This window comes from Streptomyces sp. NPDC001530 (genome assembly GCF_042894545.1).
Classification (GTDB): Bacteria; Actinomycetota; Actinomycetes; order Streptomycetales; family Streptomycetaceae; genus Streptomyces.
Genome location: NZ_JBIAVS010000001.1, coordinates 1 through 112,394, shown reverse-complemented (window position 1 = coordinate 112,394; position 112,394 = coordinate 1). Strand labels below are relative to the sequence as shown.

At 70.9% G+C, this 112,394-nt stretch carries 97 protein-coding genes, 8 pseudogenes and 1 riboswitch (1 of these 106 running past the window's edge); of the genes and pseudogenes, 48 read left to right on the top strand and 57 right to left on the bottom strand.

The features are described from left to right. A pseudogene (locus ACFY0T_RS00525) lies at positions 1-240 on the bottom strand (cytochrome P450) (its annotated part extends 801 nt beyond the left edge of the window); the annotation flags it as partial. Positions 241-549: 309 nt separating this feature from the next. Between ACFY0T_RS00525 and ACFY0T_RS00520 the strand changes: the two are divergent. Genes ACFY0T_RS00520 through ACFY0T_RS00500 form a run of 5 tightly spaced genes read left to right on the top strand, consistent with a single transcriptional unit; the run spans position 550 to position 4,870 of the window. Then, entirely contained in the window at positions 550-2,256 is a 1,707-nt protein-coding gene (locus ACFY0T_RS00520) for a sensor histidine kinase (protein ID WP_388863347.1), read from the top strand. A 5-nt stretch (positions 2,257-2,261) separates the two neighbouring features. Next, the gene (locus ACFY0T_RS00515) at positions 2,262-2,672 is read left to right on the top strand and encodes a roadblock/LC7 domain-containing protein (RefSeq protein ID WP_388863345.1); all 411 of its coding nucleotides are present in this window, start codon (positions 2,262-2,264) and stop codon (positions 2,670-2,672) included. After that, the gene (locus ACFY0T_RS00510) at positions 2,669-3,040 is read left to right on the top strand and encodes a DUF742 domain-containing protein (protein ID WP_388863343.1); all 372 of its coding nucleotides are present in this window, start codon (positions 2,669-2,671) and stop codon (positions 3,038-3,040) included. Before ACFY0T_RS00515 ends, ACFY0T_RS00510 begins: the two co-directional genes overlap by 4 nt. Then, entirely contained in the window at positions 3,021-3,626 is a 606-nt protein-coding gene (locus ACFY0T_RS00505; RefSeq protein ID WP_388863341.1) for an ATP/GTP-binding protein, read from the top strand. Before ACFY0T_RS00510 ends, ACFY0T_RS00505 begins: the two co-directional genes overlap by 20 nt. Then, positions 3,623-4,870: a cytochrome P450 gene (locus ACFY0T_RS00500; RefSeq protein ID WP_388863339.1), complete on the top strand. Its 1,248-nt coding sequence runs from the start codon at positions 3,623-3,625 to the stop codon at positions 4,868-4,870. The genes ACFY0T_RS00505 and ACFY0T_RS00500 overlap by 4 nt, the downstream gene beginning before the upstream one ends. Positions 4,871-4,933: 63 nt before the next feature. Here ACFY0T_RS00500 and ACFY0T_RS00495 read toward each other — a convergent pair whose 3' ends face one another. After that, entirely contained in the window at positions 4,934-6,664 is a 1,731-nt protein-coding gene (locus ACFY0T_RS00495; protein ID WP_388863337.1) for a hypothetical protein, read from the bottom strand. Positions 6,665-6,689: 25 nt separating this feature from the next. On the opposite strand from ACFY0T_RS00495, the gene ACFY0T_RS00490 reads away from it, so the two are divergent. Further along, positions 6,690-7,118: a hypothetical protein gene (locus ACFY0T_RS00490; RefSeq protein ID WP_388863335.1), complete on the top strand. Its 429-nt coding sequence runs from the start codon at positions 6,690-6,692 to the stop codon at positions 7,116-7,118. 35 nt (positions 7,119-7,153) lie between these two features. Here the strand turns inward: ACFY0T_RS00490 and ACFY0T_RS00485 are convergent, their stop codons facing one another. Together ACFY0T_RS00485 and ACFY0T_RS00480 are read right to left on the bottom strand one after the other, a co-directional pair. After that, a complete protein-coding gene (locus ACFY0T_RS00485) occupies positions 7,154-8,791 on the bottom strand; it encodes an amidohydrolase (RefSeq protein ID WP_388863333.1) in 1,638 nt (545 codons plus the stop codon). Between the two features lie 11 nt (positions 8,792-8,802). After that, entirely contained in the window at positions 8,803-10,296 is a 1,494-nt protein-coding gene (locus tag ACFY0T_RS00480; protein WP_388863331.1) for an APC family permease, read from the bottom strand. Positions 10,297-10,428: 132 nt separating this feature from the next. Between ACFY0T_RS00480 and ACFY0T_RS00475 the strand changes: the two genes are divergently transcribed. From ACFY0T_RS00475 to ACFY0T_RS00465, 3 genes are all read left to right on the top strand, one after another. Beyond that, positions 10,429-11,208: a TetR/AcrR family transcriptional regulator gene (locus ACFY0T_RS00475; RefSeq protein ID WP_388863329.1), complete on the top strand. Its 780-nt coding sequence runs from the start codon at positions 10,429-10,431 to the stop codon at positions 11,206-11,208. Positions 11,209-11,296: 88 nt separating this feature from the next. Beyond that, the gene (locus ACFY0T_RS00470; RefSeq protein WP_388863327.1) at positions 11,297-11,758 is read left to right on the top strand and encodes a pyridoxamine 5'-phosphate oxidase family protein; all 462 of its coding nucleotides are present in this window, start codon (positions 11,297-11,299) and stop codon (positions 11,756-11,758) included. An 82-nt stretch (positions 11,759-11,840) separates the two neighbouring features. Beyond that, the gene (locus tag ACFY0T_RS00465) at positions 11,841-12,233 is read left to right on the top strand and encodes a VOC family protein (RefSeq protein WP_388863325.1); all 393 of its coding nucleotides are present in this window, start codon (positions 11,841-11,843) and stop codon (positions 12,231-12,233) included. Between the two features lie 103 nt (positions 12,234-12,336). On the opposite strand, the gene ACFY0T_RS00460 is transcribed toward ACFY0T_RS00465, so the two are convergent. Continuing rightward, the gene (locus ACFY0T_RS00460; RefSeq protein WP_388863323.1) at positions 12,337-12,642 is read right to left on the bottom strand and encodes a DUF4235 domain-containing protein; all 306 of its coding nucleotides are present in this window, start codon (positions 12,640-12,642) and stop codon (positions 12,337-12,339) included. A 188-nt stretch (positions 12,643-12,830) separates the two neighbouring features. After that, positions 12,831-13,517 (bottom strand): annotated as a pseudogene (locus ACFY0T_RS00455) (RNA-guided endonuclease TnpB family protein); the annotation flags it as partial. A 317-nt stretch (positions 13,518-13,834) separates the two neighbouring features. Here ACFY0T_RS00455 and ACFY0T_RS00450 point away from each other — a divergent pair. Beyond that, entirely contained in the window at positions 13,835-14,773 is a 939-nt protein-coding gene (locus ACFY0T_RS00450; RefSeq protein WP_388864182.1) for a cation diffusion facilitator family transporter, read from the top strand. A gap of 139 nt (positions 14,774-14,912) precedes the next feature. Here ACFY0T_RS00450 and ACFY0T_RS00445 read toward each other — a convergent pair whose 3' ends face one another. After that, positions 14,913-15,545, bottom strand: a complete 633-nt coding sequence (locus tag ACFY0T_RS00445) for a response regulator (protein ID WP_388863321.1) — start codon at positions 15,543-15,545, stop codon at positions 14,913-14,915. Then, positions 15,533-17,491 (bottom strand): histidine kinase, encoded by a 1,959-nt coding sequence (locus ACFY0T_RS00440; RefSeq protein ID WP_388863319.1) that lies wholly within the window; start codon positions 17,489-17,491, stop codon positions 15,533-15,535. The genes ACFY0T_RS00445 and ACFY0T_RS00440 overlap by 13 nt, the downstream gene beginning before the upstream one ends. Positions 17,492-17,632: 141 nt before the next feature. On the opposite strand from ACFY0T_RS00440, the gene ACFY0T_RS00435 reads away from it, so the two are divergent. Continuing rightward, positions 17,633-18,313, top strand: coding sequence for a DUF4386 family protein (locus ACFY0T_RS00435; protein ID WP_388863317.1), 681 nt, complete (start codon positions 17,633-17,635; stop codon positions 18,311-18,313). 65 nt (positions 18,314-18,378) lie between these two features. Here the strand turns inward: ACFY0T_RS00435 and ACFY0T_RS00430 are convergent, their stop codons facing one another. Continuing rightward, the gene (locus tag ACFY0T_RS00430; protein ID WP_388863315.1) at positions 18,379-18,822 is read right to left on the bottom strand and encodes a nitroreductase family deazaflavin-dependent oxidoreductase; all 444 of its coding nucleotides are present in this window, start codon (positions 18,820-18,822) and stop codon (positions 18,379-18,381) included. 175 nt (positions 18,823-18,997) lie between these two features. Between ACFY0T_RS00430 and ACFY0T_RS00425 the strand changes: the two genes are divergently transcribed. Continuing rightward, positions 18,998-19,438, top strand: coding sequence for a nuclear transport factor 2 family protein (locus tag ACFY0T_RS00425; RefSeq protein ID WP_388863313.1), 441 nt, complete (start codon positions 18,998-19,000; stop codon positions 19,436-19,438). Positions 19,439-19,461: 23 nt separating this feature from the next. Here ACFY0T_RS00425 and ACFY0T_RS00420 read toward each other — a convergent pair whose 3' ends face one another. Further along, positions 19,462-19,923: a carboxymuconolactone decarboxylase family protein gene (locus ACFY0T_RS00420; protein ID WP_388863311.1), complete on the bottom strand. Its 462-nt coding sequence runs from the start codon at positions 19,921-19,923 to the stop codon at positions 19,462-19,464. A gap of 198 nt (positions 19,924-20,121) precedes the next feature. Then, entirely contained in the window at positions 20,122-20,751 is a 630-nt protein-coding gene (locus ACFY0T_RS00415) for a LysE family transporter (RefSeq protein WP_388863309.1), read from the bottom strand. 358 nt (positions 20,752-21,109) lie between these two features. Here ACFY0T_RS00415 and ACFY0T_RS00410 point away from each other — a divergent pair, with 358 nt between their 5' ends. Both ACFY0T_RS00410 and ACFY0T_RS00405 read left to right on the top strand, forming a co-directional pair. Next, positions 21,110-22,312, top strand: coding sequence for a cytochrome P450 (locus ACFY0T_RS00410; RefSeq protein ID WP_388863307.1), 1,203 nt, complete (start codon positions 21,110-21,112; stop codon positions 22,310-22,312). An 18-nt stretch (positions 22,313-22,330) separates the two neighbouring features. Then, complete coding sequence (locus ACFY0T_RS00405) at positions 22,331-22,525, top strand: ferredoxin (RefSeq protein WP_388864180.1); 195 nt, start codon at positions 22,331-22,333, stop codon at positions 22,523-22,525. 221 nt (positions 22,526-22,746) lie between these two features. Here the strand turns inward: ACFY0T_RS00405 and ACFY0T_RS00400 are convergent, their stop codons facing one another. Continuing rightward, entirely contained in the window at positions 22,747-23,364 is a 618-nt protein-coding gene (locus tag ACFY0T_RS00400; RefSeq protein ID WP_388863305.1) for a TetR/AcrR family transcriptional regulator, read from the bottom strand. An 83-nt stretch (positions 23,365-23,447) separates the two neighbouring features. Here ACFY0T_RS00400 and ACFY0T_RS00395 point away from each other — a divergent pair. Together ACFY0T_RS00395 and ACFY0T_RS00390 are read left to right on the top strand one after the other, a co-directional pair. Further along, positions 23,448-23,765: pseudogene (locus ACFY0T_RS00395) on the top strand (DUF1348 family protein); the annotation flags it as partial. Between the two features lie 63 nt (positions 23,766-23,828). Further along, positions 23,829-24,368: a flavoprotein gene (locus ACFY0T_RS00390; protein WP_388863303.1), complete on the top strand. Its 540-nt coding sequence runs from the start codon at positions 23,829-23,831 to the stop codon at positions 24,366-24,368. Here ACFY0T_RS00390 and ACFY0T_RS00385 read toward each other — a convergent pair. The 3 genes and pseudogenes from ACFY0T_RS00385 to ACFY0T_RS00375 all read right to left on the bottom strand — a co-directional run bounded on the left by ACFY0T_RS00385 (position 24,346) and on the right by ACFY0T_RS00375 (position 27,476). Beyond that, entirely contained in the window at positions 24,346-26,016 is a 1,671-nt protein-coding gene (locus tag ACFY0T_RS00385) for a phospholipid carrier-dependent glycosyltransferase (RefSeq protein WP_388863301.1), read from the bottom strand. The genes ACFY0T_RS00390 and ACFY0T_RS00385 overlap by 23 nt on opposite strands. Before the next feature lie 174 nt (positions 26,017-26,190). Further along, positions 26,191-26,339: pseudogene (locus tag ACFY0T_RS00380) on the bottom strand (ABC transporter substrate-binding protein); the annotation flags it as partial. A 198-nt stretch (positions 26,340-26,537) separates the two neighbouring features. Further along, complete coding sequence (locus ACFY0T_RS00375; RefSeq protein ID WP_388863299.1) at positions 26,538-27,476, bottom strand: endo alpha-1,4 polygalactosaminidase; 939 nt, start codon at positions 27,474-27,476, stop codon at positions 26,538-26,540. A 342-nt stretch (positions 27,477-27,818) separates the two neighbouring features. Between ACFY0T_RS00375 and ACFY0T_RS00370 the strand changes: the two genes are divergently transcribed. After that, positions 27,819-28,730, top strand: a complete 912-nt coding sequence (locus ACFY0T_RS00370) for an alpha/beta fold hydrolase (RefSeq protein ID WP_388863298.1) — start codon at positions 27,819-27,821, stop codon at positions 28,728-28,730. Positions 28,731-28,764: 34 nt separating this feature from the next. On the opposite strand, the gene ACFY0T_RS00365 is transcribed toward ACFY0T_RS00370, so the two are convergent. Continuing rightward, positions 28,765-29,568 (bottom strand): phytanoyl-CoA dioxygenase family protein, encoded by an 804-nt coding sequence (locus ACFY0T_RS00365; protein WP_388863296.1) that lies wholly within the window; start codon positions 29,566-29,568, stop codon positions 28,765-28,767. 64 nt (positions 29,569-29,632) lie between these two features. Between ACFY0T_RS00365 and ACFY0T_RS00360 the strand changes: the two genes are divergently transcribed. After that, entirely contained in the window at positions 29,633-30,577 is a 945-nt protein-coding gene (locus tag ACFY0T_RS00360; RefSeq protein WP_388863294.1) for a helix-turn-helix domain-containing protein, read from the top strand. On the opposite strand, the pseudogene ACFY0T_RS00355 reads toward ACFY0T_RS00360, so the two are convergent. From ACFY0T_RS00355 to ACFY0T_RS00345, 3 genes and pseudogenes are all read right to left on the bottom strand, one after another. Further along, positions 30,537-30,945, bottom strand: a pseudogene (locus ACFY0T_RS00355) (universal stress protein). The gene ACFY0T_RS00360 and the pseudogene ACFY0T_RS00355 overlap by 41 nt on opposite strands. 40 nt (positions 30,946-30,985) lie before the next feature. Beyond that, positions 30,986-31,376 (bottom strand): annotated as a pseudogene (locus ACFY0T_RS00350) (arsenic transporter); the annotation flags it as partial. Positions 31,377-31,412: 36 nt separating this feature from the next. Then, entirely contained in the window at positions 31,413-33,788 is a 2,376-nt protein-coding gene (locus ACFY0T_RS00345; protein ID WP_388863292.1) for a SpoIIE family protein phosphatase, read from the bottom strand. A gap of 369 nt (positions 33,789-34,157) precedes the next feature. Here ACFY0T_RS00345 and ACFY0T_RS00340 point away from each other — a divergent pair, with 369 nt between their 5' ends. After that, positions 34,158-37,253, top strand: coding sequence for a glycoside hydrolase family 2 TIM barrel-domain containing protein (locus ACFY0T_RS00340; RefSeq protein WP_388863290.1), 3,096 nt, complete (start codon positions 34,158-34,160; stop codon positions 37,251-37,253). Here the strand turns inward: ACFY0T_RS00340 and ACFY0T_RS00335 are convergent. Further along, positions 37,164-38,765: a cytochrome bc complex cytochrome b subunit gene (locus tag ACFY0T_RS00335; protein WP_388863288.1), complete on the bottom strand. Its 1,602-nt coding sequence runs from the start codon at positions 38,763-38,765 to the stop codon at positions 37,164-37,166. The two genes, ACFY0T_RS00340 and ACFY0T_RS00335, sit on opposite strands and share 90 nt — an antisense overlap. Beyond that, entirely contained in the window at positions 38,762-39,739 is a 978-nt protein-coding gene (sigJ, locus tag ACFY0T_RS00330) for an RNA polymerase sigma factor SigJ (protein ID WP_388863286.1), read from the bottom strand. The genes ACFY0T_RS00335 and sigJ overlap by 4 nt, the downstream gene beginning before the upstream one ends. Positions 39,740-39,911: 172 nt before the next feature. Here sigJ and ACFY0T_RS00325 point away from each other — a divergent pair, with 172 nt between their 5' ends. The 4 genes from ACFY0T_RS00325 (at position 39,912) to ACFY0T_RS00310 (ending at position 43,423) form a co-directional block, all read left to right on the top strand. After that, on the top strand, positions 39,912-41,528 hold the full coding sequence (locus ACFY0T_RS00325) for an MFS transporter (protein WP_388863284.1): 1,617 nt from the start codon (positions 39,912-39,914) through the stop codon (positions 41,526-41,528). After that, the gene (locus ACFY0T_RS00320) at positions 41,525-42,133 is read left to right on the top strand and encodes a hemerythrin domain-containing protein (protein ID WP_388863282.1); all 609 of its coding nucleotides are present in this window, start codon (positions 41,525-41,527) and stop codon (positions 42,131-42,133) included. The genes ACFY0T_RS00325 and ACFY0T_RS00320 overlap by 4 nt, the downstream gene beginning before the upstream one ends. Positions 42,134-42,365: 232 nt before the next feature. Next, on the top strand, positions 42,366-42,782 hold the full coding sequence (locus ACFY0T_RS00315) for an SRPBCC domain-containing protein (protein WP_388863280.1): 417 nt from the start codon (positions 42,366-42,368) through the stop codon (positions 42,780-42,782). 68 nt (positions 42,783-42,850) lie between these two features. After that, positions 42,851-43,423, top strand: a complete 573-nt coding sequence (locus ACFY0T_RS00310) for a TIGR03086 family metal-binding protein (protein WP_388863278.1) — start codon at positions 42,851-42,853, stop codon at positions 43,421-43,423. Between the two features lie 193 nt (positions 43,424-43,616). Here the strand turns inward: ACFY0T_RS00310 and ACFY0T_RS00305 are convergent, their stop codons facing one another. Beyond that, the gene (locus tag ACFY0T_RS00305) at positions 43,617-44,096 is read right to left on the bottom strand and encodes a MarR family winged helix-turn-helix transcriptional regulator (protein WP_388863276.1); all 480 of its coding nucleotides are present in this window, start codon (positions 44,094-44,096) and stop codon (positions 43,617-43,619) included. A 138-nt stretch (positions 44,097-44,234) separates the two neighbouring features. Between ACFY0T_RS00305 and ACFY0T_RS00300 the strand changes: the two genes are divergently transcribed. The 4 genes from ACFY0T_RS00300 (at position 44,235) to ACFY0T_RS00285 (ending at position 48,767) form a co-directional block, all read left to right on the top strand. Continuing rightward, entirely contained in the window at positions 44,235-45,266 is a 1,032-nt protein-coding gene (locus tag ACFY0T_RS00300) for a zinc-binding dehydrogenase (protein ID WP_388863275.1), read from the top strand. A gap of 90 nt (positions 45,267-45,356) precedes the next feature. After that, on the top strand, positions 45,357-45,602 hold the full coding sequence (locus ACFY0T_RS00295; RefSeq protein WP_388863273.1) for a hypothetical protein: 246 nt from the start codon (positions 45,357-45,359) through the stop codon (positions 45,600-45,602). 3 nt (positions 45,603-45,605) lie between these two features. Next, positions 45,606-45,983, top strand: a complete 378-nt coding sequence (locus ACFY0T_RS00290; protein ID WP_388863271.1) for a toxin Doc — start codon at positions 45,606-45,608, stop codon at positions 45,981-45,983. 903 nt (positions 45,984-46,886) lie between these two features. Next, the gene (locus ACFY0T_RS00285; protein ID WP_388863269.1) at positions 46,887-48,767 is read left to right on the top strand and encodes a ricin-type beta-trefoil lectin domain protein; all 1,881 of its coding nucleotides are present in this window, start codon (positions 46,887-46,889) and stop codon (positions 48,765-48,767) included. 2 nt (positions 48,768-48,769) lie between these two features. Here ACFY0T_RS00285 and ACFY0T_RS00280 read toward each other — a convergent pair whose 3' ends face one another. Beyond that, positions 48,770-49,747, bottom strand: coding sequence for a 2-hydroxyacid dehydrogenase (locus ACFY0T_RS00280; RefSeq protein WP_388863267.1), 978 nt, complete (start codon positions 49,745-49,747; stop codon positions 48,770-48,772). After that, entirely contained in the window at positions 49,744-50,913 is a 1,170-nt protein-coding gene (locus ACFY0T_RS00275; protein ID WP_388863265.1) for a lactate 2-monooxygenase, read from the bottom strand. Before ACFY0T_RS00275 ends, ACFY0T_RS00280 begins: the two co-directional genes overlap by 4 nt. Positions 50,914-51,026: 113 nt before the next feature. On the opposite strand from ACFY0T_RS00275, the gene ACFY0T_RS00270 reads away from it, so the two are divergent. Continuing rightward, entirely contained in the window at positions 51,027-52,205 is a 1,179-nt protein-coding gene (locus ACFY0T_RS00270) for a PucR family transcriptional regulator (protein ID WP_388863263.1), read from the top strand. 2 nt (positions 52,206-52,207) lie between these two features. On the opposite strand, the gene ACFY0T_RS00265 is transcribed toward ACFY0T_RS00270, so the two are convergent. The 3 genes from ACFY0T_RS00265 to ACFY0T_RS00255 all read right to left on the bottom strand — a co-directional run bounded on the left by ACFY0T_RS00265 (position 52,208) and on the right by ACFY0T_RS00255 (position 54,703). Then, complete coding sequence (locus ACFY0T_RS00265; RefSeq protein WP_388863261.1) at positions 52,208-52,639, bottom strand: PPOX class F420-dependent oxidoreductase; 432 nt, start codon at positions 52,637-52,639, stop codon at positions 52,208-52,210. 142 nt (positions 52,640-52,781) lie between these two features. Beyond that, positions 52,782-53,513 carry a 2OG-Fe(II) oxygenase gene (locus ACFY0T_RS00260; protein ID WP_388864178.1) on the bottom strand — a complete coding sequence of 244 codons (732 nt, stop codon included), beginning with the start codon at positions 53,511-53,513 and terminating at the stop codon, positions 52,782-52,784. Between the two features lie 284 nt (positions 53,514-53,797). Continuing rightward, positions 53,798-54,703 (bottom strand): LysR family transcriptional regulator, encoded by a 906-nt coding sequence (locus ACFY0T_RS00255; RefSeq protein WP_388863259.1) that lies wholly within the window; start codon positions 54,701-54,703, stop codon positions 53,798-53,800. A 197-nt stretch (positions 54,704-54,900) separates the two neighbouring features. On the opposite strand from ACFY0T_RS00255, the gene ACFY0T_RS00250 reads away from it, so the two are divergent. Further along, a complete protein-coding gene (locus ACFY0T_RS00250; protein ID WP_388863257.1) occupies positions 54,901-55,959 on the top strand; it encodes a diaminopropionate ammonia-lyase in 1,059 nt (352 codons plus the stop codon). After that, positions 55,953-56,573, top strand: a complete 621-nt coding sequence (locus tag ACFY0T_RS00245; protein WP_388863255.1) for a LysE family translocator — start codon at positions 55,953-55,955, stop codon at positions 56,571-56,573. The genes ACFY0T_RS00250 and ACFY0T_RS00245 overlap by 7 nt, the downstream gene beginning before the upstream one ends. 36 nt (positions 56,574-56,609) lie before the next feature. On the opposite strand, the gene ACFY0T_RS00240 is transcribed toward ACFY0T_RS00245, so the two are convergent. From ACFY0T_RS00240 to ACFY0T_RS00220, 5 genes are all read right to left on the bottom strand, one after another. Continuing rightward, positions 56,610-57,290, bottom strand: coding sequence for a cyclase family protein (locus ACFY0T_RS00240; RefSeq protein ID WP_388863254.1), 681 nt, complete (start codon positions 57,288-57,290; stop codon positions 56,610-56,612). Positions 57,291-57,325: 35 nt separating this feature from the next. Then, positions 57,326-58,909, bottom strand: a complete 1,584-nt coding sequence (locus tag ACFY0T_RS00235) for a purine-cytosine permease family protein (RefSeq protein ID WP_388863252.1) — start codon at positions 58,907-58,909, stop codon at positions 57,326-57,328. A gap of 225 nt (positions 58,910-59,134) precedes the next feature. Continuing rightward, entirely contained in the window at positions 59,135-59,581 is a 447-nt protein-coding gene (locus tag ACFY0T_RS00230; RefSeq protein ID WP_388863250.1) for a TIGR03668 family PPOX class F420-dependent oxidoreductase, read from the bottom strand. Positions 59,582-59,614: 33 nt separating this feature from the next. Further along, a complete protein-coding gene (locus ACFY0T_RS00225) occupies positions 59,615-60,442 on the bottom strand; it encodes an LLM class F420-dependent oxidoreductase (RefSeq protein ID WP_388863248.1) in 828 nt (275 codons plus the stop codon). A 50-nt stretch (positions 60,443-60,492) separates the two neighbouring features. Further along, positions 60,493-61,044, bottom strand: coding sequence for a hypothetical protein (locus tag ACFY0T_RS00220; RefSeq protein WP_388863246.1), 552 nt, complete (start codon positions 61,042-61,044; stop codon positions 60,493-60,495). Between the two features lie 309 nt (positions 61,045-61,353). On the opposite strand from ACFY0T_RS00220, the gene ACFY0T_RS00215 reads away from it, so the two are divergent. After that, complete coding sequence (locus tag ACFY0T_RS00215; protein WP_388863244.1) at positions 61,354-61,788, top strand: protease inhibitor; 435 nt, start codon at positions 61,354-61,356, stop codon at positions 61,786-61,788. 282 nt (positions 61,789-62,070) lie between these two features. Here ACFY0T_RS00215 and ACFY0T_RS00210 read toward each other — a convergent pair whose 3' ends face one another. Together ACFY0T_RS00210 and ACFY0T_RS00205 are read right to left on the bottom strand one after the other, a co-directional pair. Continuing rightward, positions 62,071-63,081, bottom strand: a complete 1,011-nt coding sequence (locus ACFY0T_RS00210) for a Ppx/GppA family phosphatase (RefSeq protein ID WP_388863242.1) — start codon at positions 63,079-63,081, stop codon at positions 62,071-62,073. Positions 63,082-63,298: 217 nt separating this feature from the next. Next, the gene (locus ACFY0T_RS00205) at positions 63,299-63,796 is read right to left on the bottom strand and encodes a methyltransferase family protein (protein WP_388863240.1); all 498 of its coding nucleotides are present in this window, start codon (positions 63,794-63,796) and stop codon (positions 63,299-63,301) included. 428 nt (positions 63,797-64,224) lie between these two features. On the opposite strand from ACFY0T_RS00205, the gene ACFY0T_RS00200 reads away from it, so the two are divergent. Further along, on the top strand, positions 64,225-65,787 hold the full coding sequence (locus tag ACFY0T_RS00200) for a bifunctional phosphatase PAP2/diacylglycerol kinase family protein (RefSeq protein WP_388863238.1): 1,563 nt from the start codon (positions 64,225-64,227) through the stop codon (positions 65,785-65,787). 120 nt (positions 65,788-65,907) lie between these two features. Here the strand turns inward: ACFY0T_RS00200 and ACFY0T_RS00195 are convergent, their stop codons facing one another. Then, positions 65,908-67,410 carry an MFS transporter gene (locus ACFY0T_RS00195; protein ID WP_388863236.1) on the bottom strand — a complete coding sequence of 501 codons (1,503 nt, stop codon included), beginning with the start codon at positions 67,408-67,410 and terminating at the stop codon, positions 65,908-65,910. A gap of 173 nt (positions 67,411-67,583) precedes the next feature. Here ACFY0T_RS00195 and ACFY0T_RS00190 point away from each other — a divergent pair, with 173 nt between their 5' ends. Both ACFY0T_RS00190 and ACFY0T_RS00185 read left to right on the top strand, forming a co-directional pair. After that, the gene (locus ACFY0T_RS00190) at positions 67,584-67,937 is read left to right on the top strand and encodes an ArsR/SmtB family transcription factor (RefSeq protein ID WP_388863234.1); all 354 of its coding nucleotides are present in this window, start codon (positions 67,584-67,586) and stop codon (positions 67,935-67,937) included. Positions 67,938-67,943: 6 nt separating this feature from the next. Continuing rightward, positions 67,944-68,480 (top strand): SRPBCC family protein, encoded by a 537-nt coding sequence (locus tag ACFY0T_RS00185; RefSeq protein ID WP_388863232.1) that lies wholly within the window; start codon positions 67,944-67,946, stop codon positions 68,478-68,480. Positions 68,481-68,484: 4 nt separating this feature from the next. Here the strand turns inward: ACFY0T_RS00185 and ACFY0T_RS00180 are convergent, their stop codons facing one another. The 5 genes from ACFY0T_RS00180 to ACFY0T_RS00160 all read right to left on the bottom strand — a co-directional run bounded on the left by ACFY0T_RS00180 (position 68,485) and on the right by ACFY0T_RS00160 (position 75,607). Beyond that, positions 68,485-71,313 (bottom strand): NHLP bacteriocin export ABC transporter permease/ATPase subunit, encoded by a 2,829-nt coding sequence (locus ACFY0T_RS00180; protein WP_388863231.1) that lies wholly within the window; start codon positions 71,311-71,313, stop codon positions 68,485-68,487. 1 nt (position 71,314) lies between these two features. Beyond that, positions 71,315-73,537 carry an NHLP family bacteriocin export ABC transporter peptidase/permease/ATPase subunit gene (locus ACFY0T_RS00175; protein ID WP_388863229.1) on the bottom strand — a complete coding sequence of 741 codons (2,223 nt, stop codon included), beginning with the start codon at positions 73,535-73,537 and terminating at the stop codon, positions 71,315-71,317. Further along, positions 73,534-74,343, bottom strand: a complete 810-nt coding sequence (locus ACFY0T_RS00170) for an HlyD family efflux transporter periplasmic adaptor subunit (protein ID WP_388863227.1) — start codon at positions 74,341-74,343, stop codon at positions 73,534-73,536. The genes ACFY0T_RS00175 and ACFY0T_RS00170 overlap by 4 nt, the downstream gene beginning before the upstream one ends. A gap of 152 nt (positions 74,344-74,495) precedes the next feature. Further along, positions 74,496-74,711, bottom strand: coding sequence for a type A2 lantipeptide (locus tag ACFY0T_RS00165; protein WP_388863225.1), 216 nt, complete (start codon positions 74,709-74,711; stop codon positions 74,496-74,498). 482 nt (positions 74,712-75,193) lie between these two features. After that, the gene (locus ACFY0T_RS00160; RefSeq protein WP_388863223.1) at positions 75,194-75,607 is read right to left on the bottom strand and encodes a PaaI family thioesterase; all 414 of its coding nucleotides are present in this window, start codon (positions 75,605-75,607) and stop codon (positions 75,194-75,196) included. 195 nt (positions 75,608-75,802) lie between these two features. On the opposite strand from ACFY0T_RS00160, the gene ACFY0T_RS00155 reads away from it, so the two are divergent. After that, on the top strand, positions 75,803-77,137 hold the full coding sequence (locus tag ACFY0T_RS00155) for a S1 family peptidase (RefSeq protein WP_388863221.1): 1,335 nt from the start codon (positions 75,803-75,805) through the stop codon (positions 77,135-77,137). Positions 77,138-77,248: 111 nt separating this feature from the next. Here ACFY0T_RS00155 and ACFY0T_RS00150 read toward each other — a convergent pair whose 3' ends face one another. Then, positions 77,249-79,408, bottom strand: coding sequence for a SpoIIE family protein phosphatase (locus ACFY0T_RS00150; RefSeq protein ID WP_388863219.1), 2,160 nt, complete (start codon positions 79,406-79,408; stop codon positions 77,249-77,251). Between the two features lie 561 nt (positions 79,409-79,969). Here ACFY0T_RS00150 and ACFY0T_RS00145 point away from each other — a divergent pair. The 3 genes from ACFY0T_RS00145 (at position 79,970) to ACFY0T_RS00135 (ending at position 84,032) form a co-directional block, all read left to right on the top strand. Beyond that, positions 79,970-82,402 carry a SpoIIE family protein phosphatase gene (locus ACFY0T_RS00145; RefSeq protein WP_388863217.1) on the top strand — a complete coding sequence of 811 codons (2,433 nt, stop codon included), beginning with the start codon at positions 79,970-79,972 and terminating at the stop codon, positions 82,400-82,402. 173 nt (positions 82,403-82,575) lie between these two features. Next, on the top strand, positions 82,576-83,082 hold the full coding sequence (locus ACFY0T_RS00140) for a metallophosphoesterase family protein (RefSeq protein WP_388863215.1): 507 nt from the start codon (positions 82,576-82,578) through the stop codon (positions 83,080-83,082). A 32-nt stretch (positions 83,083-83,114) separates the two neighbouring features. Beyond that, on the top strand, positions 83,115-84,032 hold the full coding sequence (locus tag ACFY0T_RS00135; RefSeq protein ID WP_388863213.1) for an aminoglycoside phosphotransferase family protein: 918 nt from the start codon (positions 83,115-83,117) through the stop codon (positions 84,030-84,032). A 5-nt stretch (positions 84,033-84,037) separates the two neighbouring features. Here the strand turns inward: ACFY0T_RS00135 and ACFY0T_RS00130 are convergent, their stop codons facing one another. The 7 genes from ACFY0T_RS00130 to ACFY0T_RS00100 all read right to left on the bottom strand — a co-directional run bounded on the left by ACFY0T_RS00130 (position 84,038) and on the right by ACFY0T_RS00100 (position 91,674). Further along, positions 84,038-84,700 carry an SRPBCC family protein gene (locus ACFY0T_RS00130; protein ID WP_388863211.1) on the bottom strand — a complete coding sequence of 221 codons (663 nt, stop codon included), beginning with the start codon at positions 84,698-84,700 and terminating at the stop codon, positions 84,038-84,040. 70 nt (positions 84,701-84,770) lie between these two features. After that, positions 84,771-85,889 carry an XdhC family protein gene (locus tag ACFY0T_RS00125; protein ID WP_388863209.1) on the bottom strand — a complete coding sequence of 373 codons (1,119 nt, stop codon included), beginning with the start codon at positions 85,887-85,889 and terminating at the stop codon, positions 84,771-84,773. Positions 85,890-85,923: 34 nt separating this feature from the next. Beyond that, a complete protein-coding gene (locus ACFY0T_RS00120; RefSeq protein WP_388863207.1) occupies positions 85,924-87,063 on the bottom strand; it encodes a VWA domain-containing protein in 1,140 nt (379 codons plus the stop codon). Positions 87,064-87,067: 4 nt separating this feature from the next. Further along, positions 87,068-87,958, bottom strand: a complete 891-nt coding sequence (locus ACFY0T_RS00115; RefSeq protein ID WP_388863205.1) for an AAA family ATPase — start codon at positions 87,956-87,958, stop codon at positions 87,068-87,070. 16 nt (positions 87,959-87,974) lie between these two features. Then, positions 87,975-88,829 carry an FAD binding domain-containing protein gene (locus ACFY0T_RS00110; RefSeq protein ID WP_388863203.1) on the bottom strand — a complete coding sequence of 285 codons (855 nt, stop codon included), beginning with the start codon at positions 88,827-88,829 and terminating at the stop codon, positions 87,975-87,977. Beyond that, a complete protein-coding gene (locus ACFY0T_RS00105; RefSeq protein ID WP_388863201.1) occupies positions 88,826-91,207 on the bottom strand; it encodes a xanthine dehydrogenase family protein molybdopterin-binding subunit in 2,382 nt (793 codons plus the stop codon). The genes ACFY0T_RS00110 and ACFY0T_RS00105 overlap by 4 nt, the downstream gene beginning before the upstream one ends. After that, the gene (locus ACFY0T_RS00100; RefSeq protein ID WP_388863199.1) at positions 91,204-91,674 is read right to left on the bottom strand and encodes a (2Fe-2S)-binding protein; all 471 of its coding nucleotides are present in this window, start codon (positions 91,672-91,674) and stop codon (positions 91,204-91,206) included. Before ACFY0T_RS00100 ends, ACFY0T_RS00105 begins: the two co-directional genes overlap by 4 nt. Before the next feature lie 247 nt (positions 91,675-91,921). Here ACFY0T_RS00100 and ACFY0T_RS00095 point away from each other — a divergent pair, with 247 nt between their 5' ends. Further along, positions 91,922-93,907 carry a GTP-binding protein gene (locus ACFY0T_RS00095; RefSeq protein WP_388863197.1) on the top strand — a complete coding sequence of 662 codons (1,986 nt, stop codon included), beginning with the start codon at positions 91,922-91,924 and terminating at the stop codon, positions 93,905-93,907. A gap of 105 nt (positions 93,908-94,012) precedes the next feature. Next, a complete protein-coding gene (locus ACFY0T_RS00090) occupies positions 94,013-95,881 on the top strand; it encodes a cellulase family glycosylhydrolase (RefSeq protein WP_388863195.1) in 1,869 nt (622 codons plus the stop codon). Here the strand turns inward: ACFY0T_RS00090 and ACFY0T_RS00085 are convergent. Then, positions 95,874-97,133 carry a YncE family protein gene (locus ACFY0T_RS00085; protein WP_388864176.1) on the bottom strand — a complete coding sequence of 420 codons (1,260 nt, stop codon included), beginning with the start codon at positions 97,131-97,133 and terminating at the stop codon, positions 95,874-95,876. The genes ACFY0T_RS00090 and ACFY0T_RS00085 overlap by 8 nt on opposite strands. Positions 97,134-97,336: 203 nt before the next feature. On the opposite strand from ACFY0T_RS00085, the gene ACFY0T_RS00080 reads away from it, so the two are divergent. After that, positions 97,337-97,990 carry a TetR/AcrR family transcriptional regulator gene (locus tag ACFY0T_RS00080; protein WP_388863193.1) on the top strand — a complete coding sequence of 218 codons (654 nt, stop codon included), beginning with the start codon at positions 97,337-97,339 and terminating at the stop codon, positions 97,988-97,990. A 180-nt stretch (positions 97,991-98,170) separates the two neighbouring features. On the opposite strand, the gene ACFY0T_RS00075 is transcribed toward ACFY0T_RS00080, so the two are convergent. Further along, the gene (locus ACFY0T_RS00075) at positions 98,171-99,403 is read right to left on the bottom strand and encodes a glycosyltransferase (protein ID WP_388864174.1); all 1,233 of its coding nucleotides are present in this window, start codon (positions 99,401-99,403) and stop codon (positions 98,171-98,173) included. Positions 99,404-99,447: 44 nt separating this feature from the next. On the opposite strand from ACFY0T_RS00075, the gene ACFY0T_RS00070 reads away from it, so the two are divergent. From ACFY0T_RS00070 to ACFY0T_RS00060, 3 genes and pseudogenes are all read left to right on the top strand, one after another. Beyond that, positions 99,448-99,636, top strand: a complete 189-nt coding sequence (locus tag ACFY0T_RS00070; protein WP_388863191.1) for a hypothetical protein — start codon at positions 99,448-99,450, stop codon at positions 99,634-99,636. Between the two features lie 209 nt (positions 99,637-99,845). Further along, positions 99,846-101,479: pseudogene (locus ACFY0T_RS00065) on the top strand (IS200/IS605 family accessory protein TnpB-related protein). Between the two features lie 232 nt (positions 101,480-101,711). Then, positions 101,712-102,710 carry a polyprenyl synthetase family protein gene (locus tag ACFY0T_RS00060; protein WP_388863189.1) on the top strand — a complete coding sequence of 333 codons (999 nt, stop codon included), beginning with the start codon at positions 101,712-101,714 and terminating at the stop codon, positions 102,708-102,710. A gap of 10 nt (positions 102,711-102,720) precedes the next feature. Here ACFY0T_RS00060 and ACFY0T_RS00055 read toward each other — a convergent pair whose 3' ends face one another. Both ACFY0T_RS00055 and ctaD read right to left on the bottom strand, forming a co-directional pair. Next, positions 102,721-103,074, bottom strand: a complete 354-nt coding sequence (locus ACFY0T_RS00055) for a hypothetical protein (RefSeq protein WP_388863187.1) — start codon at positions 103,072-103,074, stop codon at positions 102,721-102,723. A 38-nt stretch (positions 103,075-103,112) separates the two neighbouring features. Continuing rightward, positions 103,113-104,756 (bottom strand): annotated as a pseudogene (gene ctaD / locus ACFY0T_RS00050) (cytochrome c oxidase subunit I); the annotation flags it as partial. 105 nt (positions 104,757-104,861) lie between these two features. On the opposite strand from ctaD, the gene ACFY0T_RS00045 reads away from it, so the two are divergent. Beyond that, positions 104,862-105,425, top strand: coding sequence for an RNA polymerase sigma factor (locus ACFY0T_RS00045; protein WP_388863185.1), 564 nt, complete (start codon positions 104,862-104,864; stop codon positions 105,423-105,425). Further along, positions 105,418-106,392 (top strand): CU044_5270 family protein, encoded by a 975-nt coding sequence (locus tag ACFY0T_RS00040; RefSeq protein WP_388863183.1) that lies wholly within the window; start codon positions 105,418-105,420, stop codon positions 106,390-106,392. Before ACFY0T_RS00045 ends, ACFY0T_RS00040 begins: the two co-directional genes overlap by 8 nt. Before the next feature lie 19 nt (positions 106,393-106,411). Here the strand turns inward: ACFY0T_RS00040 and ACFY0T_RS00035 are convergent, their stop codons facing one another. Together ACFY0T_RS00035 and ACFY0T_RS00030 are read right to left on the bottom strand one after the other, a co-directional pair. Beyond that, a complete protein-coding gene (locus tag ACFY0T_RS00035; RefSeq protein ID WP_388863181.1) occupies positions 106,412-107,260 on the bottom strand; it encodes a bifunctional 5,10-methylenetetrahydrofolate dehydrogenase/5,10-methenyltetrahydrofolate cyclohydrolase in 849 nt (282 codons plus the stop codon). A 23-nt stretch (positions 107,261-107,283) separates the two neighbouring features. Beyond that, positions 107,284-107,369, bottom strand: a riboswitch (ZMP/ZTP riboswitch). Between the two features lie 18 nt (positions 107,370-107,387). After that, positions 107,388-108,257 carry a hypothetical protein gene (locus tag ACFY0T_RS00030; RefSeq protein WP_388863179.1) on the bottom strand — a complete coding sequence of 290 codons (870 nt, stop codon included), beginning with the start codon at positions 108,255-108,257 and terminating at the stop codon, positions 107,388-107,390. A gap of 58 nt (positions 108,258-108,315) precedes the next feature. Between ACFY0T_RS00030 and ACFY0T_RS00025 the strand changes: the two genes are divergently transcribed. Further along, positions 108,316-108,888, top strand: coding sequence for a MarR family winged helix-turn-helix transcriptional regulator (locus ACFY0T_RS00025; RefSeq protein ID WP_388863177.1), 573 nt, complete (start codon positions 108,316-108,318; stop codon positions 108,886-108,888). Positions 108,889-108,912: 24 nt separating this feature from the next. On the opposite strand, the gene ACFY0T_RS00020 is transcribed toward ACFY0T_RS00025, so the two are convergent. Then, the gene (locus ACFY0T_RS00020; protein ID WP_388863175.1) at positions 108,913-109,278 is read right to left on the bottom strand and encodes a nuclear transport factor 2 family protein; all 366 of its coding nucleotides are present in this window, start codon (positions 109,276-109,278) and stop codon (positions 108,913-108,915) included. 171 nt (positions 109,279-109,449) lie between these two features. Here ACFY0T_RS00020 and ACFY0T_RS00015 point away from each other — a divergent pair, with 171 nt between their 5' ends. Beyond that, the gene (locus ACFY0T_RS00015) at positions 109,450-109,743 is read left to right on the top strand and encodes a hypothetical protein (RefSeq protein ID WP_388863173.1); all 294 of its coding nucleotides are present in this window, start codon (positions 109,450-109,452) and stop codon (positions 109,741-109,743) included. A 69-nt stretch (positions 109,744-109,812) separates the two neighbouring features. Here the strand turns inward: ACFY0T_RS00015 and ACFY0T_RS00010 are convergent, their stop codons facing one another. Continuing rightward, positions 109,813-111,177, bottom strand: coding sequence for an MFS transporter (locus tag ACFY0T_RS00010; RefSeq protein ID WP_388863171.1), 1,365 nt, complete (start codon positions 111,175-111,177; stop codon positions 109,813-109,815). 107 nt (positions 111,178-111,284) lie between these two features. Further along, positions 111,285-112,199 (bottom strand): helix-turn-helix domain-containing protein, encoded by a 915-nt coding sequence (locus ACFY0T_RS00005; protein WP_388863169.1) that lies wholly within the window; start codon positions 112,197-112,199, stop codon positions 111,285-111,287. Positions 112,200-112,394 lie beyond the last annotated feature (195 nt).

Below are 112,394 nucleotides of genomic sequence, written 5' to 3'. Positions count from 1 at the left end.
GATCTTTCCGCCCTTCGCGAAGGCGTCGACCTCGGTCACCAGCACCTTGCGGGTGACGTCCGGGTCGGTGACGACGTAGGCGGAGGTGGGCCCGAGCAGGATCCGTACGACGCTGCCCTGCCTGCGCAGGGAGTCCATGAAGTCCAGCGGCCGACGCGTGAGTTGGTGTGCGTGTCCGATCAAGGGCAGGCGGCCGGGCGCGGTGGGTGCCGCGGTGGGGGAACCCGACAGGGAACTCATCCGTACGTCTCCTCAAGATCATTCCGAGTGGGACTGGGCATGACATGCATGCCCTCGGCGATCACGGCGTACCCCCGATGCGTCGTGACGGTGAATGGATTTGTCGACTTGATCACTCTTGTCGGAGCGTGACCGAACATTCACCGATGCGGGGAGGGGAGTTGATCCTTTCGATCTCAAACCCGATAAGCTCCCCTGCGGCGCTGCGAGTTGACGCGAACACATTCGGTCGCCTCGCGCTGCGTTCCCCGACGCGTACGGCGCCTGCACACTCCCCCTGTTCGATCGTGTTGCTTTCGAAGGATGCAGATGGAACTTGCCACTCCACCCCCGGCGGCGCGGGCACCGGTCGCCTGGTACAGCTGGTGGCTGATGCCGCTCGCCTTAGGTGCTGGAACCGTTGCCGCCGCGGTCGCGGGACCCGACCAGGTCCAGATACCCGCGACGTTCGCCGGTGCCGCGGCCACCGCGGCCAGCGCCGTCTGCGTACGGCTCCTCGTCCGCACCCAGTCCCAACTGCGCCGTACCACCGGCGACTTCCGCGCCACGCAGGCCGAGCACTCGCAGCAGTGGCAGCAACACGTTGCGGGCCTGGAACGGAAGTTCACGGCCGAGCGCTCCGGCCTGGAGGCCCAACTGGCCGAGCAGGCGCAGATCTTCGAGACCCGCCTCGCCGAGGAGGCCAAGGCCTACGAGGCGCGGCTCGGCTCGGAGGCCCAGGGCTACGAAGCGCGGATCGCCGCGGAGGCCGGGGTCTGGCAGGAGCAACTCGCCCTGCAGCAGGCCGTCGTCGCGCGGCTTGCCGACGCCTACCTCCCCGACGCGCTGGGGCGACTGCGGGCCGGTGACGCCATCGACGACATCCTGCCGGAGATCGCCGTGGAGCCGGCCGCCGGCCCGGAGCTGCGGGCCGAGCTGCGCAAGGTCCTCAGGACCGCGCTGATCGGCGTGGAGGAGGAATTCGACCGCTCCACGTCGGCCGAGCAGGCCGTGATCAGCATCGGCAGCCGTATCCACGTACTGACCAGCAAGCTGCGCGGGCGCCTGCACGAGATGCAGGGCGAACACGGGCGGCTGCCCGCGGTGGCCCAGGGCCTCATGGAACTGGACCAGGAGATCGGCCCCGCCGACTGTCTCGCCGCCAGCATCGGCGTGCTCGGCGGCTCGGACCGGCCCGGACGCCAGTGGCAGGAACCGCAGCGACTGCTCAGCGTGGTCCGCGGCGGCATCGGCCGCATCAAGGACTTCGACCGCGTCCAGGTCCGCCACCTGCCCGAACTCGGCGTCGACGGCGGTCTGGTGGACCACCTCACGCTGATCTTCGCGCACCTTCTCGACAACGCGGCACGCTACTCGCCGCCCACCGAGCCCGTGGTCGTCTCCGGCAAGGAGGTCCCGAACGGCGTCGGCATCGAGATCCAGGACGCGGGCAAGGGCCTGAGCGAGGAGAAGAAGCGCGAGGCGGAGCAGTCCCTCGCGGGCACCGCGGCGGGCCCCGGCCTCGGCGGCATCTCCGAGGACGCGAACCTGGGCCTGCGCGTGGTGGGCGCCCTGGCGCGCCGCTACGGCATCCGGGTCACCTTCGCGGACTCTCCCTGGCTCGGCACCTCGGTGGTCGTCGTGGTCCCCCACAAGTACTTCAGCCCGCTGCCCGCCGCCGTCACCGAGCCCGCCCCGGCCGCCGCCGCGGTCGCGCCGAGCCCCGAGCCGGTCGAGGCCGCGCCCGCACCGTCCGCCGAGGCCGTGGACACCACGCCCGGTGGCCTGCCCCGGCGCAGGAGCCGACGGAGCGATGCATCGACGCCGTCGGCGCGGCCCAGGCCCGCCGAGCGGACGGAGGAGACCGTGGCCGCGGTACCGCCGGACGCGTCCTTCGCCGGCCTCGCCGCCTTCGCCACGGCCGGACGCGAGAGCGACCCGCCGCGCGAGACGACCGCGGACCGTGACCCTGCAGGCAGCGGCGACACGGCCGCCGGACGCGAGTTCAACGAGCACCGCACTGAAGAGAGCGACTAGTCCACATGACGCAACAGGGAACCGACGTGAGCTGGGCGCTCCGCGACCTGACGGAGAGCATCCAGGAGATCCGCTTCGCCCTCGTGGCATCGAGCGACGGCAAGGCCATCACCTCCTACGGCGCCGAGGACCCCGACGACGTCGACCGCTTCGCGGCCGTGGTCGCGGGCCTGCAGGCGCTGGCCCAGCCGGTGGCCGAGCAGTTCCCGCAGTACGCCGGGCAGCTGCGGCTCGCGATGATCGAGGTCGACGGCGGCCACCTGTTCGTGGTGCGGGCCGGCGTGGAGACGTACCTCGGAGTGCTGGCCAAGGAAGGCCTCGACCAGGGTCTTCTCGGACATCAGATGAGGGATCTGGCCCGCAGGATGGGGGAGCTCCTCGGCACCACTCCGCGCCTGGAGGAGCACTCTGGATGAGTGCTCCCCGCCGGCCCACGGACCCGTCCGGTCTCGAGCGCTACTACGTCCTCACCGGTGGCCGCAGCGGACCGGGCGGTTCGGCGTCGAGCCTCGATGTGGCGACCCTCATCGTCTCCCGCGCCGCCGCCGTACCCGGCATGCAGCACGAGCACGAGGAGATCATCCGGCGCTGCCGCGATCCGCTGTCGGTGGCCGAACTCGGCGCCCACCTCGGATTGCCCTTCAACATTCTCGCGGTGCTCCTGGCCGATCTGCTGGACGCAGGCCGCGTCGAAGCCCGTGATCCGATCCCGGCGTCAGGCGCCGGCAGCGGGCCCGACCTCGCGCTCCTTGAGGAGGTACTCAGTGGACTTCAAAGGCTTTGACCATCCCGACCGGCAGATGGCCGAGGGCACCCGCTCGGTGAAGGTGATGATCGCCGGCGGTTTCGGCACCGGGAAAACCACCATGGTGCGCTCGGTCAGCGACATCAAGCCGCTGACCACCGAGGAGACGCTGACCCAGGCCAGCGCGGACGTCGACAACCTGATCGGTGTGGCGGACAAGCAGGAGACCACCGTCAGCCTCGACTTCGGCAAGATCGGCATCAACGACCAACTGGTGCTGTACCTGTTCGGGACGCCGGGCCAGGAGCGGTTCTGGTTCCTGTGGAACGGCCTGTTCAAAGGCGCCCTCGGCGCGGTGGTCCTGGTGGACACCCGGCGGCTGGCCTCCAGCTTCCGGGCGATCGAGGAGATGGAGCGGCAGAACGTCCCCTTCGTCATCGCTCTGAACGTCTTCCCCGACTCCAAGGACCACCCGATCGACGAGATCCGCGACGCCCTGGACATCTCCCCCCACACCCCGGTCGTGGCCTGCGACGCCCGCGACCGGGCCTCCAGCCGTGACGTACTCATCGCGCTGATCCGTCACTTGCAGGAACGCTCCGCCGTCGCACTGGAGCCCCGATGAAAGAGCAGACCTTAAACGGTCCCGACGCCCCCCGCGGCTGCCCCGTCGCCCACGGTTCGGCCGAACTGGCCCGGCTGTACGGGCGCGAGGCGGCCACCGATCCGCTCGGCATCTACGAGCGGCTGCGCAAGGAGCACGGCTCCGTCGCGCCGGTGCTGCTGGAGGGCGACATCCCCGCCTGGCTGGTGCTGGGCTACCGGGAGAGCCGGCGGGTGCTCGACAACCCCCGCCAGTTCGCTCGGGACGCGCGGATCTGGCGGGACTGGCGGGAAGGCCGGATCGAGGAGACCTCACCGCTGATCCCCATGCTCGGCTGGCGCCCGGACTGCGTGTCCCAGGACGGCGAGCCGCACCGCAGGCTGCGCGCCGCCGTCAACGATGTGCTGCAGGCTGCTGCCGGCCGCGGCATCCGGCGCCACGCCACGCACTTCGCCAACAAGCAGATCGACGGGTTCGCGGACAACGGCCGCGCCGATCTGGTGGCGGACTACGCCGACCATCTGCCGATGCTCGTGATGAGCCGCATTCTGGGGCTTGCCGAGGCGGAGGGGCGCCGGCTGGTCGAGTCCTGCGCCCAGGTGCTCAAGGGCGGCGAGGACGCCGTAGTGCACGACGGCAAGATCAGGGAGATCTTCGGTGAACTCGCCGAGCGCAGGCGGTCCGAACCCGGCTCCGACCTCACCACCGGCCTGCTGGAGCATCACGCGGCTCTCGACCACGACGAGGTCGTCCACCACCTGCGCGTGGTGCTGATCGCCGCGTCCGTTACGACCAACCTGCTGGCCCGGGTGCTGCAGCTGGTCCTGACCGACGCGTCCAGGCTCTCCGGCCTGATCAGCGGTCAGCTGAACATCTCCGGGGTGGTGGAGGAGGTCATGTGGAACTCTCCGCCGCTGGCCGTCCTGCCGGGGCGCTTCGCTGCCAGCGACGTCGAACTCGGCGGGCACCGGATCGAGGAGGGCGACCTGCTCGTCCTCGGTCTCGCTCCGGGCAACCTCGACCCGGAGGTCCGGCCCGACCCGGGCGTCTCGGTGCACGGCAACCAGTCGCACCTGGCGTTCGGTGCGGGCCCTCACGAGTGCCCCGGGCAGAGCATCGGGCAGTCCATGATCGAGGTTGCGGTGGACGTCCTGCTGCACCGGCTGCCGGGCCTGCGGCTGGCCGTGCCGGCGGATGAGCTCACCTCGACCGCCTCCACCTGGGAGTCCCGGCTGAACAGGCTGCCGGTCGAGTTCCCGGTGTGAGCACGCCGCTGCCCGGTCGGAAACCCGACCGGGCAGCGGGCTGCCTTACCCGGCTTTGAGACGTCAGCCGTCGAGCCAGTCGCCCTCGACGCCCGTGGGACGGTATCCCGTGGCGTTCCAGAGGAAATGCGGGTGGGCGCAGCCGAACATGTAGGCGAGCAGCGCGCTGTCTTCCCTCCCGGTTTGCGGGTCGTACAGGGTGGAGAACGTTTCGGATCCGACTACGCCGGCGTCTTGTTGGACATGACGAGCGCGCTCCGGGGACGGTGCGGCGCTGGATGCCTCCACGGCGGCGATGTAGGTGCGGCGCAGGATCTCCCATGTGCTGTCGATGTTGCCGTGCCAGGGGCCGTGCAGTGCTTCGAAGGCATGGAGCTCGGCGTCGAAGAGGGGCCACGTCTCGGGGTGTTCGGCTCGGCAGCGTGCGGACAGCTCGGCGGTCCGGGCGCTCAGTGCCGGCGCGGTGGGCCGCGGGGCGAAGGTCAGGGTGGTGCCGTGGGTGAGGATGCCGGTGCATGCGTTGGGCTGCAGGTCGCACAGCGGGCAGTCCTCGGCCGGGGGGAGGCCCTCGGTGATGCCGTCGAACCACAGGGCGTGGCGGCCCGTCAGCCCCAACCAGACGACGGTGCTGGGCATCAGCCAGGTGTTCCACATGGGGGGATGCGCCTCGGGCATGCAGCCGTACTTGACGCTGGCGATGGCGCAGGCAGCGTAGAGGACCTTGGTGTGGGTGGGTATGTCGGCGAGCCAGAAGTTGCTGATCTCGCCGGTGAGGGCGTCGGCTCGTACGTCGGTCATGTCGTCGATGACGCGGCACAGCAGCAGGGAGGCGAGGTGTTCTTCCTGCCAGAGTTCGGTGTCGGGTGAGACGTGCCAGAACAGGCAGTCCAGCATCTGCAGGAGTGAGTAGGTGCTCTGGCTGAGTGGGTTGGTCTGAGGGAGCGAGACGCTCCCCGCGTGGTGCTGCTGGAGCCAGTACTCGTCGACGGATCGCTTATGGGCTGCGAAAAGCCCGCAGACCAGGGCCCTGGCGCTGTTGGTGCTGAAACTCTCGGCCAGACGGCCTTCGATGAGCTGGGTGAGGCGCGCGGTGTCGATGGTGTCGATCACGCGCTTGTATTCGTGGAAGAGGAGGATGTCGTCCTCGAACGAGTGCCGGAGGCCAAGGTCTTGTTCCAGGTCGTTCATCTGCCGGGCCAAGGTCCATCCACCGGTCAGGACACTGTCGAGTTCCTCGCGGTATGGCCAGGTCTTGACGGTGAGGGGACGACCGGCGCTCTGCCGCCAGCCGTAGTCATCCAGCGTGCGTGCGGGGGGCGTGGGCAACCGACGGCACAGAGGGCAGGCGCAGCCGGTTGTCCGCTCCTCCTCGTGCGGCGGGGCGAGGGCCCGGGTCCGCCAGGCCCCTTCCAGCATCGTGCAGGTCAGCCGGCATATCTCGATATCGGTGCTGACCTGGGGGAAGGCTGCTTCGATGACGCGCAGGCCGGCGTCGAGGTGCCTCAGCCTGGCGTATCCCTCCTCGTCGGGCGGGAGGAACGCGGGCTGCGCCAGATGGACGGCTCCCTCCACATGCAGCGTGGTGCCGGCGTGCGGGGATCCGAGTGCGTTCAGCCGCTGCTGAGCGGCGTTCTGGAACCTTCGGTGCTCCTGCGTACTCCCGTGGACGCGCTCCACGAAGAGGCGGGCCAGGGCGTTCCCCGCCTCTGTGGGCTGGACCCGGGCGCTTGGCTGCGCCGGGATCAAGCTGTCGGCGGACGCCTTCGAAGCGGCATCTACGACTCGAGATTTCACGCCGGTCTCCCAACAAGCTGTGGTCATGACAACGGAGCGATCGGCCGTGGTTGCTGGCCGGTCGCGTCTTGAAGCCGAGAAAGTGGAGCGGATCGCCTATCTGACCTTCGAGGACGAACCGCCCCGGGCCCGCTCGGTTCTCGAGCGTTGCGAGCCGCTCGTCCATGCCGGATTCGTGCTCTCCGGCTCAGCTGTGTTGATCAGGAAGCGCTCGGCCTGTCAGGCGAGGGCCAGGGAGATTCTGGGTGTACTCCAGATGTCTGCTGACGGGCATGTCGAAGGGGAGGTCGAACGTGACGTCCTGAGGCATGCGCTTCCTTCCGGGAGACGGCGAGACAGAATCCCCCCGCCCTGCGAACGGGTGGCCGACATGGCCACCCGTGCACTCGAACTCAGCTTCTATGGCCGAAAATTGAACCGTGAAGCGCTACGAGGCTGCCCAGAGCGTAAATGATCTACGCGTGACCTCACCGTGATGTCCGTTACTGCCTACGCCTCTTGGGCTGCGTATACTCGCGCGCCCCCCACATACGTCTGCGCGACCCGCGTGTCGCCGATCGCCTCAGCCGCCCCGTCGAACGGATCGCGGTCGAGCACCACGAGATCGGCCAGCGCGCCGGCCCGCACCTCGCCCGTGTCGTCGAGGTGGTTCACATACGCCGAGCCCGCCGTGTACGCCACCAACGCCTCGGCCAGTCCGATGCGTTCGGCGGGCAGGAACACCGGCGTGTCGCCGGCGTCGGGGGCGACACGGTTGACCGCGACATGGATGCCCTGCAGCGGATCGGGACTGCTCACCGGCCAGTCGCTGCCCGCCGCGAGCCGGGCACCGGAGCGCAGCAGCGCACCGAACGGGTACTGCCACGCGGCCCGTTCTGGCCCCAGGAAGGGGATGGTCAGCTCGTCCATCTGCGGTTCATGGGCCGCCCACAGCGGCTGGATGTTCGCGGTGGCGCCGAGCCGGGCGAAACGTGGCACGTCCGCGGGGTGCACCACCTGCAGATGCGCCAGGTGGGGCCGCGTGTCGCTCGGCCCGTTCGCGGCCCGCGCGGCCTCGATCGCGTCCAGCGCGTCGCGTACGGCACGGTCGCCCAGGGCGTGGAAGTGGCACTGGAAGCCAAGAGCGTCCAACTCGGTTACGTACTTGGGAAGTTGATCGGCGTCGAGGAAGCTGGTGCCCCGGTTGGCGGTGGCGCAGCCGCACCTGTCCAGGTAGGGGTCGAGCAGCGCGGCGGTCCCGGTCTCGGCCACCCCGTCCAGCATCAGCTTCACGCTGCCCGCGCGGAACCGGCCGTGGCTCGACGCGGCCCTCCGCTCCACCAGCTCGGGGATCTGCTCGGGACCGCGCTCACGGTCCCACCACAGCGCGCCGACGACACGCGCGGTGAGTGAGCCGTCCCGGGCAGCCGTCAGATACGCCCCCGACGGGTCCTCCATGCCGAGGAAGTCCCCGACGAGCGCGTCCTGCCAGGCGGTGATGCCGAGCGCGTGGAGCCGGCTCTGGGCATGCAGCAGGGCCGCCAGCCGGTCGGCCGGCGTGGCCGGCGGCGTGAGCCGGCCAACGAGCTGCATCGCCCCCTCCTGCAGCGAGCCGCTCGGCTCACCCGAGGCGTCCCGGTCGATCCGCCCGTCGGCCGGGTCGGGCGTGTCGCGTGTGATGCCGGCGAGCGCGAGGGCCCGGCTGTTGACCCAGGCGCCGTGATGGTCGCGATTGGGCAGGTACACCGGCCGGTCGGGTACGACCGCGTCCAGCAACTCCTTGGTCGGCGTACCGCCCTCGAACGCCTCCATGGACCATCCGCCACCGGTGATCCACTCCCGCTCGGGATGGGCGTCGGCGTAGGCACGGACGGCGGCGAAGGTCTCCTCGGCGGTCTTGGTGCCGGTCAGGTCGCACTGGGTGAGTTCGAGCCCGGCCGGGAGCGGATGGACGTGCGCGTCCTGGAACCCGGGAAGGAGGAGCCGTCCGGCGAGGTCGACGACCTCGGTCCTCGGCCCCTTCAGCTCCAGGACCTCGGCGCCTCCGACGGCGGTGATCCGCTCGCCGGTGACCGCGACGGCGCTCGCGTGGCGGCGGCCGTCGGGGGTGAGGACGGGGCCGCCGGTGAAGAGGAGGTCTGCGTGCATGTGTCGTGTCCTTAGCTGAGCGTGGTCAACAACTGCGGGGCGTCGGCGTCCGTGCCGCGGCCCGTGCGGAAGTACGGTGACCTGCGCACCCACTTGGCCCAGGCGGCGGCCAGGATGCCCGAGGCGATCATCACGGCGGGGGTGAGCAGCAGGAACCAGCCGTTGTTCGCGCTGAGTTCGAGATGGTCGGCGGAGGTCCAGAAGGACCAGCAGAGGTATCCGCCGAGTCCGAGCAGGGCCGTGGCGCTCAGGGCGGGCAGGACCACCGCCCGCACCCCCTGCCGCCAGTCCTCGCGCAGCAGCCCCCGGAAGCGCACGGCCGCCGCGAGCGCGGTGAGCGCGTAGCTGAGGGCCACCACGATCCCGACCGCGTTGACCGTCGCCATGATCATGTCGGCGAGCCGGGGGATCACCAGGGCGAGCGCGGCCACCGCCGCCGCCAGCGCGCCGATCAGCAGCGTCCCGGCCGCCGGAGTGCCGTAGCGGGCGCTGACCTTGGACCACACGGGCCCGAGCGTACGGTCCCGGCTCATCGCGAACATGCCGCGTGCCGTGGGGATCACACCTGCCTGGAGCGAGGCGACGGCCGAGAACATCAGGGCCACCAGCGGCAGCGCGGCCAGCGGCTGCGAGGCGAGCCGGTCGCCGAAGAACGCCAGCCCCTGAGCGCCGTGTCCGGCCAACTCCTCCTCGGACAGCACACGTTGGAAGGCGACCGAGCCGAGCAGGAACAGGCCCAGCATCGTCACGAGCGTGATGATCCCGGCGCGCGACGCGTCCCGCGGGTTACGCACCTCCTCGTTCACGGTGAACGCCGCCTCGAAGCCCCAATAACAGAAGACCGACAGCAGCAGCCCCTGGGCGAGCGCCGAGGCCGACGGGATCGCGAAGGGGTCGAACCAGCTCAGCCGGAAGGGGTGCGGCCCGGCGACGATCCCGTAGCCGCAGAAGCCCAGCAGGACGAGGTACTCGAAGACCAGCAGCCCGCTCTGCAGCCGCGCGGCGGTCTTGACCCCGGTGACCGCGGTGAGCGTCACGGCGATGAGGATCACCATGCCCACGGCCGTGGTCTGGGCGGTGGAGCCGGGGTCCAGCGCGAGACCCGCCACCCGGTGCAGATGCGCCTCACCGGCGAGCTGGAGGACGGCGGATCCGGTGACGGCCGTGGTGTAGGCGAGGAACGCCACCGTGGCGACGATGTTCACCCAGCCGACCAGGAATCCCAGCCAGGGAGTGAGTGAACGCCCCACCCACACATAGCCGTTGCCGGCGTTCGGCTCGACCCGGTTCAGCCGGGTGTAGGCCCCCGCGATCCCGAGGATCGGCAGGAAGGCCAGCAGCATGATCGCGGGCAGGTGCAGCCCCACCACTCCGGCAGTGACGCCGAGCCCGATACCGATGCTGGTGGTGGCCGCCGTGCTGGAGGCGGCGATGGCGACGCCGTCCACGACGCCGAGGGACTTGCGCAGGGACGGGGGATCCACACCGTACGGCTCTTGTGTCATGGCCTGCTCCGATCGCACCCGGGGCCCCGATGCAGGCCCGGTGACCGGAAATGAAACTGCCCGGGTACTTAACAGGTCAACAGTGTTGTCATAAGGTGCCCGACACGGAGCCTGCCGGACAGGAGGAAGCCGATGAACGAGCGAGTGGTCCCGCCGGAGGCGCGACGCCGTCGACGCCCGACCAAGACGGGTGTCGTGCTCTGCGAGGAGCTGATCGTCGAGACGGCCCTGCGGCTGCTCAAGGAGCACGGCGCCGACGCCCTCACCGTCCGCCGCCTCGGCCTCGCCCTCGGCGCCGACCCCAGCGCCCTGTACCGGTACTTCCGCGACACCGACGACCTGCTGCTCGCCATCGCCGACGAACTCATCGGCCGTACGCTGCGCACCTGGCACCCCACCGGGGACTGGCGCGCCGACCTGCGGGACCTCGGCCTGCGAATGCACTCCGGCTCCCTCGCCCATCCGCAGGCCGCGGTGCTCAGCTCCTACCGGGTGACGGGCCGGGTCCACGAGATCCAGGCCGTGGAGACGATCCTCGGCGTGCTTCGCGGCGCGGGCTTCCCCGACCCCGAGGCCGTGCGGATCTACCACGCGTTCGTCGACCAGGCGCTGGCCTTCGCCGCCCTCGACGCGGCGAGCCTCGCCCTCCCGCGCGCCGCCCGCGAGGCGGAAGCGGGCGTGTGGCGGGCGACGTACGCCCGGCTGCCCGCCGACACGCACCCGCACATCGCGGCGACGGCCCGCCACCTGGTGACGGACATGCGGCGCAGCGCGTACCCGGCGGCGCTGGACATGCTGCTGACCGCGGCGGCGGCCCGGCTGGGGGAGATCGAAGAGAGTGCGCAGCACCGGGACGCGGAGAGGCCCACCGTCAGAGCGCCCGGCGCGTCACCGCCCGGCGCGTCACACTGAGGGGCGCTCGTACGTCATCCCCATAGACCTGCTCGTACGTCATCTCCGTGACCCGTCCGTACGACGTCCACCAGGAGGCTGTCCGACGATGAATCAGGCCGCTCGCACCCCGAAGCAGCGCAAGCAGGACACCCTCCACCGGCTGGAGAACGACGAGGACGCCTGGGTGTCCACGGCCGACGGCGACGGGGGAGCGCCGTATCTGATCCCGCTGTCCTTCCTGTGGGACGGCACGACCTTGCTGGTGGCCACCCCGGCCGCCAGCCCCACAGGCCGGAACCTGCGGACGACCGGCCAGGCGCGCCTGGGCATCGGACCGACCCGCGACGTGGTCCTCGTCGAGGGCACCGTCGAGCCGCTGGAGCCCGCCGAGCTGCCGGACGGGATCGCTGACTCCTTCGCCGCGAAGGCTGGCTTCGACCCACGTCAACTCACCACCCACTACCTCTACTTCCGCATCACTCCGCGGCGCGTACAGGCCTGGCGCGAGGCCAATGAGATCTCCGGACGCGACCTCATGCGCGACGGCGAATGGCTCGTGGCCGACTGAAATCGCCGGACGGGGTACCCGGGAGCCCGGGGCAGCCTGCGGCAGGAGGCCGCCCGCGCCCCGGAAGCCGTACGGAGGACACATGACACTGGTCATGGCAGGCGTCGTGGTGCTCGACTGCGCCGAGCCCGAGAAGCTCGCCACCTTCTACAAGGAACTGCTCGACGCCGAGGAGACGGACGCGACCCCGAACCGCGTGGAGATCAGGGGGGCCGACGGCCTGCGGATGGCGTTCCGCCGCGACGCGACGGCGACGGCGCCGAGCTGGCCGCGCCCCGAGAACTCCCTCCAGGTCCACCTGGACTTCCACGTGGCGGACCTGGACGAGGTGGAACGCCGGGTCATCGGCCTGGGCGGGCGCCCGCTCGACACCAAGGACGCGGCGGGCCCGTACGAGGAACGCGGCTACGCCGACCCGGCGGGGCACTCCTTCACGCTGCGCCGGGCACGGCCGACGGCGCCCAAGCAGGGCTGACTGTCTCCAGGCTTCGGTACCGGCTCAGGCTTCGGTACCGGCCCAGGTTTCAGCACCAGCCCAGGCATCGGTACCGACTCAGGCTTCAGCACCGGCCCAGGTCTCAGTTCCGGCCGCCCTTGTCCGAGGACGGCCACACGCCCGTGGAGCGTTCGACGGCCTTCGCACCCGTGCGGTCCGCCGCGCCGCGGGCGACCGCGAAGATCGCTCCCTGGAGGGCGGCGGCCAGCAGCACCTCGCCCCAGCCGCGGTCCTGGTCCAGCGCGTCCGGCGCGTCCTCCTCGTGACGTATCGCCTTCCAGGTCTGCTGGAAGACGAGTCCCGCGACGGCTCCGCTCGCCCAGCTCAGCACGAAGCCCAGAGGCTTGTAGACGAGAGGGAGCTTGAGCTTCTTCCGCTTCTTGGACACCTGCGTCTCCTTTGCTTCTCCGGTGGGGTCGACGGTGTCAGTCAACGACCCGGGACTGAAGGTCCAGGGCTTGCACAACGGGCATCACTGGCGGTGATGCTGCGTTTGCGTCCAGCCCTGTCCCGCTGGCGCGGGGGCGGGGCAGGGGCCGTTGACGGGGCCCCGCGTCGCCGGCCCGCCGCGCCTCCTTGCTTGGTGCGCAACTGTCGTTCACGGACCCGGCTGCGGTTGAGCCCGCGCCCGGCCAGGATCTCGCCGTCGCTCGTGGTGGCGATGTTGACGATGCCCAGGTCGATGCCGAGGAAGTCCACCGGATCCGGGTTCAGGGCCGCCTCGGGCACCTCGCAGGTAGCCGGCAGGAACCACACGCCGTCCCGGCGGACGAGGTCGGATTCGCCCCGGCGGTACAGCGCCAAGGTGGCCAGCTGCTCTGGACTCGCGGTGAACGCCACGTCCTTCACCCGCCCGGCAGTCGTCCAGATCGACACCCGCCGCTCGGGAATCTGCCAGGACAGCATCCGGTCGTCATAGGGCTGTGCACCGTCCGGGCGGAACTCGATCGGTTTCTCCGTCGCCTTCCGGTACCGCTTCGAGCCCGCTCTGCCCAGGTTCCCGGCCTTCAGATTGGCCTTAAGGGTGGCGTACGCGTCACAGGTCTTCTTGATCACGTGCTGGGCAGCCTGCGCGCCCGGGCCCCACCGGGCCTTCGTCTGGTCGTAGGTGAGCTTGCGCAACGCGAAGTTGTTCTTCACATCCTTTTCGAAGGCGACTTCACTCACCCACGTGGCCGCCTCGTTGCAGGCGCGCAGGCTCGCCTCAAGTGCCGCCGCCTGCACGGGCGTCGGCAGCAGCTTCACCTGCACCACCAGCTTCACACCCGCGAGGTTAACCGGCCCCTCCGGGGCCGCGCATTCGAACACGGCAAGCTCCCGCTGCCCGGTCACAGCAGCGCAACGCTCCGCGCCGGATGCCGCCGCGGTGCTCCGCACCGCTCACCCAAGGATGCGATTCCTCCCGGGCGTGAACGCCCGGGGTTCCTCACAAGGAGCAAGCTGAATCCGGGCCTCTGGTAGAGGTCATGGCTTCCTGCCGTCTCCACCGGTGTGAGGCGGGCGGGCCTGGGAAACCGGGCGGTGTGGGCAACGACTCGACGGACCGGCCGAACCGGTCGGACCGCAGGACCCGCGTCACGGTGCTGGTGGCACTGGCCGCCAACCTGGTGATCGCCGTGGCCAAAACGGTCGGTGGCCTGATCGCGGGCTCACCCGCGCTGCTCTCGGAGGCGGCGCACTCCGTGGCCGACAGCCTGAACGAGGCGTTCCTGCTGGCCGCGCTGCGGCGCAGCCGCCGCCCCGCCGACCGACGGCATCCGTTCGGTTACGGCAAGGAGCGGTTCTTCTGGTCGCTGCTCGCGGCCGTCGGCATCTTCGTGATGGGTGGCTGCTTCTCCTTCTTCCAGGGCTTCGAGGCGCTCAGGAACGGCGCCCACGAGTCGTTCAGCGGCTATGTCGCAGGGCTCGTGGTCCTCGGAGTGGCCCTGCTCGCCGAGGGTGGGTCGCTGCTGCGCGCTCTCCACCAGGTGCACCGGCAGGGCGGCACGGGCGGTACGCGGGATCCCGCGCTGCGTACGGTCGTCGCCGAGGACGGCACGGCGGTGCTCGGTGTGACCCTCGCGATCGCCGGCATGGCGCTCCACATGGTCACGGGCCAGGTCGTGTGGGAGGCCTCCGCCTCCCTCGCCATCGGCCTGCTGCTCGTGTACGTCGCCTACCGGCTGGGCCGTGACGCGCGCGAGCAGCTGATCGGCCGGGCCGTCGACGAAGAACAGAGCGGCAGGATCCGCGCCCTGCTGGAGGCGCAGCCCGAGATCGACAGCGTGGAGGCGCTGTTGACCATGGAGCTGGGCCTCGACTCGACGCTGGTGGCCGAGCGGATCGACCTCGTGCCCGGGCTCGACAGCGAGGAGGTCGAAGACGTCGCCGTGCGCATCAAGCGCTCCGTCGCCCACACCTTCCCGGAGGCCGACCGGATCTTCCTCGACGTGATCGACGCGCGGACGGCGCGGGCGGCTCAGCCGGGGGACACGGCAGGGAGCAGCCCCGCCGCGACGGGGGAACGCGGCGGGGCCTGACGCTCGGGTGCCCGCCGGGCGGCGGATCATGCGTGCCGAACCCGAGAGAATTCGGCGGCCCCGAATCCGCACGCCATCCGTACGCCACGCGACGCACGGTTGCTCGGAAACCCTCACGCCGTCAGGTCGCTCGGGACCCTCACGCCGTGAGATACGCCAGCACCGCCAGTACCCGCCGATTGTGTTCCTCGCCCGTCGCGAGGCCGAGCTTCGCCATGATCGAGCCGACATGGGTCTCCACGGTCCGCTCGGTGAGCCACAGCCGCCGGGCGATGCCCAGGTTGGTTCGTCCCTCGGCCATCAGACCGAGCACCTCCGCCTCGCGCGCGGTGAGGGAGGCGAGCGGATCCCGGTGCGCGCCGAGCATCCGCGAGACGACCTCGGGATCGAGCGCCGAGCCGCCGGCCGCGACCCGCCGCAGCGCCTCCAGGAAGTCCTCGACGTCGAAGACGCGGTCCTTGAGGAGATAGCCGAAGCGCCCCTGGGCGACCAGCTCCACCGCGTTGCGGGTCTCGATGTGCTGCGACAGGAGCACGATGCCCAGCTCGGGGAACTCGTCCCGCACCCGCCGGGCGGCCCGCGCCCCGTCGTCCGTGAGGTCCGGCGGCATCCGGATGTCGATGACGGCGAGGTCGGGCCGGGCCTCGGCGACGGCCGCGATCAGGGACGGCGCGTCCGCCGCCCGGCCGACGATGTCGTGGCCCGCGTCCGCGAGCAGCCGCGCGAGCCCCTCCCTGAACAGCGCCGAGTCCTCGCCGATCACGATACGCATGGCAGCACCGCCTCCACGGTCGTGCCGGCCCCTGTCCCGCTGGTGATGTGCAGCCGCCCGCCGAGCGCGGCCACCCGGTCGGTCAGCCCCGAAAGCCCGGACCCCGTACGGGGGTTGGCGCCGCCCCGGCCGTCGTCGAGCACGGTCACCCGCACCGCGCCGTCCCCGTCCTCGCGTACGACGACTCCGATGGTCGCGGCCTTCGCGTGTTTCACCGCGTTGGTGACGGCCTCGCTCGCCACTAAGTACGCGGTCGTCGCGATGTCGTCGGGCAGCACCCGTCCGTCGAGCCGCCAGTCCAGCCGGACGGGTGCCCGCGCGGCCAGCGCCTCCAGCGCGGGGCCGAGGCCGTCGTCCAGCGAGCTGGGCCTGAGGCCGTGCGCCAGCTCGCGCAACTCCGCGACGGCGGTGCCGAGCTCGGCCACGGCCTGGTCGAGCAGCCCGTCCACGTCCACCGTGCCGTCGTCGAGGTGGCGCTGGGCGAGCCGCAGCGCCATGCCGAGCGTGACCAGCCGGGACTGGGCACCGTCGTGCAGGTCCCGCTCCAGGCGCCGCCGTTCGCGGTATCCGGCGCGCAGCAGCCGGCTCCGGCTGGCCTCCACCTCGCCGAGCGCGCCCGCGAGTTCGGCCCGCAGCCGTACCGTCTCGACGAGCGAGGCGCAGGCGGTGACGACCTCGCGCGGACACGGCCCGTCGATCACGCCGATCACCCTCCCCGCGGCCCGTACTTCGAGCCCCGCCGTGACCCGTACGCCGTCGGTGTCCCTGAACTCCACTCCGCCCGGCAGCAGATAGCCCACGCGCAGCCCGGGTGCCCGCAGCGCGTCCCGCAGGGCTTCCTCCAACTCCTCGGGACGTGCGCGCCCTTCGTGCACCGAGCGCTCCAGCTCCCGTACGGCGGTCAGCGCGGCCTGGCGTGCGGGATAGAAACGCCGGTCCACCCGGCGCCGTACCCGGTTCTTGACCGGGACCAGCACCACGGCGACCAGCGCGGTCACGGCGGACGCCAGGACCGCGCTGCCCCGGCCCAGCGCCAGGCCTCCGGAGGCGGCGGCCGCGCTGTACACGGCGAGCAGCCCGGCCGTGACCACGACCCAGGTGACCACCGCGCTGGCGGCGCGGTCGACGTCGTACAGGTCGTGCCGCAGGATGGCCAGCGCGGTCAGCGACGGAACGCCGAGGTAGAGCGCGACGAGGCCCAGCCAGATGAGGATCCCGACCTCGCCGAACAGCAGGTAGTCCGTCCAGCAGAACAACAGCGTGCCCGGCAGGGCGACCGCGCCGAGGGCGAACCACTTCACCTGGGCCCGCTGCACCGGTTCAGCCGTCCGGTAGCGGCGCCGCATCACCTGCACCGAGGCGATCAGCAGCACCATGAGCAGCCCGAGCGCCACGAACGAGATCCACATGAGCGAGGCCGGCAGCGTCGGCAGCGGGTGTCCGAAGTCCTCGAAGGGCGGGCCGTACGGATCCGGGGCGAGCGCGGCGAACACGTCGAAGACGAGCGGGTCGACCAGAACGCCATACAGCACCAGGCGCGGGAAACGGCCCTCCGGCAGCCGCCCGTCCGGAAAGACCAGGACCAGCAGCATCACCGGCACGTACCACAACGTCCAGAGCCCGGCGCTGAGTTGGTGGACCACTTCGGCGCCGGGCAGCAGACGCGACCGCTGGAGGCTCACGTGGTCGTATGCGTCACTGAACATGATCAGCGGCGGTATGAGACCGATCAGGGTGAGCAGGAATCCGACCGGGTTGGCGGGGCGGCGGGCGGAGACGAACAGTCCCAGACCGGTGGACAGCGCCCCGACCACGACGGCTCCCGCGACGATCAGCACGTCACCGGCCGCGAGGGCCGGTGCCAGGAACAGCAGCGCACAGTCCCCTGCGGTCACGAGCGCCGTCAGCGACGCGATGACCAGGGAGAGTCGGCGAGGCCAGGGCATGCGCTCACGGTAGGGCCCAAGGGCCGCCGTCGGTATCCGTACTGACACGCAGGAACTCCCCGTGGCAGCTCCGATGTGCCCCCGGGACCCGCCGCGCGACAGTGCGGTGACGCACCATCACGCCGGACCTCGGGAGACGCCATGACCGCCATCGCCGAACGCTCCACGCACACCCCGCCCTCCCTCCGCCTGCGGCCGTTCGCGACGCTCGCCCTGGTCGCGGTCGTCGTCGGACAGGTGATGGGCTTCCTGTTCACCTGGCTCGCACCGGGAGGCGACCCCAGCGAGGGCAACTCCTACGACAAGGTCGCCGACCACCGGGGCGCCTTCTGGACCCTCTACGCGTACGGAGGGGTGAGCATGGCCGTTTCCACGGTCGGCCTGGCGATCGCCGTCTGTGTCCTGGTCCGCGAGCGCGGTGCGGTACTCGCCCGCATCGGATCGGTGTTCGCCGTGCTCGCGGGTGCGCTGCTCACCGCCGGACTCGCCGCCATCGCCGCCGTCTACTCGTACGCGACCGACACGGCGGCCCTGAACGAGACGGTCGGACGAGGCTTCGTGGACTACGTCAACGACCACGACGGGCGTCTGATCAGCCTGATGGCCCCCGGCGGGCTGGCCTTCATCGTGGCCACGCTGCTCATCACCGCGGCCCTGCTGCGCTCTCGTGTCCTCGCCCGGTGGATCCCCGCGCTGTTCCTCGTCGGCACCGTCCTGGGCATCGTCTTCCCGTCGGGGACGACGGGCGCGATCGCGGCACTGCCGAGCGCGGTCGCGGTCGTCCTGATCGCCGTCGATGCACGGCGGCACACAGCTGCCTGACCCGGGGGAGTGGCCCGTACCGGCGCGGGGGGCCGGTGCGGGCCACGGCCGTGCGTACGCCTCCGTCAGTCGGTCGGCTCCAGCACGAAGACGGGGATCTCCCGGTCGGTCTTCTTCTGGTAGTCGGCGTACGGGGGATACGCGGCGACCGCGCGCTCCCACCACAGGGCCTTCTCCTCGCCGGTGATCTCACGGGCCGTGAACTCCCGGCGCACGGAGCCGTCCTGGAGCTCGACATGGGGGTCGGACTTCACGTTGAAGTACCACACCGGGTGCTTGGGGGAACCGCCCAGCGAGGCGACCGCCGCGTAGCGGCCCTCGTGCTCGACGCGCATCAGCGGGGTCTTGCGGATCTTGCCGCTTTTGGCACCGCGGGTCGTGAGGATGATGACGGGCAGGCCCGTGTCCATCAGTGTCGTCCCCTTGGTGCCACCGGAACTCTCGTACAGCTCCACCTGCTCCCGCACCCACTGCGTCGGGCTGGGTTCGTACTCGCCCTCAAGAGGCATGACTTCCGTCCCATCGTCGCGTCGTACAGCTCGTGTCCCGGCACGATTCAACACCAGTGCGGACGCGAATCTTCCGCACCATTACCTCGCGTGTAATCGCGCCGGGAGGACGCGTGCGGCACGGTGGAGCCGTTCCCGCACAGACACGATCCAGAGACGACCAAGGGGCGGCCCCATGTCCGTAGCCACCGATCACACCCCGACGACGCGCGGCGTGGTCGAGGAACTGCTCCGCCGGATGGGGGAGGGCGATCCCGAGCGGATCGCCGCGCTGTACGCGGAGCGGAGCGACTGGAAGCTGAACTGGCCGCAGGACGAGCACGGGCGCCCGGCGACACCGTGGATCCGCCACCGGTCCACGCGGGCCGACGCCGCGGACCACTTCCGTGAACTGGCCGAGCACCATGTGCCCGGCCGGGCGGGCACCGAGATCGAGCGGTTCCTCGTCGACGGCGACGAGGCGGTGGTGCTCGGGGAGATCCGGCAGACGGCCGCGGCGACCGGGCGCGCCTATCGCGCCCGGTTCGCCCTGCACCTCACCGTCGAGGACGGCCTGGTCGTACGGCATCACGTGTACGAGGACAGCCTCGCCGTGGCCCGTGCGTTCGAGTCCTAGCCCGACTTCGACCGGGCAGGCGCTCAGCCCCACGTCGCCCCGGCCGGCTCCTTGATCGTCGCGTTGAGCCGGTTGAAGAAGTTCGTCGTCGCGATCCAGAGGATGAGCGCGGCGAGCTGCTGCTCGTCGTAGTGGTCGGCGACCTCGTCCCACAGTTCGTCGGAGACCGCGTCGCCCGAGCGGTCATTCAGCCGGGTCATCTCCTCGGCCAGCGCCAGTGCGGCCCGCTCGGCGTCCGAGTAGTACGGCGCCTCGCGCCAGGCCGCGACCGACCACAGCCGCTCGTCCGTCAGACCCGCCTTCTGCCCGCCCCGCCCACCGGCGTCGACGCAGGCGCTGCACCCGTTGATCTGGCTGGCGCGCAGGTGCACGAGCTCCAGGGTCTGCTGGGGGACACCGCCCTTGCTGGTGGCCTTGTACAGCCCCTGGATCGCCTCCATGGCGCCGGGAAGGATCATCGCCGGGTTCTTCATCCGTGCCTGCATGACGTGCTCCTCAAGAGTTCGCAGCGGTTTCTGCTCTGTCACTGCACTGACGGAGCCCGGCCAGGAAATGTGACGGCCCCGGTGAATAAAGCCGACAGGAAGAGAGCCGACAGGAAGAGAGCCGGCAGGAAGAGAGCCGGCAGGAAGAGAGCCGACAGGAAGAGAGCCGACAGGAAGCCGCTGTCCTCGGCGCGCTCATTACGGCGTCACGAGCATCCGTATCGCCAGCACCATGATCACGATGCTCGACGCGAGCGCCGTCACCAGCCGCCCCCGGCGCCCCGTCAGCGCCCGGCCGAGCAGCGCACCGCCCCCGGCGAGCAGGAGCTGCCAGCTCGCGGACGCGGCGAACGCGGCGAGGACGAACACTCCCTGCTCCAGCGGGCGCACCGCCTCGGCGGTACGGCTGCCGAGCACCAGCGCGGCGAAGTAGATCACCGTGGTGGGGTTGAGCAGGGTGATCCCCAGCAGCGCAAGATAGGCGCGCGCCGGGCGCGCCGGGTCCTGTCCGGAGCGGGCGGCGAGCCGGCGCTCGCGGTAGTGGCGGAGCGCGGTGACCGCGCCCCGGGTCGCCAGCGCGGCCAGCACCAGTCCCGAGGCCCAGCGCAGCGGGAGCAGCACCGGCTGCAGTGCGGCCGCGAGTGCGGAACCGCCGAGCGCGGCGACCAGGGCGTACAGTCCGTCGGCGGTCGCGACGCCCAGCGCGGCGCAGACGCCGATCCGCAGGGACGTACGAGCGGTGAGGGAGACGAGGTAGGTCGCGACCGCTCCGACGGGCATGGCGATGCCATAGCCCGCGAGAAGCCCCGCGACGAGCGCGGCGGTCACGACCGGGGAAGCGCGGGCCTCCGCGGTCGGCCGGGCTGCTGCTGGGCCCGCACCGGACGAGCGGCGGCGGAGGTCAGCGGCAGGAAGGCTTCGATCGTGGACATGGGCAGATCCTGGGGCCACCGGATCTGCTCACGCAACCCCATTACGGAGGGGCCGCCTTGGAGGAGATCAGGCCACGAGCGTGCCACCGGGGCAGCGCCTCGGGCGGGAATCCCGAGGAGCGAGGCGGCCCTCCCCGCGTGCTTCGGCCAGATCGCGGGTGTGGCGCATCTGGCCGAACTTCGCGTGGCCGTGTAGATGCCCCAGGCATCTAATGAAGATCGGCAAGAGGCAACCATCGCTTGCGAGGTCATCCATGACAGAGCCCCCCATGACAGAGCCCATTGCCTTCCCCCAGGACCGTACGTGTCCCTACCACCCGCCCACCGCCTACGACCCGTTGCGCGAGGCGCGCCCGCTCTCGCGGATCTCCCTGTTCGACGGGCGCGGCGTGTGGGTGGTCACCGGCCACACCACCGCCCGTGAACTCCTCTCCGACCCGCGGCTGTCGTCGGACCGCACCCGCCCCGCGTTCCCGGCACCCAGCGAGCGGTTCGCGGCGGCCCGCAACCGCCGGGTCGCGCTGCTCGGCCTCGACGACCCCGAGCACCACATCCAACGCCGCATGCTGGTCCCGACCTTCACCCTCAAGCGGATCGCCGGACTGCGTCCGCGCATCCAGGAGACCGTCGACCGGCTCCTGGACCGGATGGCGGAACAGGGCCCGTCGGCCGAGCTGGTGAACGACTTCGCGCTGCCCGTGCCCTCCATGGTGATCTGCGCCCTGCTCGGCGTCGCGTACGCCGACCACGACTTCTTCGAGGAACAGTCCCGCAGGCTGCTGCGTGGCCCCGCCGCTGCCGACATCGAGGACGCGCGCGAGCAACTGGACGCGTACTTCGGCTCGTTGATCGACCGCAAGCAGCGGGATCCCGGGGACGGACTCCTCGACGAGCTCATCCACGATCAGCTGCGCAAGGGGACGGTGGACCGCGAGGAGCTGATCTCGCTGGCGACGATCCTGCTCGTCGCCGGGCACGAGACGACGGCGAACATGATCTCGCTCGGCACGTTCACCCTGCTCCGGCACCCGGAGCAGCTGGCCGAACTGCGGGCCGAACCGACGCTGATGCCCGCCGCCGTCGAGGAGCTGCTGCGTTTCCTCTCCATCGCGGACGGGCTGTTGCGGGTCGCCACCGAGGACATCGAGGTGGCCGGGACGACGATCCGTGCCGACGAGGGTGTCGTCTTCTCCACCTCCGTGATCAACCGCGACGCACACACCTTCCCCGAGCCGGACGCTCTGGACTGGCACCGCTCGGCCCGCCAGCACGTCGCGTTCGGCTTCGGTATCCACCAGTGCCTCGGCCAGAACCTGGCCCGGGCCGAGATGGAGATCGCGCTGCTGTCGCTCTTCGACCGGTTCCCCGGTCTGCGCCTTGCCGCACCGGCGGACGACATCCCCTTCAAACCCGGAGACACGATCCAGGGGATGCTGGAACTCCCCGTGACCTGGTAAGAGGCTGCGGGCATGAGTATCGACATCTCCATCGACAAGGACGTCTGCATCGGCGCGGGTCAGTGCGCCCTCGCCGCCCCGGGCGTCTTCACCCAGGACGACGACGGATTCAGCGAGGTGCTGCCGGGCCACGAGGACGGCGGCGGCGACCCGATGGTGCGGGAGGCGGCGCGGTCCTGCCCGGTGCAGGCCATCACCATCTCGGAGGCCTGAACGACCAGATCCGCAACCGGCTGAAGCGCGGCAGCCGCGGCGGGCGCCCGCCGGCTTTCGACCGCGAGGTCTACAAGCGGCGCAACGCAGTGGAACGTGTTTCAACCGCCTCAAGCAGTGGCGGGGTATCGCCACCCGCTGCGACAAGACCGCAGAGTCCTACCAGGCTGCCGTCACCCTCGCATCGCCCCTGATGTGGGCGTGGCATTTGACGACAGGGCCTAGCGGCGCGCGGGCGGCAGTGCGGCTTTCACCAGCAGCCGTGCCGCCTCGCCCGCCTGCTCGGCGGGCTCCGTGCTCCGCGTGATACCCGCGGTGACCATCGCGCCCTCGGCGAGCAGATACAGCTGGTCGGTCAGCAGGGCGGGAAGCCCGGCGTCGGCCACGAGACCCCCCAGATACTCCTTGAACGCCTTTTTGTGGGCGCGGACTTGGGCGGTCACGCGGGGTGAGGTGGCGCCGAGTTCCCCGTACGAGTTGATCCAGGCGCACCCTCGGAAGCCGGGCTCGGCGAACCAGTGGCGCAGCCACTCGAAGACGGCCGCTATGCGCTCCTCCGGCTCCTCGCACTGGTCGACGTGGTCGGCCAGTCGCTGGCGCCAGCGGATGTCACGCCGCTCCAGGTATGCCTCGACGAGCTGCTCCTTGGCGGGGAACAGCTGGTAGAGCCGCTTGAGGGAGACCCCCGACGCACCGCGGATGTCATCCATGCCGACGGTCTGGATGCCGCGGCCGTAGAACAAGTCCTCCGCGGCGTCCAGCGCCTGCTCGCGGGCGACTGCCAGTGCCTGTTCGCGGGCGACTGCCAGTGCCTGTTCGCGGGCGGCTGTGCTGTTCATGTACGGGCCACTCCTTGACGTGAGAACCACCGTTCTCTACCTTAGCAACTCAGGGGGAGAACGTCCGTTCTCCCACTCTGATCGATGGTTTCGTGACGGGCCGCGACCAGATCGTGGAGCTCCTGACGGCGAAGTGGGCGCGCGAGCACGAGTACGCCCTGCGCAAGGAACTCTGGGCCTTCGACGGTAACCGCATCGCCGTCCGCTTCCAGTACGAGTCGCACGACGCCGACGGTCAGTGGTGGCGCTCGTACGGCAACGAGTTGTGGGAGTTCGACGAGCACGGACTCATGACCCGCCGCGAGGCGAGCATCAACGACGTACGGATCGAGGAGAAGGAGCGCCGGATCTTCGGCCCGCGTCCGGAGTCGGAGCGCGGGGACTCCTTCCCGCTGCAGTAGGAGTCCCGGATTCAGTAGAAGTCCGGATTCATCGGGGGCCCGTGTGTTCATTAGGGTTCACGGGTGAGTGAACACGCCGAGAAGCCCTTCCTCTACGTCGTCGTCTGCGCGGCGGGCATCGCCGAGGACATCAGCAAACTGATCACCGTGGCACAGGAACGGAACTGGGAGGTCGGCGTCATCGCCACCCCCCAGGGCCTCGGTTTCATCGATGCCACGGCCGTCGAGGCGCAGACCGGCCGCCCGATCCGGTCCGCCTGGCGGTCCCCCGGCGACCCGCGGCCCTTCCCGGCCCCGGACGCGGTGGCCGTCGCACCGGCCACCTTCAACACGGTCAACAAGTGGGCGGCCGGTATATCCGACACCCTCGCCCTGGGAACCCTGTGCGAGGCGTACGGCCTCGGTGTCCCGATCGCCGTACTGCCGTGTGTGAACGAGGCGTTGGCGGCCCACCCCGCCTACCGCGCGAGCGTCGAGCGGCTGCGCGGCATGGGTGTCCGGTTCGGCGACCCGTACTCAGGGGAGCCACAACAGGGCGGCGGACGTCCGGAGTTCCACTGGGAGCGGGTGCTGGACCTGCTCACCGCCGACGGTAGATCGTGATCGAGTGGCCGACCTCGTCGATCGGTGTGCTGGTGGCGAGCAGTGCCGCCAGCCGGCCGTCGGCCTTGGCGATCGAGGAGTCGGACACGACGAGCAGCCCGTGCACCTCGCCCGGTGGCACCTTGCGCGGATCGGCCGCGTCGATGCCGTAGGACGACGGCACACCGGCGCCCTTGTAGACGAGCCAGACATCGTCGTGCGGGTAGCGGCTGTCCAGGCGATCGGCGAGGCGGCCCAGGTCCTGTCCCCAGTCGACGTTCGAGTCGTGCAGACGCAGATGGGTCTTCGACGGGCCGCCGAACGCCTCGTTGGAGTACGGGAGGTAGTACGGGTACGTGTGCAGCGAGCTGGCGGCGACGAAGAGGACCAGCGCGGCCGTTGCGAGGTGCGCCCACCGCCGTCGGAAGGAGACGGCACCGGCCGCCGCGACCCCCAGGAACACCGGTACGAACAGGGCGTACCGTACGCCGAGATCGCGGGAGCCGTGCATCGCCGCGGCCAGCAGCACGGCCGGGGGGATCAGGACGTACGGGGCGGCGGACCGCAGCCGAGGAACGGCGGCCATCGCGACGGCACCGGCGAGCCACAGCGCCGCCATGCCGAGCGGCGTCTTCACCAGCAGCGCGACCGGCAGGTAGTACCAGAGCGACCCGCGGTAGAGCCGGCCGAGCAGAAAGCCTTCCCAGGTCGCGTTCTCGAAGCCGAACTGGACGCGCATCCCGTCCCGGTACGGCTGCGGGAAGGGGAGCCAGTCGATGAGCAGCCCGCGCAGTCCGTGGACGGCCGGGAGGTTCTCGGGCGCCGTCCAGCGCAGCCGCGGGTCGACGGCGAGGTACGTGGCCCACACCACCGCGAGGGCCACCAGCGCCATGCCGGCCGCGGCCGCCGCGCCGAGCCGGGCCTTCCTGAACACGCTGAGGTCGCGCCCGTGGCACACGGACACGACCGCCAGGAGCAGCAGCACCGGAACGGCGGGCAGCATGCTCATCTTCGTGGCCAACGCCGCGCCGAGCGCCGCCCCGGCGAGCGGCAGATGGAGGAGCGGACGCCGCCGTGCCCGCCACAGCAGCCACACCGACGTCAGGAGGAAACCGGACGCCGGTACATCGAGCGTGGCCAGCGAGCCGTGGGCGATGACGTCGGGTGAGAACGCGTACAGGGCGAGCGCCACCAACCCGCCCACATCTCCCACGAGTTCACGGGCGAACGCCAGGACGACGAGGCCGAACAGCAGCGTCAGCACGATCACCGGCAGCCGCGCCCACAGCATCACCCGCCATGGATCGTTACCCGACTCGTACAGCAGCCGACGCCCGAGCTCCGTCTGGTCACCCGTGAAGTCGGCGTCCAGGTGCGGATGGGCGAACACCAGTCCGCTCGCGATGATCAGCTTGCCCAGCGGCGGATGCTCGGGGTTGTAACGCAGGCTGTGCTGCTGGGCGTAGACCACCGCCGTACCCGCGTACACGGGTTCGTCGATCGTGGGGGTCTGCTGCACGGCCGTCGTGACCATCGCGACCGCCATCTCGACGAGCAGCGCGACCACGGCCACCATGAACAGCCACCGCCGGTGCCGGCGAAGCCACTCGAATCGCCCCGGCGGCTCCGCACTGCTCACCGGCACGCGGTCCCCGTGCCTGCTGGCCATGAATGTCGGCATGCCCTTTGTTACGTCCGCTCCGTACGCGCCTGCTCATCCTGTGGCACCCCGCTTCGGGTGCGCCTCGGTCCACCGGCCTGTCGCGATCATCCGACCGAATGATCCACAGGGGATCAACCGGCCGGAAACACGACAGGGGAGTCATGAGTATGCACTCCGGGGGACGAAGTCCACGGCCGTGCGCGAACGGGCGGAGCCGTTGTCGAAGACGGTCCAGGTGTCGGGGCCCGAGATGGTGACCGGCCGGCCGCTGCACGTCGGCAGCGGTGCGACGTCGTGTCGACCTTGGCGGCGATGATGTCCGGGAGCTGGGTGCGACGCGCACCTTGCCGTTGACGGTGACCGCGTCCCCTGCCGGAGCTCAGAAGGCGTTCCACAGCGTGGGGCCCTCGCGCTGTCGTCGAGCTGTGGCACGCGTGCCGCCCGCGCAGCCGCCGATGGCCCCGATCACACGCCGCCCCCAGGAGCAGCGGGCGGCGTGCGAACACGCGAGTCGTCCCGGCCTCCCCTCAGCGGGTCCTGCGGACGTAGTCCGCGCTGCCGGGCGTCGACACCATCACATCCCGGCGCACGATGCTCAGCCGGTCGCCGAAGCCCGAACGGGCCTTGCGCAGACCGCTGTCGGAGTACTCGATGACGACGACCCGGTCGTGGAACGCCTTCGCGTACGCCCCGCACTCGTCGTACTCGCCGCACTCCTCCGCCACCGCGAAGTCGAGCCCGGTGCGGGACCTGAGGCCCGCCAGCTCGACGGTGTTCTTCTGGCCGATGGCCAGATGCCGGGCGTGCGCGTGCGCCGAGAGCAGGGTGATGAACGCGGTGGCGTCGTCGGCGGTCAGCAGGTGATGGGAGCGCGTGTAGCTGTCGTAGTTGTCCGGCTCGACGGCGTCGAAGCCCTTGTCGGCGCAGCCGTCGATCCACCGGTTGATCCGCGCGGCCACCCGTTTGCGCTTGGCCGGCGTACCGATGTCGAGCAGCGCCTCGCCCCAGTCGCGGTCGATGACGACCTTGCCGTGCGCGTCCCGCAGCAGCAGGTCGGCGGGCCACTTGTCCGGCTCGTCCGGCTGCGCCTGGAAGGCGTTGACGTAGCAGATGTTGTAGAGGCCGGGCGCGGGGGACGCCGTACGGTCGCGGCTGACGATGCGGACGCCGGAGGGTGGGGGATAGGCGCCGCCGATCTGGTAGTCGAAGCCCGCGTGGAGCGGGGGGAGCTCGACGGCGGTCGGGGTCGGCTCGGTCTTCGGCGAGGTGGCCGGGGCCGTAGCGGACGCCGTCGGGCTCGTGGAAGGCTTCGCACTCGCCGAAGTCTTCGCGCTCTCGGAAGCCTTCGGGCTGGGCGGCGAGGCTCCCGTGTCCTTCCCCGCACCGCAGCCGACCAGCGTCAGGAGAGCCGTCAGAACAGCGGCTGTCCCAAGAGCCCCGACGCGGGGAACACACTTGACGGGCATGCCCGCTCCATCAATCGCGAGTACGACCCCGCCTCGGAGGCTCTGCGCGATCCTGGCGACTTTGGCCGGACTTGACGGGACGTGAAGCGAGTCCGCTACCGGCTGGGCGTACCTCTGCGTGCCGGGTCGCACCACGGCACGCCAAGATCAAAGCGTGTGGAGACGCCCGCGTCAAGGGCCCGCCGTTCCGCACAGGGCCGCGCCTCGCGAGGCTCGCCGGACGCGTGGACTGGGCGGCCGTCGATCTCGGTCCCCTGGCGGACGGCTGCCACAGTCCCCGGCGGACCTCTGCCCGCGCTCGATCTCCTCAGGGAGCCGTGACCTGAGCCTTATTGTCAGGACATGACCGGAGAGCGCATCGCACTGGCCGTACACGACCACGGGGGCGACGGCCCGCCCCTGCTCCTGCTCCACGGCGCGGGACGGACCCTCGCCGACTGGGCTGCCGTCGCCCCGCTCCTCGTCCCCCGTCACCGGGTACTCGCCGTGGACCTGCGCGGACACGGTCTCTCACCGTCCGGCACCTGGGACTTCCCCCATGTGCTCGCAGACATCGAGTCGGTCCTGGAGGAGTACGGCATCCCCGGCGCGCTGCCCGTCGGACACTCACTCGGCGGGATGCTCGCTGTGCTCCACGCACGGGAACACCCGGACGTCACGCCCGGCGCGGTGAACCTCGACGGATACGCGTGGGGCCGCCCCGACCAGTACGTGGGGCTGGACCCCGCGTACGTCGAGGAACGGCTCACCCAGGTGCGGAAGATGGCGGCCGCGGCGTCGGCCGAGCCCATTCCGGCCGATGGGCTGAAGGGGCTGCTCGCCCAGCAGCGCGCGATGTCCCGGCAACTGGGCATCCCTTACGAGCTGTTGGAGGCCGGTGTCCTGAGGTCGGTGCACGAACGGCCGGACGGCCGACTGGAGCTGGGGCCGGAGCCTGGACACGCCCTGGCGATGCTGGACGCGATTGACTCCCTCGACCTCTTCGCGCTCTTCCGCCAGGTGCCTGTGCCGCTGCTGCTCGGGCGCGCGCTGCGACCCGTACCGTCGATCCCGGCCATGGCCTGGCTCGACGAACTGATGGCGGCCTACGCCAAGGGACTCGCCCGCGACCTGGCTCAACTCGCCCACGAGCGCCCCGATGTGACGGTCGCCGAGATCGACGGCACCCACGCCATGCTCCTGGAGAACCCCCGGGCGGTCGCCGACGCCATCCTCGCTTTCACCTCCGAAGCGATCCCCGGCTTCGCCGCATGACACCGAACAGTCACGAGGAGGCCGTAGGGCGTTTTCAGTGGGGGCTTGCCGCCGCGAACTCCGTGCCGCACGGTCCCGCGCCCTCGCTCTCGGGCAGGGCGACGGGTTCGCCGCTCATGGTCAGCGTCCGGTAGAAGCCGCCGATGCGCTCGGTGGAGCGGCCGACGTAGTGGCCGATGAAGGAGCGGCGGAAGCGGCCGGGGCTGTGGTTGGGGCCGGAGCCGTGGACGAGGCTGCCGTTGAAGAAGAGGACGTCGCCCGGTTCCATGTCGACCGGTACGGCGGTGAGGCCGGGCGGCGGGGGAACGTACTCGCGCGCGAAGGACAGCGCCGCGTCCGCCTCCTCCGGGCAGAACAGGTCCATGCGGTGCGTGCCCGGCACGACCTCCAGGCCGCCGTTCTCGCGGTCGATCGCGTCGCAGGCGGTCCAGGCGGCCACACAGGTGCCCGGCTCGACCCGCAGATAGAAGTTGTCCTGGTGCAGCGCCTGACCGCGGGCGCCGGGCGGCTTGAAGTAGAACATGCTCTGCGCGGCCAGGGGTTCCTCGCCCAGCAGCCTCTCCAGGATGTCCCGCAGCCGTGGATCGAGGAGGAAGCGCAGCGACAGGGCGTTGACGCGGTGCGGGTGCATGACGCGGGGGTAGGTGTGCAGAGGGTCGGTGGGACGTCCGGTTTCCGTGGCGCGGGGTTCGAAGTGTCCCGGGATCGGCCCCGCGGCGTGCAGGGTGGTGAACTCCGCGCACAGCGCGTCGATTTCACTGCGGGGGAACAGCCCGCGCACGATCGCGAAGCCGTTCTCCTCGAACTGCCGCAGCACGCTCATGTCCCCGACTGTCATCCGACCGTCCCTTCTCAGCGGTGTCCCAGGTGCCTCACGCTAGGTCGCAGCGCCTTTCGGGAGGATGCCTGTGCGTGCTGACGACTTGTCCGAGCCTGCTGATCCGTCGCCGCCGCCCGGCCTGGTGACCATCGGACGCTTCGACCAGCGGCCGGGGTACAGGGTCAACCGGCCGGATGGGTCCGACAGTTGGCTGTTCACCTGGACGACGGGCGGATGCGGGCGGCTCACGCAGGGAGGGGCGGAGGTGGCGGCCGACGCCGGGGATCTGGTGGTCCTGGGTCCCGGCGTACCGCACCACTACGCCGTCGAACCCGGCGCCGAACACTGGGCGTTCTGGTGGGTGCACTGCCAGGCCAGGGCGGCCTGGTCCGGATGGCTGCGGCCGTACGCGCTCGATGACGCGGTGTACGCCGTCGGACCCGCGTCCGGCCAGGGACGTAACCGGCGGAGCGAGGACCGTGTCGAGGCCGCCTTCCGCCGCATGCTCGCCGACGCCCGCTGGACGGGGGACGGTCCGCCGCCCGTCCCCGCGGAGCCCGCCGACGGCGAGGTCGCGGTCGCGCACGGCGCCGCTGCCCGCGAGCTGGCCCTCTGCTCCCTGGAGGAGATCGTGCTGCTCGCCACCGCGCGGGCGGACCGGCGCCGCCCCGACATCGACGCGCGCATCCGGCGGGCCGAGTCCCTGATCGCCGCCCACCCGAGCGCACCGCACACCGTACGGTCGCTCGCCGAGGCGGTCGCGCTCTCACCGTCCCGTTTCGCCCACCTCTTCACCGAGCAGCTCGGATGCTCCCCGATGCGCGCCCTGCGCGATGCGCGGCTGCTGCACGCGGCCCGGCTCCTGGAAGCCACCGAACTCCCGGTGGAGCGGGTGGCAGCCGCCTCCGGCTTCACCAGTGCCTTCCACTTCAACCGGGTGTTCCGACAGCGGTACGGGACGCCGCCGGGCGCCTATCGGACGGGAGTCACCAGGGGCGGTGCGGGGGAGGCGGCGGCAAGGCCGTGACGTCCGGCGCCGGTTCGGGCCAGACCAGCAGTACCGCACAGGGCGCGTGGTCGACGACGAAGCGCCCGGCCGGTCCAGACTGTGCGGGCCGAGACGGGCGCGGTCACCGTCGCGGGCCGGCACGAGCAGGTCGGCGCCCTCCGCGGCGGCGACCACCTCCCGCTCGACACGCCCGGCACGCTCAAGGCGTGCGCAGGGGCGGCCCAGTCGCTCGGCCGCCGCGTCGAGGAGCTCGCCGCCGAGCTGGTGCCGAGGGTCTTCAGCCGGTCACCCGGGTCCGGCTCGGAACCCGCTCGGCCGAGCAGACCGGCGAAGGCACCGTGCGCCAGACCGGGCACGCCGGGTTCGGTGACGTGCAGCAGGACCACGTCGGAGCCGTGGGGCGCGTGCGTGCGGACGGCGTCCGCGTGCGAAGACCGCGCTCAGCAGGCGTCCGGGGCGCCGCCGCCCAGCGGGCCATCCACACCCCACAGGCCCGGAAGAGTCCCTCGTCGTCGCAGAACCGGGCCAGTACGAGGACCGCCGCGAGGAAGCCGATCACCGGCCGCAGATGCCCGGCCTGCGCGCGCATGTGGTCCCAGGAGATCGCGCCCGTGGCCACGACCAGACCGGCGGCCGGGACCGCCACGACCGCCTAGAACCTGTTGAAGGGACGGATCACCGCGCAGACGAGCACCGCGACGAGCAGGACGACGGAGAGGGCCTCGGCGAACGGGGTGCCGAGAGCGGCGGAGAGGCCCTGCGCGAGGGGGCTGTTCAGAGTTCGGTCCTCCGGGCGGTGATCATGACGCCCGTCCATTCCATCAGACGTCGCGCCGACGCCCCCGCGAGGCCTTCAGTTCTCGCCGACCAGCGACATCTCCGCCCAGATGGTCTTGCCTTCGGCGGTGTGCCGACTGCCCCAGCGCTGAGTGAGCTGGGCGACCAGGAGCAGCCCGCGGCCGCCCTCGTCGAACGTCTTCGCCCGGCGCAGATGCGGCGCGGTGTGGTTGCTGTCGGAGACCTCGAAGATCAGGATGGTGGCGTCGTGGATGAGGCGCAGCCGGATCGGCGGCTCGCCGTACCGGATGGCGTTGGTGACCAGTTCGCTCACCACGAGTTCGGCCGTGAACGTCGCCTCGCTCAGGCCCCACGTGTCCAGCTGATCGGCCACCTGCTTGCGGATCGGCGCGACGAGCGCGGGGTCGGCGGGAATGTCCCAGGTCGTCACCTGGGAGGGAGCCAGGCCGTGCGTACGGGCGAGCAGCAGGGCCACGTCGTCCGGGGCGCCGCCCACGGGAAGCAGCGCCTGCAGGATCGCGTGGCACGCCCATTCCAGGGACTGGGACGATTGCTCCAGGGCTCGGGACAGCAGCTGGTGGCCGACGTCGAGATCCCGCCCGCGGCTCTCGATCAGCCCGTTGGTGTACAGGGCCAGCACCGTGCCCTCGCCCAGTTCGAGTTCCACCGACTCGAACGGCAGTCCGCCCAGGCCCAACGGCGGTCCCGCCGGGAGCTCGATCTGCCGGGGCGGACCGTCCGGAGGGACGATGTAGGGCGGCGGATGCCCTGCCCGGGCGAGGGTGCAGCGCCGGGAGACCGGGTCGTACACCGCGTACAGGCAGGTGGCGCCGACCTCACCGGTGGTGCCTTCGGCCCCGGCATCCTCGGACAGCCGCACGGCGAGGTCGTCCAGGTGTGTGAGCAGTTCGTCCGGGGCCAGGTCGATGTCGGCGAGCGTGCGTACGGCGGTGCGCAGCCGCCCCATGGTCGCCGAGGCCTGGACGCCGTGACCGACGACGTCGCCGACGACCATGGCGACCCGCATCCCGGACAGCGAGATCACGTCGAACCAGTCGCCGCCCACCCCGGCACGCGCCGCGGGAAGGTAGCGCGAGGCCGCCTCCAGGGCCGCTGTCCGGGGCAGTGACTGGGGGAGCAGGCTGCGCTGCAGGGCCAGCGCGGTCTCGCGCTCGCGGGAGAAGCGCCGGGCGTTGTCGATGCAGACGGCGGCCCTGGCCGTGACCTCCTCGGCGAGCAGGACGTCGTCGGAGGTGAAGGGGTCGGGCCGCCGGAACCGGTTGAGCGCCGCCACGCCCAGGGTCTGGCCCCGGGCCCGGATGGGCACCGACATGGAGGAGTGGACGCCGTGCTTCGCCAGGCGCTCGCGCCGGCGTTCGTCCCAGCTCAGCCACTCCTCCAGCGTGGTGGTCGCGTCCGGCACCACGATCGTCCGGCCGGCGATCAGGGAGTCGGCCTGCGGTGAGGCGGCGGGGTAGACGTCGACCTCGCCGAGCATGACGACCGCCTCGGGGGAGCCCGGGTTCACCGATCGGTGGGCCGCACGGCGGAGCGTGATCGGCGCGGTCGGCGGCTCGGCGCGGTGCTCGCCCCCGTGCTCCGGCGGATCGAGCAGGTCGACGCTGACGAAATCGGCGAGTACGGGTACGCAGACATCCGCGAGCTCCTGGGCCGTCCGGGTGACGTCCAGGGTGCTGCCGATGCGTACGCTCGCTTCGTTGAGCAGCTGCAGCCGCTCCCGGGCCCTGTACTGCTCGGTGACGTCGTGCGCGGCCAGCCACACGCCGTGCACCCGCCCCTCGGTATCGGTCAGCGGGGCGATCCGCGCCAGCCAGGCGTGCGCGCGGTCCTCGCCGCCCGTCCGCATGTACGTCTCCACGTCACGCCCCTCGCCCGAGACGAGCACGTCGTGCAGCTGCTCCTCGAGCTCTTCGCTCTCCCGCTTGCCCCCGATCTCGGAGATCCTCAGGCCACGGATACGGGCCTCCGGGAGACCAAGCACCTCGGCCATCGCGTCGTTGAGCCCGTACAGGCGCAACCGTTCGTCGTAGATCGCCATGGCGCACGGGGACTGTGTGAGGACGGCTTTGATCAGCGGGTCGTCATAGGCGCGCCGGTCCTCGCCCTCGAGCGGGGTGACCACGAGCCATTCGCCCTTCGGGTCCCGGCGATGGGCGAGCAGCCACACGGAGAGGGTGTGTCCGTCGCGGTGGCGCAGGGAGAGGGTGCCGCTCCAGCGGGTACCGGAGGGTTCGGGCGGCACGCCGGGCCCCGCGGGGTCCAGCAGGTCCGCCGCCGGGTGGCCCTCGACTTCCTCCGGCGGGTACCCCAGCAGTCGGCGCGCCCCCTCGCTCCAGAGGACCAGGGTGCCGTTCTCGTCGATGACTGCCCGTGCCGTGGCGGCCTCATCGAGGGGGTGGACCGGGCTCATCGTCGCGACTCCATTGCGCACACTCACAGTGAACAAGCGCGTCACTACGGTCCCAGCCTAGGCCCTTTCGTCAAATTCCCGCTTGCCCCGCGGCGTCTGGCACGCACGCTCGCCACGTTGGACGCGGCGGGGCCCGCCCTTCGGGTGGACGGCGGGAAGGTGACGACAGGGCCTGTGCGTGGGCGCCCTCCGCACCCCGGAACGCCGGTCGGCGACGCGACGCGTCCGCAAGGTGGGCTTCCGACCGATGTGAGCCGAGGGGCGGAAGTGGGTGTCGGCCCCTTGACGGCCGCGTGTGTCACCCCGTCAGAATCTGTTTGTTCACGATCAGTTGTGATGACTTATGGGCCCTGATGAGGGAGAGCCGCCATGCAGGTCACTCGAAGATCGGTATTGATCGCAGGAACGGCCGTACCCGCGGCCGGTGCGCTCTCGGGCGCCGCCGACGCCTGGGCGGCGGCCTCCGAGCGCACCCCGGGGCGACGCACGGTCGAGCTGCGCGACGGCTGGCGCTTCGCGCTGGTCAACCCGGGCGGCATCACCGACCCCACCGGCGCGTACGAGGGCGCCGCGCAGCCCGGCTATGACGACTCGGCGTGGCGCGAGGTCGCCGTACCCCACGACTGGAGCATCGAGCAGACCCCCACCACGGAGCACAGCACCACCAGCGGCACCGGATTCTTCCCTGGTGGCCTCGGCTGGTACCGCACTACCTTCACCCTGCCGCCCGCCCTCGCCGGCAAGCGGATCTCGGTGGAGTTCGACGGCGTCTACATGGACGCGTACGTCTACTGCAACGGCAAGGAAGTCGGGCGACACCCCTACGGATACACGGGGTTCGCCTTCGACCTCACCGGACTGCTGCACACGGACGGCACCACCGCGAACGTCATCGCGGTCAAGGTCCAGAACCAACTGCCCAGCAGCCGCTGGTACTCGGGCAGCGGCATCTACCGCGACGCCCGCCTGGTCGTCACCGAGCCGGTGCACGTGCAGCGGTGGGGCACGTATGTCACGACGCCGGACATCACGGCGGAGCGGGCGGTCGTACGGGTGCGGACGACCGTCGTCAACGAGACCGATGCCGCGGCCGATGTCCAGGTGATCTCACGGATCGTCGACCCCGCCGGCCGTACGGCCGCGCGTACGGCCACCACCGTCGCGGTCGGCGACGGGGCGGACGAGACACACGAACTCACCGTCATCAAGCCGAAGTTGTGGGATTTCGCGACCCCGGACCACCGCTACACCCTGGAGACGGAGCTGCGCGTCGGCGGCGCGACCACCGACACCTACCGCACGCCCTTCGGCATCCGGCAGTTCCGCTTCGACCCGGACGAGGGCTTCCACCTCAACGGCGCCCACGCCAAGATCAAGGGCGTCGACCTGCACCACGACCAGGGTGCGCTCGGCGCGGCGATCAGCATCGACGCCGTACGCCGGCAGATGACCCTCATGAAGTCGATGGGCGTCAACGCCTTCCGGACCTCCCACAACCCGCCCTCGCCGCAGATGATCCAGGTCTGCGAGGAGCTGGGCATCGTGATGATGGTGGAGGCGTTCGACTGCTGGCGGACGGGCAAGACGACCTACGACTACGGACGGTTCTTCGACGAGTGGTGCGAGAAGGACACCTCCGAGATGGTCCTCGCGGCCCGCAACTCGCCCGCCGTGGTGCTGTGGTCCATAGGCAACGAGGTCCCCGACTCCACGTCCACCGCCGGGCTCGCCATGGCCGACCGGATCATCGGCGCGATCAAGGCGGCGGACGACACCCGCCCGCTGGTCATCGGCTCGGACAAGTACCGTCGCGTGCCCACGAAGGGCTCCGCGGCCGACCTCATGCTCGCCAAGCTGGACGGGCTCGGCCTCAACTACAACACCGCCAAGTCGGTGGACGCCCTGCACGCCGCCTACCCGCACCTGTTCCTCTTCGAGTCGGAGTCGTCGTCCGAGACCTCGACCCGCTCCACGTACCAGGAGCCGGAACACCTCAACACCGGCGAGAACCACACCCCCGGCAAGCGCGCGACCTCCTCGTACGACAACAACCTCGCCTCCTGGACGATGAGCGGCGAGTACGGCCACAAGAAGGACCGGGACCGCAAGTGGTTCGCCGGGCAGTTCCTGTGGTCGGGCATCGACTACATCGGGGAGCCCACGCCGTACGACGTCTTCCCGGTGAAGGCCTCCTTCTTCGGCGCGGTCGACACGGCCGGGTTCCCCAAGGACATGTATCACCTGTTCAAGAGCCAGTGGACGGACGAGCCCATGGTCCATCTGCTGCCCATGAGCTGGAACCACGACGCGGGGGACACGGTCGAGGTCTGGGCCTACGCGAACGTCGACACCGTCGAGCTCTTCCTCAACGGAAAGTCCCTCGGCACACGGGTGTTCGACACCAAGAAGACCACCGACGGGCGCCCCTACCTGGAGACCACGGAGGCGACCGGCGACGACAAGACCTTCACCAACGGTCCCTACCCCGGGAGTTACACCAGTCCGAACGGCAGCGCGGGCATGTTGCACCTCGGCTGGAAAGTCCCCTACGAATCAGGTGAGTTGAAGGCGGTCGCCCGTCGTGACGGCAAGACGGTCGCGACGGATGTCCTGCGGACCGCCGGAGCCCCGCACGCGATACGTCTCACGCCGGACCGCAAGTCGCTCGCGGCCGACGGGCGTTCGCTGGTGTTCGTCATCGCGGAGGTGGTCGACGCCCACGGTGTGGTCGTGCCCGACGCGGAGGATCTGATCGCGTTCGATGTCGCCGGCGGGTCGATCGCCGGCCTCGACAACGGCCGGGAGGAGAGCGCCGAGCGCTACCAGGCCAGCACCCGAACCGCCTTCCACGGCAAGGCACTCGCGATCGTCCGGTCCGGGACGAAGCCGGGCACCTTGAAGGTGACCGCCCGCGGCGAAGGCCTGCGGACGGCCACCACGACCGTACGCACCACCCCGGCCGCGTCGAAGGCGACCACCCCGCCGACGTCGTTCAAGCCCGACCATCCGGCGGCCCCCAACTACCCGTACGCCGACGCCAGTTACTCGGGCCGCCCCGACACCCCGCCCGCCGCCATGCTCGACGGCGACGCGGCCACCGGCTGGTCCAACGCCTTCTACAAGTCGGCCACGGCCCTGCTGCCCGCGTTCAGCGGTGCCCGCCCCGAGGACTGGGTCTCGGTCACCTGGGCGCGCCCCCGCACCGTCGACCGCGTCGAGGTCTCCTTCACCGTCGACGCCACCCACCGGCTGCCCGCCTCGGTCCAGGTCTCGCTGTGGGACGGCGAGCGGTATGTGCCGGTGAAGGGCGCGACCGTCGACTGGGCCACCGCCTCCGACACGCCGACGGTGATCACCTTCGACGCGGTACGCGGCTCACGGCTGCGTCTCGTCATGGCCGGCGGGCACCCGGGTGCCGCCGACGGCGGGCTGCGGATCAGCCGTCTGGAGGTCCCGGCCGGCTGACAGGTCGCCCGGGAGTGCCCGTCGTTCGTGCTCGGTCAGCGTGTGCAGTTCGGCCGGGCCGAGCGGGCGGTGCACCTCGACGTACTCGCCGTGCGGCAGGCGCTTGACGACGCCTGTCGCACGGCCGTGCGCCACCAGTTCGCGATCCCGCAGCTGCAGGCCCAGGCAGATGCGGCGGGTCACGACGAAGACGATCACGGGGACCACGAGGAGCGCGATCCGCACACTCCAGGTCACGGTGTTGATCGACAGATGGAAACGCGTCGCCACGATGTCGTTGCCGCCGCCCGCGAGCAGGATCAGATAGAGGCTGATCCACGCCGTTCCGAGCGACGTGCGGATCGGCCGGTTGCGCGGGCGGTCCAGCAGATGGTGCTCGCGCCGGTCTCCCGTGACCCAGGACTCGACGAACGGATAGACGCCGATGAGGACCAGGAGCAGCGGGAAGACGACGATGGGGATGAGCACCCCGAGCACGAGTGTGTGCCCCGCCACGGTGATCTCCCAGCCCGGCATGACGCGGACCAGCCCCTCCGCGAAGCCCAGGTACCAGTCCGGCTGGGCGCCCGTCGACACCTGGTCGGCGCGGTAAGGGCCGTACGCCCAGACCGGGTTGATCGTCGCGACCGCCGAGATCAGCGCGATGGCACCGAACACCAGGAAGAAGAAGCCGCCCGCCTTCGCCAGGTAGACCGGCATGAACGGCATGCCCACGACGTTGCGTTCGGTCTTTCCCGGCCCGCCGAACTGCGTGTGCTTGTGGTAGACGACCAGGATCAGATGGGCGACGACCAGGGCCGCCATGATCCCCGGAATCAGCAGGACGTGGAGCGAGTAGAAGCGGGACACGATGTCGTGGCCCGGGAACTCCCCGCCGAAGAGGAACATCGACAGATACGTGCCGACGATCGGCACCGACAGGAGCGCCCCGTCGACGAACCGCAGCCCGGTCCCGGACAGCAGATCGTCCGGCAACGAGTAGCCGAACAGCCCCTCGAACATGCCGAGGAGGAGCAGGGTCCAGCCGAACAGCCAGTTCACCTCACGGGGCCTGCGGAACGAGCCCGTGAAGAAGTGCCGCATCATATGCGTCAGCATTCCGGCGAGGAAGATCAGCGCCGCCCAGTGGTGGATCTGCCGGATCAGCAGCCCGCCGCGCACATCGAAGCTGATGTCCAGCGTCGAGGCGTACGCCTCCGACATACGGATGCCGTTCAGGGGGACGTAACTGCCGTGGTACACCACCTCGTTCATCGAGGGATGGAAGAACAGCGTGAGATAGACGCCGGTGAGGATGAGGACGACGAAGCTGTAGAGGCAGATCTCGCCGAGGAGGAAGGACCAGCGGTCCGGGAAGACCTTGCGCAGGTACTGCTTGCCCAGGGCATAGATGCCGAGACGGCCGTCGAACCAGTCGGCGACGCGCTCGCCGGAGGACGCCTCGCGCCCGCGGGAGGCGACCTCGCCTCCGCCGGAGGACGCCTTCTCGGCCGGTGGCTCGGTGGTCGTCATGCGTGCTTCCCCTCCTCGGCCCCGGTCTCCTCCTCGCGCCGTACGTGCGCGAGCTTCTCGGGGTTCGTGACGATGTAGACGTCGGACACCTGCTCGCCGTCCGGGGTGAGGTCCATGACCATGACCGCGTACGGGGACTCGCCCTCGAAGATCACCGCGGAGTCGTCGCCGTTGACGCGGCGGTAGCGGATGTCGAGGTTCGTGGCGCGGCGCGTGGCATAACCGGCGAACAGGCGGGCCGCCTTGTCCCGGCCGTGCACCGGCCGCAGCCCGGCCGCGCGTGCCTTGCCGCCGCCGTCCGTCCACACCGTGACGTCCGGTGCGAGGATCTCCATCAGCGCCGCGATGTCACCGCCGAGCGCGGCCTCCACGAAGCGTTCGGTCGCCTGCCGGCGTACCCGGGGATGGGCCCGGTACAGCGGCCGGCGGGCGTGCACGTGCTCCCGGGCGCGGTGCGCGAGCTGGCGCACCGCGGCGGGGCTGCGGTCGATGACCTCCGCGATCTCGGTGTGCGGATAGCCGAACACCTCGTTGAGGACGAACACCGCCCGTTCCAGCGGCGTCAGCGACTCCAGGACCACGAGCATCGCCAGCGACACCGACTCGGCCCGCAGGGTGCGGTCGTCGGCGGAGTCGTCGGGGGCGGGCTCGTCGAGCAGCGGCTCCGGCAGCCAGGGACCCACGTACGTCTCGCGGCGGCGGGTGATGGCGGCGCGGCGTGCCAGCGCGTGGTTCACGGCGATGCGGACAAGGTAGGCGCGCGGGTTGTCGATCCCGTCGAGCGGGGAGCGGTGGGCGCGGCCCTGCCACGACAGCCAGGTCTCCTGGAGCACGTCCTCGGTGTCGGCGACGCTGCCGAGCATGTTGTAGACGATCGCGAACAGCAGCTCGCGGTGGTCGACGAACACCTGCGTGGCGCCATCGCTTCCGGACGTCGTGCCGTCGGTGGTCCCGGACGCGGGGCTTTCGGGCATGCCTTGCCTCCCTTGATGCGCTCACTACTGCGAGGGGAAACAGGGGCCCGAATGTGACATCAGACGGCGAATTGTGACGTAGGTCTCAGGACGCTTTCCCGGCGTCACACCGGCCGCCACGACCGCCCTCTTGAACGCGAGTCCGATGTTTCGGCACAAGGAGACACACATCGTGTTCAAGAAATGGCACGGCAACCCGTGGGCGATCCTCGTCACCCTCTCCCTGGGTTTCTTCATGACCCTGCTCGACCTGACGATCGTGAACATCGCGATCCCCGACATGGGTCAGGACCTGGACGCCTCCCTCGACGAGATCCTGTGGGTCGTCAACGCCTACACCCTCGCGCTGGCCGTCCTGCTGATCACCGCCGGGCGCCTCGGTGACCTGCGCGGCAAACGCAATCTGTTCATGTCCGGCGTGGCGCTCTTCACTCTGGCCAGCCTGGCCTGCGGGCTCGCGCAGGACCCGGCCCAGCTCATCGCCTTCCGCGCGGTGCAGGGCCTGGGGGCGGCGCTGCTCATGCCGCAGACCCTGTCGATCATCGCCGAGGTGTTCCCGGCCGACCGGCGCGGGGCGGCGATGGGGGTCTGGGGCGCGGTCGCGGGCATCTCGGGCGCACTCGGCCCGATCATCGGGGGCGCGCTCATCAACCAACTCGACTGGCGGTGGATCTTCTTCGTGAACCTGCCGCTCGGCGTGCTGGTACTCGGCCTCGCCGCGGCGATCATTCCGGGTTCACAGAGGCGCACGGTACGCCACCGCTTCGACACCCTCGGCGTGCTGCTCGCCTCAAGTGCCCTGTTCTGCCTGGCCTTTGGTCTGACGGAGGGGCAGCGCTACGACTGGAACGGCTGGATCTGGGCCCTGTTCGGCACGGCGGCGCTGCTCTTCGCCGGTTTCCTGGGACACGAGCGCGGCCAGCAGACGAGCGACCCGCTCGTTCCGTTCTCGCTCTTCAAGGACCGCAACTTCACGCTCATCAACTTCGTGGGCGTCACCGTGTCCTTCGGCGTCATCGGCATGTTCCTGCCGCTCACGATCTACCTGCAGTCCGTCCTCGGCTTCAGCGCCCTCAAGTCCGGGCTGGTCCTGCTGCCCCTCGCCCTCGGCTCGTTCGTGATGGCCGGGCCCGCCGGGATCCTCGCGGACAAGATCGGCGGCAAGTTCATCCTGATGACCGGGCTGCTCGCCTGGGCGGCCGCGCTGATCTGGATCGTGGCCGCGGCCGACGTCGGCTCGAGCTGGACGGCGGTCGCCTTCCCGCTCTTCCTGGCCGGTCTCGGCGCCGGTTGCACCTTCGCGCCGATGGCCACGGAGGTCATGCGCAACGTACCGGCGCGCCTGTCGGGCGCGGCCTCGGGCGTCAACAACGCGCTGAGACAGGTCGGTTCGGTGCTCGCGGGCGCCGTGGTCGGCGCCGTGCTCCAGGCCCAGCTCGCCCACTCGCTCACCGACCAGGCACGGCAACGCGCCGGGCAACTGCCCGCCGGGTACCGCGACGGCTTCGTCGCCGCTTTCTCCAAGGCGGAGTCCGACGTGAACGCCCAGCAGCAGGCCGGGGCCCCGTCCGGAGTGCCGCACGACATCGCCGACCGTATGCGGGAGCTCGGCGGCCAGGTCTTCGGCCACGGCTTCGTGGACGCGATGGGCCCCGCCGTCCTGGTCTCCGCCGCCGTCCTGCTCACAGGCGCGCTCGCCTGCCTCGCCGTACGCCGGCACCGCGGCCCGTCCGCCAACCCGCACGCCCTGCCCGTGTACGAGCCCGAACTGGAGGAAGCCATCTCATGAGCATCGACCTCACCGCCATGTACGCCTCCCACGACGCGTTCCGGCGCGACCTGGAACGCCTCGCCAAGGCCGCGGCGGACGGCACCGCCTTCACCCCCCAAGTCCACGCCGGCTGGGACAACTTCATCCATCAGCTGCACATCCACCACACCGCCGAGGACAGCGACCTGTGGCCGCGGGTGCAGCGCAAGGTCGAGGGCCGCCCCAAGGACATCGCCCTCCTCGCCGAGATGGAGGCGGAGCACGCCCGCCTCGACCCGCAGCTCGCCGCCGTCGACGCGGCCCTGAAGGACCGGTCGGCCGAACTCCCCGAGCTCGTCAATGTGTTGGCGACGACGCTCGACGGCCACCTCGCGCACGAGGAGGGGAGCGCGCTGCCGCTCATCCAGGAGGTGCTGACGCCCGCGGACTGGGGCGCCTTCACGGGACGTATCCGCGAGACACAGGGCATGCGCGGCGCCGCCGTCTTCGTGCCGTGGATCGTCGACGGCATTCCGCCCGCCGACCGCGCCGCGTTCCTCGGCGCGTTGCCTCCGCCCGTCCGTGTCCTGAACCGCCTGTTCTGGGAGGCGGGTTACCGCAGGCGCGGACTGTGGGGGAGCTGACCGGGCGGTGCGCGACCCCGGTCCGCGGGCGCTCAGGCGGGCTTCGGCTCCCTCCAGCTGTCCGGGCCGGGGTCGCCGCGGGGATCCCATCCCGCTCATTTTAGTCGCTGCTCAACTTGCGGCGCTCCCGGATTCATTTTAGTGTCAGCTAAAGAACGAGGGTTCGGGGCAATACCGGGCCCTCGCGACCGACCCTGACGATCCCCGATCCCCGATCCCGAGAGGACATCCGATGGCCGACATCGCGATGCAGCTGACCATCGAGGCCGAGGCGGACACCGTCCGTGAAGCCCTCACCACCGAGACCGGCGTACGCGGCTGGTTCACCGCGGACGCCGAGATCGGGGAGGGTGTCGGCGCCGAGCATGTGCTGAGCTTTCCCGGCATGCCCGAGCCCTGGCGGCTGCGGATCACCGAGTCCGGCGACCGGCGCCTGGTACTGGCGGGGGAGAACGGCCCGTGGGCCGGCACCACGCAGACGTACGAGATCGTCGACGTCCCCGAGGGCGGTGTCCTGCTGCGCTTCACGCACGCCGGGTTCCCGGCGCAGGGCGACGCCTATCGCGACTTCACCTACGGCTGGGCCACCAAGTTCACGGCCCTGAAGTCGTACGCGGAGACGGGGAAGCCCGCTCCCTTTTTCGGCTGAGCCGAGTCTGTCCTTGTGAGCCGTCCTTTTCGTCGACGGTCCAACCCTTCCGAACAGGAGTAACTCCCATGAACGCCACCCCCGTGGAACTCGCCGACCAGCTCGCCCGTGCCGCCCGCAACCTGCAGGCCCACACCCAGCAGTCGGCCCTCACCGGAAAGCGGGAACTCCCCACGCCCTGCGCCGACTTCGACGTCCACCAGCTCAGCGAGCACCTGCTCGGCACGCTCGTCATGAGCGGATACGCCGCCGCGAAGGAGCCGGTCCCCGCCGACGCGCCGACAACGCTGACCGAGGCGCCCTGGGTGGCGTTCCCGCCGCTCGTCGACCGGCTGGCCAAGGCGTGGGCCGAGCCCGCCGCCTGGGAGGGGGAGACGCCCTTCGCGTCGAGCACCTACCCGGCACCCTTCGCCGGGATGATCACGATCATGGAGCTCACCGTGCACGGCTGGGACCTGGCCACCGCCACCGGCCAGACCTTCACGGCCGACGACGACGTGGTTGCCACCGTGGCGGCGGTCGCCGGGCAGATCGCCGACGGCGCCCGTGCACGCGGTGCCTTCGGGCCGGAGGTCGAGCCCGCCGCCGACGCCACCCCGCTGGAGCGCCTGCTGGCCTTCACGGGGCGCAAGGTCGCCTGACGGCCGACGCCGGCCGGCTGTTCGCCCGACTCGCGGAGGGCCTCGCACAGGGCGGGGCGAAGCCCTCCCCCGCCCCATGAAGGACTGGGTCTGCCTGCCGCTCGCCACGTCGGCGCACTGGCTGCCGCTGACGGAGGCGGCGCACCGTCGGCCACGCCGAGTTCAGGCGAGCGGCCGCCCGGCGCGACGCCCGCTAGGGCGCTTCGGCCGGAGCCGCGGCGCGGCCCGTCCGCAGGGCCACCGCCTCGCCCGCGCCCTGGCCCGCCACCAAGGTGCGCAGGAAGGCGAGCACCGCGTCGACGTCGTGACCGGCTGCCGCGGCGCCGATGCGGGCGTGCAGCTCCGCCTCCACCGCGGCCACCGAACGGGCCGTCTCGTGTCCCGCGGGAGTGAGCGTCAGCTCCACATGGCGCCGGTCCCGGCTGCCCTCCTCGCGACGCACGAGCCCCGCGGTCACCAGTCGGTCCACCAGGCGGCTGGGGTTGCCGCCGCTCTCGCACACCAGCAGGGCCCCGAGCCCGGACATGCTGAGCGGCTGCCGCTCGGCGAGGAGCCGTACCACCTCGGCCTGGGCGGGAGTCACTCCCAACGGGCGCAGCCCTTGGGCGAGTTGGCGATTTCCCTCCCGCTGCGCGGCCAGGATGAGGAAGCGGACTTCTTCGGCCGGCTCCATCGTGCTGCACTCCCGGGGATCGAGGGACGGGAGAACTAGGTTATACGACACCCATCCACTCCATCGCTGCCCCGTGGCCTGGTCGGACTGATATGTGTCGTGTAACTTAATGACACGACACAGGAAATGGTGAGGTTCATGAGCGAGATCGCGTACCGAAAGATCGTCGTGGAGCGGTTCGGCGGCACCGAGACGATGCGGCCCGTCGAGGCCACCCTGCCGGAGCCGCCCCCAGGATGTGCCCGGCTCAGGGTGCTGGCCTCCGGGGTGGGCTTCACCGATCTGATGGCGCGCTCGGGCGACTATCTGCTGCAGCGCAAGGTGCCCTTCACGCCCGGCTACGAACTCGTCGGCGAGATCGTGGACTTCGCGCCCGACGGCCCCCGGCCGGACTGGCTCGTGGAGGGTGCGCGCGTCGCCGTCTCCCTGACGAAGATGGCCGGGTACACCGAGTACATCTGCCTGCCGCTGTGGCAGCTCGTCCCCCTCCCCGACGGCCTCGACCCGATCCTGGCCGCCACGATCCCGCTCGACCACCTGACGGCACTGAGCGTCCTGGAGACCCATGGCCGCGTCGAGGCCGGGGACACGGTGCTCATCCAGGGCGCGAGCGGGGGAGTCGGGCAGGCGCTCAGCCGCCTCGGCGCACTGCGCGGACTGCGGATGTACGGCACCGCCTCGGCGCCCAGTGCGAAGGAACTGCTCGCACAGCACGGCGTGACCTTCATCGACTATCGCCGCCAGGACTTCGAGGCCGTCCTGCACGAGCGTGAACCGGGCGGTGTCCAGGCGGTGTTCGACCACATCGGCGGGGCCGGGCTGCGCAAGGCGTACCGCGTCCTGGCGCCCGGGGGAGTGCTGGTCAGCTACGCGTTCTCGGGGCGCCCAGGACACATGGTCGCCGACACCGTGCGGGGTGCGGCGCGTGTGAAGCTGATGAATCTGCGGCCGGGCAGGCGCACCGGGCTGAGCATGGTTCCGGCCGAGATCAAGGGCGATCACGCCTGGTACCAGGAGGGTCTGCGGCGCGCGCTCGACATGGCGGCGCGCGGTGAGATCGCGCCGCGGATCGGCTCAGTCCAACCGCTCATGAAGGCCGCCGACGTGCATGCCGCGCTCGAACGCCGGGAGATCAGCGGGAAGGCCGTCCTGGTGGCGGACCAGCTGTGACGGGCGGTTCCCGACCCGGCCGGTACCGTGCTGCATTGCCCTTGACCTGGTGGTATTTACGAGTAAGTACCCGCGCGGTACCGTGAGGGCATGCCAGCTCTCAACGTGGAGTTCAGCGACCGCGAGCTAGAAGACCTGCGGCAGATAGCCAAGGAGCGCGGTACGTCGATGAAAGCCCTCGTGCGGGAGGCGGCCGCTGCCGACATCGTGCGGCACCGGGCGCTGCAGGAAGGCGCGGAGGTGTTCCGCCAGTTCTTCGCCGCGCACGCGGACGAGTTCGCCGCCGCCTTCCCCGAGGACGAACCACCGGCCAGGGACGAGGGGCAGGTCGCCTGACCGATGGCTCCCGTCATCCATATCGACGTGCCCTGGCTGCTCCAGCGCCACGAAGAGGTGCTGCCCGACCAGCCCACGGTCAACGACTTCTCGGCGCTCGTCGCCGCCGTGGCCCGGCATCGCGTCGATCCGCCCCGCCTCGGCATCGACTCCGACCCGGCCTGGCGCGCTGCCGCGCTCCTGCACACCCTGGCCCTGCTGAAGCCGTTACCGGCCGCCAACGCCCGCTTCGCCTGCTCGGCGGCGGTGGCGTACATGTTCGTCAGCGGCGTCGGCATCGATCCGCCGTACGGGGCCCTCGTCGACCTCGCCCGCGATCTGATCTCCGGCAAGACGGACGTCTACGGCGCGGCCGACCGGCTGAGGTCCTGGCAGATCTGAGCCCGTCCCCTCGGGCGGCGCTCCCCATGTCCTCGTGCCGCAGGAGGTGCGGCCGGGCACCCTGCGCCATCACCGGCGTAGGGCGTGAGTGACGTGAAATTGACGCCCAACTGGCCGTTGCGGGCGCCGAGTTGACCGATCTCATCGCCGTCCCGGACGGTGTGGGATCCCTCGCGCAGGCGGCCTTCCCGCACTACCGCACCCGCCGTACCCCGGCGCGTGTCTGCTGTCCGTGGAGCCCAAAGCGGTGTCCTGCGTTCTGGCGAGCCTCACCCACAGCAGGCCGACGAGCGTGGCCACCGGCGACACCAGCATGGCGGGGCTCCATTGCGGTACCCCGTCCAGCCGTGCCCGGCCTTCCTCCGCGACGGCCTTGCCGACGGAGAACGGACCCGCCCTCGGGGCCGCCGACCGAGGGCGGGAGGATCGGGGTCGGCGGCCGGTTTCGCGCGGGAGAGCCGCCGTCCTGCGCGGGGCCTCCGAGAAGGGCCGGTTCCAGTGGACTGCGGAGTTCCGTGCGCCGGGAGCGTGCGCGGGCCGCCGGCGTGTGCGCACGGTTCACACGGGGCGCATGGAATTTCGAAAGCCGGTGCGAGCTGGGCGAGTTACGGCCGGATCTGACTTTCTTTCAATGAGGCTGATGTTGCTCAAGTGCCTTGTTGGTCATGAGCGTGTTGTGCGAGGGTGAACGTCCTGCGCAGGGTCAATGACCGGGTCTGAATCGCCGTTCGCCATTCCGGGTTGTCGTCGAGCTCATAAGGCTCTTGACCGACGGTCGCCGTACGGCCTTCGCCCCGACCGTTTTCCCGGCGCTCCGTCAAAAAGGTACGCACCAATCAGGGCTCCCTTTCGACGGAATAGAACTTTTGTGTGCCACCTTGCACCTCGGAAGGAACCCGCTCTGTGCACACCCCCCACCCCCCTCGTCCCCCTTATCCGCCCGGTGGCGTAGTCGGCGAATCCGACGAGAGTCTCGCCGCCCTGCTGAGAGGCAGACCGGAGAGCGATGCCGCCCATCCCGTCGCCCTGTTGATGGCCCGGCACTGGCAGCCGACGTACGACTACGCCGTCATCTGCCTCGCTACTTCGGCGCACGTCGCCTCCATGGTGACCGCGACCTCCTTCCATCGCCGGCTCGACCGCCTCGTACTGGGCGAGTCCGGTCTGGCGCTGCGGCCCCAACTCCTCGTGGCCGTAAGGGACACCGTCAAGGAGTGGTCCGCGGACGATCGGATATCCGGTGTTCTGCCGGACTTGCGGAAACCCGCCGGAGGCCGCGGTATGCGCGCGGCGAAGTCCATGACGGCCGAAAATCGGAAGCTCGCCGAGCGTGCTTTCCAGGCCCTCCCGGCACTCGCCCGGTGCCTGCTGTGGCACACCGAGGTCGAGGCCGAGCCCATATCCGTACCGGCCGGTCTGTCCGGCATGGATACCGACATCGCGTCGGCCGCTCTGGAGCAGGCCCGCGAGCAATTCCGCGAGGGCTGTGTACGCGCCCACCGGGAACTCGCGCCGTCCAAGGAATGCGGCTTCTACAACCGGTTGCTGGACGTACCGATTCGTCGCGGCGGCGCCTTGCTGCCCGATGTCCAAGAGCATCTGATGGAGTGCCCCTACTGCCGTTACGCTGCCGAGCAACTCAGCCATTTCGAGGGCGGGTTGGGCATGCTGATCGCCGAAGCGGTACTCGGCTGGGGCGCACGGCGGTATCTCGATTCCCGCCCAGGGCGCGCGGGGCAAGCGATGCGCCCCCGGGGTGGATCCCCCTTCGGTGGCAGGCGGCAGGGCAGCGGCGGCCGCCCCAGCAGCGGCGGCCGTCCGGGTAGCGGCGGGCGCCATCGCCTGCTGTCCCAGATACCCTCCCCGGGCCGCCGCGCGGTCCAGCAGGGGCAGCGGCCCCCGAAGGCCCTGCTCACGGGGGCGGGTCTGTCGGCCGCCCTGCTCGTGACCGTCCTCGCCACCAGCCTGTGGTCGCCCGACGACGGCGGCGCCGACCCCACGGCCTCCACCGGCGCGAGCAGCAGCCGCACCCTGTCGCCCGCCCCCGGCTCCCCGGCCCCGCCCGCCGTGTCCTCGCCCCCCACCTCGGCCGGACTCCCTTCGACCACCGGGCAGACCCGGTTGCGCAACCTCGCCGCCGACCTGTGCCTCGACATCCGGGGCGGCAAGGCGAAGACCGGCGCCGAGACCAAGCTGGCGGTGTGCTCGTCCGCCTGGACCCAGCGGTGGTCGTACGACGAAGACGGTCTGCTGCGCAGCATCGCCAACCCCGAACTGTGCCTCGACTCGCACGCTGACAACGGTGTCGTCTTCCTGGACCGCTGTGTCACCAAGGGCGCGGCGCACGCCGACGACGAGCGCTACGACCTCACCGTGCGGGGCGAGTTGCTGCCCCGATGGAACGACGAACTCGCCGTCGCGCCCGCCTCCTCCGATCCCGACGCCGACATCGTGGTGAAGGTGCGCGACGGCTCCGACCTCCAGCGGTGGCGGACCGACGCGTCGACGGCCGGCCCCGAGTCGTTGTCCATCGCGGGCACGACCAGCCCCTCGACACCGCCCGCCGGCGACGCGCCGTCGGCCGACGTGACGCCGCGGTCACCGGGCGAGCCGCAGGGCGAGCAGCCGACGGGCGAGCCGACCGACCCGGAGGCCACCCCGCCGGAGACCTACGAACCGCGCGCCGTGGCCGTCAGTGACGGTGACGACGACGGCGACGCGAGTCCGGCGCCGGCGCTGCTGCCGCTGCAACTCCCCGACATCACGACGGGAGTGGGGCTGTGACGCTACGAGACGACATCTCGCGGCGGCTTGCCGGCCACGAAGTCGGCGGCGTTCTGCACGGCCGCGAGCGCGATGCGTACGAGCGTCTCGCGCGTGACGCCCGCGACATGCGGTGAGAGCACCACGTTCGGGGCCTTGAGCAACCGCAGGGCCGGGGTGGGCGGTTCGGGGTCGAAGACGTCGATGCCCGCCCCGGCCAGGGCGCCCGCTTCCAGCGCGTCCGCGAGGGCGTCCTGGTCGATCAGGGCGCCCCGCGCGGTGTTGATCACGAACGCGGTCGGCTTGAGGAGCGCGAGCCGCTCGGCGTTCAGCAGATGGCGGGTCGCGTCGGTGAGCGGCGCGTGCAGCGTGATGTAGTCCGACGTGCGCAGCAGTTCGTCGAGTTCGACATGGCGGGCGCCGCCGAGCCGGGCCGCCGTCTCCGCGGCGACGGGCTGCGGACCGGCGTACACGATGTTCATGTCGAACGCGACCGCGCGGCGGGCGACTTCCTCGCCGATATGCCCGAGGCCGACGATGCCGAGCGTCTTGCCGGACAGTTCGGTGATGGACTGCTGGAGGCGGGGCAGGGCCCAGTCGGCGTCGACGAGTGCGGTGTGCGCCGGTACCAGCTGCTTGGCGAGGGCCAGCATCAGCGCGAAGGTCTGCTCGGCGACATTCTGCTTCTCGGCGCCGCTGGAACCGATGTTGCAGACCGGCACGCCCTGGGCGCGTGCCGCGTCCAGGTCTACGTAGTCGAAGCCGTGGCTGGCGCACTGGATGAGTTCCAGGTCCGGTGCGGCGGCGATGTGTTCGGCGGTCACCGGGCCGAGTCCGGTGATGATGACGTGCGCCGCGCGCAGCGCGGCCGGGTCCTCGTCGGTCGCCTCCACGACGGTGACGTGGGCCTGTCCGGGGAAGACGGTGGCGAGCGCCGCGCCCGCCGTGCGGCCCCCGACGTGCGGCGAGACGACGGCCAGGACGTCCTTCGTGTCAGTCATGCGGATTCCTCGATCAGGTCGTCGGAGCCGATGGTGGCGGGACTGGCATGCCCGGACAGGGCCAGCGTGAGGTCGAACTCGGCGAGCAGACAGCGGATCACGTGCTCGACGCCCGCCTGTCCGTCGAGGCCGAGCCCGTAGGCGTACGGCCGTCCGACGAGCACGGCCTGGGCGCCGAGCGCGAGCGCCTTGAAGATGTCGTCGCCCGTGCGGACCCCGCTGTCGAAGAGGACGGTCAGCCGGTCGCCCGCCGCCTCCACGACACGCGGCAGCGCGTCGGCCGCCGCGACGGAGCCCGCCACCTGGCGGCCGCCGTGGTTGGAGACGACCACGCCGTCCATCCCGGCGCTCGCGGCACGGCGGGCGTCGTCCGGGTGCAGGATCCCCTTGAGGACGATCGGCCCGTCCCAGTTCTCCCGCAGGAACTCCAGGTCCGGCCAGGTCTTTCCGGGGTCCGCGAACATGCCCACGAAGTGCATCACGGCCGCGTTCGGGTCCTCGTGCACCGGCTTGGCGAGGCCCGCCTGGAACGCCGGGTCGGAGAAGTAGTTGGCGGTGCCCACGCCGTGCAGGAACGGCAGATACGCCTGGTCGAGGTCGCGGGGGCGCCAGGCCAGCAGGGGAGTGTCGAGGGTGACGAGCAGAGCCGTGTACCCGGCCGCCTTCGCCCGGTTCAGAAAGCTCCGGGTGACCTCGCGGTCCTTCGCCCAGTACAGCTGGAACCAGCGCTCCGCGTCACCCATCGCCTCCGCGACCTGCTCCATGGGCGTGCTGGACGCCGAGGACAGGATGTACGGAACGCCCTGCGCGGCCGCGGCCCGCGCGGCGGCGGACTCCGCGTCCGGATGCATGATCGACAGCACGCCCACCGGCGCGAGCGCCAGCGGCGCGGGCAGCGGACGCCCCAACACCTCGACGGACAGGTCCCGTTCGTGCACATCGCGCAGCATGCGCGGCACGATCCGGCGCCGGTCGAGGGCGGCCCGGTTGGCGCGGGCGGTGCTGCCGTTGCCCGCGCTGCCCGCCACATAGCCGACCGGACCGGGGCCGAGCCGCTGCTCGGTGAGCTCCTCCAGCCGGGTCAGATCGGTGGGCAGCCGCGGTACGGCGCCCGTCATTCCGTTCAGATAGATCTCGTACTGGAAGTCGGCCCAATGCTTCGCCATCCGTACGTCCCGCCTCTCGTCCCTGAGACCGCGCTGTACGACGTCGATCCTGGCGACTGTGACAAGGTCCGTCCACTGTGGTGCGCACATCGCGCGGCTGGGATTATCACCCTGTGACAAGCAAGCCCGCAGAGGTCAGGGAGCGCATCCGGCAGGACATGGTCGCCGACCCGCGTGTCGTGGAGGCGATCGTCGCCGCCGTCCATGAACAGGTGCCGGTGTACGCCGCGCTCGACGACAGCCGGCTGCCGGAGGTACGGGCCATCGCGGCCTGGGGGCTGGAGCGGCTGCTGCACCTCTGGGCGACCGACGGCACGCTGGAGCCGGCCGACCTGCGGCGGTTCAGGGGCATCGCGGCGGCGCGTGCGGCGGACGGGCGCCCCGTGCAGGCGGTGCTGCGCGCCTACCGTGTGGCGGGGACCGTCCTCACGGACGAGATCGCGGCCCGCGCGCCCCGGCTCACCGCCGAGGACGCCTTCGCGCTCGCCCGGATGCTGCTGACCACCCTCGACACGCTCTCCGAGGAGATGGCCACGGCGTACGCCGCCACCAGCGAGGACCTGGCCGGGGACCGCGACCGGGCCCTGCGGCTGCTGCTCGACGACCTGATCGCCGGGCGGCACGCCTCCGTGGGCGCGCTGACGGACCGGTCGGCCCGGCTGGGCATTCAACTGCCGGACTCGTACGGCCTGTTGGTGGCGGAGCCGGTCGGTACGGACCGCCCCGACATGGCCCACGACGCGGCGACGGGACTCCTCGACGCGCTGGCCCATCCGGGCGACGAGGTCGCCTCATTGGCGACGGTACGGGGCTCCCGTGCCGTCCTGCTGCTGCCGGCCGGGGCGGCCGCCAGGGCGGGAGCGGTCCTGGACGGGCGGTCCTGGCGCGGCTGCGCGATCACCGGCGAGAGCCTGGACCGGGTCGCCGTCGCCCACCGGCTCGCCGCCGACGCCCTCGACACGGCACCCGCCCACGCCCACCGGCCGGGCCGCGTCCTCACGGACGCGGACGCCCACGTCCTCGCCCTGCTCGCAGGGCACCCGGCCGCCGCGCCGGACCACATCGCCCGCCTGGTCCTCGGCCCGCTCACCGACCCGGCCCAGCACCACCTCCTGGAGGCGCTCACCGCGTACATCGACACGGGCTCGGCCAACGCCGCCGCCCGCGAACTGCACCTCCACGCCCAGTCCCTGCGCTACCGCCTGCGCCGCATCCACGAACTGACGTCCCGCGACCCACGGGATCCCTGGCAACGCCTCACACTGGACATCGCCCGCACGATCAGACCCTGAACTCAACCGCGAGACGGGGCCGCGTGGACCGTCCGCCGCGACGCGTACCACTCCTTGCCCGCCGGGCGGCCCTCCATGTTCCAGCTCCAGGAGAGCGTCGGCGTGATGCGCATATAGAGGCCCGGGCCGACCATCCCCACGCGCTCGACCGGGTCTTGGGCGTGGCCGTAGACCCGTACGCCTCGTGCGATGAACGGATCGAGGGACACCAGATCGTCGATGACGAGGGCCACCTCGTGGTGGCCCGCCCGGACGTTGCGGAACTTACGGGTCCCGGCGACCGCCGAGCCGGTCCCGCCGACCCAGAAGTACGTACCGTCGTACTCGAAGGCGAGCGGCACCACATCGGGCTGCCGACCGTCGGGAGACAGGGTCGCGACCCGGGCGAGCGGCTGTGATCGCATATAGGCGATCTCTTCGTCGGTGAACGACATGACATCCTCCGCGCGTACCTGTGAACGGTTCTCCACCTTCCACACGAACGCCCTCCCTCCCGATCGACACCCGTCCGACACGCCTGAATCCGACCCCCGACGGCCGACGCCGGACGGGCGGCCGGGTCGGGGATCCGGGCGGTCATGTGGCCTCGTGGAAGACGAGGCCGAGGGTGTGCCGCCTGCCGGAGCGGACGGTGCTCACCCCGTGCCGCATGGGCGCAGTGGACCAGCCGCGCCTGGAGGCGACGGGCCGGTCGCGGGTGGTGAAGATCAGCCCGTGCCCCTGCGGCAGGGTGGTGGACGATCCACGGGACTGGGCGCGCGGGCGCTGCTCGGTCGTGATGAACTCGCCGCCGCTGTAGTCGACTCCGGGTGCGTCGAGGCCGATGACGACCTGGAGCGGGAAGACGGCCTCGCCGAACACGTCGCGGTGCAGGGCGTTCCAGTCCCCGGCCCCGTAACGCAGCAGGATCTGCGCGGACTTGGACTGCCCGGCCTCATGGCAGTGCGCCAGCCACTCCTTCAGGCTGTCCGGCCAGGGGGCCGGCCGGCCGAGCTTGGCGGCCCAGTCACGGGCGACGGGCAGCAGATGCGGGTAGAACGCCTCGCGCAACTCCCGTACCTCATCGGGGAGTTCGTGGGTGAAGTAGCGGTACTGGCCGGAGCCGAACCGGTGGCGGGCCATGTCGACGGTGGTACGGAAGCGCTCTGCGTCGTTGTACAGGGCTGTGATCGCGGCGCACTCCTCGGGAGTGAGCAGCCGGCCGGTCAGGGCGCTGCCGTACTCGTTGACCTCGGCGGTCAGCGCGTCCCAGTCCGCCGAGTCGACCCGCTCGATGAGCGTGCCCTCGAGTCGGGTGGCGGCGATCATGGTGCCCTCCTGGGCGGTGGAAGTCGCAGGGCTGTGCGGTGCGTTCCTCGTGGCGGGGTCGTCGCTGAACAGCGGGACGGGGTGGTTCATGGTGTGTCTTTCCCTTGCGCTGATGCTCGACGGCACACCGCGGCACCGCGCGGGCGCCCTCGGGTCGTCGGGCGAACCTCGGGGATCAATGGTGGAGCGCCCGGATCCGGAAGACTGGCGTTATTCGGACGGCACTTTCCCGGCCGCTGAACCGGTCGGATTCCAGGGCGGAACGGGCCTGGGGGCCTGCGCGCCTATGGGGTGGTCGCTTGCCGTAGGGCGTCTCGGCAGGCCTGGATGGCGGGGTGCCGGCCGCGGCCCCGGCGTACGGCGGTGAAGATCCTGCGGGCCTGGTGGCCGCGGGGCAGCCGACGCAGAGCGATGGTCGGCGGACGGCCGTTCCAGACCAGGTCCGGCAGTAGCGCGGCCGCGTGTCCCAGCTCAACGAGCCGCAGATGCAGGAGCAAGTCGGTGGACTCGAACCGTACGTCGGGCTCGAAGCCGGCGTTGCGGCACAGGGTCATCGCCCAGTGCCGGGCGGCGGTGCCCTGCGGCTCCATCACCCAGGGATGACCGGCCAAGGCTCGCAACGCCTCCGTCGGGCTCGCCGAGTCCGCGGTCAGGGCAGGGTCCGGCTGAGCCAGACGCAGCGGGTCGTCACAGAGGTCCTCCTGCTCCAGTTCGTTCGAGCGGGGGTTGGGATTGTCCGGGTACTCCTCGCCGACCACCAGATCGAAGTCACGCGCCAGGAGCGCGGGAAGGGCCCTCTCCGGCTCCATCTGCGTGACATGGACCCGCAGGTGGGGATGAGCGTCCCGGAGCCGGGTCAGCGCGGCGGGGACCAGGGCCAGGGCCGCGGTCTGGAACGAGGCCAGACGCAGGGTGCCGGTGAGCTCGGTGAGCGAGGTGGCGATGTCCGCTTCGGCACGCTCCAGGCGCTCGAGTACCGCCTCGGTGTGGGCGACGAGGATCTCGGCCTGCGGGGTGAGCCGTACACGCCGCCCCACCGGTTCGAGAAGCGGCACCCCGACCTCCGATTCCAGCTGCGAGAGCTGCTGGGAGACGGAGGAGGGGCTGTAGGAGAGGGCGGCGGCGACGGCGGCCAGCGTGCCGCGGTGCTTGAGCTCGCGCAGCAGCCGCAGCCGGTGGAGATCGAACATGGCAGACCGGCCTCCTCGTCAGCGCTGTTCATCAGTCGGTTTCTGTGATGAATATAGATCGGAAACATTCGCTGGACCGATGGAAAGCGGGGCCGCACGCTGGTCCTGTGCCTGAGACAGCTCCCTTCCTCCACACGCTTGCGTGGTTCACGCGCCCTGTCGCCCGGACCTGGACCTGCGAGCCGGCCCCTGCCGCAGTGCGGACGTTCCACGCCTCACTGCCTGACTACGCGCCCACGCCTCTGACAGAACTCCCGTCGCTTGCCGCGGAGTTGGGAGTCGGCCGGGTGTTCGTCAAGGACGAGTCCGCCCGTCTGGGGTTACCCGCCTTCAAGGCGCTGGGCGTCTCCTGGGCCGTGCACCGCGCCCTTGCCGAACGGGCGGTCGGCCTCGGCGCGTCCTCGGAGCCGGTCACGCTCGTGACCGCCACCGACGGCAACCATGGCCGGGCCGTGGCCCGTACGGCCCGCCTGCTCGGCCTGCGCGCCCACGTCTTCGTCCCCCAGGGCGTACATCCTCAAGCGGCGGCCGCCATCGCCGCCGAACAGGCGCTGGTCACCCAGGTCGCCGGGTCGTACGACACGGCGGTGCGCCAGGCAGCCGACGCGGCCGCCGCGCCCGATGCCCTTCTCGTCCAGGACACGGCATGGTCCGGCTATGAACAGATCCCCGGCTGGATCGTCGAGGGCTACTCGACGCTGTTCGTCGAGACAGATGCGCAACTGGCCGCCGCCGGCATCCACATGCCCGACCTCGTCGCCGTCCCGGTCGGCGTGGGCTCACTGGCCCAGGCTGCCGTCACCCACTACCGCAGCCGCTCCGCGGGCCATGCCCCGGCACTGCTGTCGGTGGAACCCACCGCGGCGGTCTGTGTCTTGGAGAGCCTCATGCGCGACGAGGCGATCAGTGTGGACACCGGTGAGACCAGCATGGCCGGTCTGAACTGCGGCACGCCCTCCAGCCTTGCCTGGCCCCATCTGCGTGACGGCCTGGACGCCGCGATCGCCGTCACCGACACCGGCAGCGCCCGCGCAGCCCGTGACCTCGCTGTGCTCGGTGTCTCCTCCGGGCCCTGCGGCGCCGCCTCACTGGCCGGTGCCCGCGCGGCCCTCACGGGCGACGGCGCGGACGAACGCCGCGCCGCCCTGGCCCTCGACTCCGCGTCGACCCTCGTGCTGCTCAGTACCGAAGGCGCTGCCGCCAACCCGCAGGCCTCTACCGACCACCCGACTGCTGCCGGGGCCGCCCTGTGCTGACGCAGTTCATGGCCGCGGCCGGAGTCCTCGCCATGCTGACTGTGGTACCAGGGCCCGACCTGGCAGTGGTGACCCAGCGAGCTGTCGTCTCGGGGCCGGCCGATGGTCTGCGTACCGTGGGCGGCATCGCTGCCGGCCTGCTGATCTGGGGTGTCCTCACCATCGCCGGACTCGCAGCCGTACTGGCCGCCTCGACCGATGCCTATCGGGCCGTCAAGCTCCTCGGTTCCGCCTACCTCGTCCTCCTGGGGGCGCAGGCCTTGTGGCAGAACCGGCGCGGCGCCCCACCAGCCGCCGGATCAGGCGGCGGCCACACCACGGGGAATCCGTGGCGGGCCGGCCTGATCAGCAATGTCCTCAACCCGAAGATCGCGGTCTTCTACACCGGTCTTCTCCCCGCGCTCGTCCCGGCCGGACTGCCCACCGTGGCGGCCATGATGATCCTCGTCCTCATCCACTCCGCACTCTCTCTCGCCTGGCTGGGCAGCTACGTGTTCGTGCTGGCGAGGGCCAAGCCGGTCTTCGAGAGACCACACGTACGCCGTGCCCTCGGGCGGACCACTGGCGTCGTGCTGATCGGTTTCGGCATCGCCGTCGCGGCGGCTTCCGGCTGACCCGCACCACGAACCCACGAACCGTGCCGGGGACGCCTACCCGGACCTCGCCCCGCCACCGATGCGGGCCGTCGCCCGGACCGGGGCCCCGTCCGCCCCGGGCAGGTGCAGCGGGAAGAGGAACACCTCCACCGGGCTGCCCGCCTCCTGGGCGTCGGCGACGCGGGCGAGGCCCGTCAGATTCTCGGCGATCACGCCTCCAGCGCCGCACAGGACACGGTGCGCGGGAAGCGCCGCACCGCCCGTGGGGTCCACGCTCAGCGCGTCGACGCCTACGGTGCGGCCGCCCGCGCCGACGATCGCCTGGGCCGCCTCCGGCGTGAGCCAGGGATGGGCCAGGTAGTGGTCCGTTCCCCAGTACGCCGACCAGCCGGTGGCCAGCAGGAGGATGGCGGTCGGCTGGAGCCGCAGACGGCTCAGGGCGGGGGCGAGCAGGTCGGGGGTGATCGGTGCGCGCGCCGGGAGCCCCCGCACATCGGCGAGGACCGCGGGTCCCGCGAAACGCTCCAGCGGCAGGTCGTCCAGCGTGGGCCACGCCTCGTCCACGTGGTACGGCGCGTCGACATGCGTCCCGGACTGCGAACCCATGTGGAGCCGCAGGACGTTGACGCCGTGCTCGGCGACGCGTAGCGCCTGGGACACCTCCACCCGCGGGTCACCGGGATAGACGGGCATCCCGGTGACCAGGGGGAAGGAGAGATCGAGCCAGGACTCCATCAGTTCCCCTCCTCCCATTCCCCTTCCGGGCATCGTCAGTTGCCCTCGACGGCCAGCACCGGCTGCGCGCCGTCGGTCTCCGTGCCGGGTCCCGTGATCGGCGGCACCGGAACGTCGACCGTACGGGCCAGCCGCGCGCCCTCGGGCCCGTACACGGCCCGGGGTTCCGGGAAGAGCCGCAGCAGTGCCAGGAACAGCACGGCGGCGACGGCCAGCGACAGCGGCAGGCTGATGTCGATGCCGTTCGCCAGGTCGCCCAGCGGACCGACGAACTGGCCGGGGATGTTGGTGAACAGTACACCGATCACCGCGGCCACCCACCAGGCCGTCATGCCCCGCCAGTTCCAGCCGTGGGAGAACCAGTAACGGCCGCCGCGCTGTCGGCGGTTGAAGACCTGGAGCGCGTCCGGGTCGTACCAGCCGCGCCGGGTGTAGAAGCCGAGGATCATCACGACCATCCACGGAGTGGTGCAGGTGATGATCATCGTGGCGAACGTCGAGATGGACTGCACCAGGTCGAAGCCGAAACGTCCGATGAAGATGAACGCGATCGACAACACGCCGACCAGGAACGTCGCCTGGACCCGCGACAACCGGGGGAACACCGACGAGAAGTCGAGCCCGGTTCCGTACAACGACGTCGTACCCGTCGACATGCCGCCGATCAGCGCGAGCAGACACACCGGCAGGAAGAACCAGCTCGGCGAGATGGCCAGCAGCCCGCCCACGAAATCGGGGGCCGCAGGGTCGACGTACTTCGGGGCCTTGGTCGCGATGATGCTCGCGGTCGCCAGACCGAAGACGAACGGCAGCAGGGTCGCGATCTGGGAGAGGAACGCCGCACCGACGACCTTGCGGCGCGGCGTGTGGGCCGGGATGTAGCGCGACCAGTCGCCCAGGAACGCGCCGAAGGACACCGGGTTCGACAGCACGATCAGCGCCGAGCCGATGAAGGAGGGCCAGAACAGCGCCTGCGTCGCCGAGTCGGCGGAGGCCGTGAAGACACCCGCGTACGAGGGGTCGAAGTCACCGGCGAAGGCGATCGCGCCGAGCAGGAACAGCGCGGTCGCCGAGGTCACCGCGATCTTGTTGACGAACAGCATGAACCGGAACCCGTAGACGCACACCGCGAGCACCAGACCGCCGAACAGCGCGTACGCGACGACGTACGACAGCGTGCTGCGCTCCAGGCCGAAGAGCCGGTGCGCGCCGCCGACCAGGGCGTCGCCGGAGCTCCACACCGAGATCGAGAAGAACGCGACGGCCGTGAGCAGCGAGAGGAACGAGCCGACGACCCGGCCGTGCACACCCAGGTGCGCGGAGGAGGCGACCGCGTTGTTCGTGCCGTTGACGGGGCCGAACACCGCCATCGGGCACAGGATCAGGGCGCCGACGACGACTCCGAGGAGTGTTGCCGCGAGCCCCTGCCAGAAGGAGAGGCCGAAGAGAATGGGGAAGGCCCCGAGGACGCAGGTGGAGAAGGTGTTCGCACCGCCGAAGGCGACCCGGAACAGATCGAGCGGCGAGGCGGTGCGGTCGGCGTCGGGGATGCGCTCGACGCCGTAGGCCTCCACCTCGGTGAGGGACGGGGGAGGGGTGGTCGGGGAGTTGTCGGACAAGAGTGCTCCAGCGAAGTGCCTGTACCGGACGGGCGGTGGAGCGCGTTGTGGCGCCGGGGGAGGGATGGCCGGTTGTCGCCGCTGGGGTGTGCGGCGTGAGCGGATGCCGTCCTCGTGGGGTCTGCCGACGCTAAGGCGGTGCGGCGGCCGCGCACCAGAAGGCGAACCATCCATCCTTCGCGCATGAGATGGAGTATTCGTCCATCGCCCGGAGACCTCGGCGGCTCACTCGGTCGGGCCGACCTCCTGCGCGGCGCGCCAGCCGTGCCACCGGTGGACGGTGATCGCGATCGCCGGGCCGTCCGGCGGCTGGTTGCGGTACTGCGCGTACTTCTCCCGCAGCGGGGCGATCGCCGCGGTGTACTCGTCCCGCGCGTCGGGCGGCAGGACGCGGGCGTCGCCGTCCGCCCGCACCCACCACAGCCGGTCCCAGTCCTCGTCGTACGCGTCCACGAGCAGGCAGACGGCCGGGTGGGCGGCGATGTTGTGCAGGCGCCGCAGTCGCTGTGACTTCTTGGGTTTCCGGTCGACGGCGGTGACGAGCTCGTCGCCGCGCCCCGCGAACACGACCGGCACCAGGTGGGGGCGTCCTTCGGCGTCCACCGTCGCCAGGCGCGCCACCCGTGCCGTCAGGAACCGGCGGCGCGCCTCGTCCTCGTCCATGTCCGGCACGGTGAGCTCCCAATCCCCGGCGGGCGGGCGCCGTCACCGGTAGGCGGACGCGGACTCGGCCAGGTCGTCCAGCGTGCGCAGGGTCTCGCCCTCCGGCCGGGTCGGCAGATACAGCAGTACGCGTTCGACGCCGAGTTCCGCGTAGATGTCGAGGGACTCCCGGTCGTGGCGGGCCGCGTAGACCACCACGGCCGGCCGGTCACCGGCGATCTCCCGCATGCGGTCGATCCGCGAGCCCAACTCCTTGGGCGGTACGCCGCTGGGCATCCACGCCGTCCCGTACTCGGCGACGCGGGCGAAGGCACGGTCGCTGTTGCCGCCGACCCAGATGGGCGGATAGGGCCGCTGGACCGGCTTGGGCCAGCTGTGGACCGGGTCGAAATCGACGAAGTCGCCGTGGAATTCGGCCTCGTCCTTGGTCCACAGCTCGACGATCGCGCCGATCCGCTCGTTCATCAGCCGACCGCGCTCGGCCGGATTCGTTCCGTGGTTGCGCATCTCCTCCCGGTTCCAGCCGGCGCCGACACCGAAGACCGCACGGCCACCGGAGAGCAGATCAAGGGTGGCCACCTCCTTCGCGGTGATGATCGGATCACGCTCCACCACCAACGCGATCCCGGTACCCAGGAGCAGCTCGCGGGTCACGGAGGCGGCTGCTCCGAGCGCCACGAACGGATCGAGCGTGCGGTAGTACACCCGGGGCAGCTCACCACCGGCCGGGTACGGCGTCTCCCGGTTCACCGGAATGTGCGTGTGCTCGGCCAGGAGGAGTGCGTCGAACGCGCGTTCCTCCAGGGCCGGCCCCAGCGCCGCCGGACCGATGCCCTCGTCGGTGAGAAACGTCGACACCCCGAACTTCATCCGCGACCACCTCGTTTCGTCGCCACCTCCTGCCAGTGTGGCCCGGTCGGTCACTCCTCGTCGGCCGGAGCATCCTCCGGTTCGGTGTCCGGGCCCTGTGCCCGCACCCGCTGCACATGCTCCAGCGAGTCCCGCAGCTCGCTGAGCCAGTCGTCGGTGTGGCGCTGCACGAGGCGTACGCACCAGGCCAGGGCGTCGCTGCGGCTGCGGGCGACACCGGCGGCGACCAGGGTGTCGAGGACCTGACGCTCGGGCTGGCGCAACCGGGTCATGACGGGCGCGGCGATGTGCGTGAACAGCGCGCGCTCGCCGCCGCACTCCACACCCCAGGAGACCTTCTTGCGGAACCTGTGCTCCGCCTCGCGCGCCACCGCGACGCGGTCCTCGCGGGTGCGCTCGCGGAATTCCTGGATACGTGCCTGGACAGCCGCCTCCTTCTCGGCGTCCGAGGCGCCTTCGGCGAGCCGGGGCTCGGGGATGCGGCCGATGACGGCGATCTCCTCGCGGTCGACCGTCACGTCCACGAGGCTCTCGAAGAGAGCGTCGGGCAAGCGGCCGGCGAACCAGCCGCGCAGCTTCTCGCTTTGCTCCGTTGTAATCATGTAATAACGATTACTCCATTGCTGGGCGCGCGCAAGAGGCTCCGCCATGGGCTGAAGCGGAATGTTTCAGGCCTATTGCCGAGCCGGGGGAATCCGGCCAGGAAGGCGCTCTCTTTGATCAACAACCGCCCAGTTCCGGGGCTTGAACGGGCGAATTCCGTAACTTCACGCCACTGCTTCAACACTCAAAGTTACCGAAACGCATGGGGTCGATGTGTGTTTCCGGTGTGGACTCGGCAGACTCGCGCTCGCCGAACCGGCACACAACCGAGCCGGTATGGCATTCAATCGAGCGGAAGGATGCACACAATGCCGACCACCGCACGCTGGGCAGCGGCTCTCACCCTGACGGCCACCGCCGTCTGCGGACCCCTGGCCGGGTCCGCCCTCGCGGCCCCGGGCCTCGGTCCGTCCGGTCTGTACGCCCCCTCGGCCCTGGTGCTCACCATGGGCCACGGCGACAACGCGGCCACCGTCACTCCGGAACGAGCGGTCACCCTGAACTGCGCCCCGACCGCCTCCGGCACCCACCCCGCCGCCACCGAGGCCTGCGCCGAACTCCGCGGAGCCGGCGGCGACTTCGACGCCCTGACGGTCAGAGACGAGGTCTTCTGTACGAAGCAGTTCGACCCCGTGGTCGTCACGGTCGACGGTGTCTGGCAGGGCAAGCGCGTCTCGTACGAGCGCACCTTCGCCAACGAGTGCGTGAAGAACTCCTACGGGATGACCGTCTTCACGTTCTGAGGGACCGGGATCGCGCGGTCCTCGTGAACGTCGATCGAGGTCCGTAACTGGGGAGTGCGGGCCCCGTCGCGGGGCGCCACGCGATTTCGCACCGGGGGTCGGCCGGACAGAGTGGGGCTGTCGGCCGGCCCTCGGCATTCGTGTGTGCTCCAGCGGTTGGCGTGGGAGGGGTAGCGGTTTCAGTCGGAGAAGCCGCCCCGGCGCGGCCGGACACCTCGATGGGGCGCGGTCCTCGAGAACTGGTTCAGTCGGCCAAGCGAGTTCAGGAGTTGGGGTATGGACTCAGCGCGCCGGGGTCGCGATGCGCAGATGCGACCCACCGGTCGGCGGCGGGGCCTCGTCGCTGTGCCGGGTGATGTCCGCCCACCACGAGCCGCCCTCCTCCATGTGCCGCAGCAGGACGCCCTCGCGGATGGCCCAGGGGCAGATGGAGACCTTCTTGAGGCCCGTCAGTTTCATCGCCGTGTGCCCGACCACCGCGCCGGCCAGGCTCTGGGCGGCCCGCGGTGCCGAGATGCCCGGCAGCAGCGCGCGCTCCGCGGCCGTGAGACGGGAGAGGAGGTCGAGCGAGTCGCGTAAGTCCGCCCGGCGCAACTCCCGCTCCATGAACGGGCCCTGACGTCCGGGCGGGGCACCGCACAGCCGGGCCAGCTGCTGAAAGGTCCGTGAGGTCGCCACGGCGGTGCGCGGTCCCTCCCAGCGGATCCGTGCGGCCACGTCCCGCAGTTGATGGCGTACGTTGCGGCGCAGCGCCCTGACGCTGTCCGCCGACGGCGGATCCTGGCCCTCGAAGACCTCGCGGGTCAGCCGGCCCGCACCGAGCGGCAGCGAGGCCACGAAGTCCGGCAGCCTGCCCCGGCCGAAAGCCACCTCCAGCGAACCGCCGCCGATGTCCAGGAGGGCGAGCGGCCCCGAGCGCCAGCCCATCCAGCGGCGCGCCCCGAGGAACGTGAGCTCGGCCTCCACCTCGCCCGGCAGGGTGCACAGCCGCACTCCGGTCTCCGCGCGTACGGCGCGCAGCACCTCCTGACGGTTCGGGGCGTTGCGCACCACGGTGGTCGCGAAGGCCAACGGGCCCGCCGCGCCCCATCGTTGGGCCGTACTGCCCGCCGCACGTACCGCCTCGACCAGCCGACCCACCGCCTCCTCGGGGATCGGACCGCCGTGCGCCACCCGCTCGGACAGTCGCAGCCGCCACTTGGCGGTGTGCACCGGCAGCGGCAGCCCGCCCTCGGCGTCCGCCACCACGAGCCGCACCGTGTTCGACCCCACATCCACCACGCTCACCCGCATGCCGCTGCATGTACCCCCGGTGCTGCAACGGCACGCCCCGAATGAACCTCTGTGAAACGTCGGGGGTCATCGAGCACAGTGGTGCCCGGTGCCTGTGCGCTGCGGATCGCGGGGTTCGCGTGGGGCGGCTGCGCGGAGGAGCCGTGGGCGGCGTTCAGGGCCGTCCTGCTCAACCCTTGGTCAGATCTCGCCGCGCCCGGCGCCGCCCGCGGCCACCTCACTCCGGGCCGCGCCAGGGACGGAGCCTGGGCCACCAGCCGGGCACCGCCCGCCGGTAGCGCTCGTACTCCGCGCCGAACCTGCGGGTCAGTTCCGGCTCCTCGTACCACCGGGCGAACGCCGCCATCACGAGCCCCGCGATCGCCCCGTACACCACGAGGACCGGCCGTGCGAGCAGCAGGGCCTGCCCGGCGATCACCGCCACGACCGCCACGTACATCGGATTGCGGACATGACGGTAGAGCCCGCCCACGACCAGATGCCGCGTGGGCGCGACCGGCGCGGGAGTGCCGAGGCCCTCGGCGACGAACCGCACAAAGGCGGACAGCAGGACCACCGCGCCCGCGACCAGGGGCACCAGGCCCAGCACGCGCACGGGCAGCCACCAGTCACCGGCCCGCCAGCCGGTCAGCCACCAGGGGAGCAGGACGGCCACGGTGCCCGGGGCGAGCGCCAGGAACAGCGAACTGCCGACCGCCGCCGCGGATCTGCGCATACGCCCACGATGGCGGCTGCGCGGCCCGGCGTAAACGTGCGCCGCATGCGGGCTGCCCCTCACGAAGGCGTGCTGCATGCGGGGCTGCCCATCACCAAGGTGCGCCGCTGGCGGGCTGCCGTCGCCGACTCGTGCCGTCGGCGGGTTCTGCCAGTCGCCCACGTGCGCAGGCGGATGCTCGTCGCCGACGTGTACCACCGTCGTCGGGCTGCCGTCAGCGAGGTGTGCCGTCGGCGGGCAGCGCGTCATCGATGTGCGCCGGCCCGGACCGGACACGGCACCGATGTGCGCCGGCCCGGAGCGGACACAGCACCAACGTGGTCCCGCCCGAGCGGACACGTCACCGACGTGCGCCGACCGGAGCAGGCGTGTCACCGGTCCGAGTCGCCCGGGATGCCGACGCGGGCGCGGCACCGTAGCGGTGGAGCATGCGTGTACTTGGCGAGCTGGACCGGCGGCTGTTCACACGGGTGGCCGGGGCGTGGGTGCCCGGAGCCGATCCGGCGCTGCGGCGGCTCAGCCACTCCGCCGACCACGGACGCCTGTGGCTGGGAACGGCGGCAGGGCTCGCGGCGCTGGGCGGGCACAGGGCCAGGCGGGCGGCGCTGCGCGGAGTGGGCTCGCTCGCGCTGGCCTCGCTGACCGTGAACACGGTCGTGAAGTGGAGTGCCCGGCGCCCCCGCCCGCTGCTGGAGCACGTACCGCCGATCCGCCACCTCAGGCGTCAGCCGCGCACCACGTCCTTCCCCTCGGGACACTCCGCCTCGGCGGCGGCCTTCGCCACCGCGGTCGCCCTGGAGTCCACGCGCTACGGCGCCCTGGTCGCGCCGCTCGCCGCCACGGTCGCCTTCTCACGCGTCTACGTGGGCGTGCACTACCCCGGGGACGTGCTGGCCGGCGTGGCGATCGGGGCCGGGGCCGCCGCGCTCACCTGCCGCTGGTGGCCGCCGCGTGCGGCCGTCCCGGAGCGGGAGAGGCCCGCGGCACACGCGCCCGCGCTGCCCCGCGGCGAGGGGCTGGTCGTCTTCGTCAACAGCCGGGCCGGCACCGGCGCGCCCGCCGCGCCCCTGCCGCCCGCCGAGCGGCTGCGCGCACTGCTGCCCGGGGCCGAGCTGATCGAGCGCGGTCCCGGCGACGACTTCGCCGCGCTGCTCATCGAGGCGGCCGACCGGGCCGCGCGGGCGGGCGGCGCGCTGGGCGTGTGCGGAGGCGACGGCAGCGTCAACGCCGCGGCCCGCGCGGCGGCCGAACGGGGGCTCGCGCTGGCGGTGTTCCCCGGCGGCACCCTCAATCACTTCGCCCAGGACGTGGGCGTACCCGACTTCGAGGACACCGCGGTCGCGGTCGCCCGGGGCGAGGCCGTGACGGTGGACATCGGCGTGGCGAGGTCGGGGACAGGCCAGGACGTACGATTCCTCAACACCTTCAGCATCGGCCTCTACCCCGAACTCGTCCGGCTCCGCGAGCACTTGGAGGAGCGGTGGGGCAAGTGGCCCGCCGCGGCCGTCGCCCTCATCCGGGTGCTGCGCTCCGCGACCCCCATCGAGCTGAGCGTCAACGGCCACCCGCGCCGCCTGTGGCTGCTGTTCGCGGGCAACGGCCGCTACGTGCCGGAGGGTTTCGCCCCCGCCTTCAGACCGCGCCTGGACGACGGACTGCTCGACCTGCGCCTGGTCGACGGGGACCACCGCCTCGCCCGCACCCGCGTCATCGCCTCCGCCCTCGCCGGGGGGCTCCGCCGCTCGCGGGTCTACAGCGCCGAGCACGTCCCCTGGGTGCAGCTGGAGGGTCTCACCGGTATGGACAGCCTCGCGTACGACGGTGAAGTCGCCGCCACACCAGCGGAGTTGCGGTTGGAGAAGGCGCACCGGGCACTCGTCGTGTACCGGCCCGCACAGCTGCAGAACGAGCTCGCTCAGCAGGCCCGACTGGCCGCCGCGACGGCCCGTTACCGGCGACGGACGGGACAGTCCACCACCGACGACGCGTGAGTCGGCCCGCCACCCGAGACGGGTGAGCCGGTCCGCCACCGGAGACGAAACGAATGAGGGGCCGCCGTCTCCCTGCAGACGGCGGCCCCTCGGCCCTGCGGTGATCAGGTCAGGAAGTGATCACATGTGGACGACCGGTGCGGCGTCCGCGTCCTGCTCCAGCTTCCCGCGGCGGTAGAGCAGGAAGGCGATCAGCGCGCCCGCGACGAAGAAGCCGGCCGACCACCAGAAGGCGGTGGTGTAGCTCTCGATCGTCGACTGGGCCTGGACCAGCTTGTTGGTCGCGTCCTTGCCGGACAGATAGCTCGTCGCGGCGCTCGCGGCGAGCGTGTTCAGCAGCGCCGTACCGATCGAACCGCCCACCTGCTGCATGGTGTTGACGGTCGCGGAGGCGACACCGGCGTCCTCCGGGGCGATTCCGCTGGTGGCCAGCGACATGGCCGGCGGCATCACGATGCCGAGGCCCGCGCCGATCAAGAGCAGCTGCGGCAGTACGTCGGTCGAGAAGGACGAGTCGAGGCCGATGCCGGTCAGCCATGCCATGCCCACCGCGGCGATCGCGAAGCCCGCGGGGATGACGGCCTTCGGCCCGATCCGCGGCACCAGCATCGTGGTGGAGACCTGGGCCATGACCATCAGGGCCGCCATCATCGGCAGGAACGCCACACCGGTCTTCGTCGGGCTGAAGCCCAGGTTCAGCTGCAGGTAGTAGGTGAGGAAGAGGAAGACGCCGAACATGCCCGCGCCGGTGATCAGCACGGTGATGAACGAGGCGGCGCGGTCGCGGTCGAGCAGCACGCGCATCGGCAGCAGCGGGTGCTTGGCCCGGGTCTGCCACCAGGTGAACGCGGTCAGCAGGACTCCGCCCGCGGCCAGGAAGCCCCAGGTGGCGGGCGAACTCCAGTCGTGCGTCTCGGCGTTGGAGAAGCCGTAGACCAGGGAGAAGAGACCGGAGGAGACCAGCAGCGTGCCCGGCAGGTCGAGCTTGGAGTTGGCCGCGTCACGGTGATTGTTCAGCAGCACCCAGCCGCCGGCGAAGGCGACGACCGCGAAGACGAGGTTGACGAACAGCGTCCAGCGCCAGTCGAGCGCGTCGGTCAGCACACCGCCGAGCAGCAGGCCGACCGCGCCACCGGCCCCGGCGATCGCGCCGTACACGCTGAACGCCTTGGCGCGTTCCTTGGCGTCGGTGAACGTCGTGTTGAGCAGCGAGAGCGCGGCGGGCGCGAGGAGCGCGCCGAAGACGCCCTGGAGGGCGCGTGCGGTGACCAGCATCCCGAAGCTGGTGGACGCGCCGCCGAGCACCGAGGCCGCGGCGAATCCGGCGACACCGACGAGGAAGGCGGGCTTGCGCCCGAAGAGGTCCGCGATGCGCCCGCCGAGCAGGAGCAGCGAGGCGAAGGCCAGGGAGTAGGCGGTGACGATCCACTGCCGGTTGCCGTCGGAGAAGCCCAGGTCCGTCTGGGCGGACGGCAGGGCGATGTTCACGATGGTGGCGTCGAGGACCACCATCAGCTGCGCGATGCCGATGATCGCGAGGATGAGCCAGCGCCGCTTCGAGTCCGGTGCGGGCGGTGCGTCCACGGCACCGGCGCGGGTGCCTTCGGTCAGGGTCTGAGGCATGGCGGAACCACTCCAGGGAAGTCGCTCAAAGGTGGCGAGCAGGTAAACGAAACCGTTTCGTACACATCGCAGCCTAGACCCGGTTTATCGAAACGGCAAAGTTTCGCTCGCGTGGTGTGTGCGGGGTCACACATGCCTTGACGGGTATATAACTACAGAGGCATATTGAACCCATGTCCGACGACTCTCTCTGGGCCGCACTCGCCGACCCCCACCGGCGGGCCATCGTCGAGCTGCTCCTGGAACGGCCGCGCGCCGTCGGTGAGATCGTCGAGGCGTGCGGTCTGAGTCAGCCCAGCACCTCCAAGCATCTGCGGGTGCTGCGGGACACAGGGCTCGTGCGGGTACGGCAGGACGCGCAGCGCCGTGTCTACGCGCTCGAACCCGCCCCGATCGCCGCGCTCGACGCCTGGCTGACCCCGTACCGGAAGCTGTGGAACGAGAGCCTCGACGCCCTCGGCCGCCGCCTGGACGAGGCGGCGAGGGAGCCGTCCGACGAACCCGAACAACCCTCCCCGAAGGACTGATCCACCATGTCCGCCGAACCCACCGCCCTGACCGGCACCTACCTCACCCTCGACGACGGCCGCCCCGCCGTCCGCTTCAGCCGGACCTACGACCACCCCGTCGACCGCGTCTGGCAGTTCGTGACCGACCCCGACGAGCTGGCCGGATGGTTCCCGTCCCGCGCCGAGATCGAGCTGCGACCCGGCGGCACCATCACGTTCAGCGGCGACCCCAACATGGAGAACTCGACGGGGCGGGTCATCGCCGTCGACGCGCCGCGGCACCTCTCCTTCGAATGGGGCGGCGACGAGCTGCACTTCGACCTCGAGGCCCTCGACGAGAAGCGCACGCACTTCACGCTCACCAACGTCCTCGCCGCCAAGAACACCGCCGCGCGCAACGGCGCCGGCTGGGAGGTGTGCCTCGCCGCCCTCGACGCGAAGGCCCGCGGCGAGCGCTTCGAAGGCCCGCACGCCGGGGCCGGTGCGCCCTGGAAGGAGATCTACCGCGGCTACATCGAGGCCGGAGTCCCCTCCGGCGCCCCAGTCCCCGGGCTCGACTGACCGGCTACTGCATCTGGCGCCGCACCAGCTCGTGCAGCCGCCCGCCCGTGTCCGCCAGAAGCTGCGCGGGCGGGCCCTGCTGGGCGACCCGGCCGTCCTCCATCACGATGACGCGGTCCGCGTCCATGACCGTGGACAGACGGTGCGCGATCACGACCCGGGTGGCGTTCAGCGCCCGGGTGCTCTCGATGACCGTGCGCTGTGTCTCGTTGTCCAGGGCGCTGGTGGCCTCGTCGAAGAAGAGGATGCGCGGGCGGCGGATCAGCGCCGCCGCGATCATCAGACGCTGGCGCTGGCCGCCGGAGATCGCGCCGCTGCCGGAGACGATCGTGTGCAGCCCCATCGGCATCCGCTTGATGTCCTCGGCGAGGCCCGCCATTTCGGCCGCCGCCATCGCCTCCTCGGGCGTGTACGGCTCGGTGCCGCAGATGCAGTCCAGGATCGAGCCGGTGAACGGCTGTGCGTGCTGGAGTACGACACCGCACTGACGGCGTACGGCGGACTGGTCGAGGGCCGCCAGATCCTGGCCGTCGTACAGCACACTGCCCGAGACCGGCTTGTCGAAGCCGATCAGCAGCCGCAGCAGCGTGGACTTGCCGCAGCCACTGGGGCCGACGATCGCCACGAACTCGCCCGGCCTGATGTCGAACGACACGTCGTCGAGGACGAGCGGGCCGTCGTCGGCGTACCGGAACGAGAGCCGTCGGGCCTCGATGCCCCCGGAGAGGACGCCCGGGCGGGTGCTGGCCACGCGCACCTCGGGAGTCGCGTCGAGCACCGGCTTGATCTCCTCGAACATCGGCAGCGCGGCCGCCGCCGAGACGAACGCGCCGGTGATCTGGGTGACCGAGGTCAGCAGCATCGTCATCGCCGTGTTGAAGGTGAGGAAGTCCGCGGCCGACAGCGAACCGCGCGCCGGGCCTGCCAGCAGCATGAAGGTCAGCAGGGAGCACAGCGGCAGATACACCGCGCCCAGCACGGTGGTGAGGTTCTTGATGCGGCCGACCTTCTGCTGGAGCTCACGGCTGCGCGCGAACTCGCTCGCCCAGGCGGCGTACGCGTAGTTCTCGGCCGCCGCGACCCGCAGTTTGGGCAGCCCGCGCAGGGTCTGGAACGCCTGGTTGTTCAGCTTGTTGCTGAGCACGACCAGCCGTCGCTGCCAGCGCACCTGCCACAGGCCGAGGCCCAGGAACACGGCCGCGATGACGACGAGCATGCCGATCGCGGCGAGCGCCATCGGCACGCTGTACCAGAGCACCAGCCCCAGGTTCATCGCGCCGACCGTGCCCGCCTGCGCGACCGTCGGGCCGACGCCCGCGAGGAGCCGGCGGATCGCGCTGATGCCCATGGCGGCACTGGCGAGTTCACCGGTCGAGCGCGAGGTGAAGAACTTGGTCGGCAGCCTGAGCAGCCGGTCCCAGACGGCCGGTTGGAGTGTCGCCTCGATCCGCCCCTCCATCCGCAGCATCGTGAGGTTCTGCAGCAGCGTGAACGCCGCCGACACGACGCTGGTGATCATGAGGGCGAGACAGACCTGCACGATGAGGCCGTGCTGGGCCTTCGGCACGTACTCGCCGAGCACCTTGCCGGTGGCGATCGGCACCAGCGCGCCGATCGCGACCGTCACCAGGCCGCTGATCGCGAGGTTGCGCAGATCGCCGCCCGTGCCCCGGAGACAGAACCGCAGCAGCCGCAGGGGGCTCAACTTCCGCTCGGGCAGCGGACGGTAGAACATCACGGCTCGCGGCTCGAACTCCGCCGCGTTGGCCTTCTCGATCGGTGTCTCCCGCCCGGAGGACGGCTGCAAGGCCACATACCCACCGCGCCGCCACAGCAGCGCGACCGGCGCGCCGGACACGGCCCGGTGACCGATCAGCGGACCGATGTTGTCGCGCCACCAGCGCCCGTCCAGGCGTACGGCACGGGTGCGGACGCGCGAGGCGAGCGCGATCCGTTCGACCGGGTCGAGCCGGTCGCTCTCCGTCCCGCTCTGCGCGGGCTCCGCGAGGGTGATCCCGGCCTCGCGGGCGACCAGCTTGCAGGCCGCGTACGTGGCGTCCGTGTCGGCCGCGGTCGGGCGCTTCGCCGACGACTTGCCGATGGAGGCGAGCAGCGTACGGTCGGCCTGGGCGCGGACCGCCTCGCCCGCCTTGATGCCCGCCGCCGTACGGTCCTCGTGGCTGGCCTCCAGCTGCTCGATCCAGCGGTCGAGCGTGGTCAGCAAGCGGTATTGCTGGTCGACCATGCTCTGCCAGACACCGGGGTCCATCAGCAGGTCGGCGGCCGCTTCGGCGCCGTACAGGGAGCCGTACTGGACGCTGCCGGGCGGCACCTGCATCCAGAAGACGTCGTCGTCCGTGAGCGCGGCGGCGTTCTCCGTGGCCATCGGCGCCTGGAAGAGGATGGAGAGGCTGCGGCCGACGCCGAGGGCGAGGGCGTACTCCAGCGGGCTCGACGTCGGCGGTACGTACTGGGGGTTGCCGTACTCGTCGTACGACCAGGTCTCGGTGTTGACCGGCTGGTACAGCTCGCGCAGCACGATCCGGTGCACCACGCAGTCGCGCAACGGCCGCCCGACGAGGGTGTGTTGGGGCCCGGCCACCGGGCCGAGCAGCAGCGAGCCCGGTTCGAGGCGGCCGAGGTGGTGCCAGTGGCCCTGCTGGACGGCGTCGACGGCGAACAGGTCCATGGCGCCCGCCGCGACGAGCCAGAGGACCTGCGGGCCTTCCAGGTCCAGGCGGTTGAAGCCGGAGCAGTCGATCGGCGTACCCATGCCGCCGAGCGCGCCGAGGACGAGGTCTCCCTCGTGAACGCCCTCGTGAACCGTGGTCATCTCATCGCTCCTTGACCAGCTCGGCGTACGGACCGCCGGCCGCCACCAGGGCGTCGTGCCGCCCGCGTTCCACGATCGTGCCGTGCTGAAGTACGACGATCTCGTCGCTGTCGCGCACCGTGCTGAGCCGGTGCGCGATCACCACACAGGCGCAGCCGCGCTTGCGCAGGTTGTCGATGACGGTCTGCTCGGTCTCCGCGTCCAGCGCGCTGGTCACCTCGTCGAGCACCAGGATGCTGGGCCGGCGCACCAACGCCCGGGCGATCTCCAGACGTTGACGCTGGCCGCCGGAGAAGTTGCGCCCGTCCTGTTCGACCCGGCTGTGGATGCCGCCGGGGCGGCGCATCACCACGTCGTACAGGGCCGCGTCCTCCAGCGCCGCGATCACGGCGTCGTCCGGGATCGACGGGTCCCAGAGCGCGATGTTGTCGCGGACCGTTCCCTCGAAGAGGAAGACGTCCTGGTCGACGAAGGACACGGAGGCCGCGAGCGCACCGCGCGGGATGTCCTCCAGACGCTGCCCGTCGATACGGATCGTGCCCTCCCACGGGGCGTACAGGCCCGAAATCAGCCGGGACACCGTCGACTTGCCGCTTCCCGAGCCGCCGACCAGCGCGACCTGCTGGCCCGGGCCGACCGTCAGCGAGAAGCCGGTGAGCAGGGGCTTGTCGAGCGGGCTGTAGCCGAACGTGATGTTCTCCAGCTCGACATGGCCGTGCAGCCGGCGGGTGGACTCGCCGGTGCCGGAGCGGGCGTAGAGCGGGTCGGCCTGGAAGTTCTCGACGTCCTTGAGGCGGGCGACGTCGGCGGCGAAGTCCTGGATGCGGCCCGCGACACCGTTGAGCCGGGTGATCGGTGCGGTGAAGCGGGTGACGAGGGCCTGGAAGGCGACCAGCAGACCCACCGAGATGTGGCCCTCGACCGCGCGCAGACCGCCGATCCACAGGATCAGCGCGGAGTTGAGCGTCGCGAGCGTCGGCGCGACTACGCCCAGCCAGGCGCTCGGCACGCCGAGGCGCTGCTGCTCCTCCAGCGTGGTGGCGTGCTGCCCCGCCCACTTGCGGAAGTAGCCGTCCTCGCCGCCGGTGGCCTTCATCGTCTCGATCAACTGGAGGCCGGTGTAGGCGGTGTTGGTGAGCCGGGCGGTGTCCGCGCGCAGCTTCGCGGTGCGGGTCGCGCGCAGCCGGATCACCACCCGCATGGCCACCACGTTGAGCAGCGCGACGCCGATGCCCACGGCGGTGAGCTGCGGGTCGTAGGTGTAGAGCAGCACCGCGTAGAGCACGACCACGATCGCGTCCACACCGGCCGCCGCGAGATCGCGGGCCAGGGTCTCGGCCACCGCGTCGTTCGACTGGAGCCGCTGCACCAGGTCGGCCGGGCTGCGCTGGGAGAAGAAGGTGACCGGCAGCCGCAGCAGATGCCGCAGGAAGCGCGCGCTGCTGAGCGTGGAGGAGATGATGCGGCCGCGCAGCAGATTCGCCTGCTGCAACCAGGTCAGCACCACCGTAAGCAGCACGGAGGCGCCCATCGACGCGAACAGCACGCCGAGCAGTGAGCTCTGACCGCCGATCAGATACTGGTCGATGTACGTCCGGCTGAGCGCGGGCACCGCCGCGCCGACCGCCACCAGCAGCAGACTCGCCAGTACGGCCGCGGGCATCGTCCCCGAAGTCCCGCGCAGCCGGGCCGGCATGGCACCCAGCACCCCGGGCTTGCGACCGCCCTTGCGGAAGTCCGGCCCCGGCTCCATGACCAGGACCACACCGGTGAAGCTGGTGTCGAAGTCCTCCATCGGCACGAAACGCCGGCCCTTGCCGGGGTCGTTGATGTGCACGCCGCGCCGTCCGAAACGGCGCCCCATGCCGTCGTACACGACGTAGTGGTTGAACTCCCAGAACAGGATCGCGGGCGCCCTCACCTCGGCGAGCGCGGCCGTGTCCATCTGCATGCCCTTGGCCGTCAGACCGTAACTGCGCGCCGCCTTCAGAAGGTTGCTGGCGCGCGAGCCGTCCCGCGAGACACCGCACGCGATACGCAGCTCTTCGAGCGGAATGTGCCGCCCGTAGTGGCCGAGCACCATGGCGAGCGAGGCCGCGCCGCACTCCACGGCCTCCATCTGGAGCACCGTGGGGGTGCGGACGGTCTTGCCCCGGCCCTTGGGGACCGTGCGCTTCGGCGGGGCGGCGCGGCGCCTGCCCCGGGTGTCCTGTACGGCGGTCACGGCAGCAGCCAATCGATGGGGCGCTGATCGGCCAGGCGGATCGAACCCGTGGCCAGGGTCATGGAGGTGAGCGCGAACGGCGGACCGTCCGCCGAGGACCACTTGAGACCGCTCTTCGTGTCGGACGAGCGGTCGAGACGGACGAGGACGGCCACCGGCCTGCCCTTCTTGGTGAACTGCTCGCCCAGCTGGCTGTCGCCCAGGAAGGACGCGATCTGCTGCTGGGTCTGCACCGTCCGGTCGACCGCCTTCACATGGCCGCGCAGCACCCCGTACTGCTGGGTCGGCACCGACTGGACGGTGAGGTCGACGGCGGCGTTCGCGGGAATCGTGGAGGCGTTCTCGGCGGGGACATACACCGTCGCGTACAGCGGATCGTCGGCGTGGGCGACCTTCTCCACGGCCGCGACGTTCGCGCCGGTCGAGATGATCGCGCCGATGGTGGCGGCGAGCGCGGTGATGCGGCCCGCGGCGACGGTGCGGACGACGGCCGTTTCGCCTTGCGCCGTACGGACTTTGAGTACGGGGGCGTTCGCGGCCAGGCGCTCGCCCTCCTTGGCGAGGACCGCGGTGACCTGCCCGGCGACAGGGCTCTGCAGAACGTAACTGCCCTCCCCGTGCGTGAGGATGGCGGGTGCGCTGACCGTGGACGCGACGGTTCCCGTCACCGCCCACACCGACGCGGCCGCCATGACGACAACCGTCACGGACAGGACGAGCCAGCCCTGGGGGCGGGCGAAGCGCACCGGAAGGTCGAGCTCTTCGGGCGACTGCAGCTTGGCGAGGGCCTGTTGGCGAAACTGCACGGGACTTCCCTCACCTGCGACGACATAAGAACGGGGTCGGCGAGTGAGCCGAAGGGGCGCGCCCCGGAGGCGAACCGAGCCTCAAAAAGGGGGGGCATCCGAGAGTCCCGGAACCGGGAAGCGGTTCCGGGACTCAACGGCATGAAATGCGATCAGAGACCGGCAACCAGGCCGGTGACCGGGGCGGTGTTCAGGCCGGTCACACCCTCGACGGTGCCGACGGCCGTGCCCACGAGGCCGGAGACCGGGGCAACGCCGTCGACCAGGTCGGTGACGGTGCCAACAGAGTTCAGCGACAGGCCGCCGGAGACGTTGTCGAGGTCGGCGTCCGAGATCTCGGCGGTCTCAACACGGGGGGTGGAGTTCATGATGGAACTTCCCTTCGTCTGGATATTTCATAAGGGGGAGAGCGGCCCCCTCTGGGGACAGATGACGGCCGCCACCGCGGGGCGCGGCAACCCGTTTCCGGGAGCCTTGGCGCGACCTCCGCAGTGCAACGGATCAAAGCACGCCCGCGTGGCGCGCTTCCAATCAACCAGGGCCCTCACCAGGGCACTTGAGCGCTTCGGCCGTCCAACCGTGCAGGTGCGCACACGTCTCGACGGCGAGTTCTTCACATGCTGCACGGCATCGGTTCGTGCGCGCTCTTGCCGCTCCCGGACCGAATGGGACAGTCCCGTCCCAATGGCGCGGAGGGGGGCGCGCGACTGTGCAGATCCCTCACGCGCGGTGGCTTGCTTGCGTATTCGATGTGCAGATTCGCTGAAGCCGGGATTCCGTTCTTGGCCGGAGACGGACTGTTACCGAGCGGCAGCGGACTGTGTCACCCGATCCGGACGCTGCGCGCCCGTCAACCCAGAAGCGCGTACACCGTGTTGGCCCGTGCCGCGATCTCCGTTGTCCCTTCGGCGGTCATCGTGATGTCCGCGAAGGCCATACGGCGGCCCACCTTGGTGAGGACCGCCTCCACCAGCACGTCCGCGTCCGTCACCGCCCGCTGGAAACTGGTGGACTGCTGGACCGTGGTCATCGGGACGAAGCCGCCGCGCGCCGCCGACACCGCGATCACGGTCGCCGTGTCGGCCGCGGCCATCAGAGCCTGCCCCGACAGGGAACCGCCCTCCCGGGAGAGCCGCGCGGACCACGGCAGCCGCAGGACCGCCCGGCGGTCGGTCAACTCCGCCACGGACAGGCCGAGGTCGAGCACCCAGGGGGCGAAGTGGTCGGCGAGGATCTTGTCGGCTTCGGCGAGGTTCAGTGTCATACGAGGCATTGTTCCCCGGTCGCTCGGCGGAAAGGCGTGATTGCCTCGTAATCCATGCCTTTCGGCGAGGTAACTCCTGCCTTTCTTAAAGGCAGTTGAACAACCCACGTGGCTCACGCGTATCAACAACCATCCAGGCGCCCCCCAGTCAGCTGCCGGACGGCGGCATCGACCCCGTCCCCAGGAGGTCAAGAGTTGAGTCACAAACGGATACCCAAGCGCAAGGCCGCCCTCGCGGCAGGAAGCGTGGCGGCGCTCGGAGCGGCGGCACTTCTGCTGCCCAATGCCAACGCGTCCCAGACGAACGCGGACGACGCCACCCCGAAGACGTTCAAGGCGGCCGATGTCGCGGACGTCGCCTCGCAGCTCGCCTCCCAGTTGGGTGACGCCTTCGCCGGTTCCTACTACGACGCCGGCAAGCAGCAGCTCATCATCAACGTCGTCGGCAACGACAGCAACGTTGTCAACCAGATCGAGAAGGCCGGAGCGGTCGCCAACGAGGTGCAGAACAGCACCTCCGAGCTCAAGGCCGCCGCCAAGACGCTGAAGACGGACGCGACGATCCCGGGCACGGCGTGGGCCGTCGACCCGAAGACCAACGAGATCCGCGTCACCGCCGACTCCACCGTCACGGGCACCAAGTGGGACAGGCTGGAGTCGACCGTCAAGAGCCTCGGCTCGGACGTGGCGACCATCAAGAAGTCCGCGGGCACCTTCAAGACCTTCGTCGATGGTGGCGACGCCATCTTCGGCGGCGGCGCCCGCTGTTCGCTCGGCTTCAACGTCACCGCGGGCGACGGCAGCCCCGCCTTCCTCACCGCGGGCCACTGCGGTGTCGCGGCCGCCCAGTGGTCGGACTCGCAGGACGGCGCGCCGATCGCCACCGTCGACCAGGCCACCTTCCCCGGCGACGGCGACTTCGCCCTCGTCAAGTACGACGACCCGAACACCCAGACCAACAGCGTGGTCAACGTCGGCAACGGCCAGACCGTCACGATCAACCAGGCCGCCGACGCCGCCGTGGGCCAGCAGGTCTTCCGGATGGGCAGCACCACCGGTCTGAACGACGGCAACGTCACCGGACTCGACGCCACCGTCAACTACCCGGAGGGCACGGTCACCGGCCTCATCCAGACCGACGTCTGCGCCGAACCCGGCGACAGCGGTGGCTCCCTGTTCACCCAGGACGGCAGCGCGATCGGCCTGACCTCGGGCGGCAGCGGCGACTGCACCAACGGCGGCGAGACCTTCTTCCAGCCTGTCACGACCGCGCTGGCAGCGGTCGGCGCGACGCTCGGCGCGGGAGACGCCGGGGCCGGCGACGCCGGAGCCGGAGACGCGGGGGCCGGGGACGCCGGTGCCGGGGACGCGGTGGACCCGAGCGCCACGGCGAGCGACCCGGCGGACGCCGGTGACCAGGCCGGCGGTGCGGGTGACCAGGCCGGTGGCGCCGACGACCAGTCGGGCGCCGCGGGCGACCAGTCCGGCACCGGCGTGGACGACGGCTCGGGCCTGGTGACCACCCCCTGACGTCGGTCACCAAGAGCCACTGACCCGGCCGCGGAACAGCGGTCCCGGTCGGCAGTGGAAGGGTCCGGCTCTCCGGCGGGAGGGCCGGACCGCTCCGCGTACGGGCACGCGTCAGTCGCGTGCCCGCGCCCGCAGCAGGAGCAGCGCGACATCGTCGAGCCGCTCCGGTGTCTCCGTCTCGCCATGCTGTACGAGGCTGTCGGCGAGCTCGTCCAGGGGCTGGTCGCCGGTCTCGGCGAGCCGCCGCCCCAGGTTCGCGAGGGCCTCCTCGATGTCGACGCCGGGGGACTCGATCAGACCGTCGGTGTAGAGGGCGAGCACGGACCCGGGGACGAAGGGCACCTCGGTCGTCGGATACGTGGCCGACGCGTCGATCCCGAGCAGCGGCCCGCCCGCAAGGTCGAGCACCCGGACCTTGCCGTCCGGCCGCCGCAACAGGGGCGGCGGGTGTCCCGCGCGCGCCATGACGGCCACCTCGCGCGCGGGGTCGAGGCGCAGATACAGACAGCTGGCGAAGAGGTCGGTGCCCAGGTCGATCAGCAGCCGGTTGGTGCTCCGCATCACCTCCTCCGGCGCCTGACCGACGGTCGTGTACGCGCGGACGGCGGTACGCAGCTGCCCCATCAGGCCCGCCGCCGTCACGTTGTGACCCTGAACGTCGCCGATCACCGCCACGGCCCGGCCGTGCGAGGACACGAGGTCGTAGAAGTCCCCGCCGATCTCCATGCCCCGCGTGGCCGGGAGATAGCGCGCGGCCGCCTCGATCGAAGACAACGACGGCAGGGAGTGCGGGAGCAACGCGGCCTGCAGACCGTGCGCCAGCTGGAGTTTGGCGTCGTAGAGGAGGGCCCGCTCCAGCGCCTGCGCGATCAGCCCGCCCAGGCTCGTGAGCACGGCGCGCTCGTCCGCGGGGAAGATGTGCGGCTGCGCGTAGGCGAGCACACAGGTGCCCACCGGATGCCCGGACGCGATGAGCGGCAGGTACGCCCACGCAGCCATGCCGTCGGGTGTCGCGCTGCGGGCCGGATAGAGGTGCTCCAGATGCTGACGGGAGTCGAAGAAGGCGGGAACACCGCTGTTCAGCGCCTGGGCCCCCGGGGTGTGCGCACTGAGCGGCAGCCCGTCGAAGCGCTCCACGACGTGGGCGTCCGGATAGCCCCGATGCCCGAGCACATGGAGGCGTCCGGCCCGGGTGCCGAGGATGACCAGGGCCTGGCTGCCGACCGCGGGCGCGATCTCGTCCGCGACCAGCTGCACCACGTCCTGCACGCCCGCCGCCTCCGTGAGCGCGCTCGCCAGGCTCAGCACATGGGAGATCGTCACCAGGCGCGGGGTGGTGTCGTCGCCCTGCCGCGGCTCGGCGCGGGTCATCTCGGACACCGCCCGGGCCCGGGAGATGCGCACGCTCAGCCCGCTCGTACTGGGATACAGGCGGAACGACAGCCACTCGCCGGGCGGCCGCAGCGCCACGAACGACGTCACTTGCTGGCTGATCAGCGCGGCACGGTAGCGGTCCTCGTAGACCGGGTCGTTCAGCCAGGGCACGGACGCCCACAGCTGGGTGCCCAGCAGGCCGCTGACCGGGATGCCGAGCAGCTCGGCCGTCGCCGCGTTGGCGAAGCTGACCCGACCGTTCAGATCCATCGCGCACAGTCCGTACGGCAGCCGCGCCACCATCCGGGCCGCCTCCATCGTGCCGAGCGTTCCGGGCACGGTCGCCTCGGAGGCCGGCGCCAGGAGATCCGGCTCGGGGTGGATCGGACGGTGCTGCTCGGCCGCCCGCTCCAGCCGCAGCGCAAGCCGGTCGCACGCGGCGGTGAGATGGTCGCGTTCCCGGTCGGACAGCTCCGGCGGATGGGAGCCGGGCCAGGTCACGAAGACGGCGCCGTACGCCGTGTTCTCGGTCGCCACCGGGAGCGCGGCCAGCGCGAAGGGATAGGGCAGCACCACGGCGATCCGGGGATAGCGGCGGGCCATCTCCTCCTCGCCGCTGACCCAGATCAGCCGGCGCTCCCGTACCGCCTCGGCGACCGGGATCGACGCGCTCAGCCCCACCCGCTCCCACGGCGCGGCGAAGGCCCTGGGCAGCCCCGCCATGACCGCCATCTCCAGGACCGGCTCGCCGGACGCCAGCAGATACACCGCGCCGGAGTGCGCGTGGACGTCGTCCAGCATCGCGGCCAGCGTCAGCGACAGCAGCGGCCGTCCGACGGGCGCCGGTCGACTCGCCGGCGCCTGCGCGGACCGCTGCCAGTCGGGCACGCCGACCACCTCCTCGCAGGGCCGCGCGACGGATCCCAGGGGTCAAGGCTCTCTCTTGGCGGCCCGTCCCGCACGGCGAGCCGACCCGCCGACCGCGCCGCGAGCAGTTCGGCGGCGCGGGGACGGCCCGGGTATCGCGCGCAGCGTCCGGACGTCGCGTCAGCCGCGTCCAGGAGCTGGACGGCGGGTGGGGCCGGCGGGTATCGCGCGCAGCGTCCGGATGGCGTGGGCCGCGCGGCGAGCTGGACGGTGGGTGGGTGGACACGGCCTGCGAGGTTCCGTGTGGCGCCCGGGTGTCGCGCAAGCGGGAGCTGGACGGCGGGTGGAGGCGGCCCGGGCATCGCCTGCAGCGTTCGGACGGCGTGGACGGCGCGGGAGGCAGACACGGCCTGCGACAACCTGTGTGGCGCCCGGGTGTCGCCAGCCGCGCAGCGAGCCCGACGGCAGGGTGGCGGACAACCCGGGCATCCCGCTCGCGGCGTCCGGACGCCGTGCTTCGTCGCAGGCCCGGCGGCCTCGGAACGGTCACAGGGGCTGCGCGAGCGTCCCGGAAGCGCTGTAATTGCGGACGTGGTCAGTGAGGGCGCTGCGGAACGCAGAACGAGAACGCTGCGTGCCGAACTTGCCCTCAAGGCGATCGCCACGGACCTGGACCCGCGCGAGCGACTGCGCCGCGTCCTCGAACAGGGCCTCGTCTTCACCAGCGCCACCCTCACGGCCGTGTACTCATCGAGCGAGAGCGGCGACGAACTGCACCTGGCCGAGTCCACCGGAATGCCGAGGACGCTGTACGGGCTGCGCGACAGCTACCCCCTCTCCGGCGGGTCCCCCGCGGTGGACGTCCACCGGTCGGGCCGGCCGCTCTGGCTCGGCCCGCAGGAGGTCGCCCGCTGCGCGGACGCCCGGCGACTGCCGTCCCAGGACTTCTCGCTGGCCGTGCTGCCACTGCGGGACGACGGCTGCCTGGTCGCCGTCAGCGAGCACCCGGACGGCTTCGGCTCCGAGGACCGCGAGTACCTGGGCCTGCTTGCCGAGGCCGTCGTCTGCCCGCCGCCCGCCACGGCCGAGGACACCGAGTCCCTGCCCGCCAGCTCCTTCAGCCTCGCCATGGACACCGGGCACGTCGAGGTCGCCGACGAGGTGCTGGAACTGTTCGGCCTGAGCCCGGACGACTTCGACGGCAAGGTGGAGACGCTGCTGTCGATGACCGTGCCGGAGGACCTGCCCTCGCTCATGTCCGCCGTGGAGCCGGACCCCCTGGCCATCGGCGACCGCGAGCTGGAGTTCCGGATTCTCCAGCCTTCCGGCGGGCAGCGCTGGCTGCGGCTGCGCGCCCGCCTGCTGCCCGGCGGCGAAGGCCGTCCGGCGCGACTCGTGGGCACGGTCTCCGACGCCTCGAAGCTGCGCTCCGGCGTCAACGACGTGGCCCGCGTCCAGCGGCTTGCTACGGCCCTGGCCAGCGCGGGCACCGTCCGCGACGTCGGCCGGGCCGTGGTCGCGGCCCTGCGTAAGCCCCTCCAGGCCGACCGGATCGCCCTCGCCGGACTGGAGGGCGACCGTCTCGTCGTCACCGTCCTCGACCCGCCCGAGCCCGAGGCCTGGCCCGAGCTGTGGCGCACCGAATGGCGCTCGGAGTGGCCGGACGCGCCCGTCCGCGCCATGCCGACGCTCGCCGCGGCCCTCGGCGAGGGGCGCCCCGCCATCTGGCCCGCCGGGGCGCCCCTGGAGCCGGCGCTCGCCGACGTCGGCCCCGGCGGCCTCGCGGTCCTTCCGCTGCCCGCCGGCGGACTGATGGCCGGCGCCTGCCTGATCGGCTGGGACACCCCGCACGACTTCGGCCCCGAGGAACGCGCCCTGCTCACCGCGGCCGCGGGCCTGACCGGCCAGGCCCTGACGCGGGCCCACGCCTTCGACGCCGAGCACGAACTCATCGGCATGCTCCAGCGCACGCTGCTCCCGCGCCGGCTGCCCCAGTTGCCTGGCGCGGTCGCCGTCGCCCGCTATCTCCCGACCACGGCGGGCCTGGAGGTCGGCGGCGACTGGTACGACGTGATCCCGCTGCCCGACAACCACGTCGCCCTCGTCATCGGCGACGTCCAGGGACACAGCGCCTCGGCCGCGACCCTCATGGGCCAGATGCGCACGGCCCTGCGCGCGTACGCCATCGAAGGGCACCCCCCGGACGTGGTGGTCTCGCACGCCAACCGTCTCCTCACGGACCTGGAGACCGACCTCTTCGTCACCTGCTGCTACGTCGACGTGGACATGGAGGAGGGTTCCGCCTGGTACGTCCGCGCCGGACACCTGCCGCCGGTGCTGCGCCACCCGGACGGCCGTACGGAGATCCCCGAGTCGGACGGCGGGCCGCCGCTCGGCGTCATCGCCCAGGCCGACTTCCCCCTCAGCCCGCTGCGGCTGCAGCCCGGGACCATCGTGGCCCTGACCACGGACGGTCTCGTCGAGTCCGTCGAGGTCGACATCGAGGACGGCCTGAACCGGCTCGCCTCGGCGCTCGCCGCCTCCGATCCCGCCCACCTCGGACTCGTGGCCGACGGACTGCTCGTGGGCGCCAACCGCAGCGACGACGTGGCCCTCCTCCTGATGCGCTACGACGGCATGGCGACGCGTCCGCTCCGCGAGAGCTGGACCGTCTGGCGCGTCCCCGAGGCGGTCCGGCACGCCCGCCGCTTCACCAAGCGCGTCATGCGCTCCTGGGACGTGAGCGAGAACACGGACGCGGTGCTCCTCGTCGTCTCCGAACTTGTCACCAACGCCCTCGTGCACACCGACGGCCAGGTCAGGCTCGACCTCACCTTGATCAACCACCGGTTCCGGGTCTCGGTCGCAGACAACTCGGCGCGTTCGCCGGTCAAGCCCACCAGCATCGGCTGGGAGGCCACCGGCGGCCGCGGCATCCTCCTCGTCGAGGCCATGTCGGCGGCCTGGGGGACGGTGCCGGTGAGTGGCGGGAAACAGGTGTGGAGCGACGTCCTGCTGGAGTGACCGCGTGCGCGGTCGTGCCGGGGCGCACCACCGGGGGCATGTGCGTGGTCGTGCTGGGGCGCACCACCGGGGCGTGCGCGGTCGCGCCGGGGCGCACCACCGCCGTTGCGCGGTCGCGCCCGGTTCCCCGCCGCGAAATCGTGGGGGAGTGAGGGGAGTGACACCCTGAGGGGGTGCGTCTGCTGCTGATGTCCGACACCCACCTCCCGAAGCGGGCGAAGGAACTCCCCGCCCAGCTGCTCGCCGAACTCCCGCTCGCCGACGTGGTCATCCACGCGGGCGACTGGGTGGACACCGCCACCCTCGACCTGCTGGAGGACCGCTCCCACACGGTCATCGGCGTGTACGGCAACAACGACGGCCCGGCACTGCGCGCCCGCCTCCCCGAGGTCGCCCGCGCCGAACTGGGCGGCCTGCGCTTCGGAGTCGTCCACGAGACCGGTGCCGCCCAGAGCCGCGAGCACCGCTGCGCCGAACGCTTTCCCGACCTCGACGTCCTGGTCTTCGGCCACAGCCACATCCCCTGGGACACGACGACGCCGACCGGCCTGCGCCTCCTCAACCCCGGCTCGCCGACCGACCGCCGCCGCCAGCCCCACTGCACGTACATGACCGCGACGGTGGCGGACGGCCGGCTGACCGAGGTGACACTGCACCGGCTGTCACCGCGTACCGGCTAATTCAGTGGACGCCCCCGCCCGCTCCCGCTGAGATGGACGGCGTGTCGATCGACGCTGATCTCGTACGCCGTCTGCTGGCCGCGCAGTTTCCCGAGTGGGCCGAACTGCCCCTGGAACCCGTCCCGTTGTCGGGCATGGACAACGCCACCTTCCGGCTGGGCGACGAGTTGTCCGTACGCCTGCCGCGCTACGCCCGCTGGGTCGGCCAGGTGGAACGCGAGCACACGTGGCTGCCGCGCCTCGCGCCGCACCTGCCGCTGCCCGTGTCCGAACCGCTGGCGAAGGGGGAGCCGGGGGAGGGATACCCGTTCCCCTGGTCCGTCTACCGATGGCTGGAGGGGGAGACGGCCACGACCGACGGCCTGGCCGATCCGGTCCAAACGGCCGTGCGGCTGGCCGAGTTCATCACCGCCCTGCAGAAGCTCGATGCCACCGGCGGTCCCGGCCCCGAGTGGAGCAACGCGTTCCGCGGTGTGCCCATGGGCGACGAGCGGGACTCCCTGGCAGCCGAGGCACGCGTCCGTCCCAAGATCGCGGCGCTCAAGGGCCTGGTCGACACCGACGCGGTGACGGAGGTGTGGGAGGCGGCGCTCGCGGCGCCCGCCTGGGACGCACCGCCGGTGTGGATCCACGGCGACCTGGCGACCGGCAATCTGCTGGCCGTCGACGGTCGGTTGAGCGCGGTCATCGACTTCGGGACGCTCGCCGTGGGCGACCCGGCCGTCGATCTGCTGCCCGCGTGGATGTTCCTGCCCGCCCAGGCGCGCGGCGCGTTCCGTGCCGCGCTCGGCCTGGACGATGCGACATGGGCGCGCGGCCGCGGCTGGGCGCTCGCCGGATCCCTGCCCGTGGCGGACGACCCGTTCTTCCAGAAGGACCCGGCCCGGGTGACCGCGGCGCTGCACCACCTGGAGCAGGTGATCGCCGACCACCGCGACGAGGCCGGCTGACCGGCTCAGCGGTGCCGACGCCGTCGTATCCGCAAGAACACCAGCGCGGCCACGGCGGCCGCGGCGACCACCGCCACCAACCGCTTGGCGACCGGTACCCCGGCCGTCCGCAACAGGTCGATCGGCTCCGCCTCGGAACTCACCGAAGCCGTCGGCTCGTTGAGCAACTCGGATTCCTTGAGCCGGCCGGGTTCCTCGAGTCCGCCGGGTCCTTCGACTCCGCCGGTTCCTTCGAGGCGCTCGGACAGACAGTCGGCGAACTGCCCGACCAACTTGTCGCCCACCTCCGCCATGACGCCGCGCCCGAACTGCGCCGGACGTCCCGTCACCGTCAGATCGGTGCGCACCGACACGGCCGTGCCGCCGTCGCGTTCGCTGAGCGTGCCCGTGACGGTGGCTCGCGCCGTCCCCTGGCCGCGCGCTTCCTTGCCGCTCGCGATCAGCACGATCCGGTGTGCCTCCTCGTCCTGCTCCTCGAAGACGGCGGTGCCCCGGTACGTCAGCGTGATGGGGCCCACCTTCACCTTCACCGAGCCGGTCACGGTCTTGCCGTCGTAGTCCTCGACCGTCGCGCCCGGCATGCACGGGGCCACCCGCTCGATGTCCAGGAGCACCCGCCAGGCGTCCTGGACCGGGACGGGGACCGTGAACTCGTGGTACAGATCCATCTTCTCCTCCTGGATCGGGCTGTTTTAGAAGCCTCCTGGACCATGCGGCCCTGGTGCCTCCTGGATTCGGCTACCTCGGATGAATCGCCCCGCCCGTCGCCGTCAGGGGCGCCCCGCTGCCGCCCCACCGCAGCGCGACGATCTCCGCGGCGACGGACACGGCCACCTCCTCAGGCGTACGCGCCCCGAGATCGAGCCCGACGGGTGAGCGCAGCCGGGACAGTTCACGCTCCGACAGACCGGCCTCGGCCAGCCGTTTCATCCGGTCGTCGTGCGTACGACGGCTGCCCATCGCACCGATGTACGCGGCCGGACGGCGCAGCGCCTCCTCCAGCAGGGGCACGTCGAACTTCGGGTCATGAGTGAGGACGCAGATCACGCTGCGCGCGTCGGTCGTCGTACCGCTCAGATAGCGGTGCGGCCAGTCGACGACGACCTCCACGCCCTCCGGGAACCGTTTCGGCGTGGCGAAGACCGGGCGGGCGTCGCACACCGTGACCCGATAGCCGAGGAAGTCACCGATGCGGGCCACCGCCGCCGCGTAGTCGATCGCACCGAAGACGAGCATGCGCGGCGGTGGCGCGAAGGAGTTCAGGAAGACGGTGACGGCGTCCTCGCGGCGCTCGCCGTGCGGCCCGTAGTGCCGCCGGATCGTGGCGCCCTGGGCCAGCTCCCCGCGCGCGTCGGCGGTGACGGCGACGTCCAGACCGCTCGACCCGAGGGAGCCAGACACCCCACTGGAGAGCCCCGACTCCTCGTCCGGCCACACGGCGAGCGTGGCGCCGAGCGGCGCCGGTCCGTCGATCACCGTCGCCACCGTCACCGGGCGCCCGGCTGCCACCGACTCGGCCACCGCGGCGAAGGACGGGTCGTCGGCGGGGGACACCCGGCGCACGAGCAGCGTGATCTCGCCGCCGCAGGTGAGCCCGACGGCGAACGCGTCCTCGTCGCTGTACCCGAAGGTCTCCAGACGTGCCTCGCCGGATTCCACGACCTCCTGGGCCAGCTCGAAGACCGCGCCCTCCACGCAGCCGCCGGACACACTGCCCACGACCTCGTCACCGGGGCCCACGGCCATGGCCGCGCCCGGGTCGCGGGGCGCGCTGCGGCTCACCGCCACCACCGTGGCGAGCCCGAACGGGGAGCCCGCCGCGTACCACTCGTTCAGCGCCGGGAGGATGTCACGCATCGCTCGCTCCCTTCACGCGCGGGGTGCGTCTCTCTCAAGGGTCCGCTCCTCTCACCACCGCCGCCAGACGCTCCAGCGCGGCCAGGCTGTGCCCCTCGACGAACGCGTCCACGCTGGGCAGCGCCGCCGCCATACCTGCGGCCAAGGGCGCGTATCCGGGGCGGGCCTTGCGCGGATTGGCCCAGATCACCCGGTGCGCGAGCCGGTGCAAGCGTCGCATCTGGGCCGCGAGCAGGGCCGGATCGCCACGCTCCCAGCCGTCCGAGAGCAGCACCACCACCGCGCCGCGCGCCATGCCCCGCCCGCCCCAGCGGTCCAGGAAGCCCCGCAGCATCTCGCCGAGCCGGGTGCCGCCGCGCCAGTCGGGGACCGCCGCCGCGAGCGCCGCCATGGCCGTGTCGGGGTCGCGGTGCGTGAGTTCGCGGGTCACCCGGGTCAGCCGGGTGCCGATCGTGAACACCTCCGTACGGGGACCGTGCTCCGTGGGTGTCCCTTGCGAGGCCGCGTGCGCGAACCGAAGCAGCGCGTCCGCGTACGGGGCCATCGAGCCGCTCACATCCACCAGCAGCACCACCCGGCGCGGGCGCTCGGCCCGGGCGTGCCGCCGTAGCCGGGCCGGCTCACCGCCCCGCCGCAGCAACTCCCGTACGGTACGCCGCGGATCCACGCTGCCGCGCCGCGCCGGGTGCCGCCGCGCGGAGCGCCGCACCTCACCGCGCAGCCGGAACGCGGCCAGCAGCCGCCGCAGTTGCTCCCGCTCGGCCGCCGTGAGCCCGGCGACATCCCGGTGGCGCAGTACGTCGGTGGAGCTGGCGAGCGTGGGCATCGGTTCGGCGTCTTCCGTGGTCCGCGTCGCCGGGCGCGGAACGGGACCGGCATCGCGGACGACCATCCGCAGCCGTGGCGGGGGAACGGAACGCGCCGGGGCGCCGTCCGCCTTCGCGCCGAAGTAGGCGGCGAAGACCCGTTCGTAGCGCTCGAGATCGTCCTGGCTCCCGCACAGGGTGAGCCGTCCGGCCCAGTACACCTCGGAGCGCACGCCGGGATCGAGGAGAGCGAGCGCGCCGAGGAAGGCCTGCACGCGGTCGGGCCCGGCGTCGACACCGGCCGTGCGCAGGGCTCGTGCGAACCCGACCAGGACGGCGGACGCGTCGACGGTTCCCTCGCGCTCCATGCCGCTACGCCCCCCGGCTGGAAAGGATCGCCGTCAGATCCAGTCCCCGGGCCCGCTCCGCGTCCTCCCGGTACTTCAGCACCGAGCCCAGCGTGGCCACCGCCAGCTCGGCGTCCACCTCGGTGGCGCCCAGCGCGTGCAGGGCCTCCGCCCAGTCGATGGTCTCCGCGACCCCGGGCGGTTTGAGCAGGTCCTCGGCGCGCAGGGCCTGGACGAGCGCGGTGACCTGCTCGGCGAGCCGTGCGGTCACCTCCGGCAACCTCCGTCTGACGATGGCGAGTTCGCGGGCGAACCCGGGGTGGTCGAACCAGTGGTAGAGACAGCGCCGCTTCAGCGCGTCGTGCACCTCGCGGGTGCGGTTGGAGGTGAGGACCACGATCGGTGGCGACTCGGCGCGCAGCGTGCCCAGTTCGGGGATCGTGACCGAGTACTCCGACAGCAGCTCCAGCAGGAATGCCTCGAACTCGTCGTCCGCGCGGTCGACTTCGTCGACGAGCAGCACGGACGGCTGGGTCTCCAGCGCCCGCAGGAGGGGCCGCGTGATGAGGAACCGGCGGTCGTACAGCTCGCCTTCGAGCCGGTCGGCGTCCGTGACGCCGGCGGCTTCGGCGGCCCGCAGATGCAGGAGCTGGCGTGGGAAGTCCCAGTCGTACAGGGCCTGGGACGCGTCGATGCCCTCGTAGCACTGCAGCCGGATCAGTGGGGCGCCGGTCGCCTCGGCGAGGGCGGACGCGAGCGCGGTCTTGCCCACGCCCGCGTCGCCCTCGCAGAAGATCGGCCGGTGCAGCCGCAGCGCCAGGAAGCAGGCAACGGCCAGCCCCTCGTCGACGAGGTACCCCGTCTTCTCCAGGCGGGCCCGTACCTCGTCCGGACCGCTCAAGCCGTCCACGGCCATGCCGGTGATGGGCTCCTCACCCCATCCCGCCGGCGGCCAGCACCGCCCGCTTGGTCAGGACCTGGGCCAGGTGCGCGCGGTACGCGGGCGAGGCCGACGCATCCGACGACGGGTGCGTCCCGTCTGCCGCCACCTCGGCGGCCCGTTGTACCGCGCCCGGCGCCGCGGCGCCCACGAGCGCCTCCTCGGTGGCCCCGGCCCGCAGCGGCGTCGAGCCCATGTTCGACAGCCCGATCCGGGCCTCGGCGATGTGCCCGTTGTCGCGCCGCACGAGCGCCGCCACGCCGACCACGGGCCAGGCCTGCGCGACCCGGCGGAACTTCTCGTAGTGGAAACCCCAGCTGTCCACTGTCGGGATCTCCACTTCGACCAGTAGTTCGTCCGGGCGCAGCGCTGTCTGCAGATAGTCCACGAAGAACTCGCGGGCCGGGATGGCGCGCCGTCCCGCCGGCCCTTCCGCGATCAGCGTCGCGTCGAGCGCGAGGATCACGGCGGGCAGGTCACCGGCCGGATCGGCGTGCGCGAGCGATCCGCCGAGGGTGCCGCGATGGCGTACGGCGGGATCGGCGACCGTCGCGGTGGCCGCCGCGAGCAGCCCTGCATGCCGGCGTACCCGCGGGTCGAGGATGACGTCGTGGTGCGAGGTCATCGCGCCGATGATCAGTGTGCCCTCGTCCTCGCGGATCCCGCGCAGCTCCGGAATGCGGCCGACGTCGACGAGCAGTTCGGGAAAGGCGAGCCGCAGCCGGAGCAGCGGCAGCAGGCTCTGCCCGCCGGCCAGCACCTTCGCGTCCTCGCCCGCGTCCGCGAGGGTGCGCACGGCCTCCTCGACGCTCGCGGGCCTGGCGTACTCGAATGCCGGGGGAATCATGCTGAGCCGTCCTTTCCGGAACGAGCCTGCTCGATGGCCTCCCAGACCCGCTGCGGCGTACAGGGCATCGCCAGCTCGGTCACCCCCAGCGGGCGCAGCGCGTCCACGATCGCGTTGACGACCGCGGGCGTCGAGGCGATGGTCCCCGACTCGCCGACTCCCTTGGCGCCCAAGGGGTTCGAGGTGGCGGGCGTCTCCGTGCGGTCCGTCACGAACTCGGGCAGATCGGCCGCCGAGGGCACCAGATAGTCGGCCATCGTGCCGGAGACCAGGTTGCCCTCGTCGTCGTACACCGCCTCCTCGTACAGCGCCTGCGCGATGCCCTGCGCGACTCCGCCGTGCACCTGTCCCTCGACGATCATCGGGTTGATGACCCGGCCGACGTCGTCGACGCAGACGTACGAGCGGATGGTGGTCCGTCCGGTCTCGGTGTCGACCTCGACGGCGCACAGGTGGGTGCCGTGCGGGTAGGAGAAGTTCTCCGGGTCGACCAGGTGCTCGGCGTTGATGGTGGGTTCCATGCCGTCGGGAAGGTCGTGCGAGGAGAACGTCTCGAAGGCGATCTCCTGGATGGTCTTGCGCGCCTCGGGCGAGCCCTTCACGGAGAACACGCCATGCGTGAACTCCAGGTCGTGCTCGCTCGCTTCGAGAAGGTGCGCGGCCACCTTCCGCGCCTTCTCCACCACCTTCTGGGCGGCGTGATGCACGGCCGCCCCGCCGACGACGAGCGAGCGCGAGCCGTAGGTGTCCATGCCCTGCGGGGCCGCCTTGGTGTCGCCATGCAGCACTTCGACGTCCTCGAACGGCACTCCCAGCACGTCGGAGGCGATCTGGCTCCAGCAGGTCACATGTCCCTGCCCGTGCGGACTGGTGCCGGTGACCACCTCGACCTTGCCGGTCGGCAGCATGCGGATGCTCGCCGCCTCCCAGCCTCCGGCCGCGTACCGCAGATCCCGCAGCACCCGGCTCGGCGCGAGCCCGCACATCTCGGTGTACGTGGACACACCGATGCCGAGCCGCACCACGTCCTCGTGCTCGTTGCGCTTCTGCTGCTCGGAGCGCAGTTCGTCATACCCGAAGAGCGCGAGCGCCTTGTCGGTGGCGGCCTCGTAGTTGCCGCTGTCGTACGTCAGTCCCGCGACGGCCGTGTACGGGAACTCCTCGTGACGGATCCAGTTGCGGCGCCTCAACTCGATCGGATCCAGGCCGAGTTCGACGGCCAGCTCGTCCATGATCCGTTCGATGGCGTACGTCGCCTCGGGGCGCCCGGCGCCGCGGTAGGCGTCCGTGGGCGTCTTGGTCGTGAACACCCCGGTGCACGTGAAGTCGTAGGCGTCCATCTTGTAGATCCCCGGGTACATGAACGCGCCCAGGATCGGGATGCCCGGCGTGACGAGCATGAGGTACGCGCCCATGTCGGCCAGCAGATCGACCTTGAGACCGAGCAGCTTGCCCTCGTTGGTGGCGGCGATCTCGATGTCCTGGATCATCCCGCGCCCGTGATGGGTGGCGAGATACCCCTCGGACCGCGACTCGGTCCACTTCACCGGGCGGCCCAGCCGCCTCGCCACGGCGAGCGCGAGGGCCTCCTCGCCGTACACCTGGAGCTTGGAACCGAAGCCGCCGCCCACGTCGGGGGCGATCACCCGCAGCTTGTGCTCGGGGACGCCGGTGACCATGGACAGCATGATCCGCAGGATGTGCGGGATCTGGGTGGCGGAGTAGACGGTGTACTCGCCGGAGGCGGCCAGCGGCGTCACGACCACCGCCCGCGGCTCCATCGCGTTGGGGATGAGCCGCTGCTGGACGTAGCGGCGCTTCAGCACCACATCCGCGCGCTGCCGGACCGAGCCGTAGTCCTCACCGGTGGCGAGGGGCCAGACGTAGCAGCGGTTGGTGCCCTTGTCCGCGTGGACCAGCGGGGCGTCCTCGGCGAGGGCGGCCTCCAGGTCGAGGACCGGGGGCAGCGGCGTGTAGTCGACCTCGACGGCTTCCAGGGCGTCGGCGGCCGCGTACCGGTCGCGGGCCACGACGACGGCCACCGGATCGCCCGCGTAGCGGACTTCGTCGACCGCGATCGGCGGGTGGTCGGGCAGGACGATGTCCTCGGTGACGGGCCAGGCGCACGGCAGCGAGCCGAGGCCTTCGGCGAGGTCACGGCCGCTGAACGCGGCGACCACGCCGGGGCGTTCGCGTGCGGGTGCCACGTCGACCCGGTCGATGCGGGCGTGCGCCATGGGGCTGCGCAGGATCGCCAGGTACAGCAGTCCGTTGACGCTGATGTTGTCCGTCCAGTTGGTCTGGCCGGTGACGAGTCGGGCGTCCTCCTTGCGCGGCCGGGAGCGGCCGACCTCGCGCTCGGTGACCTGGTCGGTCATGTCGTGACCTCCTGCCCGGAGGCGGCCAGGACCGCGCGCACGATGTTCTGGTAGCCGGTGCACCGGCAGAGGTTGCCCTCGAGGGCCTGGCGTACGTCGTCCGCCGTCGGGTCGGGGTTCTCGCGGAGCAGATCCCGGGCGGCCATGATCATGCCCGGGGTGCAGTAGCCGCACTGCAGAGCGTGCCGCTCGTGGAAGGCCGTCTGCAGCGGATGCCACTGCCCGTCCTGGGCGAGCCCCTGGACCGTCGTCACTTCGCTGCCGTCGGCCTGGACGGCGAGCACCGAGCAGCTCTTGACGCTCTCCCCGTCGAGGTCGACCGTGCAGGCCCCGCAGTTCGAGGTGTCGCAACCGATCGGGGTGCCGGTCAGACCCAGGCGGTCTCGCAGGTAGTGCACCAGGAGGAGGCGGGGTTCGACCTCGTCCTCGTATGTGGTTCCGTCCACCTTCACCGAAATGCGGGTCATGTGCCCTCCCAGAGAGCCAGGTGAGGGGTATCAGCCATTTTACGTGACGTGCGTCACTCTAGGGCCGAGTGCCGAGGCGGGCGAGTGCTGCGGCAGGCATTTGTTGAGCGTTAATCCGTTGTCGTCGGACACGGTCGCCTGCTGCACTACGGGGGACGCGTCCACCGGGATCAGGGAGCAGCAATGCGCACACCGTTCATGTCCGCCCAGGAAGGAATCACTCCCACTTCAAAGGACATGACACCCGGTGCATATGCTCAACCTGGGGATTCTGGCGCACGTAGACGCCGGTAAGACAAGCCTGACCGAGCGGCTGCTGCACACGGTCGGGGTCATCGATGAGATCGGCAGCGTCGACGACGGAAACACCCAGACCGATTCCCTCGCGCTGGAGCGGCAGCGCGGCATCACGATCAAATCCGCCGTCGTCTCCTTCGCGCTCGACGACATCACCGTCAATCTGATCGACACTCCCGGCCACCCCGACTTCATCGCCGAGGTGGAGCGGGTGCTCAGCGTGCTCGACGGCGCCGTGCTCGTCGTGTCGGCCGTGGAGGGCGTACAGGCGCAGACCCGTGTGCTGATGCGGACGCTCCAGCGGCTGAGGATTCCCACGCTCGTCTTCGTGAACAAGATCGACCGGGGCGGAGCGCGGTACGACCGTGTGCTGGAGGGCATCTCCACGCGGCTCACCCCGGCGATCGTCCCGATGGGTCAGGTGGGTGACCCGGGCACCCGGGACGCTCACTTCACCCTCTTCGACGACGCCGTGCTGCAGGCGCCCCTCCTCGATCTGCTCGCCGAGCACGACGACGAACTGCTGGCCGCGTACGTCGAGGGCCGCGTGTCGCGGGGCCGGCTCCGCGCCGCTCTCGTGCGGCAGACTGGCGAGGCCCTGGTGCACCCTGTGTTCTTCGGCTCGGCCATGACGGGCGCGGGCATCACGGAACTGATCGCCGGGATCAAGGAGTTGCTGCCCTCGGCCGAGGGCGACGCCGACGGCCCGGTCTCGGGCACCGTCTTCAAGGTCGAGCGCGGACCCGCCGGGGAGAAGATCGCGTACGCGCGGATGTTCTCCGGGACACTGCGGACGCGCGACCGGTTGACCTTCCGTGACGGCGAGGAGGGGAAGGTCACCGCGATCAGCGTCTTCGACCAGGGCTCGGCCGTCCGGGAGGGGGCGGTGGCGGCGGGGCGGATCGGCAAGCTCTGGGGGCTCGGCGACATCCGGATCGGCGACACTATCGGCGTACCGCGGAAATCGCCGACGGACGAGCACCATTTCTCCCCGCCGACGCTCGAAACCGTGGTCGTCCCCTGCCGTCCGGCCGACAAGGGCGCCCTGCATCTCGCGCTTACCCAGCTCGCCGAACAGGACCCGCTGATCAACCTGCGGCAGGACGAGGTGCGCAAGGAGATCTCCGTATCGCTCTACGGCGAGGTGCAGAAAGAGGTCATCCAGGCGACGCTGGCGGACGAATTCGGCATCGACGTCACCTTCCGCGAGACGACACCCCTGTGTATCGAACGGCCTGTGGGCACCGGCGCGGCAGTCGAGTTCAACAAGAAGAACCCCAATCCCTTTCTCGCGACCGTCGGACTGCGCATCGATCCGGCGCCGGTGGGGTCCGGAGTGGAATTCCGCCTGGAGGTCGAACTCGGCGCGATGCCGTACGCATTCTTCAAAGCGGTAGAGGACACCGTGAAGGAGACGCTGGGGCAGGGAATCCACGGGTGGCAGGTCACCGACTGCACGGTCACCATGACCCACTCCGGCTATTCACCACGACAGAGCCATGCCCACCAGGGTTTCGACAAGAGCATGTCCAGTACCGGCGCCGACTTCCGGGGCCTGACCCCGCTGGTGGTGATGGGCGCGCTCCGCGAGGCGGGCACTCAGGTGTACGAGCCGATGCACCGGTTCCGCCTGGAGGTCCCGGCGGACACGCTCGCGGCGGTGCTGCCCGTGCTGGCGAAACTGCGCGCCGTACCGCAGACCACGGAGATGCGTGGCGCGTCGTGTGTGATGGAGGGGGTCGTCCCGGTCGCCCTGGTGCATGAACTGGAGCAGCAGCTACCAGGGTTGACGCGCGGCGAGGGCGAGCTGGAATGCGCCTTCGACCACTACGCGCCTGTCGTGCGCGGCACGGTCCCGGACCGGTCGCGGACCGACCTCAATCCACTGGACCGGAAGGAGTACCTGCTGAACGTGACGCGACGGGTGGGCAGTTGAGACCTATGGGGTGTACGAGGCCTATGAGACGGAGAGGAGAAGTGGAACCTTACTCATAAGTCAGAAGTGTTGACGCGTCCTGATGCGAACGGGACTGTAGTGGACATGTCGAAGTTAGGTGCGCGTCTGCTCGGCGTTCTCGTGCTGATCACCGGCTTGCTGACGGCCACAGGCGCACAGCCCGCGGCCGCCGACCCCCTCCCCGACTCGCTGTGGTTCGACACCCAGGCGTCGGCCACCCTGACCGTCGCCGGCGGCCGTTTCACCGACGGCCTCGGCCGCGAGGTCGTGCTGCGCGGCTACAACGTCTCCGGCGAAACGAAGTTGGAGGAGAACAACGGGCTGCCCTTTGCCTCGGTCGCCGACGCCAGGAAGTCCGCGACCGCGCTGCGCGCCCTCGGCGGCGGCAACTCCGTGCGCTTCCTGCTCTCCTGGGCGCACGCCGAACCCGTACGCGGCCAGGTCGACACCGCCTATCTCGCCGCGGCCACCGACCAGCTGCGCGCCTTCCTCGACGCGGGAATCCGCGTGTACGCCGACTTCCACCAGGACCTCTACTCCCGCTATCTCTTCAACGCGGGCAGCTGGTACAGCGGCGACGGCGCCCCCAAGTGGGCCGTGGCTGCGGGCAATTACCCCCAGGAGTCCTGTGGGATCTGCCTCTTCTGGGGCCAGAACATCACCCAGAACGGGGCCGTGAAACAGGCGTCGTACGACTTCTGGCACAACAAGTACACACTCCAGGACGCCTTCCTCGGCACGGCCCAGACCACGATGGCCTATGTGAAACAGCACCTCACCGCCGACGAATTCGCGGGCGTCATCGGCTTCGACCCGTTCAACGAGCCGTATGCGGGCACCTACGACTCCGGGCAGACCAGCCGCACCTGGGAACGCGATGTGCTCTGGCCGTTCTATGGGAAGTTCCGGGCCCGCATGGACGCGGCCGGCTGGCAGGACAAGCCCGTCTTCGTCGAACCGAACCTCTTCTGGAACGCCAACATCGACTCCCAGAAGCAGGAGGGCGGCCTCCTGGACGCGGGCACACTGGGCCCGCGCTATGTGTTCAACACCCACTTCTACGACCAGAAGGCGATCTCGGGCATCCTCATGTGGGGCAAGGCGGGGGACGGTCAGTACGCCACCGACTTCGGGACGGTGCGCGACCGCGCCTCGGCGGCGGGCACGACGGCGATCGTCAGCGAATTCGGCCACCCGCTCTCGGGATCCGTCTCGGGCAAGGCCCCGACGGTCGACAAGGCGATGTACCAGGCTCTCGACTCCCGCCTCCCGGGCTCCAGTTGGTGGTCGAAGCCGACGGGATCGGGCCCGGTGCTCTCCGGCACCCAGTGGCAGTGGGACATCTACAACGGCCGCCACCACGAGTTGATGAACGACAATCCCGACAAGGTCCTGACCTCCGGCGACGCCTGGAACGACGAGGACCTTTCCGTCGTACGCCTGGACGACTCGGGCACGGCCGTCCTGCGCCAGGACGCCCGCCTCCTGGACCGCCTCTACCCCAGCGCCACCGCGGGCAGCACGGTCGCCTTCACCTACGAGGACCGCTCCCGCGACGGCTCCACCACCCTGACCTGGAACCCGGTTCCGTCGTCCCTGCCGCACGTCTCCCAGCTCGTGGGATCAGGCCAGTACGGCCTGATGCTCTGGCGCTCCAACGGCACGAGCGCCCCCACGGAACTCCACCTGCCGGCGTCCTTCCCGACCTCGGCCACGACCGTGGTGTCCGACCTCGGGGCGATGATCTCCCCACCCGCCTACACCACGACCACGCCGATCGCCGTGGCCCGCGAGCCGGGCGGCACCGGCAGCCGCCGCCTGCTGCTCACCGCACCGGGCTCGGGGACTCTGCACGTCGCGCTGGTCACGAACGGGGCGACGGCGCCGTCCGCCGACCTGTTGGGCGCGGCCCGGATCGAACTGGCGTCGTGGGCCGCGACGGCGGTCAACTAGCCGACGGGACCGACCAGTTCGCCTCCACATGGCCGAGGCGAACGCGCTGGGGGTGGTCGCCGACCGGTACCGACACCGTCTTCTGCCCGGTGGCGAAGTCGATGGCGGTGACCTGGTCGGCGCCGCTCTCGGAGACGATGCAGGCCTTGCCGTCGCCGCTGACGGTCGCCCAGTACGGCTTGGAGGCGGTGACGAGCGGCCCTTCCTGGAGGGTGGCCCGGTCCACGACGGTCGCGTAGTCGTCCATCGTCCCGGCGACGCACAGCTTCGTTCCGGCCGGGTTCATCGAAATGCCGTGGTGGCGGGAGTCATTGACCCAGGTGGTGCGATCGGTGCTGGTCGCGGGGTTCTTGGGCAGGGTCTTCACCCGGGTGATCTTGTCGGAGGCGACGTCGTACTCGAGGAAGCCGTTGAAGAACGACACCTGGAAGTACAGCTTGGACTCGTCGGGGCTGAAGACGGCGGGGCGGACGGCGTCGGAGTAGTCCGTGAGACCGATCGCGTCCAGCCGTTGCCGCATGTCGATCACCTTGACCTGCTTGAAGGTCGTCGCGTCGACGACGGTGATGCGCCGGTCGCCCTTCGTCCAGTCCAGCCACGGGTCGTCGAGAGCGGTGTTGACGTCACCGATCGCCATGTTCCAGATGTACTTGCCGTCGCGGGTGAAGATGTTCTCGTGCGGCTTGTCGCCGGTGGCGAAGGAGCCGAGCTGTTTGCCGGTGGTGATGTCCAGGACGTGCACGGTGTTCGCGGTCGAGGCCGAGACGGCGACACGGGTGCCGTCGGGGGAGACGGCCATGTGGTCGGAGCGATAACCGGACACAGGGAAGCGCCAGTTGATGGTGCCGGTGGCGAGGTCGATGGACACCACGTCCGCGAAACTCGGACGGGACACGACCACCGACTTTCCGTCGGGCGTGGAGTACATGTCGTCGACGAACTGGTCGTGGCCCTCGCCGACGCCATTGCGAATGGCCATGAAGTAGACCCACTTGATCGGATCGGCGTTGATCGCGGCCATCCGTTCGTCCTTGTCCGGAATGACGTTGATCCGGCCGATCTTCGCGAAATCACCGGTGGACTTGATGACGTCCGCGGTGCCCTCCCAGTTGTTGCCCACGAACATCACCTCGCGCAGATCGGCGGCGGAGGCCTGCGCGACGGACGCGGTGGCGGCGGTCGCCGTGCCGCCGAGGGTGAGGGTGAGCGCGGCGGCGAGGGAACAGAGGTGAAGGGGTCTGAGGATGGCCATGGCGGGTCGGACAGGCATGGTGGTCCTTGTCGTAGTGGGGAGTGGCGCGGGTGGTGAGGGCATGACAAGGGAAAATCTGAACACGCCTGCGTTCAGATTGACTTACTGGAAAGTAAGGAGGGGGTGGCTCTCTCCACAAGGGTCCGTGCACGACAAAATCAACCAAGGCACGTGGACAGGTCGCAGCGGCAGGGGAGGAACGCGTGGCGGGCAGGCTCAAACAGCCGACCGGCCGTTACGGGGGAAGGACCGCGGAGGAGCGGCAGGCCGAGCGGCGCCGCCGCTTCCTGGACGCCGCACTCCAACTCTTCGGCGACAGCCCCGGGTTCCGGTCCACGACCGTCGCGGCGCTCAGCGAGGCGGCAGGGCTGTCGACGCGGCAGTTCTACGAGGAGTTCCGTACCCTCGAAGACGTCCTCGCCGCGCTGCACCTCCAGGTCAACGACTGGGCCGAGGAGGCGGCCCTGGCCGCGCTCGCCGACGCGCGGGACCTGCCGCTCGCGGAGCGGGCCACCGCGATCTTCCGCGCCTATGCCGCGAACGTGACGAGCGACCCGCGCCGGATTCGCATCACCTTCGTCGAAATCATCGGCGTGAGCCCCCGGTTGGAGGAGCAACGTCTCGCCCGGCGGGCGCGCTGGGTGGACTTCATCTGCGGCGAGGCGGCGGCGGCCGCGGCGCGGGGGGAGGCGGCTCCGCGTGACTATCGGATCGCCGCGACCGCGTTCATCGGCAGCGTCAACGGGTTGCTGCACGACTGGCGTGCCGGGTGGGTGGACGCGACGCTCGATGAGGTGGTGGAGGAGCTGGTGCGGCAGCTGTTGGGGATCTTGCGCCCGGAGGGGTGGTGCGGGTAGAGGGTGGGGGAGGGGGCTGAACTCTTGCCGGCCGGCGCCGGAAATCTTTAGCCCGTCCGGCGTTTGAGGACGAGGCCGTCAAGGCCGATGGGGGTCCAGGGGACGCAGCCCCTTGGCGGGGGTTTGGGGGCGGAGCCCCCAAGGTCGGGAAGGGTTGGCGGGGGCGAAAACGACAGCACCTCAGCCCGACACCCGCCGCACCGCCTCCGCCACCGGGCCCACCCCGTCCTCGCCCCGGATCCGGGTGGCCAGAGCCCGCGCACACCGCCGATACGACGGCTCCGTCGTCGCCCGGACGAGCGCCGACGTCAACCGAGCGGAGCTCAGCCCCCGCAGCGGCAGCGCCGTCGGCGCCACACCGAGAGAGACCAGCCGGGCAGCCCAGAAACCCTCGTCGAACTGGATCGGCACGGGCACGGCCGGAACCCCGGCACGCAGCCCGGCCGCCGTCGTCCCCGCCCCCGCGTGATGGACCACCGCGGCCATCCGCGGAAAGAGCAAGGAGTGTGGCACCTCCCCGACGGTGAACATGTCGTCACCGGTGGCTCGCAGCTCACCCCACCCCCGCTGGATCACCCCGCGCAGCCCCGCCGCCCGCAGGGCACGTACGACCTCGGCGCTCAGTCGCTCGGGATCGGGCACGGTGGCACTGCCCAGGCCCACGAAGACCGGGGGAGGGCCGGCGTCGAGGAAGTCCCGCAGCGGGGAGGAAAGTTGGGCGTCCGCGCCGTCGTACGGCCACCAGTACCCGGTCACGTCCAGGCCAGGTCGCCAGTCGCACGGCCGGCGCACCACCAGGGGACTGAACCCGTGCTGCACGGGCCACCCCTGCCGCTCCCGGCCGCGTCGCACGGCTCCGGGGCCGAGGCGCGGCAGCCCGAGCCGGGCCCGCAAGGTGCGCACGGTCTGGGCGAAGACCCGCTCGACGGCCACGTTCACCACGTGCCCGGCCGCCCGGTTCACCGCGGGCCCCCACGAGCGGACCCCGGTCACAGGGGGCGCGAACTCCCTTGTGGGGGCGAGCGGTTGGAGATACACACCCATGCTGGGCAGCGACAGCCCTTCGGCGACGGCATGCCCGAGCGGCCCCAGGGAACTGGAGAGCAGGAGTACGTCGCTGGAGTGCGCGGCCTCGATCAGGTCGTCGGTCATCTGCCCGACGAGCGCCCGCGCCATCTCGACGACCCGGATGAGCTTCCCGGCCCCGGTGGAGCTGCGGTGCAGTCCCCGCCCCCGTGCGGACTCCAGCTCCACCCGGGGGTCCACGGGCAGCGCGTGGAACCCCACACCGGAACCGGCCACCAGCGGCTCGAAGCACCCGTGCGTCACCAGGGTGACCTCGTGCCCGGCACGCCACAGGCCGTGCCCGAGCCCGGTGTACGGCGCCACATCGCCCCGCGACCCCGCGGTCATGATCGCTACTCGCACGACGGCCAGTATGCCGGGGTTCACGGCCGGTGACCCGCAGCTGTGCGACCCGTTTTGGCGTCTACGGCGTCTACGGCGTCTACGGCGTCTACGGCGTCTACGGCGACTCGACGGCGAGCGTTGCCACCATGACGCGCCGAGCGGCAACCGTCCGATCACACGGCCTCGGCGTGGAGCGGTTCCGGCGTCGAAGGGGTTGGGAGCTGCTGCCGGGATAGTGAGCAGGAGTGACTTCTGGTGAGTGTGAGTGAGTGCTGGGGCTGGATGCGGTTGTTCCGCTGTGCGCCGGAGGGTCTCCTCTGTGTGCGGTGCGCTGTGGCCCCGTTATGTGCGGGGAACGTGAGTTCTTGGGTCGAATGGGTGACCTTTGCGGAGGGTGCTCGTTGACTGCGGTGACGGGGATCTTCGGGCCGGAGGGGGTGAACGGGTGGGCGGGCTGCGGGAGTTGGCGGCGTCGTTTGTCGTTCCCGGTCCGGCCGGAGTGGCCGTCCGGGACCGGCTGCGGGTGTCGGCGGCGGACGCGGCGGTGCTGGCCGAGGTCGGGGTGTTCCTCGGTTCGCTGGCCGCAGCGGATCTCGCGGGGCGGTCCCGTCAGGGGCTGGCGCACGATGCGGCCTCATGGGCGGTGCGCAAGCGGGCACTGACGGGTCAGTCGTCGGCGCGCTGGGCGGGCAGCATCACCAAGGCCACCCACGATCAGTGGGCGCTGGCCCGGCGCGGGCAGGCGGCCCACCTGGGCTGGCTGCGGGGGCAGATCGCGTCGATCGAGGCGCGGCTGGCCCGGCCGCTGGGCTCCAGGGCGGACAAACGCGAAGGGCTGGCGCGCGGCTATGCCACGCGCGGTGAGTGGCATGCCAAGTCCCGCCGCCTGCAGACCTTGAAGGACCGGCTGGCGGTGGTGGAGGCGGACTGGAAGGCGGGCCGGGTGCGGGTGGTGCGCGGCGGCAAACGACTCGCCACCACCCGCCACCGCCTGGCGGCGGCCGGGCTGAGCGAGCGGGCGTGGCGGGATCGGTGGCAGGCGGAGCGGATGTTCCTGGCCGCCGACGGGGAGTCCGGCAAACGCTTCGGCAACGAGACCATCCGCCTCACCGACACCGGACAGGTCTCCCTCAAGCTCCGGCCCCGCTGGCCCGCCTGGCCAACGCGCCGCACGGCCGGTACGTGCTGGATGCGACCGTGGCGTTCCGGCATCGCGGGCAGGAGTGGCGCGACCGGATCACCGCCAACCGGGCGGTGGCCTACCGCATCCACCACGACGTGGTGCGCGGCCGTTGGTATGTCACCGCGTCCTGGCAGCGCGCCGCTACCCCGGTGCTTCCGCTCGATGCGGCCCTGGCCCGGGGGGTCGTCGGGGTGGACATGAACGACGACCACCTCGCCGCCTGGCGACTCGATGTGCACGGCAACCCGGTCGGTGAACCGCAGCGCTTCTTCTACGACCTCTCGGGCAGCACGGAGCACCGGGATGCCCAGATTCGGCACGCGCTGAGTCGGCTGCTGCACTACACCCGCCGTTGCGGGGCCGCAGCGATCGCCATCGAAGATCTCGACTTCGCGGCGGACAAGAGCCGCGAGAAGCACGGTCGCAACAAACGCTTCCGCCGGCTGCTCTCCCGCTTCCCGACCGCGAAACTCAAGGCCCGGCTGGTCTCGATGGCCGCCGAACAGGACCTCGCCATCGTCGCGGTCGACCCGGCCTACACCTCCCGGTGGGGTGCCCAGCACTGGCAGAAACCGCTGACCACCTCCACCCGCACGATTTCCCGGCACGATGCGGCGAGCATCGCGGCCGGGCGACGCGCCCTTGGACACCCGATCCGGCGACGGACGACACCGCCCCCCGCACACCACAGTGATGTGCAGGGGCATCGGACCGCCCAGGCCCGACCGGACACCCGACGGCGTGAGGAAACCCGCCCCCACCCACCCGGACCACGCACCAGATGCGCGCCGCCCGGTGGTGGAGCGAAAGCGGGGGACCAGCGTGCCCAACACCGTTCGGGGCACGCGGCTGAGCATGGGTTCTGGCAACAGGACTCGCTCCCGCTCAGTCTTTAGGAACGGTCTGCGCGGTTGTCTGGTGCGCGGCGATCGTCGGACGTCGGTATGCATCGGGCTGGGCGCTGTGGCCGGTGGCGCGGCCACGGTGGCGGCGGCCGTGTCCGGGGCCGCCCCCGCGTGCAGCACTGCCCCACTGCGATCCGGCCATGGCCGAAAAACGCTCTAGCTCACTTCAAGCCAGAATGATCGAATCGATGCGCGATTGATCTCAAGGGTGGGGTGGGGTTACGTGAAATCGATATCGTACTTGGATCTGCATCGCCGGGTTTCCGCGGATATCGAGGCGGAGACGGTATCCGCGCTCGCACGACTTGGACCTTCGGCGAAATCCGTCCGGGCGACCGTCGCCAAACTGCTGGAGCACCGCACATTCAAATACCCCCTGTCGGTGCTGCCGATGATCGTCCATGCTGTGGAGACCGGCGCGCCCGAACCCGCAGTTCCGCTGGCTGTCGTGCATGAGCTGTGGTGGACCTCGGCGTGCTATCTCGACGATCTCGCCGATGGGCAGGGCGCGTTCGTCGCCGGTGACCTCAGCGAGAGCGAGGCTCTGCTCGCCACTGTCATCAGCGGAAATCCACTGCCGCTTCTGGTCGTTCAGTCTCCCCGGATTCCCGAATCGGTGCGCGGCGCTCTGTCGGCCGAGATCGTGAAGTGCTGGATCCTCGCGACCGAGGGCCAGTTGAGTGACCTTCGCGGAGATGTGGGAGCCGCTACGCGTGACGCGGTGGTCACGGCGTACAGAGGGAAATCGGGTGCCCCCTTCAGCATGGTCACGGCCATGGCCGCCGAACTGGCGGGCGTTGAGAAGGGGAGAGTGGAGCTCTGGCGCGAGTTCGGCAATGTCTTCGGCATCCTGTGGCAGATCTTCAACGACCAGGAAGACATCCTGTCCGGCCGCAATGAAGACCTCCTGAACGGCACGGTGACCTACCTCCTGGCGTGCGCCCTCGAGGAGGCGGCTCCTCAGTCCACGGAGCGTGTTCTGGGGCTTCATTCCGCCGCGAGGAATTCTCGGCACGCCCGCGCGGAACTCACCGACGTACTTCTCTCACCTGCCGTTCTTCGCCGGTTTGAGAAGGACATCAACGAGTTCCGCGACGAAGCGCACCGCATTCTGGAAGAACTGGGTGGTGACGCAGCGTATCTGCCCGCGCTGCGGCACCTCGTGGACGAATCCTCCCGGATGCTGCTCCGGACCGATCCCACCGACCCCGGCGCGGTGTAGATGTGCCGAGCTAGCCGCTCGACACGGTCGTCACCACGGCCGCGGCCAGTACGAGGGCGGCGCCGAACAGAAATCCCGCGCACAGCCGCCGTCGCAGCGAGCGGTATCGCTCCTCGTACTCCGCCCGCAAGTCCCTGCCGCGTTGCGCGGTGCGCTCCCAGGAACGCCGGGTGAGCGCAAGGTAGTTCTCCTGGAAGCGCGCCTCCACATCCTCCCGCTGGGAGTCCGTCAGCCAGGCCAGCGAGCGGGTGAAGCGGGCGGCTTCGGCGCGCCCCTCGGCGCGGGTGGCCTCGATGAGGAGGTGGCCTTCGAGCTCGCTGATCAGGGTCCGCGCCTCCAGCGGACGGTCGTCCATGGCGGTCATCGGAGCTCCTTCGTCTTCGTCACCAACTGCGCGCCGGAGGCGGTGATTTCGGGGTGGTGAAGGTCGAAGGCCGGGGACTCGGAACGGATGCGCGGCAGCGTGAGGAAGTTGTGCCGCGGCGGCGGGCACGAGGTGGCCCATTCCAGTGAACGGCCGTAACCCCATGGGTCGTCGACCTCGATCTTCTCGCCGTACTTGGCGGTCTTCCAGATGTTGTAGAAGAACGGCAGGAACGAGAGGCCGAGCACGAAGGAGGAAATGGTCGACACCGTGTTGAGCGTGGTGAGGCCTTCCACCGCCAGGTAGTCGGGAATCCGGCGCTGCATTCCATTGGCACCCAGCCAGTGCTGCACCAGGAACGTACCGTGGAAGCCGATGAACAGCGTCCAGAAGGTGATCTTGCCCAGGCGTTCGTTGAGCATCTTGCCGGTGAACTTCGGCCACCAGAAGTGGAATCCGGAGAACATCGCGAAGACGACCGTACCGAAGATCACGTAGTGGAAGTGTGCCACCACGAAGTACGTGTCCGAGACGGGGAAGTCCATCGGAGGAGAGGCGAGCATCACGCCGGTCAGACCGCCGAAGACGAACGTGATCAGAAAGCCGGTGGCCCACAGCATCGGGGTCTCGAAGGACAAGGACCCCTGCCACATCGTGCCGATCCAGTTGAAGAACTTCACTCCCGTCGGCACGGCGATGAGGAACGTCATGAAGGAGAAGAACGGGAGCAATACGCCACCGGTGACGTACATGTGGTGGGCCCACACGGTCACGGAAAGACCGGCGATGGAGATGGTGGCGGCGACGAGGCCCATGTAGCCGAACATCGGCTTGCGCGAGAAGACCGGAATGACCTCACTGATGATGCCGAAGAACGGCAGCGCGATGATGTACACCTCCGGATGGCCGAAGAACCAGAAGAGGTGTTGCCAGAGCAGGGCTCCGCCGTTGGCCGCGTCGAAGATGTGGGCGCCGAACTTGCGGTCCGCCTCCAGGGCGAACAGCGCGGCCGCGAGGACCGGGAAGGCCAGTAGGACCAGCACACCGGTCAACAGCACGTTCCACACGAAGATCGGCATGCGGAACATCGTCATGCCAGGAGCGCGCATGCAGATGATGGTCGTGATGAAGTTGACCGAGCCGAGGATCGTGCCGAAGCCGGAGAAGGCCAGACCCGTGATCCACATGTCGCCGCCGACGCCCGGCGAATGCACCGCGTCGGACAGGGGCGCATACGCGAACCATCCGAAATCAGCGGCTCCTTGTGGAGTCAGAAACCCGCCGACGGCAATCAGCGAGCCGAAGAGATACAGCCAATAGGCCAGCATGTTCAGCCGCGGGAACGCCACATCGGGCGCGCCGATCTGCAGCGGCATGATCCAGTTCGCGAAACCGGCGAACAGCGGCGTCGCGAACATCAGGAGCATCACGGTGCCGTGCATCGTGAACGCCTGATTGAACTGCTCGTTCGACATGATCTGCAGTCCCGGCCGGGCCAGCTCGGCTCGCATCAACAGCGCCATGACCCCGCCGATGCAGAAGAACCCGAACGACGTGACCAGATACAGCGTGCCGATCGTCTTGTGGTCGGTGGTGGTCAGCCACTTCACCGCGGCGAGTCCAGGACGCCGCGCACGCACGGGAGGGGGTGCGGGCAGCGCCGTAACAGTGTTGCTCTCCATGCCCCGCCTGTGTCCGGCGCCCGCGCCGGCGTCACACTGGAGCGAAGCGACGAGCGTCACATCGGCGGGTGTGACGATCACGAACCTGCCGGACACCTACGGATTATGAGCAACGACGAGACCTTCGCCGCTGCCTATCGCGAGCACTACTGGGCGGTCAGCCGCTACGTTGCGCGGCGACTGGACGGCCGGAGCAGTGATGTCGAGGAGGTGGTGGCGGAGGTCTTCACCGTCGCCTGGCGGCGCCGGTCCGATCTCCCACCGTCCCCCCTTCCTTGGCTGTACGGGGTGGCACGCCACTGTCTGGCCAATGCCGTACGCGGCTATGGGCGCCGTCGCAGGCTCGTCGACCGGCTCGGCAACGACGAGAGCGCGCACGGCAAACAGGTGGTGGCGGGCCCCGACTCCGAGTCGCCGGGCGACTGGGTGCACGAGGCCCTGGCCCGGCTCTCCCCGGCCGACCAGGAAGTACTGCGCCTGACCGCCTGGGAGGAACTCGGCATCGACGAGGTGGCCGTCGCCCTCGGCTGCGGCAGTCGGGCCGCGGCGATGCGACTGCACCGCGCCCGCCGCCGCCTCAGAGCCGAGATCGACCGCCTGCAGATCACCGTGGCCTTCGGCACCGAAACGCCCCGCCGCGACACGTCGAAGGAGCACGGCCATGGCTGACGAACTCGAACTGCTGCGCCGCGCCAACCCGGTGCCGTCCGGCGACCCCCGCTTCCACGACCGTCCGCTGGACCAGCACGCGGAGCGCCGCCTGAACCACCTGCTGCACGGCAGGCGTCCCCGCAGGCTGCGCCGCCTTGCCTGGAGCATCGGAACCGCCGCAGCCGTCGGCGCGGTCGTCGTGACCCTCACCCTGTCGGGATCGACCACCGCCCCCGCCGTGGCCGCCCCCCGCGCGCTGGTCGTCGAGGCCGGCTCCACCCCCGTACCCCTGGACCGGCTTGCCGACCGAGCAGCGGAATCCGACAGCTCGCTCCGGCTTCTCCAGGGCACCCACGTCCAGACCTGGAACATGAGCATGACCTCGGGTCCCGGGGCCCGGCCGCCGGTCACGCTCCCCGAGGAGCGCGTCGTCCGCTGGAAGGCCGACGGCAGCCACACGGAACTCGTCGTGGCGACCGACCCGCGCCACCCGGGCAAACCGGTCATCACCGACGCCGACCCCGTCCCGCGCACGGTCGAGGACGGCCATGTCCTCAGCAGGCAGACCTACCCGCCGAGTTGGAGCGACGCACCGCCGAAGGCCGAGCCGCCGCACGACGCCGAGCGGATGCGCGCCTACCTGGAGGAGATCGACCTCATCGAGGCGATGGACACGCCCCAACTCCTCGACGCCGTCGCCCAGTTGCTGGACAACTGGACGCTCGGCACCCGCGAGAACGCCTCACTCGTCCGCGTCCTCGCCGATGCGAAGGGACTGCGCCCGGCCGGTGCGGTCACCGACCGGCTGGGCCGCAAGGGGCAGGCGTACGTGTACGACGACAAGGCCCACTTCGTGCGCCGGATGCTGATCCTGGACCCGGCGACCGGTGCCGTGCTCGGCCTCGAGGACACCGTCACCAAGGCCGATCCCGAGTTCGGCGTCAAGGTCGGGGACGTGATGTCCTACAGCGCCTGGATGCGCTGACCGACCCCAAGAACGGTCCTCAGACGCCGAGTTGGCGCTCGGCCCCGGTGACGGTCTGCTCCAGCAGCACCGCGATCGTCATCGGGCCGACGCCGCCGGGCACGGGCGTGATCAGCCCGGCCCGGTCACGGGCGGTGTCGAAGTCGACGTCACCGACGTTCCCGGGGTTGTAACCCGCGTCGATCACGACGGCTCCCGGCTTGATGTCCTCGCCGCGGATCAGCCGGGGCCGCCCCACGGCGGCCACCACGATGTCCGCCTCGCGCACCACCGAGGACAGATCCGTCGTACGAGAGTGGCAGTACGTCACCGTCGCGTCGCGCCCGAGCAGCAGCATGCCGACCGGCTTGCCGAGGATCGCGCTGCGGCCCACGACGACGGCCCGCCTGCCGGCCGGGTCGACGTCGTACTCGTCGAGGAGCCGCATGATGCCGCCGGGCGTGCAGGACACGAAGCCGGGCAGGCCGAAGCTCATCGCCGAGTAGGAGCTCAGCGTCACCCCGTCGACGTCCTTCTCCGGCGCGATGGCCTCGAAGGCCGCACGCTCGTCGATGTGCGGTCCGACGGGGTGCTGGAGCAGGATGCCGTGCACGGTCGGGTCGGCGGACAGTGCCTCGAGCGTGGCGACGAGTTCGGCCGTCGTGGTGTCGGCGGGCAGGGCGACGTGCCGCGACTCGATACCGGCCTTGCGGCTGCGGTTCTGCTTCATCCGGACGTAGGTGACCGAGGCGGGATCCTCGCCGACCAGCACCGTCGCCAGACACGGAGCCGCACCCGTACGGTCCCTGAGATCGGCCGCGCGCTTGGCGGTCTCCTCGACGATGCGGCGCGCGAGACCCGCGCCGTCCATGAGCTGGGCCTGGGACATGAGCTCCTCCTGGGCGTTGCTGACACCATCGCCCAGGCGCGCGGCAAGACCCGTTCGTCAGGCCGCTCCCCGGTGGTACTCCACCTCAGCGCCAGTCACGGCCTGCCGACCAGAGTAGCTCGTACGATCAACGGCCCGAACCGCTTCCCGGCGGCGGTGCCGTGGGGTCGGCTCCGGCGAGGAACCCGCCCGCCTGCGCCTCGATGGTCACGGCTCCGACGGCTCCCGCCCAGCGGGCGATCTCCCGGGCCAGCGCTGCGGCTCCGGCCTCGTCACCCGCGTCGCGGGCCAGCACCGCCAGGAGCATCTGCTGCGAGAGGGTGCCGGGGACAGTTCCGGCCTGGGCGCCCAGCTCGGTCGCCCGGGTCCAGCGCTCCAGGGCCCGCGCGTGGTCGCCGCGGTCGTGGTCGTGACCGCCGAGGTGGCGCAGCGCCTCGCGCGACAGGAGGGCGTCGCCCGACTCGCCCGCGCGCAGGGCGGCCTCGTAGTGGTCGGGCGCGATGTCCGGCTCGGCGAAGAGATTGTCCGCGACGAGGCCCAGATACATCTCGGCCCAGCCCCGGCGCACGGCGTCCGGGGCCCGATCGCGCACGCTCACGGCGTGGCCGCGGAGAGCGGCGAGGGCCTGCGGGTCCTTGCCGTCCGGTCCGGCCCGGAACGCACCGTTGACACGGAGCAGACCGAGGTAGTCGTGGCGCACTCGGAGGAAGTCCAGATCCCACCGGTCGTCGAGGCGCGCTTGCTCGAAGACCTTCTGCGCGGCGTCGAGTCGCGCCCCCGCCAGACCGGTCCCACCGAACCAGTCGCTCTCCAGCGCGACTTCGGCCGCGGCCAGGGCTATCCGGGCGCGGTCCCGCGCCTCGGTCACCGCGGCCGCGTCCAGCAGGCGCGTCGCGCGTTCCCAGCGACCGGCGATCCTCAACTCGCGCACGGCGGCGAGGAGTTCATCCAGCTCCAGCGATACGGCCGTACGCGTGGTGCTTGCGGTTTTCGTCATGGCGAGGAAGGTAGTAATCCGAAAAACTATCCACAAGAAAACTACTTTGGGGGCCCACATGGCAGACCCGTCCGACGTGGCGACCGCGGACTCGGTCGACCGGCACGTCGCGCTTTGGTCGCAGGAACTCGACTGGATGGACCCGGTCAAGGAGGCGATCTTCGCCCGGCTCGCGATCCTGGCCCGGCACGCGGCGCAGGCCCGCCGGGACACCCTCGACGCGGACGGCCTTCATCACGGCCAGTACAAGGTGCTGCTGATGCTGCGTCGGCTCGGCCCGCCCTACGAGGCGAGCCCGTCGCAGCTCGCCGAGATGCTGGGGCTGACCCGTGGCGCCCTGTCGGCGCGGCTGGGCCCGATGGAGGATGCGGGGCTGATCACCCGCACGAACGAGCGCGGCGACCGTCGTCGCGTGCGGGTGCGGCTCACCGACGCCGGATGTGACGCCTTCGAGCAGCAGGCGGTGTCGGAGGACGAGGGTGAGAACGCGCTGCTCGCAGTGCTGAGCCCAGCAGAGCAGCGGACGCTCGCAGACCTGCTGCGGAAATTGGTCGTGGCCGCCGAGTCCGGTGCGGACTCGACCGTCCCATCGCAGCGTTCGCCGAGAAGGTCCAGGTCAGACGTGACCTGATCTGGACCTTCGGCCAGTTCCTTCCTACTCGTCCCATGCCTGCACGAGGGTCTGTTCGACGATCTTGCCCTCGCGTAGCGCCATCATCGAACTGGCCAGCACCTTCACGCCGTCCGGATACTCACAGGACTCGGTGTAGGCGACATGATCCCCCTGGACCACGCATTGCTCGAGCTTGTGCTTCATGTCGCGGCTGTAGACGTCGTTGAGCATGTCGGCGATCTCGCCGCGACCGTGTTTCACCATCGGGTGGCTGGGCTGGGTGTTGCGGTCGACGACGCGTAGTTCCGCGTCGTCCGCGTAGAGCGACAGCAGAGCTGCCGCATTGTCTGCTTCAATGCCCCGGCGCAGGGCTTCGGTGTCGAAGGCGGGGGTTGCCGCGGTGCCCATGTTGACCTCCTTGGAAGGCCGCGGTCCAGCGCGGAGTGGGCCGCGAAGGGCCTCTCCTCCGAGACTCCTCCGCCACCGGGTCCACGGCAACCGCAGCCGCCCGATGCGCCTGACGGGTGAGCGACGCCGGAGGGCCGTGTCCGCCCGGGGCCCGTGGACGTTGCTGCAAGCATGATCTCTACACGACGTATGGTCGCCGCCGTTGGTCTCGCCGTCGGTGTCGCGGGCCTTGCCGCGCCGATGGCGAACGCGGCGGGCTCCGAGGCCCAGAACGCGGGGAAGTTGAACCCGATCGCCGAGCTCGACTCGCTCGCGGTGAGCGACATTCCCGCGGAGCACCAGGCCGACCTCCCGCGTCCCTCCCGTCAGCTCGCCGGGCTCAACCGCCTGCACGGCCTGAACGAGTTGCACCAGGTGACCGACCTGGTCGCGCCGGTCACCGGGCTGCTTCCGAGCATCGGGTAAGAGGCGGATACGGGTCGGTACGGGCGAGCCCCGGCAGAACGTCGACGTTCTGCCGGGGCTCGCCGTCTCTCACGCGTCGGCCGCGAGGACGGCGTCGGCCGGGATCCGTTCCCGCCGGCTCGTACGCCGGGCCAGTGGTACGAGCGCGATCGCGGCGGCGCCGAGCAGCCCGGCCAGGGCGAAGGTGGTGAAGCCCCAGCTCTGGTTGCCGTTCGCGGCGAGCGAGCCGATCAGCCAGGGCCCGACGACGGCGCCGGTCCGGCCGACCCCGGTGACCAGGCCGAGCCCGGCCGCACGCTCGCTCTCGCGGTAGACGGTGTTGGCGGTGGCGTACACCATCACCTGCGCACTGAAGAGCCAGACACCCGTGATCGCGACCACGGCGTACGTGACGCCCAGCGGGAGATGCGCCTTGAGCAGCAGCGCTCCGGCCGCGGTGAGCACGAACCAGATGGCCGAGACGCGAACGGCGCCGAAGCGGTCGGCGGCGCGGCCTGCGATCAGCAGGCCCACGATGCCGCCGGCGTTGATCACGAGCAGGAAGCTCACGGAGGAGCTGAGTCCGTAGCCGGAGGCGCGCATCATCTGCGGCAGCCAGGTGCTGACGCCGTACACCAGCAGCAGACCCGAGAAGGAGGCCAGCCAGAGCAGGGGAGTGGCCCAGCGGGACTCGGGACGGAACAGCGCCCGCACGGCGGCGAGACGGCCCCGGGCGCCCGCGGCCGGAGCGGCGACCGGGATGGGGCGGGCCAGACCGTAGCGGTCGGCGACGGCGTCGGCCTTCGCCCCCTGGCCGCGGGCGAGCAGCACACCGGGCGACTCGGGCAGCAGCTTCAGCAGCAGCGGTACGGCGATCACGGCGGGCAGCACGCCCGCCCAGAACACCCAGCGCCAGCCCGCCGCGGGCGCGAGCGTCAGCCCGAGCGCCGTCGCGAACATGCCGCCCGCGTGGTATGAGGTCATCAGCAGCCCGGTGGTGAGCGCCGCGCGGCGCGGCGGGGCGAACTCCATGACCATGGCCAGGCACAGCGGCATCAGTCCGCCGAGGCCGAGCCCGGCGACGAACCGGCCGGTCCCGAACAGCGTGGGGTCCCCGGCCCACGCGCAGATCGCGGAGCCGACCGAGAACAGCGTCACGCTGGCCACCAGCATCGGGCGGCGGCCCAGCCAGTCGGTGATGTTCCCGGCGGTCAGCGCGCCGATGAGCATGCCGAACGTGGTCCAGCTGCCGATGGTGCCCGCGCTCCCCGGCGTCAGCCCGAGCCCGGAGTCCTCGAGCATGTGCGGCATGACCGCGCCGTAGATGTTGACGTCCATGCCGTCGAAGAAGACGGCCATCCAGCACAGCGCCAGGACCGGGAAGACGCTGCGGAAGGTGTGCGACGGGCGGTCGGGTGACAGGTGCTGCTGACCGGACGTACCGGGAGAAGTCATGTTCAAGTCCCTGAGAAGCGGCGGCTCGTTCGCTGAGTGAAATTTCATTCACCTCGTGCGTGAATGCGAGTGTCGAGGTGGGACCCACGGGTGTCAATGGTCCGGACTCAGATTCCCCGGACGCCGTCGGCGCGTCCGCGCACCGCCTCGCGGAACGCGATGGGGGCCAGTCCGGCGCGCTGATGGAAGTACTTGGCGAAGTTCGTCGCGCTGGAAAAGCCCAGCTGGGCGGCGATACGGGCGGCGGCGAGGTCGGTGTGCGCGAGCAGCCGCTTGGCCTCCAGGACGACGCGGCGGTCGATGAACTCCTTGGCGCCGACGCCCACCGCGTCGAGGGTGGCCCGGGACAGCGTGCGGGTGGAGTAGCCGAGGGCGGCGGCGTAGTCGTCCACGCGGCGCGTCCGGGCGAAGTCCCGCTCGACCGCCTCACGGAAGCGCAGGAACGTTTTGCCCGGCTCGCCGACGGGGCCGCCGGGGGCCTCCAGGTGGGCCACGCGCAGGATCAGGACGTCCAACAGGCGGCGCAGTACGGCGAGGTGCGCGTCCAGCGGCAGCCGCCCAAGGGTCCGGAACTCGTGCTCCAGGTGCGCGGCCGCCAGGCGCAGCGCCTCGGCGTCCTCGCCGGCCGGGGCGCGCAGCACGCGCGCGTGCGGATCGTCCACCCGGGCCGCCTCGACGGTGGCCGCGTCCGGGAAGGCCCGCTCGAAGACGACCAGGATTCCCTCGGCCGCCGCGAGGTCGCCCCACTGGAGCACCTGACCGGGGCGCACCCACAGCCACGCGCCCGGATCGAGCACGTATTCCGTGAAGTCCACTCTCTGCCGCAGCCTGCCGGAGGTGAGCGTGAGCACGTGGTGGAAGCCGGGGCGCTGCGGTGCGCCGAGGTCGGTCCCACGGGCGCGGGCCCTGGCGCGCAGCTCGGCCAGCGAGATCACTTCCAGGCCTGCCGGAGTGCCGACCGGCGCGGCGAAGGCGACCTCGGGGATGGCCTGTCCGGCCTCATGTCGGTTTTTGACCTTCATCAGTCGCCTGCGCATCCGGGTGGGACATGTCTCCCCGCCTAGTTTGGAGTGGTCGCCGAGCAGGCGACCGGCAGTGGTGACGGAAAGAGAACAGCACCTTAGCTTGATGTTTAACCTCGCTGTTGTTTCAAGCGGACATGCTCGGTGAGGGTTTCGACTCGTTTCACGGTCTTCCCGGGCTCGTGGCGTGGTGCT

Bases quoted from the DNA above. Each gene is read 5' to 3' on its own strand.
- ACFY0T_RS00520 (WP_388863347.1), top strand. From the start codon at position 550: ATGGAACTTGCCACTCCACCCCCGGCGGCGCGGGCACCGGTCGCCTGG.
- ACFY0T_RS00515 (WP_388863345.1), top strand. From the start codon at position 2,262: ATGACGCAACAGGGAACCGACGTGAGCTGGGCGCTCCGCGACCTGACG.
- ACFY0T_RS00510 (WP_388863343.1), top strand. From the start codon at position 2,669: ATGAGTGCTCCCCGCCGGCCCACGGACCCGTCCGGTCTCGAGCGCTAC.
- ACFY0T_RS00500 (WP_388863339.1), top strand. From the start codon at position 3,623: ATGAAAGAGCAGACCTTAAACGGTCCCGACGCCCCCCGCGGCTGCCCC.
- ACFY0T_RS00490 (WP_388863335.1), top strand. From the start codon at position 6,690: ATGACAACGGAGCGATCGGCCGTGGTTGCTGGCCGGTCGCGTCTTGAA.
- ACFY0T_RS00485 (WP_388863333.1), bottom strand. From the start codon at position 8,791: ATGCACGCAGACCTCCTCTTCACCGGCGGCCCCGTCCTCACCCCCGAC.
- ACFY0T_RS00480 (WP_388863331.1), bottom strand. From the start codon at position 10,296: ATGACACAAGAGCCGTACGGTGTGGATCCCCCGTCCCTGCGCAAGTCC.
- ACFY0T_RS00475 (WP_388863329.1), top strand. From the start codon at position 10,429: ATGAACGAGCGAGTGGTCCCGCCGGAGGCGCGACGCCGTCGACGCCCG.
- ACFY0T_RS00470 (WP_388863327.1), top strand. From the start codon at position 11,297: ATGAATCAGGCCGCTCGCACCCCGAAGCAGCGCAAGCAGGACACCCTC.
- ACFY0T_RS00465 (WP_388863325.1), top strand. From the start codon at position 11,841: ATGACACTGGTCATGGCAGGCGTCGTGGTGCTCGACTGCGCCGAGCCC.
- ACFY0T_RS00445 (WP_388863321.1), bottom strand. From the start codon at position 15,545: ATGCGTATCGTGATCGGCGAGGACTCGGCGCTGTTCAGGGAGGGGCTC.
- ACFY0T_RS00440 (WP_388863319.1), bottom strand. From the start codon at position 17,491: ATGCCCTGGCCTCGCCGACTCTCCCTGGTCATCGCGTCGCTGACGGCG.
- ACFY0T_RS00435 (WP_388863317.1), top strand. From the start codon at position 17,633: ATGACCGCCATCGCCGAACGCTCCACGCACACCCCGCCCTCCCTCCGC.
- ACFY0T_RS00430 (WP_388863315.1), bottom strand. From the start codon at position 18,822: ATGCCTCTTGAGGGCGAGTACGAACCCAGCCCGACGCAGTGGGTGCGG.
- ACFY0T_RS00425 (WP_388863313.1), top strand. From the start codon at position 18,998: ATGTCCGTAGCCACCGATCACACCCCGACGACGCGCGGCGTGGTCGAG.
- ACFY0T_RS00420 (WP_388863311.1), bottom strand. From the start codon at position 19,923: ATGCAGGCACGGATGAAGAACCCGGCGATGATCCTTCCCGGCGCCATG.
- ACFY0T_RS00410 (WP_388863307.1), top strand. From the start codon at position 21,110: ATGACAGAGCCCCCCATGACAGAGCCCATTGCCTTCCCCCAGGACCGT.
- ACFY0T_RS00400 (WP_388863305.1), bottom strand. From the start codon at position 23,364: ATGAACAGCACAGCCGCCCGCGAACAGGCACTGGCAGTCGCCCGCGAA.
- ACFY0T_RS00385 (WP_388863301.1), bottom strand. From the start codon at position 26,016: ATGGCCAGCAGGCACGGGGACCGCGTGCCGGTGAGCAGTGCGGAGCCG.
- ACFY0T_RS00375 (WP_388863299.1), bottom strand. From the start codon at position 27,476: ATGCCCGTCAAGTGTGTTCCCCGCGTCGGGGCTCTTGGGACAGCCGCT.
- ACFY0T_RS00370 (WP_388863298.1), top strand. From the start codon at position 27,819: ATGACCGGAGAGCGCATCGCACTGGCCGTACACGACCACGGGGGCGAC.
- ACFY0T_RS00365 (WP_388863296.1), bottom strand. From the start codon at position 29,568: ATGACAGTCGGGGACATGAGCGTGCTGCGGCAGTTCGAGGAGAACGGC.
- ACFY0T_RS00360 (WP_388863294.1), top strand. From the start codon at position 29,633: ATGCCTGTGCGTGCTGACGACTTGTCCGAGCCTGCTGATCCGTCGCCG.
- ACFY0T_RS00345 (WP_388863292.1), bottom strand. From the start codon at position 33,788: ATGAGCCCGGTCCACCCCCTCGATGAGGCCGCCACGGCACGGGCAGTC.
- ACFY0T_RS00340 (WP_388863290.1), top strand. From the start codon at position 34,158: ATGCAGGTCACTCGAAGATCGGTATTGATCGCAGGAACGGCCGTACCC.
- ACFY0T_RS00335 (WP_388863288.1), bottom strand. From the start codon at position 38,765: ATGACGACCACCGAGCCACCGGCCGAGAAGGCGTCCTCCGGCGGAGGC.
- sigJ (WP_388863286.1), bottom strand. From the start codon at position 39,739: ATGCCCGAAAGCCCCGCGTCCGGGACCACCGACGGCACGACGTCCGGA.
- ACFY0T_RS00320 (WP_388863282.1), top strand. From the start codon at position 41,525: ATGAGCATCGACCTCACCGCCATGTACGCCTCCCACGACGCGTTCCGG.
- ACFY0T_RS00315 (WP_388863280.1), top strand. From the start codon at position 42,366: ATGGCCGACATCGCGATGCAGCTGACCATCGAGGCCGAGGCGGACACC.
- ACFY0T_RS00310 (WP_388863278.1), top strand. From the start codon at position 42,851: ATGAACGCCACCCCCGTGGAACTCGCCGACCAGCTCGCCCGTGCCGCC.
- ACFY0T_RS00305 (WP_388863276.1), bottom strand. From the start codon at position 44,096: ATGGAGCCGGCCGAAGAAGTCCGCTTCCTCATCCTGGCCGCGCAGCGG.
- ACFY0T_RS00300 (WP_388863275.1), top strand. From the start codon at position 44,235: ATGAGCGAGATCGCGTACCGAAAGATCGTCGTGGAGCGGTTCGGCGGC.
- ACFY0T_RS00295 (WP_388863273.1), top strand. From the start codon at position 45,357: ATGCCAGCTCTCAACGTGGAGTTCAGCGACCGCGAGCTAGAAGACCTG.
- ACFY0T_RS00290 (WP_388863271.1), top strand. From the start codon at position 45,606: ATGGCTCCCGTCATCCATATCGACGTGCCCTGGCTGCTCCAGCGCCAC.
- ACFY0T_RS00280 (WP_388863267.1), bottom strand. From the start codon at position 49,747: ATGACTGACACGAAGGACGTCCTGGCCGTCGTCTCGCCGCACGTCGGG.
- ACFY0T_RS00275 (WP_388863265.1), bottom strand. From the start codon at position 50,913: ATGGCGAAGCATTGGGCCGACTTCCAGTACGAGATCTATCTGAACGGA.
- ACFY0T_RS00265 (WP_388863261.1), bottom strand. From the start codon at position 52,639: ATGTCGTTCACCGACGAAGAGATCGCCTATATGCGATCACAGCCGCTC.
- ACFY0T_RS00260 (WP_388864178.1), bottom strand. From the start codon at position 53,513: ATGATCGCCGCCACCCGACTCGAGGGCACGCTCATCGAGCGGGTCGAC.
- ACFY0T_RS00255 (WP_388863259.1), bottom strand. From the start codon at position 54,703: ATGTTCGATCTCCACCGGCTGCGGCTGCTGCGCGAGCTCAAGCACCGC.
- ACFY0T_RS00240 (WP_388863254.1), bottom strand. From the start codon at position 57,290: ATGGAGTCCTGGCTCGATCTCTCCTTCCCCCTGGTCACCGGGATGCCC.
- ACFY0T_RS00225 (WP_388863248.1), bottom strand. From the start codon at position 60,442: ATGAAGTTCGGGGTGTCGACGTTTCTCACCGACGAGGGCATCGGTCCG.
- ACFY0T_RS00220 (WP_388863246.1), bottom strand. From the start codon at position 61,044: ATGATTACAACGGAGCAAAGCGAGAAGCTGCGCGGCTGGTTCGCCGGC.
- ACFY0T_RS00215 (WP_388863244.1), top strand. From the start codon at position 61,354: ATGCCGACCACCGCACGCTGGGCAGCGGCTCTCACCCTGACGGCCACC.
- ACFY0T_RS00210 (WP_388863242.1), bottom strand. From the start codon at position 63,081: ATGCGGGTGAGCGTGGTGGATGTGGGGTCGAACACGGTGCGGCTCGTG.
- ACFY0T_RS00205 (WP_388863240.1), bottom strand. From the start codon at position 63,796: ATGCGCAGATCCGCGGCGGCGGTCGGCAGTTCGCTGTTCCTGGCGCTC.
- ACFY0T_RS00200 (WP_388863238.1), top strand. From the start codon at position 64,225: ATGCGTGTACTTGGCGAGCTGGACCGGCGGCTGTTCACACGGGTGGCC.
- ACFY0T_RS00195 (WP_388863236.1), bottom strand. From the start codon at position 67,410: ATGCCTCAGACCCTGACCGAAGGCACCCGCGCCGGTGCCGTGGACGCA.
- ACFY0T_RS00190 (WP_388863234.1), top strand. From the start codon at position 67,584: ATGTCCGACGACTCTCTCTGGGCCGCACTCGCCGACCCCCACCGGCGG.
- ACFY0T_RS00185 (WP_388863232.1), top strand. From the start codon at position 67,944: ATGTCCGCCGAACCCACCGCCCTGACCGGCACCTACCTCACCCTCGAC.
- ACFY0T_RS00180 (WP_388863231.1), bottom strand. From the start codon at position 71,313: ATGACCACGGTTCACGAGGGCGTTCACGAGGGAGACCTCGTCCTCGGC.
- ACFY0T_RS00165 (WP_388863225.1), bottom strand. From the start codon at position 74,711: ATGAACTCCACCCCCCGTGTTGAGACCGCCGAGATCTCGGACGCCGAC.
- ACFY0T_RS00160 (WP_388863223.1), bottom strand. From the start codon at position 75,607: ATGACACTGAACCTCGCCGAAGCCGACAAGATCCTCGCCGACCACTTC.
- ACFY0T_RS00135 (WP_388863213.1), top strand. From the start codon at position 83,115: ATGGACGGCGTGTCGATCGACGCTGATCTCGTACGCCGTCTGCTGGCC.
- ACFY0T_RS00130 (WP_388863211.1), bottom strand. From the start codon at position 84,700: ATGGATCTGTACCACGAGTTCACGGTCCCCGTCCCGGTCCAGGACGCC.
- ACFY0T_RS00125 (WP_388863209.1), bottom strand. From the start codon at position 85,889: ATGCGTGACATCCTCCCGGCGCTGAACGAGTGGTACGCGGCGGGCTCC.
- ACFY0T_RS00120 (WP_388863207.1), bottom strand. From the start codon at position 87,063: ATGGAGCGCGAGGGAACCGTCGACGCGTCCGCCGTCCTGGTCGGGTTC.
- ACFY0T_RS00115 (WP_388863205.1), bottom strand. From the start codon at position 87,958: ATGGCCGTGGACGGCTTGAGCGGTCCGGACGAGGTACGGGCCCGCCTG.
- ACFY0T_RS00110 (WP_388863203.1), bottom strand. From the start codon at position 88,829: ATGATTCCCCCGGCATTCGAGTACGCCAGGCCCGCGAGCGTCGAGGAG.
- ACFY0T_RS00105 (WP_388863201.1), bottom strand. From the start codon at position 91,207: ATGACCGACCAGGTCACCGAGCGCGAGGTCGGCCGCTCCCGGCCGCGC.
- ACFY0T_RS00100 (WP_388863199.1), bottom strand. From the start codon at position 91,674: ATGACCCGCATTTCGGTGAAGGTGGACGGAACCACATACGAGGACGAG.
- ACFY0T_RS00090 (WP_388863195.1), top strand. From the start codon at position 94,013: ATGTCGAAGTTAGGTGCGCGTCTGCTCGGCGTTCTCGTGCTGATCACC.
- ACFY0T_RS00085 (WP_388864176.1), bottom strand. From the start codon at position 97,133: ATGGCCATCCTCAGACCCCTTCACCTCTGTTCCCTCGCCGCCGCGCTC.
- ACFY0T_RS00075 (WP_388864174.1), bottom strand. From the start codon at position 99,403: ATGACCGCGGGGTCGCGGGGCGATGTGGCGCCGTACACCGGGCTCGGG.
- ACFY0T_RS00055 (WP_388863187.1), bottom strand. From the start codon at position 103,074: ATGACCGCCATGGACGACCGTCCGCTGGAGGCGCGGACCCTGATCAGC.
- ACFY0T_RS00045 (WP_388863185.1), top strand. From the start codon at position 104,862: ATGAGCAACGACGAGACCTTCGCCGCTGCCTATCGCGAGCACTACTGG.
- ACFY0T_RS00040 (WP_388863183.1), top strand. From the start codon at position 105,418: ATGGCTGACGAACTCGAACTGCTGCGCCGCGCCAACCCGGTGCCGTCC.
- ACFY0T_RS00035 (WP_388863181.1), bottom strand. From the start codon at position 107,260: ATGTCCCAGGCCCAGCTCATGGACGGCGCGGGTCTCGCGCGCCGCATC.
- ACFY0T_RS00030 (WP_388863179.1), bottom strand. From the start codon at position 108,257: ATGACGAAAACCGCAAGCACCACGCGTACGGCCGTATCGCTGGAGCTG.
- ACFY0T_RS00025 (WP_388863177.1), top strand. From the start codon at position 108,316: ATGGCAGACCCGTCCGACGTGGCGACCGCGGACTCGGTCGACCGGCAC.
- ACFY0T_RS00020 (WP_388863175.1), bottom strand. From the start codon at position 109,278: ATGGGCACCGCGGCAACCCCCGCCTTCGACACCGAAGCCCTGCGCCGG.
- ACFY0T_RS00015 (WP_388863173.1), top strand. From the start codon at position 109,450: ATGATCTCTACACGACGTATGGTCGCCGCCGTTGGTCTCGCCGTCGGT.
- ACFY0T_RS00010 (WP_388863171.1), bottom strand. From the start codon at position 111,177: ATGACTTCTCCCGGTACGTCCGGTCAGCAGCACCTGTCACCCGACCGC.
- ACFY0T_RS00005 (WP_388863169.1), bottom strand. From the start codon at position 112,199: ATGAAGGTCAAAAACCGACATGAGGCCGGACAGGCCATCCCCGAGGTC.